This is a genomic window from Pseudomonas marginalis (assembly GCF_008692035.1).
GTDB lineage: Bacteria > Pseudomonadota > Gammaproteobacteria > Pseudomonadales > Pseudomonadaceae > Aquipseudomonas > Aquipseudomonas marginalis.
In genome coordinates, this window is the sequence record NZ_VTFG01000001.1 from 1,033,061 (window position 1) to 1,148,403 (window position 115,343).

Annotated in this window: 96 protein-coding genes (2 of these 96 running past the window's edge); 53 read left to right on the forward strand and 43 right to left on the reverse strand. The window is 63.2% G+C overall.

Annotated features, from left to right (window positions below; translation table 11 throughout):
• Positions 1-744 carry the 3' portion of a PQQ-dependent sugar dehydrogenase gene (locus tag FX984_RS04465; RefSeq protein ID WP_146476120.1) on the forward strand. It extends 549 nt beyond the left edge of the window, so 744 of the gene's 1,293 nt are visible here — the last part of the coding sequence; its start codon lies off the left edge, out of view; its stop codon occupies positions 742-744.
• A gap of 30 nt (positions 745-774) precedes the next feature.
• Here the strand turns inward: FX984_RS04465 and FX984_RS04470 are convergent, their stop codons facing one another.
• Positions 775-1,683: a LysR substrate-binding domain-containing protein gene (locus FX984_RS04470; protein WP_146476118.1), complete on the reverse strand. Its 909-nt coding sequence runs from the start codon at positions 1,681-1,683 to the stop codon at positions 775-777.
• Between the two features lie 93 nt (positions 1,684-1,776).
• Between FX984_RS04470 and FX984_RS04475 the strand changes: the two genes are divergently transcribed.
• Both FX984_RS04475 and FX984_RS04480 read left to right on the forward strand, forming a co-directional pair.
• Positions 1,777-2,766, forward strand: coding sequence for a DMT family transporter (locus FX984_RS04475; protein WP_146476115.1), 990 nt, complete (start codon positions 1,777-1,779; stop codon positions 2,764-2,766).
• A gap of 56 nt (positions 2,767-2,822) precedes the next feature.
• Positions 2,823-3,743, forward strand: coding sequence for a bifunctional helix-turn-helix transcriptional regulator/GNAT family N-acetyltransferase (locus FX984_RS04480; protein ID WP_092485033.1), 921 nt, complete (start codon positions 2,823-2,825; stop codon positions 3,741-3,743).
• 224 nt (positions 3,744-3,967) lie between these two features.
• Here the strand turns inward: FX984_RS04480 and FX984_RS04485 are convergent, their stop codons facing one another.
• Complete coding sequence (locus FX984_RS04485) at positions 3,968-5,371, reverse strand: MFS transporter (protein ID WP_098479347.1); 1,404 nt, start codon at positions 5,369-5,371, stop codon at positions 3,968-3,970.
• Positions 5,372-5,525: 154 nt separating this feature from the next.
• Positions 5,526-6,047 (reverse strand): GNAT family N-acetyltransferase, encoded by a 522-nt coding sequence (locus FX984_RS04490; protein WP_092356931.1) that lies wholly within the window; start codon positions 6,045-6,047, stop codon positions 5,526-5,528.
• A gap of 209 nt (positions 6,048-6,256) precedes the next feature.
• Here FX984_RS04490 and proP point away from each other — a divergent pair, with 209 nt between their 5' ends.
• Positions 6,257-7,759 carry a glycine betaine/L-proline transporter ProP gene (proP, locus tag FX984_RS04495; RefSeq protein WP_154905339.1) on the forward strand — a complete coding sequence of 501 codons (1,503 nt, stop codon included), beginning with the start codon at positions 6,257-6,259 and terminating at the stop codon, positions 7,757-7,759.
• 52 nt (positions 7,760-7,811) lie between these two features.
• Entirely contained in the window at positions 7,812-8,318 is a 507-nt protein-coding gene (locus tag FX984_RS04500; RefSeq protein ID WP_092485038.1) for a GAF domain-containing protein, read from the forward strand.
• On the opposite strand, the gene FX984_RS04505 is transcribed toward FX984_RS04500, so the two are convergent.
• A complete protein-coding gene (locus FX984_RS04505) occupies positions 8,293-9,216 on the reverse strand; it encodes an AraC family transcriptional regulator (RefSeq protein ID WP_146476112.1) in 924 nt (307 codons plus the stop codon). The two genes, FX984_RS04500 and FX984_RS04505, sit on opposite strands and share 26 nt — an antisense overlap.
• Before the next feature lie 165 nt (positions 9,217-9,381).
• On the opposite strand from FX984_RS04505, the gene FX984_RS04510 reads away from it, so the two are divergent.
• Positions 9,382-10,404, forward strand: coding sequence for an alpha/beta hydrolase (locus FX984_RS04510; RefSeq protein ID WP_108572929.1), 1,023 nt, complete (start codon positions 9,382-9,384; stop codon positions 10,402-10,404).
• Complete coding sequence (locus FX984_RS04515) at positions 10,401-11,606, forward strand: MFS transporter (protein ID WP_146476110.1); 1,206 nt, start codon at positions 10,401-10,403, stop codon at positions 11,604-11,606. Before FX984_RS04510 ends, FX984_RS04515 begins: the two co-directional genes overlap by 4 nt.
• On the opposite strand, the gene FX984_RS04520 is transcribed toward FX984_RS04515, so the two are convergent.
• Positions 11,558-12,301, reverse strand: a complete 744-nt coding sequence (locus FX984_RS04520) for an SDR family NAD(P)-dependent oxidoreductase (protein WP_065942077.1) — start codon at positions 12,299-12,301, stop codon at positions 11,558-11,560. The two genes, FX984_RS04515 and FX984_RS04520, sit on opposite strands and share 49 nt — an antisense overlap.
• 138 nt (positions 12,302-12,439) lie before the next feature.
• On the opposite strand from FX984_RS04520, the gene FX984_RS04525 reads away from it, so the two are divergent.
• The gene (locus FX984_RS04525) at positions 12,440-12,790 is read left to right on the forward strand and encodes a winged helix-turn-helix transcriptional regulator (protein ID WP_222435069.1); all 351 of its coding nucleotides are present in this window, start codon (positions 12,440-12,442) and stop codon (positions 12,788-12,790) included.
• Positions 12,791-12,856: 66 nt separating this feature from the next.
• A complete protein-coding gene (locus tag FX984_RS04530) occupies positions 12,857-15,466 on the forward strand; it encodes a bifunctional diguanylate cyclase/phosphodiesterase (protein ID WP_146476108.1) in 2,610 nt (869 codons plus the stop codon).
• Here the strand turns inward: FX984_RS04530 and FX984_RS04535 are convergent.
• Positions 15,423-16,244 (reverse strand): AraC family transcriptional regulator, encoded by an 822-nt coding sequence (locus tag FX984_RS04535; protein WP_027608505.1) that lies wholly within the window; start codon positions 16,242-16,244, stop codon positions 15,423-15,425. The genes FX984_RS04530 and FX984_RS04535 overlap by 44 nt on opposite strands.
• Before the next feature lie 97 nt (positions 16,245-16,341).
• Between FX984_RS04535 and FX984_RS04540 the strand changes: the two genes are divergently transcribed.
• Positions 16,342-17,553 carry an MFS transporter gene (locus FX984_RS04540; RefSeq protein ID WP_146476106.1) on the forward strand — a complete coding sequence of 404 codons (1,212 nt, stop codon included), beginning with the start codon at positions 16,342-16,344 and terminating at the stop codon, positions 17,551-17,553.
• 110 nt (positions 17,554-17,663) lie between these two features.
• The gene (locus FX984_RS04545) at positions 17,664-18,827 is read left to right on the forward strand and encodes a GGDEF domain-containing protein (RefSeq protein WP_027608507.1); all 1,164 of its coding nucleotides are present in this window, start codon (positions 17,664-17,666) and stop codon (positions 18,825-18,827) included.
• On the opposite strand, the gene iolG is transcribed toward FX984_RS04545, so the two are convergent.
• Both iolG and FX984_RS04555 read right to left on the reverse strand, forming a co-directional pair.
• On the reverse strand, positions 18,815-19,819 hold the full coding sequence (gene iolG / locus FX984_RS04550; protein WP_027608508.1) for an inositol 2-dehydrogenase: 1,005 nt from the start codon (positions 19,817-19,819) through the stop codon (positions 18,815-18,817). The genes FX984_RS04545 and iolG overlap by 13 nt on opposite strands.
• A 32-nt stretch (positions 19,820-19,851) precedes the next feature.
• A complete protein-coding gene (locus tag FX984_RS04555; RefSeq protein ID WP_027608509.1) occupies positions 19,852-20,877 on the reverse strand; it encodes a LacI family DNA-binding transcriptional regulator in 1,026 nt (341 codons plus the stop codon).
• 122 nt (positions 20,878-20,999) lie between these two features.
• On the opposite strand from FX984_RS04555, the gene FX984_RS04560 reads away from it, so the two are divergent.
• The 3 genes from FX984_RS04560 to FX984_RS04570 are packed head-to-tail and all read left to right on the forward strand — an operon-like array spanning position 21,000 to position 23,934.
• A complete protein-coding gene (locus tag FX984_RS04560; protein WP_092356921.1) occupies positions 21,000-21,842 on the forward strand; it encodes an SDR family oxidoreductase in 843 nt (280 codons plus the stop codon).
• Positions 21,842-22,975: a phytanoyl-CoA dioxygenase family protein gene (locus FX984_RS04565; RefSeq protein WP_092356918.1), complete on the forward strand. Its 1,134-nt coding sequence runs from the start codon at positions 21,842-21,844 to the stop codon at positions 22,973-22,975. The genes FX984_RS04560 and FX984_RS04565 overlap by 1 nt, the downstream gene beginning before the upstream one ends.
• Before the next feature lie 35 nt (positions 22,976-23,010).
• Complete coding sequence (locus tag FX984_RS04570) at positions 23,011-23,934, forward strand: sugar ABC transporter substrate-binding protein (protein WP_027608512.1); 924 nt, start codon at positions 23,011-23,013, stop codon at positions 23,932-23,934.
• An 89-nt stretch (positions 23,935-24,023) separates the two neighbouring features.
• On the opposite strand, the gene FX984_RS04575 is transcribed toward FX984_RS04570, so the two are convergent.
• Entirely contained in the window at positions 24,024-24,446 is a 423-nt protein-coding gene (locus tag FX984_RS04575) for an MAPEG family protein (RefSeq protein WP_092356914.1), read from the reverse strand.
• Positions 24,439-24,744, reverse strand: a complete 306-nt coding sequence (locus FX984_RS04580) for a DUF2834 domain-containing protein (protein WP_092356911.1) — start codon at positions 24,742-24,744, stop codon at positions 24,439-24,441. The genes FX984_RS04575 and FX984_RS04580 overlap by 8 nt, the downstream gene beginning before the upstream one ends.
• Before the next feature lie 83 nt (positions 24,745-24,827).
• On the opposite strand from FX984_RS04580, the gene FX984_RS04585 reads away from it, so the two are divergent.
• A complete protein-coding gene (locus tag FX984_RS04585; protein WP_092356908.1) occupies positions 24,828-25,613 on the forward strand; it encodes a helix-turn-helix domain-containing protein in 786 nt (261 codons plus the stop codon).
• Positions 25,614-25,669: 56 nt separating this feature from the next.
• On the forward strand, positions 25,670-27,376 hold the full coding sequence (locus FX984_RS04590) for an amidase (protein ID WP_146476104.1): 1,707 nt from the start codon (positions 25,670-25,672) through the stop codon (positions 27,374-27,376).
• A 305-nt stretch (positions 27,377-27,681) separates the two neighbouring features.
• On the opposite strand, the gene FX984_RS04595 is transcribed toward FX984_RS04590, so the two are convergent.
• The 3 genes from FX984_RS04595 to FX984_RS04605 are packed head-to-tail and all read right to left on the reverse strand — an operon-like array spanning position 27,682 to position 29,104.
• Positions 27,682-28,419, reverse strand: a complete 738-nt coding sequence (locus FX984_RS04595) for a CPBP family intramembrane glutamic endopeptidase (protein WP_146476102.1) — start codon at positions 28,417-28,419, stop codon at positions 27,682-27,684.
• The gene (locus tag FX984_RS04600) at positions 28,419-28,889 is read right to left on the reverse strand and encodes a RidA family protein (protein ID WP_098479340.1); all 471 of its coding nucleotides are present in this window, start codon (positions 28,887-28,889) and stop codon (positions 28,419-28,421) included. Before FX984_RS04600 ends, FX984_RS04595 begins: the two co-directional genes overlap by 1 nt.
• Entirely contained in the window at positions 28,886-29,104 is a 219-nt protein-coding gene (locus tag FX984_RS04605; protein WP_098479339.1) for a DUF6434 domain-containing protein, read from the reverse strand. The genes FX984_RS04600 and FX984_RS04605 overlap by 4 nt, the downstream gene beginning before the upstream one ends.
• A 246-nt stretch (positions 29,105-29,350) precedes the next feature.
• On the opposite strand from FX984_RS04605, the gene FX984_RS04610 reads away from it, so the two are divergent.
• Positions 29,351-29,779, forward strand: a complete 429-nt coding sequence (locus FX984_RS04610) for a nuclear transport factor 2 family protein (RefSeq protein WP_024075865.1) — start codon at positions 29,351-29,353, stop codon at positions 29,777-29,779.
• Positions 29,780-29,802: 23 nt separating this feature from the next.
• Here the strand turns inward: FX984_RS04610 and FX984_RS04615 are convergent, their stop codons facing one another.
• Positions 29,803-31,128, reverse strand: a complete 1,326-nt coding sequence (locus FX984_RS04615) for an aminotransferase-like domain-containing protein (protein ID WP_146476100.1) — start codon at positions 31,126-31,128, stop codon at positions 29,803-29,805.
• Positions 31,129-31,216: 88 nt separating this feature from the next.
• Between FX984_RS04615 and FX984_RS04620 the strand changes: the two genes are divergently transcribed.
• On the forward strand, positions 31,217-32,107 hold the full coding sequence (locus tag FX984_RS04620; protein ID WP_108572913.1) for a DMT family transporter: 891 nt from the start codon (positions 31,217-31,219) through the stop codon (positions 32,105-32,107).
• On the opposite strand, the gene FX984_RS04625 is transcribed toward FX984_RS04620, so the two are convergent.
• Positions 32,104-32,661, reverse strand: a complete 558-nt coding sequence (locus tag FX984_RS04625; protein ID WP_108572911.1) for a YceI family protein — start codon at positions 32,659-32,661, stop codon at positions 32,104-32,106. The two genes, FX984_RS04620 and FX984_RS04625, sit on opposite strands and share 4 nt — an antisense overlap.
• Before the next feature lie 86 nt (positions 32,662-32,747).
• Between FX984_RS04625 and FX984_RS04630 the strand changes: the two genes are divergently transcribed.
• Together FX984_RS04630 and yghX are read left to right on the forward strand one after the other, a co-directional pair.
• Entirely contained in the window at positions 32,748-33,242 is a 495-nt protein-coding gene (locus FX984_RS04630; protein ID WP_027608523.1) for a PaaI family thioesterase, read from the forward strand.
• 44 nt (positions 33,243-33,286) lie between these two features.
• A complete protein-coding gene (yghX, locus tag FX984_RS04635; RefSeq protein ID WP_146476098.1) occupies positions 33,287-34,174 on the forward strand; it encodes a YghX family hydrolase in 888 nt (295 codons plus the stop codon).
• 123 nt (positions 34,175-34,297) lie between these two features.
• Here yghX and FX984_RS04640 read toward each other — a convergent pair whose 3' ends face one another.
• Both FX984_RS04640 and FX984_RS04645 read right to left on the reverse strand, forming a co-directional pair.
• Positions 34,298-35,482, reverse strand: a complete 1,185-nt coding sequence (locus FX984_RS04640) for a DUF2252 family protein (protein ID WP_146476096.1) — start codon at positions 35,480-35,482, stop codon at positions 34,298-34,300.
• 74 nt (positions 35,483-35,556) lie between these two features.
• The gene (locus tag FX984_RS04645; RefSeq protein WP_092356884.1) at positions 35,557-36,435 is read right to left on the reverse strand and encodes a LysR family transcriptional regulator; all 879 of its coding nucleotides are present in this window, start codon (positions 36,433-36,435) and stop codon (positions 35,557-35,559) included.
• A gap of 127 nt (positions 36,436-36,562) precedes the next feature.
• Between FX984_RS04645 and ampC the strand changes: the two genes are divergently transcribed.
• Positions 36,563-37,717: a class C beta-lactamase gene (ampC, locus tag FX984_RS04650; protein WP_146476094.1), complete on the forward strand. Its 1,155-nt coding sequence runs from the start codon at positions 36,563-36,565 to the stop codon at positions 37,715-37,717.
• 56 nt (positions 37,718-37,773) lie between these two features.
• Here ampC and dctM read toward each other — a convergent pair whose 3' ends face one another.
• The 8 genes from dctM to FX984_RS04690 form a co-directional block, all read right to left on the reverse strand.
• Positions 37,774-39,054, reverse strand: coding sequence for a C4-dicarboxylate TRAP transporter large permease protein DctM (gene dctM, locus FX984_RS04655; protein ID WP_027608528.1), 1,281 nt, complete (start codon positions 39,052-39,054; stop codon positions 37,774-37,776).
• Complete coding sequence (locus tag FX984_RS04660) at positions 39,054-39,686, reverse strand: TRAP transporter small permease (RefSeq protein ID WP_027608529.1); 633 nt, start codon at positions 39,684-39,686, stop codon at positions 39,054-39,056. The genes dctM and FX984_RS04660 overlap by 1 nt, the downstream gene beginning before the upstream one ends.
• Positions 39,687-39,735: 49 nt before the next feature.
• On the reverse strand, positions 39,736-40,719 hold the full coding sequence (locus FX984_RS04665) for a TRAP transporter substrate-binding protein (protein WP_146476092.1): 984 nt from the start codon (positions 40,717-40,719) through the stop codon (positions 39,736-39,738).
• Between the two features lie 154 nt (positions 40,720-40,873).
• On the reverse strand, positions 40,874-41,686 hold the full coding sequence (locus FX984_RS04670; protein ID WP_027608531.1) for an HpcH/HpaI aldolase/citrate lyase family protein: 813 nt from the start codon (positions 41,684-41,686) through the stop codon (positions 40,874-40,876).
• A gap of 14 nt (positions 41,687-41,700) precedes the next feature.
• Positions 41,701-42,894 carry a CaiB/BaiF CoA transferase family protein gene (locus FX984_RS04675; RefSeq protein WP_027608532.1) on the reverse strand — a complete coding sequence of 398 codons (1,194 nt, stop codon included), beginning with the start codon at positions 42,892-42,894 and terminating at the stop codon, positions 41,701-41,703.
• A 9-nt stretch (positions 42,895-42,903) separates the two neighbouring features.
• On the reverse strand, positions 42,904-44,253 hold the full coding sequence (locus FX984_RS04680; protein ID WP_146476090.1) for an MmgE/PrpD family protein: 1,350 nt from the start codon (positions 44,251-44,253) through the stop codon (positions 42,904-42,906).
• Positions 44,254-44,263: 10 nt separating this feature from the next.
• On the reverse strand, positions 44,264-45,427 hold the full coding sequence (locus FX984_RS04685; protein ID WP_108572901.1) for an acyl-CoA dehydrogenase family protein: 1,164 nt from the start codon (positions 45,425-45,427) through the stop codon (positions 44,264-44,266).
• Between the two features lie 29 nt (positions 45,428-45,456).
• Positions 45,457-46,275, reverse strand: a complete 819-nt coding sequence (locus tag FX984_RS04690) for an HTD2 family dehydratase (protein ID WP_027608535.1) — start codon at positions 46,273-46,275, stop codon at positions 45,457-45,459.
• A gap of 246 nt (positions 46,276-46,521) precedes the next feature.
• Here FX984_RS04690 and FX984_RS04700 point away from each other — a divergent pair, with 246 nt between their 5' ends.
• The 4 genes from FX984_RS04700 (at position 46,522) to FX984_RS04715 (ending at position 50,663) form a co-directional block, all read left to right on the forward strand.
• The gene (locus FX984_RS04700; RefSeq protein ID WP_115488385.1) at positions 46,522-47,412 is read left to right on the forward strand and encodes a LysR family transcriptional regulator; all 891 of its coding nucleotides are present in this window, start codon (positions 46,522-46,524) and stop codon (positions 47,410-47,412) included.
• Positions 47,413-47,445: 33 nt separating this feature from the next.
• Positions 47,446-47,934, forward strand: a complete 489-nt coding sequence (locus FX984_RS04705) for a GFA family protein (RefSeq protein WP_146476088.1) — start codon at positions 47,446-47,448, stop codon at positions 47,932-47,934.
• A 94-nt stretch (positions 47,935-48,028) separates the two neighbouring features.
• Positions 48,029-49,852: a serine hydrolase domain-containing protein gene (locus FX984_RS04710; protein ID WP_146476086.1), complete on the forward strand. Its 1,824-nt coding sequence runs from the start codon at positions 48,029-48,031 to the stop codon at positions 49,850-49,852.
• 19 nt (positions 49,853-49,871) lie between these two features.
• A complete protein-coding gene (locus FX984_RS04715) occupies positions 49,872-50,663 on the forward strand; it encodes a MipA/OmpV family protein (protein WP_146476084.1) in 792 nt (263 codons plus the stop codon).
• A gap of 75 nt (positions 50,664-50,738) precedes the next feature.
• On the opposite strand, the gene FX984_RS04720 is transcribed toward FX984_RS04715, so the two are convergent.
• Entirely contained in the window at positions 50,739-52,016 is a 1,278-nt protein-coding gene (locus FX984_RS04720) for an ATP-binding protein (protein WP_092356860.1), read from the reverse strand.
• Positions 52,017-52,724, reverse strand: a complete 708-nt coding sequence (locus tag FX984_RS04725; protein ID WP_065928008.1) for a response regulator — start codon at positions 52,722-52,724, stop codon at positions 52,017-52,019.
• A 157-nt stretch (positions 52,725-52,881) separates the two neighbouring features.
• On the opposite strand from FX984_RS04725, the gene FX984_RS04730 reads away from it, so the two are divergent.
• Entirely contained in the window at positions 52,882-54,081 is a 1,200-nt protein-coding gene (locus FX984_RS04730) for an MFS transporter (protein ID WP_146476082.1), read from the forward strand.
• Here the strand turns inward: FX984_RS04730 and FX984_RS04735 are convergent.
• The gene (locus FX984_RS04735; RefSeq protein ID WP_027608547.1) at positions 54,037-54,639 is read right to left on the reverse strand and encodes a MiaE family protein; all 603 of its coding nucleotides are present in this window, start codon (positions 54,637-54,639) and stop codon (positions 54,037-54,039) included. The two genes, FX984_RS04730 and FX984_RS04735, sit on opposite strands and share 45 nt — an antisense overlap.
• A 148-nt stretch (positions 54,640-54,787) precedes the next feature.
• Between FX984_RS04735 and FX984_RS04740 the strand changes: the two genes are divergently transcribed.
• Positions 54,788-55,651, forward strand: coding sequence for a universal stress protein (locus FX984_RS04740; protein ID WP_027608548.1), 864 nt, complete (start codon positions 54,788-54,790; stop codon positions 55,649-55,651).
• Positions 55,652-55,685: 34 nt separating this feature from the next.
• On the opposite strand, the gene FX984_RS04745 is transcribed toward FX984_RS04740, so the two are convergent.
• Positions 55,686-56,156 carry a DUF1289 domain-containing protein gene (locus tag FX984_RS04745; protein ID WP_065928006.1) on the reverse strand — a complete coding sequence of 157 codons (471 nt, stop codon included), beginning with the start codon at positions 56,154-56,156 and terminating at the stop codon, positions 55,686-55,688.
• Positions 56,157-56,552: 396 nt separating this feature from the next.
• On the opposite strand from FX984_RS04745, the gene acnB reads away from it, so the two are divergent.
• Complete coding sequence (gene acnB / locus FX984_RS04750) at positions 56,553-59,162, forward strand: bifunctional aconitate hydratase 2/2-methylisocitrate dehydratase (RefSeq protein WP_027608550.1); 2,610 nt, start codon at positions 56,553-56,555, stop codon at positions 59,160-59,162.
• Between the two features lie 532 nt (positions 59,163-59,694).
• Here the strand turns inward: acnB and FX984_RS04755 are convergent.
• The 3 genes from FX984_RS04755 to FX984_RS04765 form a co-directional block, all read right to left on the reverse strand.
• Positions 59,695-60,843, reverse strand: coding sequence for an integrase core domain-containing protein (locus FX984_RS04755; RefSeq protein WP_146478394.1), 1,149 nt, complete (start codon positions 60,841-60,843; stop codon positions 59,695-59,697).
• A 281-nt stretch (positions 60,844-61,124) separates the two neighbouring features.
• Positions 61,125-62,774 (reverse strand): SulP family inorganic anion transporter, encoded by a 1,650-nt coding sequence (locus FX984_RS04760; protein WP_092356857.1) that lies wholly within the window; start codon positions 62,772-62,774, stop codon positions 61,125-61,127.
• Between the two features lie 142 nt (positions 62,775-62,916).
• Entirely contained in the window at positions 62,917-64,194 is a 1,278-nt protein-coding gene (locus FX984_RS04765; protein WP_027608552.1) for a serine/threonine transporter, read from the reverse strand.
• A gap of 442 nt (positions 64,195-64,636) precedes the next feature.
• Between FX984_RS04765 and FX984_RS04770 the strand changes: the two genes are divergently transcribed.
• The 6 genes from FX984_RS04770 to FX984_RS04795 all read left to right on the forward strand — a co-directional run bounded on the left by FX984_RS04770 (position 64,637) and on the right by FX984_RS04795 (position 69,459).
• On the forward strand, positions 64,637-65,119 hold the full coding sequence (locus FX984_RS04770) for a DUF4822 domain-containing protein (RefSeq protein ID WP_027608553.1): 483 nt from the start codon (positions 64,637-64,639) through the stop codon (positions 65,117-65,119).
• 52 nt (positions 65,120-65,171) lie between these two features.
• On the forward strand, positions 65,172-65,603 hold the full coding sequence (locus tag FX984_RS04775; protein WP_371263391.1) for a hypothetical protein: 432 nt from the start codon (positions 65,172-65,174) through the stop codon (positions 65,601-65,603).
• 275 nt (positions 65,604-65,878) lie between these two features.
• The gene (locus FX984_RS04780) at positions 65,879-66,403 is read left to right on the forward strand and encodes a cysteine hydrolase family protein (RefSeq protein WP_027608555.1); all 525 of its coding nucleotides are present in this window, start codon (positions 65,879-65,881) and stop codon (positions 66,401-66,403) included.
• Between the two features lie 127 nt (positions 66,404-66,530).
• The gene (locus FX984_RS04785) at positions 66,531-67,484 is read left to right on the forward strand and encodes a 2-hydroxyacid dehydrogenase (protein ID WP_092356854.1); all 954 of its coding nucleotides are present in this window, start codon (positions 66,531-66,533) and stop codon (positions 67,482-67,484) included.
• A gap of 129 nt (positions 67,485-67,613) precedes the next feature.
• On the forward strand, positions 67,614-68,681 hold the full coding sequence (locus tag FX984_RS04790; protein WP_146478026.1) for a phosphotransferase family protein: 1,068 nt from the start codon (positions 67,614-67,616) through the stop codon (positions 68,679-68,681).
• A gap of 10 nt (positions 68,682-68,691) precedes the next feature.
• Positions 68,692-69,459, forward strand: a complete 768-nt coding sequence (locus FX984_RS04795) for an SDR family oxidoreductase (RefSeq protein WP_146478025.1) — start codon at positions 68,692-68,694, stop codon at positions 69,457-69,459.
• Between the two features lie 48 nt (positions 69,460-69,507).
• On the opposite strand, the gene FX984_RS04800 is transcribed toward FX984_RS04795, so the two are convergent.
• The 3 genes from FX984_RS04800 to FX984_RS04810 form a co-directional block, all read right to left on the reverse strand.
• Positions 69,508-71,355 carry a hypothetical protein gene (locus FX984_RS04800; RefSeq protein WP_146478024.1) on the reverse strand — a complete coding sequence of 616 codons (1,848 nt, stop codon included), beginning with the start codon at positions 71,353-71,355 and terminating at the stop codon, positions 69,508-69,510.
• A gap of 61 nt (positions 71,356-71,416) precedes the next feature.
• Positions 71,417-74,773: a hypothetical protein gene (locus FX984_RS04805; RefSeq protein WP_146478023.1), complete on the reverse strand. Its 3,357-nt coding sequence runs from the start codon at positions 74,771-74,773 to the stop codon at positions 71,417-71,419.
• A 134-nt stretch (positions 74,774-74,907) separates the two neighbouring features.
• Positions 74,908-75,351: a carboxymuconolactone decarboxylase family protein gene (locus FX984_RS04810; RefSeq protein WP_027608560.1), complete on the reverse strand. Its 444-nt coding sequence runs from the start codon at positions 75,349-75,351 to the stop codon at positions 74,908-74,910.
• Between the two features lie 146 nt (positions 75,352-75,497).
• Between FX984_RS04810 and pdxR the strand changes: the two genes are divergently transcribed.
• Both pdxR and FX984_RS04820 read left to right on the forward strand, forming a co-directional pair.
• The gene (gene pdxR / locus FX984_RS04815) at positions 75,498-76,931 is read left to right on the forward strand and encodes a MocR-like pyridoxine biosynthesis transcription factor PdxR (RefSeq protein ID WP_027608561.1); all 1,434 of its coding nucleotides are present in this window, start codon (positions 75,498-75,500) and stop codon (positions 76,929-76,931) included.
• Positions 76,932-77,016: 85 nt separating this feature from the next.
• Entirely contained in the window at positions 77,017-77,298 is a 282-nt protein-coding gene (locus FX984_RS04820) for a putative quinol monooxygenase (protein WP_092356842.1), read from the forward strand.
• Positions 77,299-77,358: 60 nt separating this feature from the next.
• Here the strand turns inward: FX984_RS04820 and FX984_RS04825 are convergent, their stop codons facing one another.
• Positions 77,359-77,988, reverse strand: a complete 630-nt coding sequence (locus FX984_RS04825; protein ID WP_098479318.1) for a DNA-3-methyladenine glycosylase I — start codon at positions 77,986-77,988, stop codon at positions 77,359-77,361.
• 217 nt (positions 77,989-78,205) lie between these two features.
• Here FX984_RS04825 and FX984_RS04830 point away from each other — a divergent pair, with 217 nt between their 5' ends.
• The 3 genes from FX984_RS04830 (at position 78,206) to FX984_RS04840 (ending at position 81,082) form a co-directional block, all read left to right on the forward strand.
• Positions 78,206-79,531, forward strand: coding sequence for a C4-dicarboxylate transporter DctA (locus FX984_RS04830; RefSeq protein ID WP_169899436.1), 1,326 nt, complete (start codon positions 78,206-78,208; stop codon positions 79,529-79,531).
• A gap of 145 nt (positions 79,532-79,676) precedes the next feature.
• Positions 79,677-80,378: a FadR/GntR family transcriptional regulator gene (locus FX984_RS04835; RefSeq protein WP_027608565.1), complete on the forward strand. Its 702-nt coding sequence runs from the start codon at positions 79,677-79,679 to the stop codon at positions 80,376-80,378.
• Between the two features lie 17 nt (positions 80,379-80,395).
• Positions 80,396-81,082: a GntR family transcriptional regulator gene (locus FX984_RS04840; RefSeq protein WP_065942031.1), complete on the forward strand. Its 687-nt coding sequence runs from the start codon at positions 80,396-80,398 to the stop codon at positions 81,080-81,082.
• A gap of 145 nt (positions 81,083-81,227) precedes the next feature.
• Here FX984_RS04840 and FX984_RS04845 read toward each other — a convergent pair whose 3' ends face one another.
• Positions 81,228-86,096 (reverse strand): NAD-glutamate dehydrogenase, encoded by a 4,869-nt coding sequence (locus FX984_RS04845; protein WP_092356836.1) that lies wholly within the window; start codon positions 86,094-86,096, stop codon positions 81,228-81,230.
• A 491-nt stretch (positions 86,097-86,587) separates the two neighbouring features.
• Between FX984_RS04845 and FX984_RS04850 the strand changes: the two genes are divergently transcribed.
• The 8 genes from FX984_RS04850 (at position 86,588) to FX984_RS04885 (ending at position 96,667) form a co-directional block, all read left to right on the forward strand.
• Positions 86,588-86,941 (forward strand): hypothetical protein, encoded by a 354-nt coding sequence (locus FX984_RS04850; RefSeq protein WP_065927991.1) that lies wholly within the window; start codon positions 86,588-86,590, stop codon positions 86,939-86,941.
• A 125-nt stretch (positions 86,942-87,066) separates the two neighbouring features.
• The gene (locus tag FX984_RS04855; protein ID WP_146478022.1) at positions 87,067-89,637 is read left to right on the forward strand and encodes a S8 family peptidase; all 2,571 of its coding nucleotides are present in this window, start codon (positions 87,067-87,069) and stop codon (positions 89,635-89,637) included.
• A 187-nt stretch (positions 89,638-89,824) separates the two neighbouring features.
• Positions 89,825-90,784 carry an AAA family ATPase gene (locus FX984_RS04860; RefSeq protein WP_003174327.1) on the forward strand — a complete coding sequence of 320 codons (960 nt, stop codon included), beginning with the start codon at positions 89,825-89,827 and terminating at the stop codon, positions 90,782-90,784.
• Positions 90,785-90,789: 5 nt separating this feature from the next.
• Entirely contained in the window at positions 90,790-91,722 is a 933-nt protein-coding gene (locus FX984_RS04865; protein WP_027608569.1) for a DUF58 domain-containing protein, read from the forward strand.
• Positions 91,719-92,213, forward strand: coding sequence for a DUF4381 domain-containing protein (locus FX984_RS04870; RefSeq protein WP_027608570.1), 495 nt, complete (start codon positions 91,719-91,721; stop codon positions 92,211-92,213). Before FX984_RS04865 ends, FX984_RS04870 begins: the two co-directional genes overlap by 4 nt.
• Positions 92,206-93,294: a vWA domain-containing protein gene (locus FX984_RS04875; protein ID WP_146478021.1), complete on the forward strand. Its 1,089-nt coding sequence runs from the start codon at positions 92,206-92,208 to the stop codon at positions 93,292-93,294. Before FX984_RS04870 ends, FX984_RS04875 begins: the two co-directional genes overlap by 8 nt.
• Positions 93,291-95,030, forward strand: a complete 1,740-nt coding sequence (locus FX984_RS04880; protein ID WP_146478020.1) for a tetratricopeptide repeat protein — start codon at positions 93,291-93,293, stop codon at positions 95,028-95,030. The genes FX984_RS04875 and FX984_RS04880 overlap by 4 nt, the downstream gene beginning before the upstream one ends.
• Positions 95,027-96,667, forward strand: a complete 1,641-nt coding sequence (locus FX984_RS04885) for a BatD family protein (protein WP_027608573.1) — start codon at positions 95,027-95,029, stop codon at positions 96,665-96,667. Before FX984_RS04880 ends, FX984_RS04885 begins: the two co-directional genes overlap by 4 nt.
• A gap of 282 nt (positions 96,668-96,949) precedes the next feature.
• Here FX984_RS04885 and FX984_RS04890 read toward each other — a convergent pair whose 3' ends face one another.
• Positions 96,950-97,180, reverse strand: a complete 231-nt coding sequence (locus tag FX984_RS04890) for a hypothetical protein (RefSeq protein WP_133822098.1) — start codon at positions 97,178-97,180, stop codon at positions 96,950-96,952.
• Positions 97,181-97,369: 189 nt separating this feature from the next.
• Here FX984_RS04890 and FX984_RS04895 point away from each other — a divergent pair, with 189 nt between their 5' ends.
• The 3 genes from FX984_RS04895 to FX984_RS04905 are packed head-to-tail and all read left to right on the forward strand — an operon-like array spanning position 97,370 to position 102,836.
• On the forward strand, positions 97,370-98,611 hold the full coding sequence (locus tag FX984_RS04895) for an exonuclease SbcCD subunit D C-terminal domain-containing protein (RefSeq protein ID WP_092356830.1): 1,242 nt from the start codon (positions 97,370-97,372) through the stop codon (positions 98,609-98,611).
• Complete coding sequence (locus tag FX984_RS04900; RefSeq protein ID WP_146478019.1) at positions 98,608-102,246, forward strand: AAA family ATPase; 3,639 nt, start codon at positions 98,608-98,610, stop codon at positions 102,244-102,246. The genes FX984_RS04895 and FX984_RS04900 overlap by 4 nt, the downstream gene beginning before the upstream one ends.
• Complete coding sequence (locus FX984_RS04905; protein ID WP_146478018.1) at positions 102,243-102,836, forward strand: glutathione S-transferase; 594 nt, start codon at positions 102,243-102,245, stop codon at positions 102,834-102,836. The genes FX984_RS04900 and FX984_RS04905 overlap by 4 nt, the downstream gene beginning before the upstream one ends.
• On the opposite strand, the gene FX984_RS32930 is transcribed toward FX984_RS04905, so the two are convergent.
• From FX984_RS32930 to FX984_RS04920, 4 genes are all read right to left on the reverse strand, one after another.
• A complete protein-coding gene (locus FX984_RS32930; protein ID WP_256097795.1) occupies positions 102,833-102,958 on the reverse strand; it encodes a hypothetical protein in 126 nt (41 codons plus the stop codon). The genes FX984_RS04905 and FX984_RS32930 overlap by 4 nt on opposite strands.
• Positions 102,959-103,129: 171 nt before the next feature.
• On the reverse strand, positions 103,130-103,309 hold the full coding sequence (locus FX984_RS04910; RefSeq protein WP_027608577.1) for a hypothetical protein: 180 nt from the start codon (positions 103,307-103,309) through the stop codon (positions 103,130-103,132).
• Positions 103,310-103,465: 156 nt separating this feature from the next.
• Positions 103,466-104,641 carry a lactonase family protein gene (locus tag FX984_RS04915; RefSeq protein WP_027608578.1) on the reverse strand — a complete coding sequence of 392 codons (1,176 nt, stop codon included), beginning with the start codon at positions 104,639-104,641 and terminating at the stop codon, positions 103,466-103,468.
• Positions 104,628-104,918: a DUF5629 family protein gene (locus tag FX984_RS04920; RefSeq protein WP_027608579.1), complete on the reverse strand. Its 291-nt coding sequence runs from the start codon at positions 104,916-104,918 to the stop codon at positions 104,628-104,630. The genes FX984_RS04915 and FX984_RS04920 overlap by 14 nt, the downstream gene beginning before the upstream one ends.
• A gap of 139 nt (positions 104,919-105,057) precedes the next feature.
• Between FX984_RS04920 and FX984_RS04925 the strand changes: the two genes are divergently transcribed.
• The 3 genes from FX984_RS04925 to FX984_RS04935 are packed head-to-tail and all read left to right on the forward strand — an operon-like array spanning position 105,058 to position 114,607.
• Positions 105,058-108,792, forward strand: coding sequence for a dermonecrotic toxin domain-containing protein (locus FX984_RS04925; RefSeq protein ID WP_146478017.1), 3,735 nt, complete (start codon positions 105,058-105,060; stop codon positions 108,790-108,792).
• A 35-nt stretch (positions 108,793-108,827) separates the two neighbouring features.
• Positions 108,828-109,913 (forward strand): Sec-independent protein translocase family protein, encoded by a 1,086-nt coding sequence (locus tag FX984_RS04930; RefSeq protein WP_146478016.1) that lies wholly within the window; start codon positions 108,828-108,830, stop codon positions 109,911-109,913.
• 38 nt (positions 109,914-109,951) lie between these two features.
• A complete protein-coding gene (locus FX984_RS04935; protein WP_146478015.1) occupies positions 109,952-114,607 on the forward strand; it encodes a dermonecrotic toxin domain-containing protein in 4,656 nt (1,551 codons plus the stop codon).
• A 127-nt stretch (positions 114,608-114,734) separates the two neighbouring features.
• Here FX984_RS04935 and FX984_RS04945 read toward each other — a convergent pair whose 3' ends face one another.
• Positions 114,735-115,343: the 3' end of an efflux RND transporter permease subunit gene (locus FX984_RS04945; RefSeq protein ID WP_098479311.1), read on the reverse strand. Its footprint extends 1,767 nt past the window's final position; only the last 609 of its 2,376 coding nucleotides appear in the window; the start codon falls outside the window, past its right edge; the stop codon is at positions 114,735-114,737.

The window sequence follows — 115,343 nt, forward strand, 5'->3', positions numbered from 1 at the left end:
CCGGTGAAAGTCACCGACCTGCCGGCGCAGATCAACCATCACTGGACCAAGTCCCTGGCGGTGAGTGCCGATGGACGCCAGTTGTATGTGGGGATCGGCTCCAACAGCAACGTGACCGAACGTGGCATGGAAGTGGAAATCGACCGCGCCATGGTCTGGCAGATCGATGCAGCGACCGGCGCGCACAAACCATACGCCACCGGCCTGCGCAACCCGACGGCGCTGACCATCCAACCCGACTCCGGGCAACTGTGGACGGTGGTCAACGAACGCGACGAACTCGGCCCCGACCTGGTGCCCGACTACCTGACCTCGGTGAAAGAAGGCGCGTTCTACGGCTGGCCCTACAGCTATTGGGGCCAGAACGTCGACCCGCGCGCGCAACCGCAGAACCCGGCCAAAGTCGCCGCCGCGATCAAGCCCGACTACAGCCTGGGCTCCCACGTGGCCGCACTCGGCGTGGACTTTTCCATCCCGGCCATGGGCGAGCAATTTGCCGACGGCGTATTCGTCGGCGAGCACGGCAGCTGGAACCGCGACAACCCGGTGGGCTACAAGGTGATCTTCGTGCCGTTCAGCAATGGCAGGCCATCGGGTGAGCCGATTGATTTCGCCACCGGCTTTCGCGGTGACGACGGCAAGACCCGTGGGCGCCCGGTGGGGGTGACGGTCGACCCGAAAGGCGCGCTGATCATCGCCGACGACCTGGCCAATACCGTGTGGCGGGTGACGCGCAAGCCATAGCGGCATATGACAGGGGCGGCGGCGCCCCTGTCAGCCTTCATCCTGCAATTGCACCTCCAGCCAGTCGAGCAACGCCATGACTTCAGCGCGGATGTCCTCTCCCTGCTGCCGATAAATCGATAGCGCCTGGGGCAAATGCACACTCTCGACACAGGGCCTTACCAGCGCCCCGCTGTCAATCAACCGGCTCGCCGTACGCCGCCAGCCCATGGCGATCCCATGCCCCTCCACCGCCGCCTGCAACATCAGCGGGTAGCTATCGAAGGTCGCACCGCGCACCTCCCCGCCCAAGGCCTGGCCGAACACCTGCAACCAGCTGTCCCACTCCATCAGGTGCGGAGGATGAGAGCTGTGGTGCAACAAGGTGCGCGACTGCAACCCGGCGAGCGACAGCGGTGGTTTGCTGTCCAGATAGCCGGGGCTGCACACCGGGAACACTTCGTCGGCGGCGGTGAACATCAGCGGATGGCTGCCACTCGCGCGCCCGGTACTTTGCAAGGCCACGTCGAAGTGACTGGTGAACTCCGTCAGGGGACGGGTGGAGGTCACCACCTGGATTTCGATGTGCGGGTATTGCTGGTGGAACGTCGACAGGCGCGGCATCAGCCAATAAAACGCTTCGCACAACTGGCACAGCAACACCACGCGATGACTGTGCAGTGACGCCCGCAGGCTGGCAGCACTCTCACTGATGCTGCGCAGCGCTTCGCCGACCACCTTGCCCAGTTCCCGCCCCTCTTGGGTGAGGAACACCGCCCGGTTGCGCCGGCTGAACAGCTTCACCCCCAGGTTGTCTTCCAGCCCGCGAATCTGGCGGCTGATGGCGGCCTGGGTGATGTGCAGCTCATCGGCTGCCTTGGAGAAACTGCCCAGGCGTGCCGCCGCTTCAAACGGCAACAGGCTGGCCAGGGGCGGCAGGGTCTTGCCAAGTGTATTCATAATCTGAGGTTATACATCCACGGCCGAGAACTCGTTTGTAGCACACCCGCATGACTGGGCACCATGGATCCATTACCTCAATGGATGCCCCGGATGAACGCTGCACAGACCTCCATTGCCGTCGGCGTGCTGCTCGCGATTGTTGCCACACTGGGCTGGGCGCTGAACTTCATCGCGCCCTACGTCACTGGCGGCTACAGCCTTTATGACCTGATGGCCGTGCGGTTTTTGATCGCAGGCGTGCTGGGCGGCACGGGTGTGCTGCTATGCCGGGCACAACTGCGCACGCTCAGGCCCGCCCAGCGATGCCTCGCTGCCGCCCTCGGGGCGGTGGGTTGCCTGGGCTACGGCCTGTGCATCGCTGCCGGCGTGATGTTCGGCGGCCCGGTCATGACCCCGGCGTTTATCGGCACGGTGCCGGTATTGTTGGCTCTGGTGGGTAACGCCAGCACCCGGACAGTCCCATGGCGCCGACTGGCAGCCCCCCTGGCATGCCTCACGACGGGCCTCGTGCTGTCGAACATCAGCAGCTTTCATCAACCTGCATTGGATACAAGCGCCTGGTTGGCGGGGCTGTTTTTTTCCCTGAGTGCGGTCGCCCTCTGGTTGTGGTTCAGCGTGATCAACCAACGGCAACTGACGCACCTCGCGGCGCAGGCAACCGGCCTCTGGACCGCACTGATGATGGTGGGCGCCGGTGTCGCCACGTTGTGCCTGCTGCCGTTCATCCAGGCACTTGGCTTGTTCACGCTGCCGACGCTCGGCTTCGGCCTTTCCCAGGCAGGCCCGCTCTATGCCTGGGCCCTGATCATTGCGGTGATGTCGACCCTCGTCGGCGCCTGGGCCTGGAACGCCGCGACCCGACGCCTGCCGATGGTGCTCAGCGGCCAATTGATCGCCCTCGAATCCCTCTTCGCCACCCTGCTTGGCCTGGGGTTCCACGGGCGCTGGCCCACACTCATGGAAGCCGCGGGCCTGGGCGCGGTGCTGATCGGCGTGGTCATGGCGATTCGAATCATATTGACGAGCCCACAGGCGACGGCCAGTGCAGGGAGGACGGTGACCGTCGAGCAAAGCCATTGACATGGTTGCCTGAAGCAACAATATAATTGCCTCAGGCAACCATTCGAGCATTCGCCATGTCCACTCCCCTGCTTGTGGAACGCGCCGGCATCGTGCGCGGCTTCAATCGCTTCTACACCCACCAGATCGGCGTGCTGCAGGAACACCTGCTGCACAGCGACTATTCCCTGACTGAAATTCGGGTGATGTACGAGCTGTCCTCCCGTGGCGACCTCACCAGCGCCGACCTGTGCCAGATGCTCAGCCTCGACGCGGGTTACCTGAGCCGCCTGACCAGTGGCTTCGAGAAAAACGGCCTGATCCAGAAAGTCCGCTGCGCCACCGATGCGCGCGCGGTGCAATTGCACCTCACCGATCTCGGTCGCGCGGTCCTGGCGCCCCTGGAACAGCAGACCCAGGATGAAGTCATCGCCCTGCTCGAGAGCCTGCCCGAACCCCAGCAGCAGCAATTGACCGACGCCATGCAACGCATCCAGGCCCTGTTGCAAGGCCGCCCGTCGAGCTACCTGCTGCGCGACCCACGCCCCGGGGATATGGGCCTGGTGGTGCAGCAGCAAGCCGCGCTGTATGCCCGCGAATACCACTGGAACTGGGAGTTTGAAGCGCTGGTGGCGGAGATCGTCGCCAAGTACCTGCGCGAGTTCGACCCGGCGCGGGAGCGCTGCTGGATCGCGGAGAAGGATGGTGAGGTGGTGGGTTCGGTGTTCGTCGTGCGCCATGACGATACAACCGCCAAGCTGCGCATGCTCTACGTGGATGCGAGTGCGCGGGGCCTGGGCATCGGCCAGCGCCTGGTGGACGAATGCCTGCGCTTTGCCCGCGATGCCGGCTACACCCGCATGATGCTGTGGACCATGAGCGCCCTGACCGATGCGCGCAAGCTCTACCAGAAAGCCGGTTTCGAGTTGGTGGAAGAAGAGCCCACCTTGAGTTTCGGCAAGCAGCTGGTCAGCCAGACCTGGGCGCGCGCGTTGTAGAAAAGACGCTTGAAGGAATGGGTCTCGACACAACGTTATGGGTGATTCGACGGACCTGTGGCGAGCGGGCTTGTCCCGCGCTGGGCTGCGCAGCAGCCCCTAAACCAGGCGCAGCGGAGTGCCTGATACAACGCATCCGTCTTTATTAGGGGCGCTTCGCACCCCAACGCCGGCGGTGCGACGATTCGACAAGCCCGCTCACCACAGAGGTAGCGGGTCTGGGTTTACAGGTCCGTGATTTCCTTGTGGCGCGGCACCAGGGTCTTCATCACGCTCCACGCCACCAGGTACGCCAGCGCACAGATCGCGAACATGATCATGTAGCCGGTGTGGATGTCATTGATGGACTTGTAGTAGTCGAACACCCAGCCGCCGATCTTGGTCATCACCACACCGCCGATGCCGCCGGCCATGCCGCCGATGCCGACCACCGAGGCCACGGTTTTCTGCGGGAACATGTCGGACACGGTGGTGAAGATGTTGCACGACCACGCCTGGTGCGCCGAGGCGCCGACGCCGATCAGCAATACCGGGACCCAGAAGCTGATGTAGCCCAACGGTTGTGCCAGCAACACCACCAACGGGAACAGCGCGATCACCAGCATGGCTTTCATCCGGCCGTCATAGGGGGCATCGCCACGGGCCATGAAGTAGCTGGGGAACCAGCCGCCGCCGATGCTGCCGACCATGGTCATGCTGTACAGCACGGCCAGCGGCATGACGATATCGGCGCCTTTCATGCCGTATTGCGCCGACAGGTAGGTAGGCAGCCAGAACAGGAAGAACCACCACACGCCATCGGTCATGAACTTGCCGAAGGCAAACGCCCAGGTCTGGCGGTAGGTGAGCAACTTGAACCACGAGACTTTTTTCTGTACCGCGCCTGCAACCGGCGGGATAGAGGGCTGCTGCGCCTGGTCGCTGCGGATATAGGCCAGCTCTTCGGCCGACAGGCGTTTCTGCTGCTCCGGCTTCTCATACACCGCCGCCCAAACCGCCACCCACACAAAGCCCAGCATGCCGATAACCATAAAGGCCGCTTCCCAGCCCCACATCCCGGCGATCAGGGGCACGCAGATCGGCGCCAGGATCGCGCCGACGTTGGCGCCGGAGTTGAAGATCCCGGTGGCCAGCGAGCGTTCTTTCTTGGGGAAATATTCGGCGGTGGCCTTGATCGCAATCGGGAAGTTACCCGCCTCGCCAATCGCCAGCACGGCCCGGGACAGCATGAAGCCGGCGATGGACACGGGGATCACCGCCAGGCCGAACGCGGCGCTGACCGCCGCGATGCCCTCGCCCATCGGCACCGAGAACGCATGCATGATGGCGCCGGTGGACCAGACCGCAATCGCGATCACGTAGGCGGCCTTGGTGCCGATCTTGTCGACAAACCGCCCGGCAAACAGCATGGAAATCGCATACACAAACTGGAACACCGCCGCGATATTGGCGTAATCGGTGTTGCTCCAGCCAAATTGCGTCGACAACTGCGGCGCAAGCAGGCTGAGCACCTGGCGGTCGAGGTAGTTGACGGTGGTCGCGAAAAACAACATCGCGCAGATGGTCCAGCGATAGTTGCCTACAGCTTGGCCAACGCGCTGGGCGTTGATGGGCTCGATCAAGTTCATGGCATCACTTTTTATTTTTGTTAGGTAGGACATATGTAACGTCATATGTCGTCGTACAACTGTGGCTTTTATATCGGGCTACCTACCCGCTGTCAATCTGAAAGATTACGGCTTTTGCGGGCTATCTCACGGGTGTGAAAAGTGTCAGGCGCGGCTAGGTTGTAGGACGACAAATGCGCATGACCCGGCTCGGCGCCTTGCCGGGCACATCGTCGAGCACACCGAACGGCTGCATGCCGACCTTCTCCAGCACACGGATCGACGCCGCGTGATCGGGCCGCACCAGGCCGAACACTTCCGGCAGACGGAGGGTGTCAAACGCCAACGCCAGGGCATCGCGTGCCAGCTCAGTGGCGTAGCCCTGCCCCCAGGCTTCCACGGCAAAGCGGTAGCCCAGGTTGACGCGCGGTTGCGTGAGGTAGTTAAGCGGGGCGACTCCACCAAAGCCGATGATGAAGTCCGGCGCGTCAATACGGGCAACCGCCCACCAGCCATAGCCGTTGTCGGCCCACTGCTGGAGCCAGTGATCGAGCAGGCGTTGGGCCGCGGACAGGCTGGGCATGGGCCCGGAGGGATTGAAGAGATTGGTCAGCGGGTCACCGAAGATCGCGAATAATCGCTGCACATCCCCAAGCTGTGGCGGACGATAGACAAGGCGGGAAACGGTGGCAGGCATCGGGATAAGTCCTCTTTACAACTGTGGCGAACGGGTTTGCCCCAGGGTAGGTGCTCACCCCGAAAACCCAGGCAATTGCACGCAAATTGCGCCCCAGGCAAAAAAACGCAAATAGCGGTGAATTATTTCATGTCCGCTTGTATCTGAACTGACAGAGCGGTGCCATTGCAACGATGGCACCTCCCCTGTTCTGTTTTAGAGTGGTCCGCATGAAATTACGTAAGAAAAGCGTCAAGCCCATCGGTTTGAAAGACATCACCATTGTTGACGACGCCAAGATGCGCAAGGCGATCACCGCCGCCGCACTGGGTAACGCCATGGAATGGTTCGACTTTGGTGTCTACGGGTTTGTCGCCTATGTATTGGGCAAGGTGTTCTTTCCCGACGCCTCCCCCAGCGTACAAATGATCGCGGCACTGGCGACGTTCTCCGTGCCGTTCCTGATTCGTCCCCTGGGCGGCCTGTTCTTCGGCGCGCTGGGCGATAAATACGGACGCCAGAAAGTCCTCGCCGCGACCATTGTGATCATGTCGCTGAGCACCTTCGCCATCGGCCTGATCCCCGGGTATGCCTCCATCGGCATCTGGGCGCCGATCCTGCTGCTGCTGTGCAAAATGGCCCAGGGCTTCTCGGTGGGCGGTGAATACACCGGCGCCTTGATCTTCGTCGCCGAATATGCGCCGGACCGCAAGCGCGGTTTCCTCGGCAGTTGGCTGGACTTCGGCTCCATCGCCGGTTTCGTTCTCGGTGCGGGCGTCGTGGTGCTGATCTCCAGCGTGCTGGGCGAAGCCGACTTCGAGGCCTGGGGCTGGCGCCTGCCGTTCTTCCTGGCCCTGCCCCTGGGCATGATCGGCCTGTACCTGCGCCATGCGCTGGAAGAAACCCCGGCGTTCCAACAGCATGTCGACAAGCTCGAACAGGGTGACCGCGAAGGCCTGACCCATGGCCCGAAAGTGTCATTCAAGGAGATCGCCACCAAGCACTGGCGCAGCCTGCTGACTTGCATCGGCATCGTCGCGGCCACCAACGTGACGTACTACATGCTGCTCACGTACATGCCGAGCTACCTGTCCCATAACCTGCACTACTCCGAAAACAGCGGCGTGCTGATCATCATCGCGATCATGGTCGGCATGCTGTTCGTGCAGCCGTTCATCGGTTTTGTCAGCGACAAGATCGGCCGCAAGCCCTTCATCATCGCCGGCAGCATCGGCCTGCTGTTCCTGGCCATTCCGGCCTTTATGCTGATTACCAGCGGCAAGACCGGCCTGATCTTCGCCGGCTTGCTGATCCTGGCCGTCGTGCTTAACTTCTTCATCGGCGTCATGGCGTCCACGCTGCCGGCGATGTTCCCCACGCACCTGCGCTACAGTGCCTTGGCCAGTGCGTTCAACGTCTCCGTATTGATCGCCGGCGTCACCCCTACCGCGGTGGCCTGGCTGGTGGAAAGCACCAACGACCTGTACATGCCCGCCTACTACCTGATGGTGTTTGCGGTGGTCGGCCTGATCACCGGCCTGACCATGAAGGAAACCGCCAACAAACCCCTGCGCGGCGCCGCACCGGCTGCGTCGGACATGGAAGAAGCGAAGGAGTTGCTGCAGGAGCATCACGACAATATCGAGCAGAAAATCGAAGACATCGACGCCGAGATTGCCGAACTGGAAGCCAAGCGCCAGAACCTGGTGCAGCAGCATCCGCGTATCAATTAAGACCTGACCAAGCGTGGTGGCAAGGGCCGCCACGCCAGTGGAGTGTTCAACCATGCTTCCAAGCTTCACCGCCGCACACGCGTTACTCAGCGCCGACGAACGCGCTGCCATCGCCGAAATCGAAGCCACCACCAGCATCCTGCAATTGGTCACCCGCCTGACGGGCATGCGCTTTGCCGGCATCGCCAAGTTCACTGACCTGGAATGGATTGTCTGTTCAGCGCACGACCCCTTCGACATGGGCATTCATGCCGATGACGTGCTCGACCTGGAAACCACCCTGTGCAGCGAGTTCTGCATCAACCCGCAGACCCTGTTTATCCCGCAGGTCAGCGCCAATGGCCGCTTTGCCACGCGCCCGGTGGTCAAGCAATACGCCATCGAGAGCTACGCCGGGGCGCCGATCTTCCTGCCGGATGGCCGCCTGTTCGGCGCACTGTGTGCGCTGGATTCCCGGGCGATGCTGTTTGACGACCCCAACCTGCCGGAAACCCTCAGCCTGTTTGCGCGGCTGATCGGCTGCATCTTCTACGCTAACTTGACGCCAACGGATCGCTGACCGGCGCTTTGCCGCGCAGCATGGCCATATCGCGCTTGGGCGGCACACCAAAAAGCCGGCTGTACTCGCGGCTGAACTGCGACGGGCTTTCATAGCCGACCTTGAACGCCGCACTGGACACGTCCCGGTGCTCGTTCAACATCAAGCGCCGCGCTTCGTTGAGGCGCAGCCATTTCTGATACTGCAGCGGGCTCATCGCCGTCAGTTGGCGAAAGTGATGGTGAAAGGTCGCCGCGCTCATCTGCACGCGCGCGGCCAGTTCGTCCACGCGCAACGGCACGTCGTAATTGAGCTTGAGCCAATCGATCGCCCGCGCAATCCGATAACCCTGCCCGTCCACGGAACAGATCTGGCGCAGTCGGCCGGCCTGGTCGCTCTGCAATAGCCGGAAGTGAATCTCGCGCTGGATCAAGGGTGCGAGCACCGGTATCGCTTCGGGCTCATCAAGCAATTCAACCAGGCGCGCAAAGGAGGCGAGCATGGCGCCGGTCACGACACCAATCCCCACGCCTTTCATCACCGCCCGCTCACGCGTTGGCGGCAACGCCCCCTGGGCGATCAGCTCGGCCAGGATGCGCAGGTCGAGCTTGAAGGTCAGGCCCAGGCACGGGCGGGTCGGGCTGGCGACCAGCACTTCGGAGTTGGCCGGTATATCCAGCGACGTGAGCAGAAATCGTGCCGTGTCATACGGGTACCCCTCGCCGCCGACCCACAGCCGCTTCTCACCCTGGGCAACCAGCACGATGCTCGGCTCGACCATGCACACCACGGGTGTCGCGGGCTGCTCACGCCGATAAAAGCCCAGGCCAGGGATGGGCATGGGGTAGTCGCCGGGTACGCAGACCCTTGAGCCGATCGCGTGGACCAGCACGTCCAGGGGCGTTTGATTGATCTTCATAAAGGGCCCTTCGCTCTGATCGTTGGACTTTACCCCGACCGGCCCGCTTGCGTCCCCGGCAACCCGCCAGACTCAGAGGATCAGGCAAGTAATCCAGTGGAACGCACTACAGAACCCTCAGCCACGCCGGGAAGATGTGCCGACCCCCTTCTCAAGGATCCATCCATGAAAAGCCTCTTGCTCACCCTGAGTCTGCTGGTGATTTCGTTCTCTTCTCTGGGAGCCGACATGTCCAACGGTGCAAACAACTTCTACACAAGCGACAAGGTGACCGTCGAAAAAGTCACCTTCAACAATCAATACGGCATGCCGGTGGCGGGCAACCTGTTCGTGCCCAAACAGCTCGCCCCGGCCTCGAAAAATGCCGCGCTGATCGTCGGCCACCCGATGGGTGCCGTCAAGGAACAGAGCGCCAACCTCTACGCCACCAAAATGGCCGAACAGGGCTTTGTCACCTTGTCGCTGGACCTGTCGTTCTGGGGCGAAAGCGCAGGCACACCACGCAATGCGGTGCTGCCCGACCTCTACGCCGAAGACTTCAGCGCCGCCGTGGACTTCCTCGGCACCCGGCCGCTGGTCGATCGTGAGCGCATCGGCGTGATCGGCATCTGCGGCAGCGGCAGCTTTGCCATCGCGGCGGCCAAGATCGACCCACGCCTCAAGGCCATTGCCACGGTCAGCATGTACGACATGGGCGCCGCCAACCGCAACGGTCTCAAGCACGGCATGACAGCGGAACAACGCCGGCAGGTGTTGGTGCAGGCGGCCAACCAGCGTTACGTGGAATTCCAGGGCGGCGAGACCCTCTACACCAGCGGCACGCCGCTCAAGCGGAGCGGCAACCCGATTGGCGATGAGTTTTTCGATTTCTACCGCACACCGCGCGGTGAAGTCACACCGGCCGGCGCGTCGCCGCAGACCACCACCATGCCGACGCTGACCAGCAACGTGAAGTTCATGAACTTCTATCCGTTCAACGACATCGAGACCATTTCGCCTCGCCCGCTGTTGCTGATTGCCGGTGCCGACGCCCACTCCCGCGAGTTCAGCGAAGACGCCTACAACCGTGCCGCCGAGCCCAAGGAACTGGTGATCATCCCCAACGCCGGCCATGTGGACCTCTACGACCGGGTCAACCTGATCCCCTTCGCCAAGCTCACCAGCTTCTTTAACAGTCACTTGAAGTGATCTCGATAAACCCTCACGCGCCCCGCTGGGGCGCCGTCTTCGCCCTGTCCCTGGCGGCCTTTGCCCTGGTGGCCTCGGAGTTCATGCCGGTGAGCCTGTTGACCCCGCTGGCCGCCGACCTGGGCATCAGCCAAGGCCAGGCCGGCCAGGGTATTTCGGTGTCAGGCCTGTTTGCCTTGCTCACCAGCCTGGTGATCGCCCGAGTGGCGGCGCGCATGGATCGCAAGCGCCTGCTGGTCGCGCTGACCTTGCTGATGATCGTGTCCGGCAGCGTGGTAGCGCTCGCGCCGAACTACCTGATCTTCATGCTCGGCCGCGCCCTGATCGGCGTGGCCATCGGCGGCTTCTGGTCGCTGTCGGCAGCCACCGCCATGGGCCTGGTGCCCGAGGGCCAGGTGCCGCGCGCCTTGGCTATCGTCAATGGCGGTAACGCACTGGCAACCGTGATCGCAGCACCGTTGGGCAGTTTCCTCGGTGGTTTGATCGGCTGGCGTGGCGCGTTTTTCTGCGTGGTGCCGGTGGCCGTGGTTGCGGTGCTGTGGCTGCTGCTGAGCCTGCCGTCGATCAAGCCCCGCAGCCAGGCCGGCAACGGCCACCTGTTGCGCTTGATCAAGCGCGCCCCGGTGGCCCTGGGCATGCTGGCCGTCAGCGTGTTTTTCATGGGCCAGTTCATGCTGTTCACCTACCTGCGGCCGTTTCTGGAAGGTGTTACCCAGGTGGGTGTATCGCTGCTGTCGTTGATGCTGCTGGTGCTCGGCCTGGCCGGTTTGGCCGGCACACTGCTGATCGAGCGTTTCCTGAAGAACCGCCTGTACCCCACGCTGATCGCCATTCCCGTATTGATGGCGGTGATCGCCCTGGCGTTGGTCGCATTCGGCAGTTCGCCCGTTATCACCGGCGCGCTGCTCTGTGTGTGGGGCCTGGTAGCAACCGCCGCGCCGGTGGGCTGGTGGACCTGGCTGGCAAAAACCCTGCCTGAAGATGCCGAGGCAGGGGGCGGCTTGATGGTTGCCATCATCCAACTGGCAATCGCTGCCGGGGCAACGCTGGGCGGCGTGGTGTTTGACCTGTGCGGCTACCAGGTGACGTTTGCCTTGAGCGCCGCACTACTGTGCATGGCGGCGATACTCGCCTGGGCCGCTGCGCGGGTCAGTCAACGCGCACTGTCGATGATCTGCCCGCCATCCGGTGTCAGGCTGTAGCCGGTGATGAACTGCGCATCCTGGCTGGCCAGGAACAGCGCCACCGGCGCGATGTCGTCTTCCGGCGAGCCATAACGCCCGAGCACATTGGTGGGTGCCGGCGCGTCATAACTATCACCCCAGGTATCGGCCACCGGCAGCAGGTTATTGACGGTGATGTTATCCACGCCCCATTCCCGCGCGGCCGAGCGGGTCAGCGCGCGTACCGCTTCCTTGGCCATGTTGTAGGGCGCGTAGCCTTGCAGGCCGATGATGCCGGCCAGCGAACCGAAGTTGATCACCCGCCCTGCGCCGCTGGCCTTGAGGTACGGGTAGCAGGCTTGCATGGTGCGCAGGTAGGCGATCGGGCCCATGTCCAGGTTGCGTTGCAGTTGTTCGACCGGCAACTCGAGCACCGAGGAAAACACCACGGACGGGTCGAATGCGTTATTGACCAGAATGTCGATGCCGCCATAGGTGGCGACGACATTCGCCACCGCTGCGCTGACCTGCGCCGCATCAGCCAGGTCGCACACCACGCCGAGCGCCGTGCCGCCTGCGGCCTGGATATCGGCCACCACGCGCGCGACGTTTTCCGGGGTGCGCGACACCACGGCGACCTTGGCGCCCTGGGCCGCGAACAGCTTGGCCGTGGCGCGGCCGATACCACGTCCGGCACCGGTGACAATGGCGACTTTTGCGTTGAGTCGGGACATGTGTTTTCTCCAGTCTGTGAGGGATGAATTTCAGCTAAGATCCCCGCCGAGATGAATTCGCACAAGTAGGATGAAAAAGTGGCAGTCAGTATGGAAAACCAGACTAAAAGCGTTGAAAAGCTGAATATGCATGAAGAAATGCGGCGTGCATTTTCACTGCTCAGCGGCAAGTGGAAACTGGAAATCATGTGGCTGTTGAACCAGCGGGTCTATCGGTTCGGCGAGCTGCGCAAGACCATCGGCGGCATTACCCAACATATGCTCACGGCCCAACTTCGCGAGCTGGAAGACGATGGCCTGGTGACCCGCACGGTGTTCGCCGAAGTACCGCCCCGGGTCGAATATGAAATAACCGCCAAAGCCCGCGCGCTCGCGCCGACCCTGCAGGCGCTGATGGCGTGGTGGGCTGAATACGGCGAAAGCCTGCCGGTGAAGCCGCCATCCCGAGGGCGCACCGCGCTTCAACGCCCGCCAACACCGAAGCGCTAAGTTTTTTACCCGCGCCGCCGATAACCCGTCATACCAATGACTTGCAGCGACGTCCTGCGGGAAACCATGCCGAACTCTCTCGCCCCTATCGTCCGCACCTTGTCCGACCGCAGCAGCCTGTCGCTGGCGCGCACGTCGCTGTTCAATTTCGTGGCGTTGCTGGCCCTGGTCTTTGCCGCCGCCGCCTATTCCCTGGTTTATCTCGCGCACGAACTGGATCACTCCGAACAGCAGGAAAGCGCGTTTTATACGCGTAAAGCCGTGCAATCCCTGGAGAAGTCCCTGCGGGTGACCGTCAAGGACTACGCCTTCTGGAGCGATGCCTACAAGCACCTGCACATGACCGTCGACAGCGACTGGGCCTACGCGCGCGGCAACGTCGGCGCCACGCTGTATCAGGACTTCGGTTTCCAAGGCCTGTTTGTGGCCGATAACGACAATCGCACGGTCTACTCGGTGATCAAGGGCGAGCTGCAAAGCGTCGAGCTCTCGCAGTGGCTCGACCAGCCCTTGACCGAAATTATCGAGCAGGCGCGTGCCGGGGCTGAAAACGAAACACCGGTCACGGCGTTCATCAATGTACGCGGCAGCCCGGCACTGGTGGCCGCCGCCGCGATCACACCCGGCACCGACCCCACGGTAGTGCCCGATGGCCGGCCGGCCTCGGTGTTGATCTTCGTCGATGTCCTCAACAGCGCCAAGTTGCACGCAATCGGCGATGAGTTCGGCGTGGGCAAGCTGCATGTGGCCACGCCCGATGACATCGGCCAGACCCTGGTTTTCCCCCTGGGCGACAACGGCGCCGCCGGCAGCCTGCACTGGGAACCGGCCCGGCCCGGCCTGCGCTTGATGGGCGTAGGCCTGCCGCTGCTGGGCCTGGCCGCGTTGCTGGTGTGCCTGATGACCTGGGTGATACTGCGCCGCACCACCGCCGCCGCCCTCGCCCTGGATGCCAGCCACACCTCCCTGCTGGACAGCCAGGCCGCCCTGGCCACCAGCGAGGCGCGCTTTCGTGACGTGGTGGAGGCCAGCTCGGACTGGGTCTGGGAAATCGATGTCGGCTGGCGTTTTACCTACCTGTCGGAACGCTTCGAAAGCGTCACCGGCCTGACCCGGCAAGCCTGGCTCGGGGCGGCCATGAGCGACCTGCTGGACACCGAGGCCGACCTGCTGTCGCAGTGGCTGAGCACTCCGGGCCGGCGCGTGGACATCAGTGTGCAATGCCGCTATATCGATGCCCAGGGACAGGAGCGCACAACCCGGCTGTCGGCCCGGGAAATGCCCTGTGGCGGGTTTCGCGGGACGGCCACCGACGTCACCGAAGAGGTCGAAGCACGTCGGCGCATCGAGTACCTGTCTCAACACGACGCCCTGACCGGGCTGCCCAACCGCACACGCCTGCAGGCGTTCCTGGACGGAAAACTCAAGGCCCTGCCCGGCACCGAGCAGCCGCTGGTGATGCTCAGCCTCGATCTGGACCGCTTCAAGCCGGTCAATGACCTGCTCGGCCACGCCGCCGGTGACCGGGTGCTTAATCAAGTGTCCGCCCGCCTGGCTGCTTGCGTGCGCCATGGTGACCTGGTGGCTCGCGTCGGCGGCGATGAGTTTGTGTTGATCCTCAGCGACGCCGGCAGCCAGGATGAAGTCGAAAGCCTGTGCCTGCGCTTGATCGAGTCCATCGAGCAGGCGATCAAAATCGACGAACAAGAGGTGTTTATCAGCGCCAGTATCGGCATTGCCCTGGCGCCCACCGATGCCCGCGATGCCACCGAACTGCTGCGCTACGCCGATATCGCGCTGTATGAGGCCAAGGCGGCCGGGCGCAATACCTGGCGCTTTTACTCCGGGGACATGAATACGCGGATCATCGAGCGGCGGCGCCTGGAGAGCGATCTGCGCTTTGCGATCAAGCACGCCGAACTGCGCCTGCACTTCCAGCCGCGCTATCGCATCGCCGATGGGCAGATGGTCGGGGCCGAAGCCCTGGTGCGCTGGCAGCACCCGGTACGCGGGCTGATCGCCCCGGACACCTTTATTCCGATTGCCGAAGAATCGGGGCTGATCCTGGCGCTGAGTGACTGGGTACTGGCCACCGCGTGTGCGTGCGCGGCGCAGTGGCCGGACACGCTGTTCGTCTCGGTGAACCTGTCACCCACCGAGTTCAAGCGCGGCAACCTGGTGGAGCGCGTGCGCCACGCCCTGGACGCCTCGGGTATCGACCCTGCGCGCCTTGAGGTGGAAATGACCGAAAGCGTCATGCTCGAGGACGCCGTCGGCGCACTTGAGGTGATGCGCACACTCAAGCAACTGGGCATCCGCATTGCCATGGATGACTTCGGCACCGGCTATTCGTCCCTCAGCTACCTGCGGGCGTTCCCGTTCGATGGCCTGAAAATCGACCGCAGCTTCCTCACCCGCCTGGAGGAAAGCGAGGATGACAAGGCGATTATCCAAGCCATTGTCGGCTTGGGCCGTGCCCTTGCCCTGACGGTCACGGCCGAAGGCATTGAGACCGCTGAGCACCTGGCCATGCTCAAAAGCGTGGCGTGTGAAGAAGGCCAGGGCTACTTCCTCAGCCGACCGCTGGATATCGACGCATTCAACGGTTTGCTGGACGACTACTGCGCCGACGTCAGCGGAAAAAATGACTCGGGGTCTTGCCAAACTGTTTCTTGAACATGCTGGTAAATGCGCTGGGGCTTTCGTAGCCCAGCTCCAGGGCCACGTCGATAATCTTCTGCCCCACCGCGATACGCTCCAGTGCCAGCAGCAGCCGCGCCTGCTGGCGCCATTGGCCGAAGGTCATGCCGGTGTCCTTGCGGAACAGGCGCTGGATGGTTTTCTGGTCGAGGGCCAGGCGCTCGCTCCAATCCGCCACGGTGGAGGCATCGCCCGGGTCCTCCTGCCACGCCAGGCAGATCTGCTGGATCCGCAGATCGGCAGGCTGCGGCAGCGACAGCGGCAAGGCCGGCAACAGCGCCAGCTCGTCGAGGATCAAGTGCATGATCCGCGCATCGCGGGAGTCTTCGGCATAGGGCGGTTTCAAGCTCACAGAGGCCTTGATCAGCTCGCTGAGCAGCGGCGAGATACTCACCGCCTTGGTCTCGGTCGGCAGGTTGGGGAAACTGTCGGGGCGCACGAACACGCTGCGCATTTTCAGGGCGCCCACGCAGCGCAGGGAGTGCACGTGCCCGCAGGGCATCCAGAAGCCGCGATGGGGCGGCACCGTCCATTGGTTGTGCGCCGAATGCACCACCATCACGCCTTCGGTGGCGTAGAGTAATTGATGCTTTTCGTGACTGTGGTCGGGGATCACCCAGTTTTCCGGATAATCGGTGGCCGAACTGATGACAGCCCAGTCGCCCTCATCGATTTCCTGCAAAAATTTATCCAGTGATTTGATCATTTCGCCCTTTTTACGATGGTTGCCTCCCGAATTACGCGAGACAGGCATTCCTGGCGAATCTAGCATAAGCTCTGAAACAAATTGAAATGGGCAGCCTGCTCAAGTACTCGCTGCCCCTGTTCGCTGCCTTGTATGGAATGCCTGCATGTCGACCCTGACCGCATCACCTGCCGCCACCTCGAGTCCGCCCCAAGTAAGCCCGTTAGTCCTGCGTATCCTCGGCGCCTGTGCCCTGGCGCACCTGATCAATGACCTGATCCAGGCCGTATTGCCGTCGATCTACCCGATGCTCAAGGCCAACTACGGCCTGACGTTTACCCAGGTCGGCCTGATCACCCTGACGTTCCAGCTGACCGCCTCGCTGCTGCAACCCTGGATCGGCTACCACACCGACCGGCATCCCAAGCCGTGGCTGCTGCCGGCGGGCATGGTCTGCACCCTGGTCGGCATCCTGATGCTGGCGTTTGTCGGCAGCTTCCCGGCGATCCTGCTGGCGGCAGGCCTGGTGGGCGTCGGCTCGTCGACCTTCCACCCGGAAACCTCGCGCGTCGCCCGCCTGGCCTCCGGCGGGCGCTATGGCCTGGCGCAATCGACCTTCCAGGTCGGCGGCAACACCGGCAGCGCGTTGGGGCCGTTGCTCGCGGCGGCGATCATCATTCCTTACGGCCAGGGCAACATCGCCTGGTTCGGGCTGTTTGCCGTGTTCGCGATCCTGGTGCTGTATGGCTTGAGCCGCTGGTACCGCAACCACCTCAACCTGTTCAAGCTCAAGCAAGGCGGCAAGGCCACCCACGGCTTGTCCAAGGGCGGCGTGACGTTTGCCCTGGTGGTGCTGGCGGTGCTGGTGTTCTCCAAGTACTTCTACATGACCAGCCTGACCAGCTACTTCACGTTCTACCTGATTGAAAAATTCCACCTGTCGGTATCGAGTTCCCAGATGTACCTGTTCCTGTTCCTCGGTGCGGTGGCCGTGGGCACCTTCGCGGGCGGGCCGATCGGCGACCGGATCGGGCGCAAGAAAGTCATCTGGTTCTCGATCCTCGGTGCCGCGCCGTTCACCCTGGCCCTGCCCTACGTCGACCTGTTCTGGACCGCCGTGCTCAGCGTGGTGATCGGCTTTATCCTCGCCTCGGCGTTCTCGGCCATCGTGGTGTTTGCCCAGGAACTGGTGCCGGGCAATGTCGGCATGATCGCCGGGATCTTTTTCGGCCTGATGTTCGGCTTCAGCGGGATCGGCGCGGCCTTGCTCGGCCTGCTCGCCGACAGCCACGGCATCGAGTACGTCTACACACTGTGCTCGTTCCTGCCACTGGTGGGCATCCTGACGATACTGCTGCCGTCGACCAAAGGCGTCTAGACCGCCGATCATCGGATGGCTGTATGCCATTATCGTTTGGGCTCTGAAAAACCTGCGTGTGCGCTTACAATCCCCGGCTTCAACGCACACCCAGGCAGACCCGGCACGAAATGACGCTCGACCCTCCTACGATTTTGGCACTCACCGTTGCCCTGGCCGCTGCTGCTGCCCTGTACCTGGCCATAGAATGGCGCAGCGTACGCGAACCTTCGCTGCTGTTCTGGAGCGCCGGTTTCGCCACCATCACCGTCGGCTCCACCCTGGCCCTGCTGCGCATCAATGGCTACCTGCTCATCGGCATCTGGTTTGCCAACGGCTTGCTGGTGGCCGCGCACTGCCTGTTCTTGCTCGGGGTCGCGCGCTTTACCCAGGTACGCCTGTCGCCGCGATGGTGGCTGCTGCTGGCCGTGTGGCTGGGCATGCTGATGCTCCCGACCGACCTGCCGTGGTCCAAAGCCATGTTGGGCGTGCAGTCGCTGCTGGTCGCACTGCCGACCCTGCGCGCCAGTTTCCTGCTGCGGCCCCACGGCCGATCATTGAGCATCGGCGCGGTGCAACTGCGTTATGTGCTGCTGGTCCACGGCATGTTCTACGTGGCCAAGGCGCTGTCGGTGGTGATCCCCGGCACCTTGATCGACCTTGCGGCGTTCAAGGGCGAGATCATCCAGGTGTCCCTGGTGGAAGGCGCCATGGCGATCATGCTGATTGCGCTGTCAATGACCGGCTCGGAGCGCTACCGCCGCGAACAGCAGATCGCCCGCCTCGCCGCCCGCGACCCACTCACCGCCCTCTACAACCGCCGCGCCCTCGACCTGCGCGCGCCGCGCCTGCTGGCCCAGGTGTCGGCGCAACAACCAGGCGCCCTGCTGCTGATCGATATCGACAACTTCAAGTCGGTCAACGACCTCCACGGCCATACCGCCGGCGACCGCGTGCTGATCGCCTTGAGCGAGATGATTCGCGCCGTCGTGCCCCGAGGCGCGCTGGCCGCACGTTTGGGCGGTGATGAGTTTGTGATCCTGCTCAACCCGGCCTCGACCGAGCAGATCGTCGAACTGGGCAGCAGCCTGCGCGAGCAGTTCCAGCAACTGGCCGCACAAACCTTCGCCACGCCCGCGCCGGTGACCCTGAGCATCGGCGCCACCCTGTTCGACCAGCCGCCGGCCAGCCTGGCGGCGCTGATCGAACAGGGCGATACCACGCTGTATGAATCCAAGCGTGGCGGACGGGACAGCATTCGGTTGGTGGATCGGACCGGGGCCTACAGGTCGTAACTGACCGCCACACACCTCCCCGTCCTCACCGACTCCAACGCACAATCTGCCAGATGCAGCGCATACAACCCGTCGCGCACACTGGTGGGCAGCGGCTGGCCGCTGTTCAGCGCATCGATAAACCGGGTCAGCTCATTGCGATAGGCATCGGCGTAACGCTCCAGGAAGAAATGCTGCAACGGTTCCAGCGCTTCGGTGTGGTCGGCGCTCCAGTGGCGCAGGGTGCTGGGGCGATGGTTGTCGGTGAGCAGCACGCCAAGGGCGCCGGAGACTTCCACGCGCTGGTCGTAGCCGTACACCGCCTGGCGGCAGCAGTTAATATGGCATTGCTTGCCGGAGGCGGTACGCAGCAGGACCATCACGCTGTCGTAGTCGTCGATCTGTTCCAGGCTCGGGTCCACCAGGCGGCTGGCAATGGCGCTGACTTCCACCGGTTCCTCGCCGAGCAGGTGGCGGGCGGTGTCGAAGTCGTGGATGGTCATGTCGCGCAGGATGCCGCCGGAGTGTTCCAGGTAGTCCCGCGGCGCCAGGCCTGGGTCGCGGCTGGTGATGATCACCTGGCGCACCGCGCCGATCTGGCCGGCATCCAGGGCCTGGCGCAGGCGCAGCATGTCGGGGTCGAAACGGCGATTGAAGCCGAGCATCACCTTGCCGCCCTGGCGCTCCACGGCCTGGGCGGCGCTGCGGGCCTTGGCGATATCGAGGTCGATGGGCTTCTCGCAGAGTACCGCCTTGCCCTCGGCGACGGCGGCCAACAGCAGGTCGATATGGGTGTCGGTGGGGGTGCCGATGACCACGGCGTCGATGTCTTTGCGCGTGAGGGCGGCGGCACAATCGTAGGCCGCCTCGCAGCCCAGTTGGCGGCTGAGGGCATCGACGCCTTCGCGCCAGGGGTCGGCCACCAGCACCAGCGTGGCATTCGGGTGGGCGGCGACGTTGGCGGCGTGGATCCTGGCGATGCGCCCGGCACCTAGAACAGCGATACGTAGCATGGTTGAACTCCTGATGTTGTTGGAGGGAGTACTCAGTCCGGCAGGTTGAACGGGGTGACGATCTGCACCTGTGACGGCGCAATCGGCCCGGCCTTCCACAACCGGTGGTAGTGCAGGATGTGCAGGAACACGTGGCGGGCATCGATCTGCAGGTTGTGGTCGATGATCGCGGCGATTTTTTCGTCCAGCAGCAGTTGGCGGTTTTCTTCGTCGAGGTCGTGGCCGATAAACACTTCCAGCGGGCGACCCAGGGCGGCGAAGGCGTCGACAATCGCACGGTTGCCGCCGCCGACGCTGTACACCGCCTTGAGGCCGGGATGCTGTTGCAGCGCCTGGGTGACCCGCTCGAAGGTGCGCGGGTACACGCCATAGCCGCCGCTGACGTCCAGCACCCGCAGGTGAGGGGCTCGCCCGCGCAGCCAGGCGCGAAAGCCCATCTCGCGCTCCTCCTCGCCCCGGAACAACTCGCTGCCGATCACCACCGCCACGTCCTGGGGTAACGCCGGCAGCCAGCGCGACATCAGGTAGGCGGCGGTCTGGCCGGCGGTGCGGTTGTCCATGCCGACGTAGCCGATGCGTTCGCTTTGCGGCAGGTCCGTCACCAAGGTCACCACCGGGATGCCCGCCGCGATCAGGTGCTTGACGGCCTGGTTCACCGCCGGTTCGTCGGCGGCCTTGAGCACCACGCCCTGGCTGCCGGTGTCGAGGCAGCGCAGCAACTGATCGTGCATGGCCTGGGGTTCGATTTCTTCGAACAGGTGAAAACGCGGGGCGATGCGAAACGGCGCGAGGCTGGCCAGTTGCGCGGTGATCGCCGCCTGCACTGCGGCGCTGAAACGCTGAGGGGTGTGCATGATCACGTCGACATGGAAGGTGCGCCCTACCGCCAGGCCGTTTTTCTCCTGGGATTCCAGTTCATCCAGCGCCTGCTCGATACGTCGGCGAGTCTGGGCGTGCACGCTGCCGCGCTGGTGCAGCACGCGGTCGACCGTGGCCTTGCTCACGCCCGCCTGGGTCGCGAGCTGCTTGATGGAGAAGTGTTTGGCGCGTTCGAGCATGGGTTTCGCCTGAGGTGTTTATGAGGTCTTTTTTAGGCATTACTGAGGTTTTGCAATGCTAGTCTCAGTTTTGTCCGGCGTCGAGCCGGGCAATCAAAACAACAACAATCCAGGAGAACCCCATGCCTCGAGCCGACCTCGCCAGTACCTTCAACGGCCAATATTTTGTCGTCACCGGCAGCACCCAGGGCCTGGGCGCCGCCGTGGCCCACACCCTGGCGCGACGCGGCGCCGCCGGGCTGATCATTTGCGGGCGGCGCCGCGCCCAGGGCGAAGAACAGGTGCGGCAGTTGGCGCAGCTGGATTGCCAGGCGTTTTTTGTCGAGGCCGACCTCGAACAGGTCGAGGATTGCCGCGCGATCATCGACGCCGCGCGCACCCACTTCGGCACCTTGCATGGCCTGGTGAACTGCGCCGGGATGTCGGACCGCGGCACCATTGTCGACACCTCGCCGGAGCTGTTCGATCGGCTGATGGCGGTGAATGTGCGCGCGCCGTTTTTCCTGATGCAGGACGCGTTGAAATTGATGATCAGCCAGGGTGTGGAAGGCGCCGTGGTGAATATCCAGAGCATCACCGGGCATGGCGGGCAATCGTTCCTTTGCGCGTATGCGGCGTCCAAAGGTGCGCTGGCGATCCTGACCAGGAACGTGGCGTTCAGTGCGCTGCGCAACCGGATCCGCGTCAACGGCCTGAACATCGGCTGGATGGACACGCCCCATGAGGATCAGATCCAGCGCCAGTACCACGGCGCCCAGGACGGTTGGCTGGCTGAGGCTGAACGCGCGCAGCCGTTCGGTCGCCTGCTCAAGCCCGAAGAGGTGGCGCAAAGCGTGGCGTTCCTGCTGTCGCGCGAGTCGGGGATGATGACCGGCGCGGTGATCGACCTGGAGCAAGGCGTGGTCGGCTGCACCGACAGCGGCAGCCCGCAGCCCTTCAAGGCCCTGAGCCTGGGAGGTGAGTAATGTCGGCATTCGTGACACTGCAGGATGTGCGCATTGAGGATTTCAAGCGGATTTGCGCGCAACAGGCGCGTGCCGAGGAATATCCCCTGGCTGCGGAAGTGCTCGGCAACGTGCCGGTCTATCAGGCCCGCACCTTGCGCAACAGCGACCGCCACACGGTGATGAATGAGCTGCACCGCTTGTTTCGCGATGGACCGGGCGTGATGGTGGTGCGCCGCGCCTATGAGGACCTGGAAGTGGTGGATCGCCACAGCCAGGTGTTCGAGGCGATCTTCGCCCAGGAGGCCGCCCAAGGCGTGGCCGCCGACCATTTTGCCAAGGCCGGCAGTAACGGGCGTATCTGGAATTCATTGCAGAAGGCGGCGCTGCAGTCGCCGCAATCCTTTGTGGAGTATTACGCCAACCCGCTGCTGGGGCTGATCGCCGAGGCGTGGCTGGGCCCGAGCTATCAGGTGACGGCGCAAGTGAACGTGGTGCACCCCGGCGGCCAGGCGCAACAGCCACACCGCGACTATCACCTGGGCTTCCAGACCACCGAGGTGGTGGAACGCTTTCCCCTGCCCTTGCATGTGCTGTCCCAGTACCTGACGTTGCAGGGCGCCGTGGCCCACTCGGCGATGCCGCTGGAAAGCGGCCCCACCCAGCTGCTGCCGTTTTCCCAACAATACGCCCTGGGTTACCTGGCCTGGCGGTGCCCCGAATTTATCGAGCACTTCCAGCAACACGCCGTGCAACTGGCGCTGGACAAGGGCGACCTGCTGTTTTTCAACCCGGCGTTGTTCCACGCCGCCGGCACCAACCGCACGACCGGCCACCAGCGCATGGCCAACCTGCTGCAAATCTCCTCGGCCTTCGGCAAGCCCATGGAAGCCCTCGACCGCGACCGCATGATGCTGGCGGTGTACCCGGCCTTGCTGGCCAACACGGCCCTGGATGCCCAGGCAATTGCAGCGGTGGTGGCCTGCACCGCCGACGGCTATGCCTTCCCCACCAACCTCGACACCGACCCACCTTTGCAGGGCCTGGCCCCGCAAACCGGGCAACAACTCATGCTGCAAGCCCTCGACGAACGCTGGGCGTATGAGGACTTCGCTGCGGCCGTGACGCAACTGCGGGCCAAGCGCCAGGCGTGATGCTTTAACAACAACAAAAACAACGGAGCACAACCATGAAGAAGCAACTCCTTGCGGCACTCTTGACCCTCGCCATCACCCCCTGGGCGCTGGCCGATATACGGATCGGCGTGAGCATCGCCCAGGTCGACGACGTGTTTCTTGCGCAAATGCGTGACTACATGGTCGCCCACGCCAAGGAACTGCCCGGCGTGACCCTGCAATTCGAAGACGCCCAGGGCGACGTGGTGCGCCAGCTTAACCAGGTGCAGAACTTCACCGCCCAGGGCATGGACGCGATCATCGTCAACGCCGTAGACACCGCCGCCACCCAGAAAATGACGGTCAATGCCCAACAGGCCAGGATCCCGCTGGTGTACGTCAACCGCCGCCCCGAGTTCAAGGAAGTACCGCCGGGGGTTGGCTATGTCGGCTCGGATGAGATCAAGGCCGGTGAAATCCAGATGCGCTACCTGGCCGAGAAAATGGGAGGCAAGGGCAACCTGGCGATCATGCTCGGGCTGCTGTCCAACAACGCCACCCACAACCGCACGCAGGGGGTCAAGAACGTGCTCAAGGACTATCCGGGTATCAAGATCGTCGAGGAGCAGAGTGCCGAATGGCAGCGCAGCAAGGCGATTGACCTGATGAACAACTGGATCGTGTCCGGGCGCAAAATCGACGCCGTGGCGGCGAATGCCGACGAAATGGCGATTGGCGCGGCCATGGCGATCAGCCAGGCCGGCATGCAGCCCGGCAAGGATATTCTGGTGGCCGGCAGCGATGGCGGTGCGGCCGGGCTGGATGCGGTGAAGAAAGGCCAGTTGCTGGTGACAGCGTATCAGGACAACAAAGGGCAGGCCGTGGGCTCCATTGACCTGGCGGTGAAGATGGTCAAGAAACAGCCGTATGACGCCGAGCTGACCATTCCTTACCAGCAGATCACCAAGGACAACTACCAGGCATTCCTCAACCCATAAACGGTTGTCCTAATGCCAGTCAGTGAATCACCTTCGCTTAACTGAACGACGTTAGGGCTTGCCACAAAAACCGGGGGTGTCGCTGCGGCTCATCGCAATGCGTAAAGCACCATTGCACCCAGCCCGAACAGGCACGCCACCCCCAGCCCATACGCCAGCGTGCGCCACGGCTGCCATCCCGCCAGATACATCAGCGTATGGGCCATCCGCGCCAGGGTGAAACCAATGAACAACCAGGCAGTGGTCGCACCGGCAGTGCCCAGCGCCACACACAACCCACCGAGCACGAAGAACAGCGGGATATTCTCCAGGTCATTGGCCCAGGCCCTGGCCGCCCGACTCACCTGGGATAACTCCACGGGATGCGCAGCACGCTTGAAGACCGCCGCATCTTCGCGGTTGGTGAACGCCAGCCCGCGAAGCCGGAAAAATCCCTGATAGCAGGAAATGCCGAACATCTTCAGGCACAGCACCAGCACGCACAGGGCGTAGATGTGCAACAGCTCATTCATCCCGCGCGCCCTTCACGACGATGTAGAGCAACGGCCCCACCGACACGAACACCGCCGTCAGCAAGAAGTACGGCAGCACCGACGCCAGCGACCGCCCCCGCGACCGTGCATCCCGGTACATCCACACACAGGCCAGCACGGCCATCAGGTAAAGGTCGATGACGACCTGCGCGGTGTCCGGGCGCGATATCAACTCTCGTCCGAAGGCCAGCAGCGATTGCTCGGCCGTGAGCAGCGTGAACAGGGTGTACAGCGAAAAGCCCAGCAGAGCGGCGAGGGCCAGGTAAGGTTTGTGCATGGTCGGCTCCTTGACGTGATCGAGGCTCACCCTAGTGATAAGGTTGCCCTCCTCGCAATGACCTCGGAGGTCATAGTCACGCCATGGATAACCCCGCTACTGCCGGCGAACACTTGCGCCAACTGCGTCGACACGCCAAATTGAGCCAGCTCGACCTGGCCTTGATCACCGGCATTTCCCAGCGCCATCTCAGTTGCCTCGAAACCGGCCGTGCCAAGCCGAGCCCAGGCACCCTGCACAACCTGCTCAGCGCCCTGGAAACACCCCTGGAGCAGTGCAACCGCGTGTTCCTCGCCGCCGGTTTTGCCCCGCGTTACGCCGCTACCCCGCTCGCGTCACCGGCCATGGCCGCAATTCGCGAGGCGGTCAGCCATGTCCTGCACGCCAACAACCCGGCCCCGGCGATCCTGCTGGGCAGCCACTGGGAAGTGCTGGCGGCGAATGCGAGTACCGGCGTGCTGTTGGCACTGGCGGGAGTCACACCGCCGCTGGAAGGCCTGAACCTGCTGACCACCCTGCTGCAACCCGGCGGCCTGGGCGACCACCTGGTCAACGCCGAAGAAATCCGCACCCTGGCCTGGCAACGGGCAAGCCGCGAGGCGCTGGACAACCCTGCGCTGGCCGCTCTCCTGGCGAGCCTGCCCGCCCCCGCCCACACCACGCCGCCGCCTGAAATGCCGCCACTGGTGTTGACCCGCGTGCATACCAGCCGGGGCGAGCTGAGCTTTCTGTCCACCTTCACCACCTTCGGCATGCCCCAGGACATCACCCTCGCCTCCCTGCGTATCGAGCATCTGATTCCCGCAGACGACGCCACCTGGCAGGTGATGCGTGCCGCCCATGGGGAAAATGCCGCACTGGTTTTGTGAAATATCTGTACGTAGACTGCCGCCATACCTCAACTTAAGGCGGCGAAGAAAACGTCATGCAAGTTACCGAAGTCTCCATTGCCCAATTGCGCGCGGCGCTCGAATCCGGCCAGACCACGGCCGTTGAACTGGTGCAGGCTTACCTCGCGCGGATCGATGCCTACGACGGTCCGCAGACCGCTACCGCACTCAACGCCGTCGTCGTGCGCAACCCCGACGCCCTGAAGGAAGCCGAGGCCTCCGATGCCCGCCGGGCCAAGGGTGAAACCCTGGGGCCACTGGATGGCATTCCCTACACCGCCAAGGACAGCTACCTGGTCAAGGGGCTGACGGCCGCCTCCGGCAGCCCGGCCTTCGCCAAGCTGGTCGCCCAGCGCGATGCCTTCACCATCGAGCGCCTGCGCGCCGGTGGCGCCATCTGCCTGGGCAAGACCAACATGCCGCCGATGGCCAATGGCGGCATGCAGCGCGGCGTGTATGGCCGCGCGGAAAGCCCGTACAACGCCGACTACCTCACCGCGCCGTTTGCCTCCGGCTCATCCAACGGTGCCGGCACCGCCACCGCCGCCAGCTTTGCCGCCTTCGGCCTGGCGGAAGAAACCTGGTCCAGCGGGCGTGGCCCGGCGTCCAACAATGGCCTGTGCGCCTACACCCCGTCCCGCGGGGTGATTTCGGTGCGCGGCAACTGGCCGTTGGCCCCGACCATGGACGTGGTGGTGCCCTACGCCCGCACCATGGCCGACCTGCTGGAAGTGCTCGACGTGGTAGTGGCTGAAGACCCGCACACCCGTGGCGACCTGTGGCGCCTGCAGCCGTGGGTGCCGATCCCCAGCGTCGCCTCGGTACGCCCGGCGTCTTACCCCGAATTGGCGGCTACAGCCGAATCCCTGGCCGGCAAACGCTTCGGCGTGCCGCGCATGTACATCAACGCCGACCCCGAGGCCGGCACCAGCGAGAAGCCCGGCATCGGCGGCCCCACCGGGCAGAAGATCAACACCCGCGCCAGCGTGATCGACTTATGGAAGGACGCACGCCAGGCCCTTGAAGCGGCCGGTGCAGAAGTCATCGAGGTGGATTTCCCGCTGGTGTCCAACTGCGAAGGCGACCGCCCCGGCGCGCCGACCGTGTTTACCCGTGGCCTGGTGTCCAGGGAATTCCTGCACGATGAACTGTGGGAACTGTCGGCCTGGGCCTTCGATGATTTCCTGCGCGCCAACAACGACCCGGCCCTGAACCGCCTGGCCGATGTGGACGGGCCGAAGATCTTCCCCCACGACCCCGGCACCTTGCCCAACCGTGAAGACGACCTGGCCGCCGGCATGGACGAATACGTGCGCATGGCCGAGCGCGGCATCACCCCGTGGAACGAGATCAGCACCGTGCCCGATGGCCTGCGCGGCCTGGAGCAAACCCGGCGGATCGACCTGGAAGACTGGATGGATAAGCTCGGCCTCCACGCTGTGCTGTTCCCGACCGTGGCCGATGTGGGCCCGGCGGATGCCGACGTGAACGAAGCCAGTGCCGATATCGCCTGGAGCAATGGTGTATGGGTGGCCAACGGCAACCTCGCCATCCGCCACCTGGGCGTGCCTACCGTTACCGTGCCCATGGGCGTGATGGCGGACATCGGCATGCCGGTCGGGCTGACCTTTGCCGGGCGCGCCTACGATGATTCGGCATTGCTGCGCTTTGCGGCGGCGTATGAAGCCACCGGCAGCAAACGCCTGATCCCGCCGCGCACGCCGCCGCTGGCGACAAACTAACTGATTCACTGTGGGAGGGGGCTTGCTCCCGATGAGGGAGTGTCAGTTGATGCATCTGTGGCTGACCCACTGCAATCGGGAGCAAGCCCCCTCTTACATTTGGAACTGCATATATCAGGTAGATCTCGGTCTGCTTTTACTCTGGCTTTTTCGGCCTTGGAGCCAACTGGAGTTGGGCTGGTGTACTCGGTAAAAAATGTGGGAGGGGGCTTGCCCCCGATGAGGGAGTGTCAGTTGATGCATCGGTGGCTGACCCACTGCCATCGGGAGCAAGCCCCCTCCCACCGTTCTAACCGCATTTCAAGTCAGGCCATGTAGGGCACGGCAATCAGCAGGATTGCCGTGCCATGGCAGGCCGTCGCAGCCAACACGCCATGACGCATGCGCACCAATGCGCAGGCCAGCCCTTCGATCAGGGTAAACAGCAACACCGGCCAGCCCAGTTGGGTCACGCTCAAGGCCAGGAAGGCATGGCAGGCGGCAAACGCCACGCCACTGATCAGCGCCGCTCGCAGCGGTGTCACCTGCTGTTCAAGGTAGCCCTGCAAAAACCCGCGAAACAACACTTCCTCCAGCGCATTGGCGCCATAGGCCAACACCACCATGCCCGGCAGCCACACCCAGTAGCCGGGGATCGCGTGCAGCTCTATCCCTTGATAGAGCCGCAACGGCACACCGATCAGGCAACCGACCGCAAGCCCCACCGCCAGGCCCAGGGCGCGGTGGCCCCGGGTCCATACCACCAGGCGCCACAACTCCGGCGCCACCCGGACCAACCCTACGACCAGCAGCACCGACAGGCCACCCAGCGCCGCCAATACAAAGGCATTCGCGGTGAAGGCGATTTGCACGTCGTCACTGAGCGCCCACATGCCCAGGGGCGTCATCGCATCGCGTATCAGCACGAACGCCGCGAGCAGAATCAGGATGCGCATGGCCGGCAACGACTTCGGCGTCAACCCGAACCACAGGCCGAACAGCAGCAAGCCCGGCGCCAGGTGCAGGCCGTAGTTGAGCAGGACGACCAGGCCTTGGCTGACCATCAGTCGTGCGCGACCGCGACCATGTCGATTTCCACCGCCGCCGACTTCGGCAGTTGCATCACTCCCACCGACGTGCGCGAATGCACCCCGGCACCGCCGAGGATCTCGTGCAACAGGTCCGAGGCGCCGTTGGCCACTTCACTCTGCTGATCGAAGTCCTCGGCGCTGCGTACATACACGGTGATACGCGGGATAGCCTTGACCCGGTCCAGCGAACCGAGCGCCTGCTTGAGCAGGCCCAGGCAGCGCAATGCACTGATGCCGGCGGCGATCTGGGCCTGGGCCAGGGTCAGGGTGTCACCGACTTTACCCGGCAGCATGATCGTGTCGCCGACGCGAGGGATCTGCCCGCTGATGTACAGCTGGTTACCGTCGCGCACCAGCGGCGTGTAGTTGCCGCCGACTTTGAATTCATCCAATTGATAGCCGAGGCGTTTTTGCACGGCTTGGTATTTTTCATCGGGCGTCATGGGCGTGCTTCCTCGTTGCGTCGTTGCCACTCATCCACCACGTCGCCCATCGTCTTGGGTGTTGCGTTGCGAATCCACGCCATGAAAGGCCGGTCGAACTTGAACCCCGGCCCACAGTGTTCAAGCATGAAGCGGCGCACGTTCTGGGTATTTTTATAGTGTGGGGTCACGGGAGTGGCGCGGGTGATGGGTTCGCTGTGCCAGTCAACATCCATTTTGTCTCTCCGGAGATCTGGGGGTCGGGCAGTAGCATAGCGATGTGCTACTTGCACCGGAAGCGAGGTTTAAGCCAAACGAGGTGTTGAGACATCGTATAAGAAACCCAGATGTCCACACCCCTTGAAACACCAATCCTTTCGAGATATTTCAAATTTTTCTTTCCTTCCCTGGGGAAAATATTGCATGGTTGTACGATGACTTAGCGAGTCATATCCGCCCCCAACAACAATAAGGAAACATCCATGCAAAACGTCAAAGTGCTGATCGGTTTTCTGTGCCTGTTCAGCGGCTATGTGGCCGCCGCCCCTGCCGCCGACAAAGACGTCGCCCAAGCGGTCGACCACCTCACCCAGGCCATGCTGCATAAAGACCTCAAGCAGCTCCAGAGCCTGACCGCCGAGAACCTCACCTACGGCCACTCCAGCGGCAAGATCCAGAACAAGCAGGAATTCATCGCCGACATCGAGACCGGACGCAGCGGCTTCAAGACCCTGGAAATGCAGAAACAGACCATCACCCTGAGTGGCGATACCGCCCTGGTACGCAACCACTTCTCCGCCCTGGCGGTGAACAGCGGCAAGGAAGTGCCCACCGAAATCGAGAACTTCCAGATCTGGCAAAAACAGAAAGGCCACTGGCTGCTGATCGGGCGCCAGGCGTTCAAATTCTGATGGCTAGCGGTGGGCCATCGGGCTCACCACTGCACCACCTTGCGCACCTTCAGCAACGCCTCGCGCAGCGCCGGCATGTCCACCGAGCCCAAGGCCAGGCGCAACGCATGGGGCACGTGGGCCGAAACGGCGAAGGGCTCGGCGGTGGAGACGGAAATACCGTCGCGCTGCAAGGTCATGGCGACTTGATCGGCGCGGGCCTCTTCCGCCAGGGGCAGCCACAAGAAATACGATGACGGGTGGCTGGTGTAGGCAAGCCCCTTGAGCACCTGCGCGGCCAAGGCTTGCCGCGCCTGCGCATCCTGGCGCTTTTGTGCTTCAAGTTGCGCCACCGTGCCATCCTCGAGCCAGGCCACCGCAATCGCACTCATCACCCCCGGGACGTTCCAGGTGGTGGCCATGATGGTGCGCTCCAGTGCTTTGACCCAACCCGACGGGGCAGCGATAAACCCCACGCGCAGGCCGGTCGCGACACTTTTCGACAGCCCGCCCACGTAGACCGTGCGCTCCGGCGCCAATCTGGCCACGGGCAGCGGCGCGTCCTCGGCCAGGAACGCGTAGGCCGCGTCCTCGATGATCATCAGGTTGTGCTCACGGGCAATCGCCACCAACTGCTCGCGCTGCGCCAGGCTCAGCACCCAGCACAACGGGTTATGCAGGGTCGGCATGCTGTACACGGCACGCACCGGACGCTTGCGACACAGGCTGTGCAGGTGGTCCAGGTCCGGGCCGTCGGCGGTGACCGGAATGGCGACAATTTCCAGGTGCAGGGTCTCGGCCAGCACCTTGAACCCCGAATACGTCAAGGCGTCGACGGCGATCACATCACCGGGCTTGAGCAAGGCCATCATGGTCACGGCCAACCCGTGCTGGGCGCCGCTGACCACCAGCACCTGTTCGGCCTCGACCGTCAGCCCTCGGCTCAACAGGTGCCGCGCGACAGCCGCGCGCTCATGCAGGCGACCGGCGTGGGGCTGGTAACGCAGCAGCGCGTCGAGGTCGCCGGACAGTGCCAACTGGCGCAATGCGGTGCGCAGCAAGTCGGCCTGGCCCGGCAAGGACGGGTAGTTGAAGTTCAGATCGAGCATGCCCGCCGCCACACTCATCTGCCCGCTGCCCTGCCCCGGCGGCAGCGAGATTTCGCGCACAAAGGTGCCGCGGCCCGTTTCGCCACTGACCAGGCCCATGGCCTCCAACTCGGCGTACACCCGGCTCGCGGTGACCAACGCCAGGCCATGCTCGGCGGCCAGTTGGCGGTGCGTCGGCAGTCGCGTGCCGGGGGGCATGCTGCCTGAGCGAATGGCCTCGGCGAAGCTGTCGACCAACGACTTGTAGCGGGCACGGGGCATAAGCGATGTATCCATGACAATTTTTTGATTGTCTTTATCTTCAACCCTAGGATGCCTGCCACGCAACTCCTCCTTTCGGACGCCCCTTATGGAACGTACAGCTCCCCTCAGCAACCTCGACACCCGCACCCAAGGCTGGATCAACGGTTTTATCGGCGTGGTGATCTTCAGCGGCTCGCTGCCGGCCACGCGCCTGGCGGTGATGGAATTCGACCCGGTGTTCCTGACCATGATCCGCGCCGCCATTGCCGCGCTGCTGGGGCTGGCCTTGCTGGGGCTGTTCAAGGAGAAACGCCCCGCGCGCCAGCAATGGATGCCCCTGGCCATCGTCGCCCTCGGCGTGGTGATCGGCTTTCCGTTACTCACCGCGCTGGCCCTGCAATACGTGACCTCCGCGCACTCCATCGTCTTCATCGGCCTGCTGCCGCTGGCGACCGCCGTGTTTGCTGTACTGCGTGGCGGCGAGCGTCCACGCCCGGTGTTCTGGCTGTTTTCGATCCTCGGCAGTCTGCTGGTGATGGGATACGCCTTCGCCCAGGGCTTGAGCGCCGCACCGGCGGGTGACGTACTGATGCTGCTGGCGGTGCTGGTGTGCGGCCTGGGGTATGCCGAAGGCGCCAAACTGTCGCGCAGCCTGGGCGGCTGGCAGGTGATCTGTTGGGCGCTGGTGATGTCGTTGCCGGTGGTGGTGCCGTTGAGCCTGGTGCTGGCGCCGTCGAGCGTCAGCGGCATCAGCCTGCCGGCCTGGCTGAGCCTGGGCTATGTGTCGCTGTTCAGCATGCTGATCGGCTTTGTGTTCTGGTATCGCGGCCTGGCCCAGGGCGGCATCGCCGCCGTCGGCCAATTGCAACTGCTGCAACCGTTCTTCGGCCTGGCGCTGGCAGCGGGCTTGCTGCATGAACAGGTCAGCCTGGGCATGCTGCTGGTGACGGTCGCGGTGATCGGCTGCGTGGCCGGGGCCAAGCGCTTCGCGCGCTAACGCTGGGGCGCGACCATCTTGAACTTGATGTTGATGTCGTCGGACACCACGCTGTTGCCGGCCCATTCGCCTTCGCCGATCCTGAAGTCGCCGCGCCTGAGGATGAACTCACCGTCGAACACGCCAATGCCATCCAGCTCCTTGAGCACCACCTTGACCGCCACCGGGCGCGTGGTGCCCTTGATCGTCAGGTTGCCGCTGATGTTGAAGCGGTTATCCCCCAGGGCCTTGACAGCGGTGGACTCATACACGCCCACCGGATAGGTCGCGGTATCGAACCACGAGGCCCGTTGCAGCTCGTCGTTGGCATCGGGGCTGCCGGCATCGATACTCGCCAGCTGGATCTTGAGCAAGGCATGTCCGCTTTCGGGCTTCTGCGTGTCAAAGCTCAGCGTGCCTTCGAAGTCGCCGAAGGTGCCATACACCCGCTGCCCCAACTGCTTATAGGTAAAACTGATCTGGCTGGCGGTGCGATTGACGTCGGTGTACTCCGCCGCCTGGGAACAGCCGATAGCACCCAGGACCAGGACCAACGGGAGAATTCGACGCTTCATGCCACGCTCCGCAAAAAAAGGATGTATTCCCATCAGGTGCCTGTCCTGCTAAACAGATTAGCCGCTCACAACAATAAGGACGCTGCATGCCCACCCCTTCTCTACAGGACATCACCGCGCCGGAAGGCATCTGCTACGGCTGCGGCGGCAGTAACCCCCATGGCTTGCATATCAAGAGCCGCTGGGATGCCGATGGTGTCCATCTCATCGCCGAACATCGCCCCGAGGCAAAATACAGCGGCTGGCCCGATCTGGTCTACGGCGGCCTGATCGCCATGCTGGTGGACTGCCATTCCAACTGGACCGCCATGGCCTACCACTACCGTGCCGAACAGCGCGAACCCGGCAGCCTGCCGCGCATCGACTGCGTCACCGGCAACCTGGCGATCAAATTCATCAAGCCGACCCCCATGGGCGTGCCGCTCACCTTGCGTGCGCGGGTCGAGGGCGACGTGGGTCGCAAAAGCCGCGTGGTCTGCGAGGTGTACGCCGGCGAGGTGCTCACGGCCATCGGCGATTCGCTGTTCGTGCGCGTCGACACCCGCGAACTGGCTGCGGCCGCCCATGGCCGTGACGGCTGATCCTGGTCTACATTGACTGGCACCGCTAATCGAGGACCGAACCGATGACTCGTCTCACCGCGAAAGACTTTGCCCCCGAACTGCTGGAACTCTACGACGGCTACGCCCACGGCAAGCTCAACCGCCGCGAATTTCTCGACCGCGCGGCGCTGTTCACCTTTGGCGGCCTGACCGCCTCGGCCCTGCTGGCGGCCCTGAGCCCCAACTATGCCCTGGCCGAACAGGTGAAATTCACCGACCCGGACATCGTTGCCGACTACATCACCTACCCCTCGCCCAAGGGCAACGGCACCGTGCGTGGCTACCTGGTGCGCCCGGCCAAGGCCACCGGCAAGCTGCCGGCCGTGGTGGTGGTCCACGAAAACCGTGGCCTCAACCCCTACATCGAAGACGTAGCCCGGCGCCTGGCCAAAGCCGGGTTTATCGCCCTCGCGCCGAACGGCCTGACCTCGGTGGGCGGCTATCCCGGCAACGATGAAAAAGGCGTGGCGCTGCAACAGACAGTCGACCCGACCAAGCTGATGAACGACTTCTTCGCCGCCATCGAATGGCTGATGCACCACGACAGCAGCACCGGCAAGGTCGGCATCACCGGCTTCTGCTATGGCGGCGGCGTGACCAATGCGGCGGCAGTGGCTTACCCGGAACTGGGCGCAGCGGTGTCGTTCTATGGGCGCCAGCCGGAAGCCAAGGACGTGCCGCATATCAAGGCGCCGATCATGCTGCATTACGGCGAGCTGGATACGCGGATCAACGAGGGGTGGCCGGCGTATGAAAAGGCCCTGAAGGCCGCCGGCACGACCTATGAAGCGTATATCTACAAGGGTGCCAACCATGGCTTCCACAATGATTCGACGCCGCGTTATGACGAGGCAGCGGCGAATCTGGCGTGGGAAAGGACACTCGGCTGGTTCCGCAAGTACCTGGCCTAAGTGCAGTCCAAATGTGGGAGGGGGCTTGCCCCCGATTGCGGTGTATCAGCAACCATTGAGGTGACTGACCCGCCGCTATCGGGGGCAAGCCCCCTCCCACATTGACCATCACCACATTCCAGATCAGTGTTCCAGCGCATACCGGCGGCAATGGTTGAGGTAGCCCTGCTCATGGCTGCCCACCAACTGCACCACGCTGGTCCATAACCACGACGGCGCATCCAATTGCCTGGTGCGGTTTTCCTGCAGCACCGCCATCCAGCCCTTGCGCGTCGCCCGGTCCATCTGCCGGGCATGGGCGATACCGACCACCCGCGCCAGGTAACCGGCGGCGTGCATGGCATCGAGTTCACTCAGTTCGTCCAGTTCCAGCTTCATGTCCTGGGGCAACAGTTCGCGGATGAAAAAGCCATGGTCCAGAAACCGTGTCGCCACCATGCGTTCACCCAGGCCCGGCGACAGCTGGCGGGCGCCCTCCACCACTCGGCGGCCGTTGTCCCTGGGCATCTTCGCCCGTGCCGCGCGCGGTGCGGCGGCGCCGACGGCTTCCTTGATATCGATCAGGCAGTATTCCTCATCGTCCTTGTCGCCCACCCCCAGCAAGACGGCGTAGCGCAACAGGCCGAGGGAGCTGCAGCCCTTGACCCAGTAAGCCGAATCCAGCAGTTGGACCTTGGCGTCCTTGGGACGGCCCTTGAGCGAGGTGACCAACTGATGGATGTCATCCGACGCGCAGACGCTTTCCAGCGCACTTTTTTCTGCCCGCGACAGCGACCAGAAATGCTTGCCCAGCGGGATCGTCGGCCGCACGTTGTCGATGCGCTCACGGGCCAGGCTTTTCCAGGTGCGCTCGACGGCGCTGCGCATCCCCGCCTTGACCTGGGACGGACGCGGCGGTACCTCGTCGGGCTTGTCCTTGAACGCCTGTTCATAGCCCACCATCATTTCTTCAAGCATGCGCGCGGTGGTCACGCCCGGCAGGTCCGAACCGCGCGCGGCGGTGGCCAGGGACAGCGCCAGGCGCACCAGGTCGTGGGCCGGGTTGCCGATCACGGCCTGGTCAAGGTCGCGGATATGCATATCGATGCGGCCCTTGTTGTCGCCGGTAGGCCCCAGGTTGCCCGCGTGGCAGTCGCCGCAGATCCAGATCGCCGGGCCTTGAGGCAGACGCCTGCCCATCTGGCTGTGCAGCCACTCGTAGAATTGCACGGTGCTGCCGCGCACATACGCGTGGGCGGAGCGTGCCATCTTCAAATTACGCAGTTGGGTGAGGTGTGGCATGCGAGCGGAGGGGCGCGGTATTTTCATGGAATAACTCAGTGCAGGTGTAGCGGTAGAACGCCGGCCCCGAGCAAATGTTTCATTATGTTTCAGAAATAAACTCAGACACGCCCACTCTCCTCCAGCAACCACGCCTTGAAGGCCTGCATGGCCGAGGTCTCGGCCCGCGACTGCAGGCGCGTCAGCCAGTAGCTGCCGGTGCTGATGCCGACGTCGAAGGGCTGGCGAATCACATCACTCTCCAGTTGCCGCGAGAACATCATCGCCGGCGCCAGCGCCACGCCGCTGCCTTGCAGCGCCGCCTCCATCATCGCCAGCGACGAGTCGAACACGATGCTGCGCGGTACCAGGGTGTCGGCGGGCAGCCCGGCGGCCTGAAGCCACAGGCTCCACTCATCCGCGCGGTAGGAGCGCAATAGCGTGTGTTTCAACAGGTCGGCCGGCGTGTGCAACTGCGCGGCGAGTGACGGCACACACAGCACCGTCAGCGGCGCTTCCAGCAACTCCAGCGCATCCGTGCCGTGCCAGGCACCGGCACCGAAACGGATCGCGTAATCCAGGCCTTCGGCAGCCACGTCGACGCGGTTGTTGTGGGTGGACAGGCGCAGGTCGATGAACGGGTAGCGGCTCTGGAAGTCCGGCAGACGTGGCAGCAGCCAGCCGACGGCAAAGGTGCCGACCGCGCCCACGGTGAGTACCTCGCGGTAATGCCCGCCCTCGAACTGACCCAAGGTGTGGGCAATACGGTCGAACGACTCGCGCACCACCGGCAGCAGGGTTTCGCCCTCGCGGGTGAGCATCAACCCGCGGGGCAGGCGCTTGAACAAGGTGACAGTGAGCTGCGCCTCCAGGCTCTTGACCTGATGGCTGACCGCCGCCTGGGTCACGCATAACTCGATGGCAGCGCGGGTAAAGCTCAGATGCCGGGCGGCCGCTTCGAAGGCGCGCAAGGCGTTCAACGGTAAGTGGGAGCGGAGCATATTGACCCCAATATTTCTAATGACTGCTGCGAGATATCATCGTTTGCCCAGGACCGGCGAACGGCCTACATTTGCCTCGCCCGCGCAGGCCCTTCATTCAATCGATCATTCTGATGGAAGCGTTATCATGCCCCAACATTTACTGTCTGGCGTGCGTACTTTCACCGCCCTCGCGGTGTTTATCGCCGCCGGCAACTGCCTGGCGGCCACCGACCTGCAGGCGGTGGTGGATGCCAATGTAAAACCGCTGATGCAGCAGCAGTCGATTAACGGCCTGGTGGTCGGCGTGGTGCGGGCCGGCAAGGCGCAATACTTTAACTACGGCGTCGCCGCCACCGACACTCGCCAGCCGGTCAGCGAAAACACCCTGTTCGAAGTGGGCTCGGTGAGCAAGACCTTCACCGCGACCCTGGCCGGTTACGCGGTAGCCAGCGGCAAACTCACGCTTTCCGACCCGGCCAGCCATTACCTGCCGGCACTGGGCGGCGGCACGTTCGACCACATCAGCGTGCTCAACCTCGGCACCTACACCGCCGGCGGCTTGCCCCTGCAATTCCCCGCCAACGCGGATAACAGCCAGCGCATGATCAGCTACTTCCAGCATTGGCAACCCGACTTCGCCCCTGGCACCCAGCGCCTGTATTCCAACCCGAGCCTGGGGTTGTTCGGCTACCTGGCGGCGCAGAGCCTCAAGCAGCCGTTCGCTCAGGCGATGGAAAAGACCCTGTTGCCCGCGCTCGGGCTCAAGCACACCTTCATCAAGGTGCCGCAGAGCCAGATGAGCCTGTACGCCCAGGGCTATGGCAAAGATGGCAAACCGGTACGCGTCGGCCCCGGCGCCCTGGACAGCGAGGCCTACGGCATCAAGACCAGCGCTGCGGACTTGTTGAAGTACGTTGACGCGAACATGCGCCCGGCAACGCTGGATAAAACCCTGCAGCAGGCGATCAGCGTGACTCACACGGGTTACTACAACGTGGAGGGCATGACCCAGGGCCTGGGCTGGGAAATGTACCCCTACCCCATCCCGCTCGATAGGTTGATGGCCGGCAACTCCACACCCATGGCAATGGAACCGCACACGGTCAACTGGCTGACCCCGCCCCAGGCGCCCCACGCCGACACCCTGGTGAACAAGACCGGCTCCACCAATGGGTTTGGCGCCTACGTGGCGTACGTGCCGAGCAAGGGAGTGGGCGTGGTGATATTGGCGAACAAGAACTACCCGAATGCCGAACGGGTAAAGGTCGCCCATGCAATCTTGAGTGCGCTGGACCACTAACGGTGGAGGGGCCGGTGCGACGATTCGACTGGCCCCCTCCCACCTATTGACCCGCGCTACATCCCCAGCCAATGCGGCAAGGCCAGCGAGATAAACGGCAAGTACGTGACCATGATCAGGAACACCAACAGGATCATCAGCCACGGCAACGCCGCACGAATGGTCTGCCCCAGCGTCAACCCGGTCACCGCCGAGGTCACGAACAGGTTCAGCCCCACCGGTGGGTGCACCAGGCCGATTTCCATATTGACCACCATCACGATGCCCAGGTGAATCGGGTCGATGCCCAGCTTCATGGCGATCGGGAAGAAGATCGGCGCCAGGATCAGCACGATGGCCGAAGGCTCCATGAAGCTGCCGGCGATCAGCAGCACCACGTTGACCATGATCAAAAAGCCAATCGGCGTCAGGCCCTCGGACAGCACCCAGGCGGTGATTTCCTGGGGGATCTGCTCGGTGGTCAGCACATGGGCGAAGAGCATGGCATTGGCGATGATAAACATCAGCATGATCGCCAGGCGCCCGGACTCCAGCAGCACCTTGGGGCAGTCGCGCAGCTTCATGTCCTTGTAGACGAACAACGCCACGAACGCCGAGTACACCGCCGCCACCGCCGCCGCTTCGGTGGGGGTGAACATGCCGCTGTAGATGCCGCCGAGGATGATCACCAGCAACAACAGGCCCCAGAACGCGCGGCGCGCACAGCTCAGCCACTCACGAAACGTCGCCCGTGGCTGGGCCGGCAGCTTCTTGATGCGCGCGACAATGTAGATCGCCACCATCAGCATCAGGCCCAGCAGCAAGCCCGGGATCACCCCGGCCATGAACAGCTTGCCCACCGAGGTTTCCGTCGCCGCCGAGTACACCACCATCACGATCGACGGCGGAATCAGGATGCCCAGGGTGCCGGCGTTGCAGATGATCCCCGCGCCGAATTCCTTCGGGTAACCGGAGCGCACCATGCCCGCCACCGCAATCGACCCCACCGCCGCCACCGTCGCCGGGGATGAGCCGGACAGCGCCGCAAACAGCATGCATGCCAGTACCGCCGCAATCGCCAGGCCGCCACGGATATGCCCGACACAGGCGTTGGCAAAGTCGATCAGCCGCTGCGCCACGCCGCCGGTGGTCATGAACGCACCAGAGAGCAGGAAGAACGGGATCGCCAGGAAGGTATAGGCGTCGGAGGTTTCGAACAGCTTGATCGCCAGGGAACTGACCGAGTCCGGGCTGAACATCAGGATCGACACCGCGCCCGACAAACCCAGCGCGATGGCAATCGGCACGCCGAGGAACATGAACACGAACAACAGCAGGAACAGACAGAGCACGGCCATCAGTGACGCTCCCCATGGCTGCCGGCCAACTTGCTGGCCTCACCGGCCTCATCGGCCAGCCCCAATCCGACCTGACGGCGGGTAAAGATGCGGTAGAAAATTTCCAGGTAGCGGATAAACACCAGGGCAAAACCGATGGGCACGATGATCACGATGTCACCCACGTCGATGCCGAACTTATCGAGGTCTTCGGCGCCGATATGGGCGGTCATCACCGCGCTGACCCACTTGTAGCTGGCGACCATGAACAGCCCGGCATAGGCCAGGCAACACAGGCAGGCGAGCATGCCCAGCACGCGCTGCACCGGACGCCGGGTCAGCTTGACCAGCGCGTCCACCCCCAGGTGGCCGGCGGTGCGCACCCCATAGGAAATGCCGAAGAAAATCAGCCAGCCGAACATGGCCTTGGTCAGCGCCACGCTCCAGGTCATGTCCTGGGCCCAGGTCATGGTGCCGTCGCCCAGGGCGCTGAAGAAGTTGCTGCTGAAGGCCCACTTGTCGGCCAGGGCAAAGAACAGCGTGTAGATGTTATTGAGCATGACGTAGACGAATGTCACCAGGGTCATGGCCGCCAGCAGGAAGGCAATAAAGCCTTCCTCCAGGTGCTCCCAGACGCGCCTTAGCGTTTGCATGGCAAAACCTCGCGAAAGCAAAATGAGATGTCAGGGCGGAAACCGGCCTTTACTGGTTGGCGGAATCCGCCGCCTTGATCAGATCAGCCCCGATCTCGCCTTCGAACTTCTGCCATACCGGGCGCATCGCGTCGCGCCACAACTGGCGTTGCTCGGGGGTCAGCTCGATGATTTCGCTGGTCCTGGCGTCGATGATCTTCTGCCTGGCCGACTGGTTCAGGGCTTCGGCCTGTTTGTTCACCTCGACGGTGACCTCGACCATGACCTGCTCCAGGGTGCTGCGGATGTCCGGCGGCAGGCCGTTCCAGAAGGTGGCATTGGTGATGACCATGTAGTCGATCAGGCCGTGGTTGGATTCGGTGAAGTACTTCTGCACTTCGTTGACCTTCTGGCTTTCATAGTTCGACCAAGTGTTCTCGGTGCCATTCACGGTGCCGGTCTGCAAGCCCTGGTACACCTCGGCAAAGCTCATCTTGCGTGGGTTGGCGCGGATCGCCTTGAACTGTTCCTCCAGCACGCTGGAGGCCTGCACGCGGAATTTCAGGCCACGGGCGTCCTTGGGTTCATGCAGCGCCTTGTTGGCGGAGAGTTGCTTGAGGCCGTTGTGCCAATAGGCCAGGCCGAGGATGTTCTTATTCTGCATCGAGGTCAGCAGTTGCTTGCCCTCGGCGGCCTGGAAGCGGTCGACGGCGGCCAGGTCGTTGAACAGGAACGGCAGGTCATAGATCTGCACTTGCCGGGTGTATTGCTCGAACTTGGCCAGGGATGGCGCCAGCATCTGCACGTCGCCCAGCAGCAGCGCTTCCATTTCCTTGCCGTCACCGAACAGTGACGAGTTGGGGTACACCTCGACCTTGACCTTGCCCGGCAAGCGTTCTTCGGCGAGTTTCTTGAACAGCAACGCGCCCTGGCCCTTGGGGGTGTTTTCAGCGACCACGTGGGCGAACTTGATCACGATCGGGTCCGCCGCCTGGGCCAGGCCTGCGGCAAACAAGGTGGCGGCGCAGAACAGCGCCCGAGAAAGCTTGAGCATGGAAATCACCTTCTTATTGTTGTGGTTAGGGCAAGGTGCCTGATATGACGCGTGTAGTGAATTTCGAATTTTTGATACCTGCGTTCGGCCACGCCGAACACCAACCTCAAGAAAAATGCAGTTCCCCCGGCCACATTTGATTCGGCTCCGTCAGCTATGACTGTGCGAGCAACCGCTGCGCCCGCAACAACACCGGCGCATCCACCATCTGCCCATCAATCTGGTAAGCCCCCGCCCCGTGCGCCCCGGCGTCCACCACCCGCTGCGCCCAGGCCAGGTCTGCGGCGCTGGGCGCCAACGCTTCATGGATCACCGCCACCTGCCTGGGATGGATACACAACGCGCCGGCAAAGCCCATTTCATAGGCATGCCGGATCGAACGGCGCAGGCCGTCGGGGTCGTCGATGGCCGGGTGCACGCCATCCAGTGGCGCCACCAGGCCAGCCGCGCGGGAGTGCACGATCAGCGCCAGGCGCGCCTGGTCGAGGGCGAACTGCGCGGCCGGGGAGTTGCTGCTCAGGTTGAGGTCCAGCGCCAGGTCCAGGCCGCCGAATGACAGACGTTCGACCTGCGGCGCCTGGGCGATGTCGGCCAGCGCCAGCAAGCCGCGGGCGCTTTCGATAATCGGCCAGATCAGCTTGCCCGCCGTGGCGACCACCGCCACCTGGGCCGCACTTTCCACTTTCGGCAGGAGTACACCCGCCACGTTGGCGTAGGCTTTGCAAAACGCCACATCGTCGAAATGCCCGGCATGTTCCGGCGCATTGATGCGCACCCACACCCGGGCCTGCGGGTGACTTTGCAGGAACGCCCCGAGGTTATCTCGCGCCTGGCGCTTGAGCGGCTCTTCCACCGCGTCTTCGAAATCCACGATCACGGCGTCGGCGCCACTGGCCAGCGCCTTGGCAAAGCGTTCCGGTCGGCTGCCGGGAACAAACAGCGCAGAGCGCACAAGAGGATTTGGCATAACGGACTTCCTTATTAGATAACGCCGCGCGCGCGCAGGCTGTCGATGGCATCGCCGGAGTAACCGAGCTGCTCGAGGATGCCCTGGCTGTGCTGCCCCAGCGCCGGTACAGCGTCCATGCGCGGGGTAAACGCCCCGTTGCGCGCCGGCGGCAGCAGCGATGGCAGCGGGCCGGCAGGGCTTGCCACTTCACGCCAACTGTCGCGGGCCTTGAGCTGCGGGTGGTCCCACACGCCTTGCATATCGTTGACGCGGGCACTGGCGATCTGCGCGTCCTCCAGGCGCTGGATCACGGCCTCGGCATCCAGTTGGGCAAAGCTGTCGACGATGATCTGGCGCAGCGCCTCGCGGTTGGCCGAGCGCTTGAAGTTGGCGCTGAAGCGCTCATCCGTCGCCAGCCCAGGCGTGAGCAGGACCTTGTCGCAGAACGCCGCCCATTCGCGCTCATTCTGCAAACCGAGCATCACCGTGCCGCCATCGCCGGTGGGAAACGGCCCGTAGGGGTAGATGGTCGAATGCGCCGCGCCGGCACGCGGCGGCGGCGGCGCACCGTCGAAGGCGTAGTACATCGGGTAGCCCATCCATTCCACCAGGCTTTCGAGCATGCTCACGTCGATGCGGCTGCCCTGCCCCGTCTTGCCGCGCAGCAGCAGCGCGGAAAGGATGCCGCTGTAGGCGTACATGCCGGCGGAGATGTCGGCGATGGAGCAACCGGCCTTGGCCATCTGCTCGTCACCCGGGCCACCGGTCACCGACAGAAAGCCGCCCTCGCTCTGGATCAGCAGGTCATAGGCTTTCTTTTTCTCGTAGGGCCCGCCTTCGCCATAGCCGGAAATGTCGCAGACGATCAGCCGTGGAAAGCGTGCATGCAGCGCCTCGAACGACAGGCCCATGCGCGCCGCCGCGCCCGGTGCAAGGTTCTGCACCAGCACATCGGCATCGGCCAGCAGGCTGTCGAGGATGGCGTCGGCTTCGTCCTGCTTGAGGTCCAGGGTGAGGCTTTCCTTGGAGCGGTTGGTCCACACGAAATGCGAGGCCAGGCCACGCACGCGCTCATCGTAGCCACGGGCGAAGTCACCGGCACCGGGGCGTTCGATCTTGATCACGCGGGCGCCGAGGTCGGCCAGTTGACGGGTGCAAAAGGGCGCGGCGATCGCGTGTTCCAGGCTGACAACGGTGATGCCGTCCAGCGGTCGTGGGTCAGTCATGACAGTTCCTCAGAGCCAGTGGGCCATGGACGCGGCGTTGCGCACATCCCAGACCTTGGCGATCAATATGTCGGCCTGGGCCGGTGTGCGGGCGCTACTGAACCGGGCGAGGCGCTGGAATTTATCCGCCAGCTCTGCACGGCTCAGGCTGTTCCCCGGGTCGCCCTTGGGCTCGTCGATGGCGCCGTGCAGGGTGCGGCCGTCAACCGTGGTGACGGTGACGCGGCCGAGCCAGCGCTGCGGGTAGGCGCCATCGACCTCGGGGTCTAGGGTCATGCTGACCCTGTCGCGAAAGGCGGCGACGGCGGGATCGGTCAACGCGTACTCATGGAACTCGGTGAGCCCGGCCTTGCCATGCACGGCGATCAACCCCAGCACGGTGCCCATGGAGAACTTGGCCTGATGCACGCTGGTCGGCACGCTTACCCGTCCCAGCACATCGATGGCGCCTTGGTGCACACGGGTTTCCACACGGGCGACATCGACGGCTTCCAGGCCTTCGCGTTGCATCAACGCCAGCAACGCATCGGCGGCCGGATGGGTATGGCGGCACGACGCGTGGAACTTGAACGAGGTCTCCAGCAGCGCCCAACGGCTGCCAAGGCCAGCCGACAACTTGCTCGGCTCGGCATCCGTGGACATGCCCGCCGCCAGGCCCTGGTCGCCTTCGAGGATATTGCGCGCACCGGTCAGGCCATCCGCCGTCAGGTACGCGGCGAGCAAACCGTCCGCGGCCGCCTTGGCCGTGTGCAGTTGCTTGGAGTCGGCGGCATCGCGCAGGAACTCCCACAGCCCGGCGGCCTGGGTGCCGGCGCTGCCGAGCAGATGGATGAACTGGTCCTGATTGAAACCCAGCAACTTGCCCACCGCCACGGCCGCCGCCAGGGTGCCCACCGTGGCCGTGGTGTGGAAGATGCGGTAGTGGGAGCACCCCATGAATTCGCCGATGCGGATCCCCGCCTCATACCCGGCCACCGAGGCCAGCAACAAGTCACGGCCGGATTTACCGAGGTCCTGGGCGGCGGCCAAGGCAGCGGGAAACACCACGGTGGCCGGGTGCAGCACCGAGCTGTTGTGCAGGTCATCCTGTTCCACCAGGTGGGACGAGGCGCCGTTGACCAGCGCGGCGAAATACGCGCTGCTGCCGGTGCCATTGACGATCACCTGGGCCGGGCCGCTGCTCGGGCCCATCCTCTGGGCATAGCGCTCGAACAATGGGATCGGGTGCGCGCCCTGGCTGGCCAACGCGGACGCCAGCCAATCCAGGTACAGGTCTTCGGTGCGCGCCAGCACGGGTTCGGGCAACTGCTCGTAGGCCAGGTCGGCCAGGAACCGACACAGGGCTTGGGTATGGCTCATGGGCAGGCCCTCAGAAGCTGCGTGGCAGCTCGAGCAGGTGCTCGGCCACGTAGGACAGGATCAGGTTGGTGGAGATCGGCGCCACCTGGTACAGGCGCGTCTCGCGGAATTTGCGCTCCACGTCGTACTCACAGGCAAAGCCAAAGCCGCCGTGGGTCTGCAGGCAGGCATTGGCCGCTTCCCAGGACGCCTTGGCCGCCAGGTACTTGGCCATGTTCGCGCTGGCGCCGGCATTCGCGCCGCTGTCGTATTCCGCACAGGCGCGCCAGCGCATCAGGTCGGCCGCTTCGACTTCGATATGGGCTTCGGCGATCGGAAACTGCACGCCCTGGTTCTGCCCGATGGGCCGGCCGAACACCACGCGGTCGCGGGCGTAGGCGCTTGCCTTGTCGATAAACCAGCGGCCGTCGCCGATGCATTCGGCGGCGATCAGGGTGCGTTCGGCATTGAGGCCGTCGAGGATGTATTTGAAGCCCTTGCCCTCCTCGCCGATCAAGCTATCGAGGGGCAGTTCAAGGTTGTCGAAGAACAACTCATTGGTCTCGTGGTTGACCATGTTCGCGATGGGCTGCACGGTCAGGCCGTTGCCGATGGCCTCACGCAGATCGACCAGGAAGATCGACATGCCTTCGGACTTTTTCTTCACCTCGGCCAACGGCGTGGTGCGCGCCAGCAGGATCATCAGGTCGGAATGCTGCACCCGCGAGATCCAGACTTTCTGGCCGTTGATCACGTATTGGTCGCCACGCTTGATCGCGGTGGTCTTGATCTTGGTGGTGTCGGTGCCGGTGGTGGGCTCGGTGACGGCCATGGATTGCAGGCGCAATTCGCCACTGGCGAGCTTGGGCAGGTAGAAGCGTTTTTGCGCCTCGCTGCCGTGACGCAACAGGGTGAACATGTTGTACATCTGCCCATGCACGGTGCCGGAGTTACCGCCGCAGCGGTTCACCTCCTCGAGGATCACCGAGGCTTCGGCCAGGCCCAGGCCGGAGCCGCCGTACTCCTCGGGAATCATCGCCGACAGCCAGCCGGCGTCGGTCAGCGCCTTGACGAAGGCTTCGGGGAAGCCCTTTTCTTCGTCGATCCGGCGCCAGTAGGCCGCGTCGAATGCGGCGCACAAGGCGCGCACGCCGTCGCGGATGGCATTGAGTGCTTCGTTGTCATTCGGGTTCATCTCATGGCTCTCCGCCTGTTGTTCTTGGCTTATTCGAAATGCACTTCAGCGGTCTGCGCCAGGCCATCGGTATTCCCGGCCCACAACGCCGCCACCCCGGTTTCACTGAGGCGACCGCCCACGTCGAACGGCTGCGGCGCAATCAACGGGCGCACGCCGCGATAGGCAAAGCGCCGCACGCTGGCTTCGGGATGGGCGCGGCAAAACGCGCGCAGGCTCAAGGTCGCGATCAGCGGGCCATGCACCACCAGCCCGGCGTAGCCTTCGGTGCCGGTGACATAGGGGTAGTCGTAGTGAATGCGGTGACCGTTGAAGGTCACGGCGCTGTAGCGAAACAGCAGGGTCGGCGTGGGGTCGATGGTTTCCTGCCACTCGCCCTGGGCCGGGGCCTCGCCGCTGCCCGGCTTGGGCGGCGTCGGCTCGCGGTAGACGATGTCCTGTTCTTCGCGGATCGCCAGGCGACCGTCCTGGGCATAGTCATGACGCACGGTGACAAACAACAGCGAGCCGCTGCGGCCGGTCTTTTCTTCGACCTGGGTGATGGTCGACACGCGGGTGGCCGCCTCGCCGGCCCGCAGCGGGTGCAGGAACTCGATACGCCCGCCCGCCCACATGCGATTGCGGTTATCCGCCGGCGGCAGGAAGCCGCCACGGGCCGGGTGGCCGTCGCCGCCCAGGGCGCTTTCCGGCAGCGGGTCCTGGAAGAAGCACCACTGCCACAGCGGCGGCAGGTCCGCGCCCTGCTCGGGGACGGCTTCGCCAAAGGTGGCGGCAATGCGTTTGAGCAGGTTATGGCTCAGGTGGTCGTGGGCGGTTTCGCTTTGGCCGATCCAGTCAGTGGCGCTCATCGGGTACAGGTCCTCGGGCAGTGAGTGTCTGCCCCGGATCATGCAAGCGCGGGCCCGTTCTGAGAATTTGCATTTCAATAAACCAGCGTTCGGTTATGCTGAACGCCGCATTCCAACCCGTACCGTTTGTGGCGAGGGCGCTTGCTCCCGCTGGACTGCGCAGCAGGCCTGGTTTTTTGCGGCCGCTTCGCGCCCCAACGGGAGCAAGCTCCCTCGCCACAGGTCTTCGCAAGCCTGGAGTTTTGCATGCACTTCGACCTGGCCGACCTGCGCCTGTTTATCCATATCGCCGAATCCCCCAGCCTGACCCAGGGCGCCAGGCGCGCGTTCCTCTCGCCGGCCGCCGCGAGTGCGCGGATCAAGGCGCTGGAAGGCCAACTCGACACGCGCCTGCTGTACCGTGACAGCCGTGGCGTAGAGATCACCCCGGCGGGCGAACGGCTGCTGCACCATGCGCGGTTGATCATGCGCCAGGTGGATTACCTCAAGAGTGAGTTCACCCAATACGGCGTGGATTCCGCCGGGCATATCCGCATCTTCGCCAACACCACGGCGGTCACCGAGTTCCTCCCGGAGGTGCTGGCCGGCTTCCTGTCCCAGCGCCCTGGCGTGACCGTCGATCTGCAGGAGCGTTTGTCCCGCGATATCGTGCGCGGCGTGCTGGATGGCACCAGTGACATGGGCATCATCGCCGGCCCCGTGGAGGCGGCGGGTTTGCAGGTGCTGCACTTCAGCACCGACAAACTGGTGCTGATGGTGCCCGTCGGCCACGCCTTGGCCGATCAAGCCTCGGTCACCCTGGAACAGACCCTGGCCTATCAGCATATCGGCCTGCATGAAGGCAGCACCTTGCTCAGCTTCCTGCGTGAACACGTCGAGCGGCTGGGCAAACAGTTGTCCCTGCGTATCCAGGTGTCGAGTTTCGAGGCGATTTGCCGGATGGTCGAAGCGGGCGTGGGCATCGGCATCATCCCCGAGTCCGCCGCCGTACGGCACAGCCGCACTATGCAACTGGTGGCGGTGACGCTGGATGAGCCGTGGGCGATTCGCGAGCGCAGTATTCTGGTCAGGGAGCTTGAGGCACTGCCCGGCACCATACGAGCATTGATTGCCACGTTGATGCCGCAAAGCACCTAAGCTCAGAAGTCACCTTGCCAGAGGAAACCTCCCATGCAGCTTGAAGGATCCTGCCACTGCGGCGCCGTGACGTTCAGCCTCACCAGCGCCCACCCGTACCCTTACCAGCGTTGCTATTGCTCGATCTGCCGCAAGACCCAAGGCGGCGGTGGTTATGCGATCAACCTGGCCGGGGATGCCAATAGCTTGCAAGTGCGCGGACGCAAACAGATTTCGATCTACCACGCCCGGCTCAAACCCGAGGGCGCCAGCCGTGCCCATGCGAGTAGCGCCGAGCGGCATTTCTGTTCGCAGTGCGGCAGTGCGCTATGGCTGTTCAGCCCGGAGTGGCCGGAGCTGATCCACCCGTTTGCCTCGGCCATCGACACGCCGTTGCCAGTACCGCCGGCGCATACGCACCTGATGCTGGGCTCGAAGGCGCCGTGGGTCGAGGTCAGCGTGCGCAAGGGCGACCTGCAGTTTGAGGCATACCCCGAAGAATCCATCGCGCAGTGGCATGAACGCCATGGGCTCAGCCGTTAACAGTCTTTGACAGTTTCCCGACAAAGCTCGCAAAGATTGTTGGACGGCCCTTCCCTAGCATTCGAGCATCCAAACAGCCATTCGGGTGCTCCTCATGTTTCGCAGATTGCGCGGTATTCCGCTGCTGGGTTGCCTGCTGGGCAGCCTCGGTTGCCATGGGCAACCGCCGGCACCGCCGCCCATTCAGAAGGGTGACTACGGCGCGATCATCCGCTACCTGCAAGCGCGCATTCCCCGGGCGATCACCCAAGAGCATATCGCCGGCCTGTCGATTGCCCTGGTCAATGGCCAGGAGCTGATCTGGGCCCAGGGCTTCGGCCTGGCCGACAAGGCCCGGGGCGTGCCGGTCACGCCCAACACCGCGTTCCGTGCCGGTGGCATTTCCAAGCTGCTCACCGCCACGGCCGCGCTGCACTGTGTGGAACAACAACGGCTGGCCCTGGATGCGCCGATCCAGCAGACCCTGCGCGAATTTTACGTGCGCTCGCGCTTTCATGACGACCAGGCCGCTGCCGACCGCGCTGTCACCCTGCGGCGTTTACTCAGCCACCAGTCCGGCCTGCCCAGTGAACACCTGCGTGACCTGCGCAGCACCTACGCCATGGGGCAGATGCCGATGCGCGTGTCGGGGGTTTGGCTGAGCAGCCCGCCAGGCTCGCAGGTGGCGTATTCCAACCTCGGTTATGCCCTGGTGGGCGCGGCCATCGAGCGCAGCAGCGGCAAAAGCTTTGAAGCCCAGTTGCAAAACAGCCTGCTCAAGCCGCTGGAAATGAACCAGTCGAGTTTTGTCGGCACCGCCAGCCAGCAGGCGTTCCGCGCCCTGGGCTATACGGACGGCGTTGCCAGTACCGATGCCCCGGTGCGCGACCTCGCCGCCAGCGGCCTGTGGGCCAGCCCGAAAGACCTCGCGCATTACGTGCACATGCTGTTCGCCCAAGGCGTCTACAAAGGCAACCGCGTGCTGGGCAGCGCTTCGATTGACGCGATGTTCACCCAGCAGAACACCGGCAATGCGCTGGACTTCGATTGCCAGATGGGCCTGGGCTGGTTCCTCGCCCCCTGCGGTGACGAACCCGTCGGCCCCGGTATACGCACCTACCAGCACAGCGGTGGCGGCGACGATTTTGCCGCGCAGTTGAGCCTGCTGCCTGACCAGCAACTGGCCGTGATCATCATGGCCAATGACAGCAACGCCGAAGACCTGGTGGCCGGCCTCGCCACCGACACCCTGCGCCTGCTGCTCCAGGCGCAAACCGGCCACGCGGTCTGCGCCGACGACTGCCAGGCGCCGAGCCACGGCCTGAAACTGCGCCACGTGCCGGCCGCCATTGACCGCAAGCGCCTGGCCGGCTTCTACGCCACCGCCTGGGGCGTGTTCCGGATCAAGGATGACGATCAGCGGCTGTCGGGCGAGTTGGCCGGCTACACCTTCGAATTATTGCGCGACGACGATGGCTGGTTGCGCGCGCAGAAGAAAGTGCTCGGCTTCTGGTTCAAGGACCTCGGCGAACTGGGCCGCGTGCAACTGGACGTGATCAGCGTGCAAGGCCGCCAGATGCTCACCGCCCGCAGCCACGGCCAGCGCGTGGCTATCGGTGAGCGCATCGAACCGCCGCCCTTGCCCTCGGCCTGGGCCGACACCATCGGCACCTATCAAGTGCTCAACACCCATGAGCCGGACGCGCCCCTGAGCGGCATCAGCGTGCGCCTGGAAGACGGCTTCCTGGTGATCCGCGGCCAACTGCACGACGAACCGCTGACCGACTACATCCTGCTGCCGATCGACAACGCCCATGCCGTCCTCGCCGGTAACGGCTACGGCCTGGGCGATACGGTGAGCCGCCAGATCAACGGTCTCAGCGCTTCGGGCTACGCCTTCAAACGCACTCGCTCCCCTCATAACCCCTTGGTCTTCTAACCCCCATATGGAACCCTTTATGCGCTCAACCCCCCTGTACCTGTCGCTCTCCTCACTGTGCCTGCTGGCCGCTGCCGACCGCGCAATTGCCGAAGACTGGCAATACAGCCTCAAGGCCGGCATGGCCAACGTGCCCCGCTACAGCGGCAGCGATGAACGCATGACCGCGCCGGTGCTGGGCGGCAAAGTCGTCAGCCCCTGGGGGATATTCCTCGACACCGACAAAGGCCTGGGCTGGGGCTATGAAGGCAACGCCTTGAGCTTCAGCACCTACATCGGTGCCAGCCATTCACGCAAGGACAAGAATCAAAGCCTGCACGCCGGCTCGAAGCGGCTCAAGGGCATGGGCGAGATCAAGGCCCGCCCGCAAGTGGGGGTGAGTGCCAGCTATAACCTGGGTGGCGTGATTGCCGGCGCGACCCTGGAACACGCGCTCAAGGAAGATGACCACAAAGACAGCGGCAAGGCGTTCACCCACCTGGAGCTGAGCCTGGGCACCACGCTCTACGACGGCCGCTACGGATCGGTCGATGCCAGCCTCAACAGTCACTTTGGTGACCGCAATTACCTGCAGACCTGGTACGGCGTGACCACCGGCCAGGCCGCGCAAAGTCGCTTCAAGGCCTACAAGGCCGGTGCGGGCAACATCAGCAATGGCATGAACCTGGTGTGGAGCCTGCCGATCAGCGAGCACACCCAGTTCTCGACCCTGCTGGATGTGCAATACCTGGCGGATGACGCGGGCAAGAGCCCGATTGTGGAGCGGCGCTTGCAGACCTCGGTGATGGGGGTGTTGGAATACACCTTTTGACCGGGTAAACCCGTCAGAAAATGCGGGAGGGGGCTGGCTCCCTCCCACATTTGCCTCCCATTGTTCTCCGGATACCTATTCGGCATACGCCCACGTCATGCGAAACGACGCCCCGCCCCACTCCGAATCCATCACGTGCACGTGCCCGCCATGCCACTGCGACACCCGTTGCACCAGCGCCAGGCCGAGGCCGAAGCCGCCGGTGCGGCGGTCGCGGCTGGCATCCAGGCGCATGAAGGGCTGGAAGATCCTGGCCCGGCCTTCCTCGGGCACGCCGGGGCCGTCGTCACACACACGCACTTCGTAGCCCTCGCCGAACTTCACCAGCGACACCTCGACCCGGCGCTCGGCATAACGGATGGCATTGCGCAGCAGGTTGATCACGGCGCGGGCCATGAAGCGCGGCTCGATCTGGATAACGTCGACCTCGCAGGTACGCAACGACAACTGGATGCCGGCCGCCTCCGCCTCCAGCGCGACGCTGCCGATCACGCTGTCGAGCCAGCTGTGGGCCTCGATGCGCTCGCGGGTGACCTGGGTGGCGCCGCGCTCCAGGCTGGCGTAGGTGAGCAGCTCGGACACCATCTCCTCCAGCTCGCCGAGGTCGGCGTACATATCGGCGATCAATTCGCCCCGCTGGTGCGGGTCGGCCTGTTGCTTGAGTTGGTCGAGTTCGAACGATAACCGTGCAATCGGCGTACGCAGCTCGTGGGACACCGCATTGGTGAGTTCGCGCTGGTTGGCGATCAGGCTTTCGATGCGCTCGGCCATCTGGTTGAAGTGCCCGGCCAGCGCACGCACGGTGGAGCTGCGCGGCAGCAGGATGCGTGAGCCGAGGTCGTTGTCGCCGAAGCGCTGCGCGGCCAGGCGGATATGTTCCAGGTCGCGCCAGTGCGGGCGCACCCAGAAATACAGGACGATGGCCAGGCACAGCCCGAGAAAACCGTAGGCCCACAGGTATAACCACTTGGGCTCTTCCGGCAGTTTGATTTCCAGCAGTTGCGTGCCACCGTCGATGCCCGTGAGAAACTCCATGAAGTCGCCGCGCACCACCAGCAAGCCCTGCTCCAGAAGCTTCTGTTCGCGCTCGGTGAGGGCCTGGGCATCCTTCTGCACCAGCTTCAGGCGCAGGCCATAGTGGGACTGCAACTCGGCCAGACGTGCAGCGCGCTGCTCCACGGGCAACGGCCGCAGTTGCTCCACCAAGCCGTATGCCGGGCCACGCATGGCTTCGCGGTTATAGGTCTCGTTGGCTTCGGGGAGCAGTTCGTCGAAGGTGTAGTTGACCAGCCAGATCGCCCCCGCCAGGCCGATCGCCAGAATCACATACAGGCGCAGAAACAGGCGCAGCATCTAGACCTCCCACGCAAACGGATTGAACAGATAACCCTTGCCCCAGATGGTCTTGATGCACACCGGCTCACGGGGGTTGTCGTTGAGCTTGCCGCGCAATTTGCTGATGTACACGTCGACGCTGCGGTTAAGGCCGTCGAAGGCGATGCCGCGCATGCGGTTGAGGATGTCGTCGCGGGAAAGAATCTTGCCCGCGCTGCTGGCCAGCAACCACAGCAATTCGAACTCCATGGTGGTGAGGTCGATCTGCTCGTCCCCCAGGCTGACCACCCGGCAACTGCGGTCAATCGCCAAGCGGCCGAATGCGAGGGCGCCGCGCACCGTCGGCTCGGGCGCCTGGCGACGTTGCAGGGCGCGCAGGCGTGCGAGCAGTACCGGCGGCTTGATCGGCTTGATCACATAGTCGTCGGCACCCGACTCCAGGCCGAGGATGTGGTCCAGGTCGTCTTCCTTGGCAGTGAGGATCACAATGGGGGTGTCGGACACCGTGCGGATCTCGCGGCACACATGCAGGCCACTCTGGCCCGGCAGCATCAGGTCGAGCACGACAATCTTGGGTTTGAAGTCGAGGAACGCCGCCAGGGCTTCATCGCCACGGTGCACCACGCGCACCTCAAAGCCATGCTGTGACAGAAAATGCGCGATCAGCCCTGCCAGCTTCTCGTCGTCCTCAACGAGCAGGACCTTGCCCAGACCCAGGTTTTCCATAAGTTCTCAGTGTGCAAAGGCGGATTGAAGAGCGGGCATTATAGGTGGCAAGCTGGGCAACTAAAGCAACGGTCCAGCAGTCGCCGACGAAGCTTCATGCTTTTAAGAGTTTTTAACAAATAGCCTGCACTTTTTAACGCCATCCACAGGGAGTTGTATGCGCAAGGATTACCTGGCGTTCTTCGTTTCGCTGTTCCTGTCGCGGCTGGCGGACCAGATCCTGTTGTTTATCGTGCCACTGATCGTGTTCCAGACCACCCACAGCGTGTCCTGGGCGGGGCTGGCGTTTTTCGTCGAATCACTGCCGCGCTATCTCGCGTTTCCGGTATGCGGGGCGTTGTGCGACAAGTACTCGCCGGTGCGCATCCTGCATATCAGCCAGGTTTACCGGGCACTGGCCTGTGTGGTGGCGGTGGCGTTGTATGGGATGTTCGACGGTATCTACTGGCTGGTGCTGCTGTCGGCGTTGTGCGGCGTGCTGACGACCCAGGGCATCATGGCCCGCGAAGTGCTGATGCCCCATGTCTTCCAGCAGTACAGCTATGCCAAGACCCTCTCCTACTCGCAGATCGCCGACCAGAGCGGCCTGGTGCTGGGGCCGCTGGTGGCCGCGCTGATGCTGGAGGTGTGGGCCTGGCACTGGGTGGTGCTGGGGATTGCCGGGCTGTTTGTGCTGGCGGACCTGGCGATGCTGGCCTGGCAGCGTAAAACCACGGCAAGCCTGGAAACCCATCGGCAGCACCGGGACATCTGGCTGCAGCCGCTGCGCATCGCCTTCGGGCATATCCGTCACCTGGCGGAACTGAAGCGGATCATTACCCTGGCGGTCGGTGTGAACCTGATCATCGGGGTGACGCTGGCCACCTCCGCCGCCATGGTCACCGGGCTGTACGCCGCCGACAAGGACACCTATGCCCTGCTGCAGGCGGCCGGCGCGGGGGTGACCATTGCGATTCTGTTTTACCTGGCACGCTCCACCCTGCCCCTGAAAGTGCTGGGCGGACTGTCTTACTCGATGATCGGCGCCGGCGCGTTGATCATGGCGGTCAGTCCCAACCTGTGGGCATACACCCTGGGCTTCCTGCTGGTCACCGGCTTCGACAAGATGTTTAACGTTTACCTGCGCAGCACCCGCCAGCGGGTCATTCCGGTGCAGGACTTCGGCAAGACCGTGGGCGTGATCACCTTGCTCAACAACCTGCCCCAGCCGCTGGCCGGCCTGGTGATTGCACTGCTGGCGGCGCCCTTGGGCACGCAAGCGGTGATCCTGCTGCTGACCGGGATCACCGCCTTGATCGGCGTGGCCGTGGCCTCAGGCTGGCACGCCACTGTGAAAGCGGAACTCGATATCGGGTGATTCGATCAGCTCCTGCTCGGCCGCCCTCACCCGCTCGATCACCTGGGCGATGTCCTTGGCGTCGCCGTACTGGTAGGCCAGCTTCAGGTAACCCTGGAAGTGCCGCGCCTCGCTTTTCAGCAGGCCGAAGTAGAACTTGCCGAGTTCTTCGTCCAAATGCGGCACCAGGGCTTCGAAACGCTCGCAACTGCGGGCTTCGATAAAGGCGCCGACCACCAGGGTATCCACCAGCTTGACCGGTTCGTGGCTGCGCACCACCTTGCGCAAACCGGAGGCATAGCGCCCGGCGTGCAGTTGGCGCAACTCGACCTTGCGCTTCTTGATCAGGCGCATGACCTGCTCATGGTGCACCAGCTCTTCCCGGGCCAGCCGCGACATCATATTGATCAGGTCAACGTGGGCGTGGTACTTGGCGATCAGGCTCAGGGCGGTGCTGGCCGCTTTGAATTCGCAGTTCTTGTGGTCGATCAACAGGGTGTCCTGATCGGCCAGTGCGGCCTGCACCCAGGCGTCGGGGGTTCGGCAACCGAGGAATTCGTGGATTTCGGGCAGGTTCATCGGGCTCACGGGCAAAGGATCACAAAAGGCCGCCGATTATACCCACCGCACCGCAGACCACCAGCCACCGGCCTTGATGTGCATCAACATGACGTCTGGCGGGCAGCAACTATAGTTGTTCCACGCCCACCCTTTTGGAGATCCGATCATGCAAGCCATTCGCAGCATCCTGGTGGTCATCGAGCCCGCGCATTCGGAAAGCCTGGCCCTCAAGCGCGCCAAGCTGATCGCCGGGGTCACCGGCGCGCACCTGCACTTGCTGGTCTGCGACAAGAAACACGAGCATTCGGCGCTGTTGAGCCTGCTCAAGGCCGGCTTGCAGGAGGACGGTTACAGCGTGACCACCGAGCAGGCGTGGAATGAAAGCCTGCATGACACCATTATCGACGTGCAGCAGGCCGAAGGCTGTGGGCTGGTGATCAAGCAGCACTTTCCCGACAGCCCGCTCAAAAAGGCGCTGCTGACGCCGGCGGACTGGAAGCTGTTGCGCTTGTGCCCGACGCCGGTGTTGCTGGTCAAGACGTCCACACCGTGGGCGGGCGGGGTGATTCTGGCGGCGATCGATGTGGGCAACAACGACGGAGAACACCGCGAGCTGCATCACGCGATCATCGACCATGGCTTCGACATCGCCAGCCTGGCCAAGGCGCAGTTGCATGTGATCAGCGCCCATCCGTCGCCGATGTTGTCGGCGGCGGACCCGACGTTCCAGCTCAAGGAAACCATCGAGGCGCGTTATCGCGAGCAGTGCAAGGCGTTCCAGGCGGAATTCGATGTGGATGACGCGCACCTGCATGTCGAGGAGGGCCCGGCGGATGTATTGATCCCCCACCTGGCCCACACATTGAAAGCGGCCGTGACCATCATCGGCACCGTGGGGCGCACCGGCATTTCCGGGGCGTTGATCGGTAATACGGCGGAGGTGATCCTGGATGCGGTGGACAGTGATGTACTGGTGCTCAAGCCGCAGACATTGATGGATCACCTGGAGGAACTGGCGACCAAGGCCTGACGCCGATCCCCCTCCCACAGTTGGATGTATGTTGTCAGTCAGCGAGCGCGTCTCTCAGGAACCCCGGGGCGATATAGCGCTGGTAATGGGCCTCGGACAGGATAAAGAACTCACGGTCGATGGCATCGCGCAGTTCCGGCAAGGCCCAGTCGCGAAACTCCGGCAACAGCACCATGCCGTACGCCTCCAGGTTATTGATCACCCGCGCGCCGCGGGCAATCAGCTGGTACGCCCAGCAGTACTCGGACTGGTGCGGCACGAAGCGGATCTTGCGCTGCTCCAACTGACCGCGCAGGGTCTTGGGGTCGAAAATCTCGAGCTTGCCGGCCATCACCTGCACCAACAGTTGCTCCAGCCGCAGCCAGACCGCACGTTTTTCTTCCTCGTTATAGCCATTCCACTGGATCACTTCGTGGTGGAAACGCTTGCAGCCACGGCACACGAGATCGCCGTAGACCGTGGAGCACAGGCCGACGCAGGGGGTCTTGATGGTTTGGTTGGACATGGGCAACGACACGCAAATCAGCGAAACAGTGCGCCATGTTAGCCCTTTGTCTAAGGTTGATCACCCAGCAAACTTGGTGATGCAACTTACCTTTCGAAATTTTTTGCCGTAGAATCATCCGGCCTTGTAAGGCGCCAATAATCCGCTGGAAGCTGTTTTCAAAGCGTCACGAGCACAGTCGTTCCTTCAGAACGGTGTTGGCGATGGTTATTACCCGGTAGGTAATGATCAGCGCCAACCCTCATCAGCTCCGTTCTGCAGGCGTAAAACTTTGAAAGCAGCTTCTGTAAGGAATGCCGGCAGCGCTGGCTTTGCGGCCCAAAAAGCCCCCGAGCGCATGCGTGCCGTTCATTTCTGGATGAGCGTCCCGTGGGACCACTGATGAGGGTAATAACTGTGCTTGAAGCCTACCGCAAACATATCGAAGAGCGTGCAGCACTGGGTATCGTTCCCCAGCCGCTTAATGCCGAACAAACCGCAGGCCTGGTTGAGCTGCTGAAGAATCCTCCGGCTGGCGAAGAAGAATTCCTCGTTGACCTGATCACCAATCGCATTCCACCGGGCGTTGACGAAGCTGCCTACGTCAAGGCCGGTTTCCTGTCTGCCCTGGCCAAGGGCGAAGCCACTTCCCCCCTGATCGACAAGAAACGCGCGGTTGAACTGCTCGGCACCATGCAGGGCGGCTACAACATCGTGACGTTGGTCGAGCTGCTGGACGACGCCGAGCTGGCGCCTGTCGCGGCAGCCCAACTCAAGCACACCCTGCTGATGTTCGATGCGTTCCACGACGTCGCCGAAAAAGCCCGCAATGGCAACGCGCACGCCAAAGCCGTGATCCAGTCCTGGGCTGACGGCGAGTGGTTCCGCAACCGTCCGACCCTGGCCGACAAGATCAGCCTGCGCGTGTTCAAGGTCACCGGCGAAACCAACACCGACGACCTGTCCCCTGCCCCGGACGCCTGGTCCCGCCCTGACATCCCGCTGCACGCCCTGGCCATGCTGAAAATGGCACGTGAAGGCATCGTGCCGGACGAGCAAGGCAAGACCGGCCCGATGAAGCAGATCGAAGAAATGCGCGGCCAAGGCTTCCCGATCGCCTACGTCGGTGACGTGGTCGGTACCGGCTCTTCGCGTAAATCCGCGACCAACTCGGTGCTGTGGTTCTTCGGCGACGACGTTCCCTACGTGCCGAACAAGCGCGCCGGCGGCTTCTGCTTCGGCAGCAAGATCGCTCCCATCTTCTACAACACCATGGAAGATGCCGGCGCGCTGCCGATCGAATTCGACGTGACCAACATGAACATGGGCGACGTGATCGACCTGTACCCTCATGCTGGCAAAGTCTGCAAACACGGCACCGACGAAGTCCTGACCACCTTCGAAATGAAGACCCCGGTCCTGCTCGACGAAGTTCGCGCCGGCGGCCGTATCCCGCTGATCATCGGCCGTGGCCTGACCGACAAGGCGCGCGCCGAGCTGGGCCTGGGCCCTACCGACCTGTTCAAGCTGCCTGAAGCACCGGTCGACACTGGCAAGGGTTTCACCCTGGCCCAGAAGATGGTCGGCAAGGCGTGTGGCCTGCCGGAAGGCAAAGGCGTTCGTCCAGGTACCTACTGCGAACCGAAGATGACCACCGTGGGTTCCCAGGACACCACCGGTCCGATGACCCGTGACGAACTGAAAGACCTGGCGTGCCTGGGCTTCTCGACCGACCTGGTGATGCAGTCCTTCTGCCACACCGCGGCCTATCCGAAGCCGATCGACGTGACCACCCACCACACCCTGCCTGACTTCATCATGACCCGTGGCGGTGTATCCCTGCGTCCAGGCGACGGCATCATCCACAGCTGGCTGAACCGCATGCTGCTGCCGGATACCGTCGGTACCGGTGGTGACTCCCACACCCGTTTCCCGATGGGCATCTCGTTCCCGGCGGGTTCCGGTCTGGTCGCCTTCGCCGCCGCCACCGGCGTGATGCCGCTGGACATGCCGGAATCGATCCTGGTGCGCTTCAAAGGCAAGATGAAACCTGGCATCACCCTGCGTGACCTGGTTCATGCCATTCCTTACTACGCGATCCAGGCTGGCCTGCTGACCGTAGAGAAGAAAGGCAAGAAAAACGCCTTCTCCGGCCGCATCCTGGAAATCGAAGGCCTGAACGACCTGACGCTGGAGCAGGCTTTCGAGCTCTCCGACGCCTCGGCCGAACGTTCGGCTGCCGGTTGCACCATCAAGCTGTCGAAAGAATCCGTCACCGAGTACCTGAACTCCAACATCACCCTGCTGCGCTGGATGATCGGCGAAGGCTACGGCGATGCCCGTACCCTGGAACGTCGCGCCCAAGCGATGGAAGCCTGGGTCGCCAACCCGGAACTGATGGAAGCCGATGCCGACGCGGAATACGCCGAAGTCATCGAGATCGACCTGGCCGAAATCAACGAGCCGATCCTCTGCGCACCGAACGACCCGGACGATGCCCGTCTGTTGTCCAGTGTTGCCGGCGAGAAGATCGACGAAGTGTTCATCGGTTCGTGCATGACCAACATCGGTCACTTCCGTGCTGCCGGTAAGTTGCTGGAGCAGGTCAAGGGTCAGTTGCCAACTCGTCTGTGGCTGTCGCCGCCGACCAAGATGGACGCTCACCAGTTGACCGAAGAAGGCTACTACGGCATCTACGGCAAGGCTGGCGCGCGCATGGAAATGCCGGGCTGCTCGCTGTGCATGGGTAACCAGGCACGTGTAGAGCCGAACTCGACCGTGGTATCGACGTCGACCCGTAACTTCCCGAACCGCCTGGGTGACGGCGCGAACGTCTACCTGGCTTCGGCTGAGCTGGCGGCAGTCGCGTCCACCCTGGGTCGCCTGCCGACCGTCGAAGAGTACATGGGCTACGCAGCGAAACTGGACACCATGGCCAGTGACGTCTACCGCTACCTGAACTTCGACCAGATCGCCGAGTTCCGCAAAATCGCAGCAAGCGCCAACATCCCGGTGATCCAGGCTTAACGGTGTGTTGATGTGAAGGACGCCGCGTATCGCAAGGTACGCGGCGTTTTTTTATGCCTGGAATACCAACACATTCAGTTGATCCCTTTGCTAATGACCCACCGCTATCGGGGGCAAGCCCCCTCCCACAGTTTTGACCGCGCCAGGCGACCTTATACCCTCAACCACACCACCGTCTGATCCTGAGAATGAGCTGACTGATGCACACCGATCCAAATGTGGGAGGGGGCTACACCCCGATGACCTTATACCTTCAGCTGCGCCACCGTCTGATCCTGAGCCTGAGAATGAGCCGACTGATGTACATCGCTCCAAATGTGGGAGGGGGCTACACCCCGATGACCTTATACCTTCAGCTGCGCCACCGTCTGATCCTGAGCCTGAGAATGAGCCGACTGATGTACATCGCTCCAAATGTGGGAGGGGGCTTGCCCCCGATGAGGGAGTGTCAGTTGACGCATCTGCCACTGACCCACCGCTATCGGGGTGTAGAACCGTAGACATCGTTTACATCTGAAACCGGGGACATCGTTTACACATTTGAGGCCTGGACGCGGGTCATACCTCGTCCAAGCCTCCCCAAGGGATAATCACACAGGTACAAATCCCAAGCATCATCTTCAGCTTCTTTGAGCCCTATCCTTTCCCCGGACAGCGCCTCGCTGATAAATACCAACTTGCCGTTCCACTTGATCGATCCGTCCTGCCTGACGCTTCGAACTTTCATTTCTGCCGGATATTCCACATCGGGCAAGCACCCTGGATAAATTCGGGTGGACGGCACATACAAGTCTCCCGGACTTTTCATGCCGAGCGCTTCGTGAGGGCGTACGTAATTAAACTCATGCCTGAAATGCTCCAGCAAAAGCTGCTGCTCGACTAAGTTTTTCCCTAAGGGCAACTCAAGTTTCAAGCTACGGTGCATTCGTTCATGGCGACCATTCTGGGCGGGCCTTCCCGGCATGGTTCGCTCGGGATAAATACCCAGCCGAATCCACCAAACTGCCAGTGTGGATATTCTTGCCAGGCCAGGAGAGGCGAACGGTACCCCGTTGTCCGAACGGATAACTTCCGGCATGCCGTACTCCTGAAAAAGCCTCTCAAAGGCCTGTTTTACAGGCTGGGTCATGATCTTGGGATGGGCCCTGCACGCTAAAATCAGCCGCGACGCATGGTCTGTGACGGTCAAAGGGAAGCACATCTGAGCATTAAGCATCTTGAACTGCCCTTTGTAGTCAGCACACCACGTCTTGTTAGGTTCGTCGGCCTTTCGCATTTGTGCGTGGGAAATGCTGTGTCGGCGTTTGAAGCGCCGCTTTTTGACGAGCCCAAGTCGGTCAAGCCATTGACCGGCCGTACTTGGAGAGGGCCAGGTGACGGAGGGATCTTCCAGCCGTAATAGCTCGAGAAGCTTTTTCGGCCCCCATTTATCGTGAGCCTCCTTCATCGCGACTACACGGGCCAAAATCTCGTCGTCGGTTTTATTTGGGCTGTTGTGAGGTCGCCGGGACAGTTCGGATAAAGACCTCAAATCGCCGTCGTGCCGGGTAATCCACTTATCGACGGTAGGTCGGCTAACGTCAAAGCGGCGTGCCAACTGGCTTTTAGTGAAGTTGCCAGAAAGCCAATCAGCTACCAGCTTGATTCTTTGATTCATGGGGGACTCTTGGTTCCAGGGCATGATCAGTTACCTCCTGATCATGCGTATTAGCCTGTAAACCATGTCCCCGGTTAGAAATGTAAACGATGTCCCCGGTTTGTACCGGGGCAAGCCCCCTCCCACAGTTTTGACCGCGCCAGGCGACCTTATACCTTCAGCTGCACCACCGTCTGATCCTGAGCCTGAGAATGAGCCGACTGATGTACATCGCTCCAAATGTGGGAGGGGCTTGCCCCCGATGAGGGAGTGTCAGTTGACGCATCTGCCACTGACCCACCGCTATCTGGAGCAAGCCTCACGCGTCACGCTTTACCCACCTCAAGCGCCAGCTGCACCGCGCCATCGACGCTCAAGCCACTGAGCAGCACATGGGGCGCGAGCGCTTCGGGCAGCCCCTGCAACACCTCGCGGGCGTCATGCCGCACACGGGCCAGTACCAGGCGCTTGCCCTCCCCGCGCACCTGGGCAAAAAACGCCGCCAGGGCTTCGATGCTGGTGCCGTCCAGGTCCGGGGATTCTTCCAGGCTCAACACCACCGCCTCGACCGGCGACTGGCGCATCAGGCGCAAGGCCGCGCCAAGGATGCGCTCGGCATTGGCAAAAAATAGCGCTTCGCTGGGCCGCACGATCAATACCCCCGGCACGGCCAGGGCATCGGCATGGTGCTGGCGATCGACAAAGTCATGACTGTCACCCAGGCGCCCCAGCACCTGGATGTCGGCTGAGGACATCTGGCGCAACATCAACATCACACTGATCGCGACCGCGAGCAGCAAACCATCCAGCACACCCAGCACCAGCACTGCCGTTACCGCACAGATCACCAGCACGCGATCGCGCCGCCACAGGAAATAACGCCCGAGCGGCTGCACGCTCAAGCCTCGCCCCAGGGCATAGATGACGACGGCGGCCAGCACCGGCTCCGGCGTGAGCGCGACATAGGGCAGCACCGTCAGCACAATCAGCAGGATCACCAGCGCCGCGACAATCCCCGCCAGGCGCGAATAGGCGCCGGCCGCCTCGTTGGCCGACGTCGCCGAATACCCGGCACCGGCCGGCATGCCGTGGAACAACCCGGAAACCAGGTTGGCCGCGCCCAGCGCCAGCAGGTCACGGTTGGATGACACCCGGTCGCCATGCTTGAGCGCGAACGAACTGATAGAGCCGTAGGACTCCGCGTACAGGATCATCACCAGCGCAAACGCCAATTCCCCCAGGCGCAGCCAGTCGGCAAACGGCAGCACCGGCAACTGCCCCAGCTCCAGGCGCAGGTCGATCATGCCAATCTGCGCCACCCCATAGGCCTGCAGGTCCAGGTACTGCCCGGCAACGATGCCGAGCACCACGACCACCAGGCCACCGGGCAGGCGCGGGAGGCGTGCGCACAGCCACAGCACCAGCAATGCCAGCCCCGCCACCAGTGCCGCAGGCCAGTTCCAGCGCGGCAGCTGTTCCAGCAACTGCGGCAGAAAACGGATCAGGTTGTTATCGGTGAGGTGCACACCCACCACACCGGCCAATTGCTTGAGGATGATGGTCAGCGCCAGGCCGAAGGCGAAGCCACGCAACACCGGCTTGGCGATAAACGAGGTGACGCCGCCGAGCTTGAACAGCCCGGCCAACAGGAAAAACACCCCGGTGAGCAACACCAGCCCGAAGGCCAGGGACAGCCTCAGCGCCGGGTCGTCACCCGCCAGGCTCGCCGTGGCCGCCGCCAGCACGGCCGCCGACGACGAAGTGGCCGAGACAATCGCAAAACGGCTGCTGCCGAACAGGCCGTAGCACACCAGCCCGGCAAACAAGGCGATCACCCCGGCCTGGGGCGGCAGCGCGGCAATACTGGAATAGGCCACGGCCTCCGGCAGCAGCAAACCGGCAATGGATAAGCCGGCCAGCAGGTCTTGGATGCGGTTCGACGGTACGGCAACGGGTGCATCGGTTTCAGTCTTCAATCGGCCCAACCCATCCTGGCAAAAAGCGTGGGTAAGCTTAGCCCTCATTGCCCGACTGCGGTTGCGCCACGTCAGCTTTTGCGCAGGCAAAAAAGCCGATTCGCGGTGGACGCGAATCGGCTTGCGGGCGTGAGCCCCGGGGTCAGGACAGCAGCGAGTAAATCAATGCGGTAATCGCCACCAGGCCCACTGCCGTGACAAACACGTTGGACGCCTGCCCACGGTACCTGGCCATGGCCGGCACCTTGCGGATCGCGTACATCGGCATCAGGAACAGGATCGACGCGATGATCGGCCCGCCCAGAGTCTCGATCATGCCGAGGATGCTCGGGTTCAGCGTGGCAACGATCCAGCACACCACCAGCATGAAGGCGGCGGTCATGCGGTCGAGAGTCTTGGCGGCCGGACGGCGACCGCTTTTGAGCACCAGGCCCTTGAGGCCTTCGCTGGCGCCGATGTAGTGACCAAGGAACGACTTGGCAATCGCCACGAACGCGATCAACGGCGCGGCAAACGCGATGGTCGGGTTGTTGAAGTGGTTAGCCAGGTACGACAGGATCGACAGGTTCTGCTGTTTGGCTTCAGCCAGTTGCGCCGGCGACAGGGTCAACACGCAACTGAACACGAAGAACAGCACCATCACCACCATCAACAGGTGCGCGCGGGACAGGATCTGCGAACTGCGCTCATCGGCGTGTTCGCCGTACTGGCGCTTCTGGTCGACCGCAAACGCCGAGATGATCGGCGAGTGGTTGAACGAAAACACCATCACCGGAATCGCCAGCCACAAGGTGTTGAGCAACGCCGACGGCGCCGGCACCACACTGGCGGTGCTGAGGATGCCGCCGTTCCAATGGGGGATCAGGTACACCGCGAGGAACAGCAAGGCGACGATAAACGGGTACACCATCAGGCTCATGGCCTTGACGATCACCTGCTCACCGCAACGCACCACCGCCAGCAGGCCGAGGATCAGCACAAACGCCAGCAACGCCCGTGGCGGCGGCATGATGTGCAACTGGTGTTCCATGAAGCTGCTGACCGTGTTGGTCAGGGCCACGCTGTAGATCAGCAGGATCGGGAAGATTGCGAAGAAGTACAGCAGCGTGATCAACGCACCGGCCTTGACGCCGAAATGCTCTTCGACCACATCGGTGATGTCGGAACCCGCACGACCGGAGAGTACGAAACGGGTCAGGCCACGGTGGGCAAAGAACGTCATCGGGAACGCCAGCACTGCCAGGATCACCAAGGGCCAGAAGCCGCCCAGGCCGGCGTTGATCGGCAGGAACAAGGTGCCGGCGCCAATGGCGGTGCCGAACAGGCCAAGCATCCAGGTGGTGTCCTGGCGGCTCCAGCTTGAGAGGGTTGCAGGTGTCGTTGCATAGCGTTCGTCGACGCTATTGGCCTGATCATTCATCCGGTCGGATCTCCGCATTTACACGGCCGGGACGAGTCAGAAAAACCTGACAGGCAGCGCCCCGACCATAGAAGGGGCCGGATTGTCCGGGATTCTCGTGAATAAGCAAAGACTTAGCTGAGGAACGGTTATGCGGTGCAGAGGCTCAAGCGCGGCCCTGGGCAGTCGTTTCGGGGAGCCGCCGCGGGTTTCTCGAGTGGCTGCCAGGCGCCATTGACGAGAGCGATCCATGACTCTAGTCAATAGACTCTCCATACTTTTAGAGAAGTCACCTACAGCAAAAAAAGAAATCTCTCGTATCCAGTTAAAAGTTTAACCACGACGCCTTTGCAATTGTTACACAACCCTACATAGCCATTGAGCAATCGCCAAAAACCCAACTAACATCGCCCCGTTCCAACCGAAGAACAACATGCTTATTTAAAATAACAAGGACTCCAATATGCGAAGACCTACTGTTGTTTTTGCTGGATTATTGATCACGGGCCTACTCTGTTCGTCCGAAAGTTACGCCACTGACGTTCACGCACTGGCGTCCTCGCCTCAATGGCTGACCACCAGGGTTTATATCGAAGGCGAGCCGGACACCGACGTCAAGGCCAGCTACCCTGGGGTGGTAGGCATATCGATGTGGGACCCGCAGCGCAATCGCTATGAGTTCTTCTACACCGATACCGGCCGCTCGAAATACGCCGATGGCGGCGGCGGTTACTTCCTGGTCACCGGCGATAAAAAGACCCATATCCTGGTCCCTGACCTTGGCCCGACCAGAACCATTGTCAGAAGACTCGAAAAACTCGACAGCAGCGAATTCACTTATTCCCGCGAAGTGTCGCGCGACATGGTCAGCACTAACCCGCCAGTTCGAATTTATGTGGTACACGCCCCCTACACCGGCCCCATAAAGACAGTCATGTCGAACTGATTAAACACTCATGTTTAGTGATAAAACCGAATAATAAAAAAGGCACCTGATAATGAATATGCGCAAACGGTTAATACCCGCACTGCTGGCCGCGACACTGTTACCCGGTGCAGCGATTGCACACACTTCAACAGCCCTTCCTGCAGAAAACGCTGCTGCCACAGCGGACAACGCCGTCATGTTGACCGTATTTCTTAAACACGATCAATCACGCCCCTTGAGCGAATTGAAACAACAACTGGCCAAGCAGGAATTTCACAAGGTGTTCCCGCCTGCCGGGGTGGAAGTGCTGAGTTGGAACATCACCATGGGTATCGGGCAGGTCGTCGTGTTGCGCCTGCCAGCGTCGCGCCTGGCGGAAGTCAACCTGGCGATTGAAAACACCGCATGGGGGGTCTACACCACGGAATTCTTCCCCACCTACAATTTCATGCCCATCGCTCAGGCCGAGCAGGAAAAGGCACGACTTAGCCCCCCGCAGTGATCTCCTGCTGGCAGCAGCGCCCCTGTTCCAGCTGGGGCGCAACTTTTTCGGCACCTGATGCATTTGACAGCCTCGCCCCTGTCCCAGCATGATCGAGGCATGACCTTTTTCCAGCAGCTCCTCACCCGCACCACCACCACGACCGCTCCAGGCGGGTCGTGCGGTTGCCGTGGGTGCTCGAGCTAGACACCACCCAGATTCAACCCAAGGCCCCGCCAGCAATGGACGGGGCCTTTTTATTGCTCCGTCGACTGGCACTCACAAGGAGCAATACCATGGCTGACGCCCTGTTGATCATCGATATGCAAACCGGCCTGTACGATGGCCCCGACAAACCCTTTGAACGGGAGCGCGTGCTGGGCACCATCAACTCGTTGATCGGCCGCGCCCGTGAAGCCGGCGCGCCGATCCTGGTCGCCCGCCATACCGGCCCGGCGGGCTCGCCGATAGCAGCGGGCAGCCCGAATTGGCAACTGTGGCAAGGGCTGCAGGTAGACGAGACTCACGACCATCTCTTCGACAAAACCCGCCCCAGTTGCTTCCTGGGTACCGACCTGGCCCGACGACTGCGGGCCCTGGAGGTTAATCGACTGGTGATCGTCGGGATGAAAACCCAGTACTGCATCGACACCACCTGCCGCGTGGCGGTAGAGCTGGGCTTCTCGGTGATCGTGCCTGAAGACGCCCATACCTGCATGGACACCCCGGCGCTGAAGGCCGAGGCGATCATCGCGCATCACAATGCCACGCTGGCGGGGGCGTTCGGGCTGAGCGTGAAAGCGGCTGACGTCCGGTTCTGACCGGTACAGACTGTAGGAGCAAGCGTGCTTGCGCCTGCAGTCGTAGATTTTTTCTACCCGGGCAAAACGCGCCCTCCTGCAAATCCCGCATACTGATGCCCTCAAACCCTTCAGGAAGAGCCTTCCGATGACCACCACTGTTCTGGTTCTGGTTGAAACCATCAATGAATACCTGCAAATCATCGAGAGCAACGACTTTCATGTGATCCTGGCGCCCACACCCAGCGAGCGCGCCCAGGCGATCAAAACCCACGGCGGCCAGATCAAGGCCGTACTGACCCGTGGCCCGCTGGGCCTGTATGCCGAGGAAATCGCCGCCCTGCCACTGCTGGAGATCATCTGCGTGATCGGCGCCGGTTATGAGCATGTCGACCTGCAGGCGGCGAGCAATCGCGGCATCGTGGTCACCAATGGCGCCGGGGTGAATGCGCCGTCGGTGGCCGACCACGCCATGGCGCTGCTGTTGTCGCTGGTGCGCGGCATTCCCCAGACGGACGCAGCGGTACGCCGCAGCGAATGGCCCAAGGTCATGCGCCCGTCCCTGGGCGGCAAGCAATTGGGCATCCTCGGGCTCGGCGCGGTGGGCCTGGAAATCGCCAAGCGCGCGGCCCTGGGCTTTGGCATGGAAGTGAGCTATCACAACCGCCAGCCGCGCGATGATGTGGACTACACCTACTGCGCCACGGCCGTGGAGCTGGCGCGCAGCTCGGATTTCCTGATCCTGGCCACGCCCGGCGGCGCCGGCACGCGCCACTTGATCGACCGCCACGCCCTGGACGCCCTCGGCCCGAACGGTTACCTGGTGAATATCGGCCGTGGCAGCGTGGTGGTCACCGCCGACCTGATCACCGCCCTTGAGCAACGCCGTATCGGTGGCGCGGCGCTGGACGTGTTCGACGATGAACCCAAGGTGCCGGATGCCCTCAAGCGCTTGAGCAATACCGTGCTCACGTCCCATGTAGCCGGGCTGTCACCGGAAGCCGCCCACGACACCGTGCAGCGCGTGGCCGACAACCTGGTGGAGTACTTCGCCGGCCGTCCGGTGCTTACCCCGGTCGTATTGCCCGCGCCCGAAAAATGACCGATCAGGCAGGCTGATCACCCTTCAACACGCTAACCTATTAAGCCGCCCCGACCTTGTCGCTGGGCGGTGGTGCGCATTAGATTAGGAAATAGTCCGACGCCTTTAGAATAAGCAGAAGGGATAAGCATGGCGCTTAACGATCAATCGACCCAGATTCGCCCAGGCGAAGAACTTGATGCCAGCCTGATCGATCCCTACCTCAAGGCCCATATCCCAGGCCTGAGCGGCACGCCCACGATCAGCCAGTTCCCCGGCGGTGCATCCAACCTCACCTACCTGCTGGAATACCCCGGCCAGGAATTCGTGCTGCGCCGCCCGCCCTTTGGCCACAAGGCCAAGTCCGCCCACGACATGGGCCGCGAATACCGCATTCTCAACCAGCTCAAGGATGGTTTCCCGTATTGCCCCAAGGCCTATGTGCACTGCACCGACGCGTCGGTGATCGGCGCCGAGTTCTATGTGATGGAACGGGTCAACGGCATCATCCTGCGTTCCGACCTGCCCGCCGAACTGGGCCTGGATGCCACCCGGACCGAGGCGTTGTGCAAAAGCTTTATCGACAAGTTCGTCGAACTGCACCAGGTCGACTACCGCGCCTGCGGCCTGGCCGACCTGGGCAAGCCTGAAGGTTATGTGGCACGCCAGATCGGTGGCTGGAGCGACCGCTACGAAAAAGCCCTGACCCCGGACGCCCCCAACTGGGAAAAGGTACGTGCCTGGCTCAACGACAAGATGCCCGCCGACCATCGCACCTCGAGCATCGTGCATAACGACTACCGCTTCGATAACGTGATCCTCGACCCGCATAACCCGATGCAGATCATCGGCGTGCTGGATTGGGAACTGACCACCCTCGGCGACCCGCTGATGGACCTGGGCAACACCCTCGCCTACTGGATCGAAGCCGACGACCCGGCGCCGGTGCAACTGATGCGCCGCCAGCCGAGCAATGCCCCCGGCATGCTCACCCGCCGCCAGTTCGTGGATTACTACGCTGAGCGCGCCGGGATCCAGATCGACAATTTCGACTTCTACTACACCTACGGCCTGTTCCGCCTGGCCGGTATCGTGCAGCAGATCTACTACCGTTTCTTCCACGGCCAGACCCAGGACAAACGCTTTGCACAGTTCATCCACATGAACAAGCTGCTGGAGCAGATGAGCCTGAATGTCATCGGTAAATCAGCCCTCTAAGGAATCGCTAATGTCCAAGACCCACCTGTTCGACCTCGACGGCAAGATTGCCTTTGTGTCCGGCGCCAGCCGTGGCATCGGTGAAGCCATCGCCAAGCTGCTGGCCCAGCAAGGCGCCCACGTGATCGTCTCGAGCCGCAAGCTCGAAGGCTGCCAGCATGTGGCGGACGCGATCATCGCCGACGGCGGCAAGGCCACGGCGATTGCCTGCCATATCGGTGAAATGGAGCAGATTACCCAGGTGTTTGCCGGCATCCGCGAACAGTTCGGCCGCCTGGATATCCTGGTCAACAATGCCGCGACCAACCCGCAGTTCTGCAGCGTGTTGGACACCGACCTCGGCGCCTTCCAGAAGACCGTTGACGTGAACATTCGCGGCTACTTCTTCATGTCGGTGGAAGCCGGCAAGCTGATGCGCGAGAACGGCGGCGGCAGCATCATCAACGTCGCTTCGATCAACGGCATTTCGCCGGGCGTGTTCCAGGGCATCTACTCGGTGACCAAGGCCGCCGTGATCAACATGACCAAGGTGTTCGCCAAGGAATGCGCCGAATTCGGCATTCGTTGCAACGCCCTGTTGCCGGGCCTGACCGACACCAAGTTCGCCTCGGCGCTGGTGAAGAACGACGCGATCCTGAAAATGGCCCTGGCGCAGATCCCGCTCAAGCGCGTGGCCGACCCGAGCGAGATGGCCGGTGCGGTGCTGTACCTGGCCAGCGATGCGTCGAGCTACACCACCGGTGTGTCGCTGAATGTGGATGGCGGCTTCCTGTCCTGAACACGTGCCTGGGAGCAGGTGCGCTTGCTCCCAGGCATACCGGCACGGCTAGAAGTCCACGGGGCTCATGTCAATCTTGAACATGACAAGTTTGCCGTCCTTGGACGTCGCGCCTAATAACTTGAATAACTGGCCACGCCACAACGCGTCGGAAACGCGCCTGGCCGCCGGCGTATCGGGTTGGGATAACGCCAGCACTTGCCGCACCCAACTGTCGGTCATTTGACGTGAGTTTGTCGTCCCTCCCAGGCTGACGTTGGCAAGCTCGCCGGCAGAGGTATGACTGACATGCTTGGCTTCCAGAATGTAGATATCGCCTGCCGGGCCTTCAAACACCCGATCGAAGCCATTCTGCCCACCTCCGTAGGTTCCGCCGGGAAGTACCGTATAGCCATCTTCCGTCAACCGGGCCTCATACATCGCTTCATTCACTTCGCCCTTGCGCTTGTTGTCCCGGGCAGCGTCTTTTTCCCGCCACGTCTCAAGTAACGCCTCTTCGGCCACCGACCGTCTTCTGTCGGGATAGTGCAGTTGCATCGTTCGGCTGATACGCGCCACATTGAAGTTACCGTCTTTTGAGCAACTGACCGTGCCCAAACCTTGAAACCCGTCGTATATCGGCATCCCCGGCGGCAATGGGCGTCGGCTTTCCAAGGCGCTGCAGATGGAAGCCAGACAGTCATACGGGTAACCATTGCGCCAGATATAGGCATCGATCAGTCGACCTTTTTGCGCGGTTGGCGCACTGCGGACAGTCGGCTCGCAAAACCCGACTATTTGCCGCAAGTAGCCCTGCATGTAGTGATAAACCCGCTGGTCGATACTGCTGTTGAGCAGATCGACTGCCCCCACACGCCCGGCATAACCTTTGATATTCCGCGCCGCTTGAAAAAGATTCGAGAGTTGATCGACAGCCAGCATCGGCACCCAGCTATCGGGCGCGCCACCCATTTCAATAAAAATCCCTGCCCCGCCATGCCCGCCCGCCTCCATCACCTTCCAACGCAGCCTTGCACTATCGAAGCTCACGGAGCAAAAGCCGGTGTCCACCGGCAAATAATGTCGGTTGTCGTTTAACCTGAACAGGCCATCCGGTTCGATACGCCCGGCGTTTACCAGATTGCCTCCCGCCCCCACAGCAAACAGATGGGGTAGCGCATTCGGCACGGCACCTGATGGGTTGCCATAATTGGCATCCATAAAATATTGCTCAGCCCCGATCATGAAGGCTCTCTTGCCCGGGAACGCCAGGGTGTTGGTGGGGGCCGGACTCACCGGCAACGTGTAAAGCCCCAGGTCCCATACCGGATCAATACGCTGGGTCGCCGACAAGCTCACACTGCTCAGTGGGGCGGTCAGCGAGGAAGACGAAGCACTGTGGCTCAGTGACGACGCCGATGAGCTATGACTCAGGCTCGGGGAAGACGAGGACGAACTGGCCGCAGAGTGACTGCGCCAGGTGTTCGTCTGCGGCACCCGATGCAGTGCCGGGCCTTGTGGCAAACGTGAATCCGGCGGTCTTTCACGCCATTCCCCGGTCTGCGGATCGCGCACCGCCAGGACGGTGGTGCCGTCGTCCAGGTTCAGGTAAGTGCGCGAATCATATTCACGCAACCCCGTAGCGGGATCAGGCGCCGGTATGGGGTCACCCAGGGCGGCGAAAATGGCGTCTCGGGTGACGGCGGGGGGCGTGGGCAGATCAGTCATGCGCTGATAAGTCGCGCTCGGAACCGCTGCGGATGGCGTGTTGCGCACGGGTATCGCTTCAGGCGGCAGGGGCCCGCCGGCAAAATCAACCACAGGAAACGCGGTACGCGCACTGGGTGCTGCGCCGCTGGGGCGATCGACCGGACGCCCTGTAACCGGTGGCACGGAAGGGGAAGTAAATTGCTTCATAGAATGTCCTTGGACTATGTTGTTCAGCCACCCGTCAGAACCACCTCGGCTGCTGATGGGTTCAGGTTGAAACAGCCAGCTCCTCACTGGATAGCCGCCGATGCCTGTCAGCCTCCAGCCTCCAGCAATCCGCCATGACGTCGTAGTAAACGGTGCCCGTTGTCCCATCGGCCATGCCGATGCCGGTCACGTTGATGGTTGGCGTAAACACGGCGGCTCTTTGCCGGTGGTGACGCAAGGACTTCAACAGTTGCGCAATCGAACTATTGCCCGAGGCAGCGACCCTGGCCAGGTACACCTTGCCAAGGTCCAGCCTGACGTCGAAACGCCCGCCGTCCTTTGAATGAATCCGGATGTTCTCCAAGGGCACGTCGGGGTCGTCATACCGGGGGACCCGAATCGACACGCTGCCCACCTTGATGTGACCGGGGCTGACAACAATGCTGTCGAGCCGGATATCTTCCGCCAGCGCTGTACAAAAGAAGTCCCAGGTCGATGCATCGGACTCTTTATTCAGCGCCTGCGGTGTTGACAGCTCAACGATCGCCCAGGACGTCAGATAGATTTCGTACACCCCGCCCCGTCCGCATAACACACAGGTTGCCAGGTGAGGGGCCGCGCCCAGGTGCACCCGTTGTGAGTGAGCGGTCAGATTCAGGCTTTTAGGCCTGCGCGGCCTCAAGAACGGGTAGTGCCCGTACCTCAGGTTCAGCGAAGCCATTGCGTCCTTGATTTTGTAACCCGGGCTGGCGAAATCACTGACGTAAGACTGCACCGGCGATAATAGCCGGTACGAAACACCGTCGCGCATCACCACGACAAATTCAGCCTTCAACTTCAAGGCTGATGCCTGTAATGAAGCGCCCACGCTCGTCCACGTCGCTGAGGGTTGCGCTGCGTATTCGTCCAGATACAGCGTGCGGCCATCAGCCCACTCAAACTTTATCTTCGCGCCCGTGTAATCCAGGTAGTCGAAGTGGCTCCGGCGTCGCGTGACCACATGATAGGTCGTATACACCCCTGCCAATTCCTGGCTGTCATAGTCCACATACACACAGCATCGGCCCTGCTCCTGGCTTGCATGTGCATCAATGACCGTCATCCCGTGGCCGCGGCTGACAAAGTAACTGGACGTGCCTGCCGCCAAGGCAACCGACTGACCGGGTCCCAGAATAATCGGGAAAATCCTGGGCCCGGGAGGCGCCAGCACTTCCATGCTCACCTGCGGCTCCCCGGTCGGGTCCAACGTTTCAGGCAGCAAGGGCGCTATTCGATAGCCGTCCTGGGTCAGAAAGCTGAAAAGCGCGTTGGCCAGGTGGCGTTTACCCTCGCGTAGCGTGTAGACATTTTCGATCCCGACACAAGGGCCCGGCAGTTCACCGTCCAGCCCCAGGGTGGACGCCACCTTCAGAGCGCTGCCCGAGACCCACCAGCGTTGAATCCGGCTGAAGGGCCAGTTGAGCATGATGAGGCTGCGCTGCTGGCCGTCTTCCTCGATAACCACGTCCTTGGCGCTCTCAAGAATCTCGAAGTAATCGGCGCCTGGCCCGCCATTCACCCTGGCGCTGCCACGCTGTATCAACAACTGGTCGTCTCCGGCCATTGCGTGGGCCTGGTCGTACTCCCCCTTCAGGACAATACGGTTGGCCTCGTTACTGCCGGTAATCACGCTGGAAGCGCCGGCAAGGGACGCAACATTTTCAATGCTCCACAACCCCATGCACTTGAGACCGTCGCGGCCATTGTCGGTCATCAACGTCACGCTGCCCGCCCCCAGATTGACATTGAAGCCTGCCGCACGCGGCCCCGGCGTCTCGCCGAGAAAGCTCAGGGTGTCAGCCCCGGTACCGCCCACCAACACCGAGATCGGCACCCGCCCTTCTGCACCAGAAAAAGTATCCGGCGGTACCTCGAACATGAATTCGTCGTCCTGGCTGCCGCCCACCAGGTGCTTGCGACCACAGCCATAGCGAAAGTGGTTCGGGCGATTCGGCACGCCCAACACCGAGTCATCCCCGCCACCCAGCAGCCAGAGCACACCTTTTTCGGGTCCCTTCGCCCCCCAGGTGGCTTCGGGCAATAAATCGACGGCCCCCTCCTTGCTCGCGTCGAAGTAGTCATCCACCTCATGGATGACCGGTTCACGCACCAGCGTGTGAGGGGACTCACCCGCCTGCTCATCCCATTGATGTTTCCAGTGCCGTATCGTCTGCAGGCGGACCTCGAACCTGCCATTGACGATGGCCTGCACACTGTTCTTCATCTCTGCGCCAAGCAATGCCCGGGCTTGGGCCTTGAGGCTTTCTGCGTAGGCAGTGCGCGCGCGGCTGGTCTTGTAGCGATCGAGTACGCTGTCATCCAACTCCACGCCCGCAAACGCGAACCAGCCAGTGCGCAGGCGCTCGAGGGTGCTCAGCTCGATGTAATCATCGATCTCATCCACCACTCGACACGCGGCATAAATCCGCGCGCCGACAATCAGCACCGCTGCGGCGATAAGGCCTACGGGCCCGGCCGCGCCGAAGCCCGCCAACGCCGAGACGCCCAGTGCAAGACTGAGGGTTGCGCTGACGAGACTGAAACCGGCCTCGACGTAGAGATCCTGCGCCTGTTTGCCTTTTGCTTTCAGCGCGTTTGAAAGCGCAATGAGCGCCTGGGCAATATCAAAAGGCACGGTCAATACCGAGGCGATCAATCCGGCACCACGGCGCAACAGCAACCCCGCGCGTGATGCGCAGAACCCGCGATAAACCGTATGGCCGGCGCTCATCATTTTCTGGCCGATACGCTCCAACGCCAACTCCACACCGAGGGACGCCACTTCTGCGGAAAAGGCGCCGCCCTCGAACAACAGCTCGCCCGTATCCCCCGTTCTGAGCGCTTCGCCTATGCCTCGAATGGCACTGTAAAAACCGTAGAGCTGCAGCCCGACTCCCAAGGTTTGCGCACTCCCGCTCCTGAGCTTATCGGCCCAGCCGGGCAGGCTTTCCATGGCACTCACGTCGTTGAGGTTGACGCTCTGTACCCGCCGCAGCAATCGATCGAGTTTGACAATCGCCTCGTCCGAAGCATCCGGCGGGCTCAACATGCCGGGCGCCCACTCCGAACGCAATGACGCCAGTTCAAACAGTGCGGCAGTGGCCTGGTCACAGCTTTCACCGCTGGCGGACGTCATATACGCTTTAAGGTGCACGGCAGAAAACGTGATCTGATCGATCAATGCCTGATCAGCTTCCTTGACGCGATACCGCTCCACATCAAGTTCCGCGCCCTCCAGGCGCGCGCCCATGCTATCCAGGGCCACGCGGCCAACCGAAGTCTCACCGATACCCATCGGGCCCCATGCGGTATCCAGATCCATCAAGGTCTGTTGACGCAGCGGTAAGACCGACGCGCCGTCGTCCTGCAACTCTTCCATTACGGCACTCCAGTCACTGACGAAGCACGCTTCGTCGTTATCAACGCGAACACCCTGTGTGCGCACTGCGTCGATACTGAAGTGTTGAGGGATGAACCTGGGGTGCATAGGTAGAGCGCGGGTGAATATCCCGCTCAAGCATTCGGCGGTTGCTGGCGAAAACTCACCGCCAGGCGGTTCCAGCCACTGATGCTGGAGACCGCCATGGTCAGGTCCACCAGTTCCTGTTCGCTGAATTCCTCGCGCACGGCGCTGAAAAGTTCGTCCGAAACACTGGAAGTCGGCAGCATCGCCACCGATTCGCACCAGGCCAATGCCGCCTTCTCCCGCGGCGTAAAGAACGGCGAGTCACGCCATACGCATAGCGCGAACAAGCGTCGCTCCGTTTCGCCGCGCTGACGCGCCGCCATCGAATGCATATCGGTGCAAAAGCCGCAGTGGTTGAGCTGCGAAACGCGGATCTTGATGAGTTCCAGCAGCGGCCGCTCGATGGACAGGCCAAAGGTGTTCGCCTCCAGCAGCAACATGCCCTTGAGCGCTTGCGGTGACGCGGTGTAGTAGTCCAGACGGGATTCCATGGGCAGCTCTCGGGGCAATGACCGTTCAGCCTAGAACTCTCACGGTGTCAGCCCTATAGCCAATCCGACGGTTTACCCAGGGACCATTTTGAGCGCACCTCGCGAGCGAGTAACCTTGGCGCAGAGCGAAGACCCCGGGATAAAACATGGAACTGCACGTCGTCATCAATGGCCGCAAGGATCTGGCCGAACAGCTGTACCAGCAGTTGCGCGAGGCCATTGGCTCCGGGCGCCTGGCCGCCGGTGCGCAACTGCCGCCCAGCCGCTTGCTGGCCGAACAACTGGGGGTATCCCGCAAGACCGTATCCGACACCTACGCGACCCTGACCTACGAAGGCCTGCTGGTCGGCAAGACCGGCCGCGGCACCTTCGTCAACGCCCGTACGCCGCAGACCGGGCGCCTGCAAACTGCTACCGACCTGGCCTGCGCCGCCAACCTGGCGAAGTGGCAGTCACTGCCCTCGCCCATGCGCCACCCCACTCGCGACAGCACGTTGCGCTACGAATTTATCGGCGGCGCCACCAGCCGCAACCAGTTCCCCCAGGATGAATGGCGGCGCTGCACCCAGGACGCGTTGCGGCGCATCGCCCGGGACAGCGGGTTCTACAGCCAGCCGGAAGGGTTGCCGGCCCTGCGCAGCGCGATCGCCGGGCATATCGCGTTTTCCCGTGGGGTCCAATGCCGCGACAGCGACATCGTCGTCACCAACGGCGCGCAGCAGGCCCTGGACCTCATCGCCCGCGTGGTGCTGGAACCGGGCAGCATCGTCGCCATGGAAGACCCCGGCTACAGCCCTGCGCGCCAGTTATTCATGGCGATGGGCGCGCGGGTCATCGGTGTTCCCGTCGATGAGCAAGGCATCCAGGTCGACCGGATCCCCGATGGCGCACGGCTGATCTACGTCACGCCCTCCCACCAGTTCCCCCTCGGCATGCCCATGAGCCTGTCACGTCGGGAAGCGCTGCTGGCGCGGGCCTTCGAGCTGGGTGCGATCATCATAGAGGACGACTACGACAGCGAGTTCCGCTACGAAGGCCGGCCCACCGACTCACTGCAAAGCATGGACAGCCGTGGCGTGGTCACCTACGTCGGGACGTTCTCCAAGACCCTGTTGCCCGAACTGCGCCTGGGCTATGCGGTGCTGCCGCCGGCGATCTACGGCGCGGTGCTCAAGGCCAAGCAATTGACCGACCAGCACAGCTCCACGTTGCCGCAATGGGCACTGGCCAAGTTCATCAGCGAAGGTTATTTGCTCAAGCATATTCGCCGCTGCCACACCGTGTACGCCGGGCGCCGCGAGCGCATTTTGCAGCGCCTGGCGGGCGACCTGTCACCATGGTTCGAAGCGGTGCCCACCGTCGCCGGGTTCCATATGGCGGCGTTGTGCAAAGTACCGGTGAATATCCCGTTGCTGATGGAATTGGCACGCCAGGTGGAAGTCGGCCTGTACCCGCTGGACGTGTTCTTCCACGACACGCCGGTGCGCCCAGGCCTGATCATCGGGTTTGGGGCCATCGAGACCCTCGACATCGACCCGGCGCTGGACAAGGTGTGCGATATTCTCCAGCAGATTGGCTAGGGGGTTTTCCGAGGGATTGGTCATTGGTCCTGGCGCGTCGAGGCTCTAGCCTGTGCGCTGACACCCGACCTCGGAGACCATCGCCATGCCCGACCGTGCCTTCAACACTGTTCATGTCCGCGCGGCTGCCGGGCGCTCCAGGGAACTGGGCGAGCGCCTGCGGCAGATCGCCGAGCTCGTGCGCGCCACCCCAGGCTGCCTCGATTACGCCGTACAGCGCAGCCCGGTGGACCCCGACCTCTGGACCGTCAATGGCTGCTGGGCCGGTGCCGAACCGCTCAACGCACACTTCGGGCTGCCGGCCCTGCAAGGCTTTATCGAGCTGGCCTCGGCAAACCTGGCGAGCCGGCTTGCGTTCGACCATTGATGGGATTGGCCTCATCACCAATCAGCAGCATGGGTGAAGCCCCCTCCCACCGCCAGCGGCTCACGGGCGCTTGAACTGGCGACGCAGTTCTTCGATCTTTGGGCGGCACACGCACCCATCAAGGTGATCATTGACCATCCCCATCGCTTGCATCAGCGCATACATCGTGGTCGGCCCGACGAACGTCCAGCCGCGTTTCTTCAAGGCCTTGGACAGGCGCACCGAGGCCGGGGAGGTGGGATTGCCCGTCCAGTAAGCCAGGTCCACCACTGCCGGGCGCTCTTCAGGGCCGGGTTCGAACGCCCATAACCACTGCGCCAGCGAGCCGGTTTCAGCCACCAGCTCGCACGCCCGGCGGGCGTTGTTGATGGTGGAAACGATCTTCGCCCGATTACGCACGATGCCCGGATCCTGCATCAACCGCGCGATATCTGCCTCGCCGTACTGCGCCACCCGGCGAAAATCAAAACCGTCGAATGCCGCCCTGAACGGCTCGCGCTTGCGCAGGATGGTGATCCAGGCCATGCCGGCCTGGAAGCCTTCCAGGCAGATCTTCTCGTACAGCTGAACATCATCCGCCACCGGTACGCCCCACTCGTGGTCGTGATAACGGAGGTATTCCGGCGCGGTCGTACGCCAGGTGCAGTGGGTCAGCCCGGTGTCGTCAGTGGTCAGTCCTGGTTTGTCCATCCATCACCTCATGTGCCAGGCGGCGGATGATAAGCGAAAAAATTTGCGCCCCGCCAACCGCTCAAGCATCAACCTTCGCGACCAACTGGTCAGACCGGGACCTGCCAACCGCCGAATTTTTACTTGTGATTTCAAAAATACCTGGCCTAGACTGGCGACGCACTGGACTTACCGGTATGACCACAACAATTAAGCCCTGGAACCACCAGGGCACCGAATAGAGATCCCTCCCATGCTCAGATGGTGCTCGCGTTCGATTTTCCTGCAAGTCGTGATTGGCCTGATGCTCGGCATCGTGTGCGGCCTGGCCCTTCCCGAATTCTCCTCGCAACTCAAACCCCTGGGTGACGGCTTTATCAAGCTGATCAAGATGCTGATCGGCCTGATCGTGTTCTGCGTGGTGGTCAGTGGTATTTCCGGGGCTGGCGACTTGAAGAAGGTCGGGCGCATCGGCCTCAAGTCGGTGATCTACTTTGAAGTGCTCACCACCATCGCCCTGGTGATCGGCCTGGTCATGGCCTTCAGCACCGGGATCGGCACCGGCGCCAATATCCATCTGGAACAGCTCTCCTCCGCCGGTCTCAATGAACTGGCCGACAAGGGCCAGCACATCAAGGGCACCAGCCAGTTCCTGATGGACCTGATCCCCAACTCGGTGATCGGCGCCTTTGCCGACAACAATGTCCTGCAAGTACTGCTGTTTTCGGTGCTGTTCGGCAGCGCGTTGAACCTGGTGGGCGAAGCGGCCTCCGGTATCACTCGGCTGATCAATGAACTGAGCCATGTGATTTTCCGCATCATGGGCATGATCGTGCGCCTGGCGCCCATCGGCGTGTTTGGTGCGATCGCCTTCACCACCAGCACCTACGGGCTGGACTCCCTGCAACACCTGGGCAGCCTGGTGGGCCTGTTCTACCTGACCTGCCTTGCCTTCGTCGCGCTGATCCTCGGCGTGGTGATGCGCCTGTCGGGCCTGCGCATGCTGCCGCTGCTCAAGTACCTGCGTGAAGAACTGCTGATCGTGATGGGCACCGCTTCCTCCGACGCGGTGCTGCCGCAGGTCATGCGCAAACTCGAACACCTGGGCATCGGCAGCTCCACCGTGGGCCTGGTGATTCCCACCGGGTACTCGTTCAACCTCGACGGTTTCTCGATCTACCTGACCCTGGCCATCGTGTTTATCGCCAATGCCACCGGCACGCCGCTGTCGATGACCGATCTGCTGACCATCCTGCTGGTGTCGCTGATCACCTCCAAGGGCGCCCACGGTATTCCCGGCTCGGCCCTGGTGATCCTGGCGGCGACGCTCACGGCGATCCCGGCGATTCCAGTGGTCGGCCTGGTGCTGGTGTTGGCGGTGGACTGGTTCATGGGTATCGGTCGCGCCTTGACCAACCTGATCGGCAACTGCGTCGCCACCGTGGCCATTGCCCGTTGGGAAAAAGACATCGATATCCAACGCGCCAACAAGGTGCTCGACGGCCAGCAAGGCTATGCCTTCCAGGCCAGGAAGCCGGTAGTGCCGGTCCACCAGGAATTCTAATGCTGTCTCATGGGCAACACTGGCTAATGTGGGAGGGGGCTTGCCCCCGATGAGGACGGTCAGTTGATCTATCTGTAACTGATCCACCGCTATCGGGGGCAAGCCCCCTCCCACACTGGATTCGCCCCATCAAGGAACCATCGACGTGATCAGCACCTCAACCGTCGTCAATTCAGTCGTAGAAAAACTCCGCGCCGCACTCAAGCAGGGTCAGTGGCGCCGGGGCGAAATGCTCCCGGGCCAGCGCGAACTGGCCGAACAGCTGGGTATCAGCCGCCCCAGCCTGCGCGAAGCGGTGATCGTGCTCGAAACCCTCGGCCTGGTGCGCTCCATGCCCGGCAAAGGTGTGGTCGTGCTGGAAACCAGCGTCAGCGAACCACAATCGAGCGACGCCGTGGCCGATGCCAGCCTCGAAGACATCCTGCAACTGCGCTACACCCTCGAACCCTTTATCGTCGGCCTGGTGGCCCAGTCCATCAGCAGCAAGGAAGTCGGCCAATTGCGCCTGACCCTGATGGACATGCGCGAAGCCCTGGATGCAGGTGACGCCGAAGCCGGCATGAACGCCTACCTCGATTTTCACGAAGAACTGTTCGCGCTCACCGCCAACCCGATCTTCCAGAACGTGGTGCAGCAAACCAGCACCGCCCTCAAGCAAAGCGCCCAGGTACTGCGCAACTCCCCCGAGCACCTGGCGGAACGCCTGCAGGAAAATGAAGCGGTGGTACGCGCCATCCGCAACAAGAACAGCGCCCTGGCCAGTGCCGAGATGCGTCGGCACATCCTCCAGGAAGGCCTGCGCATGGGCATTCACTTGAACATTCCGGACGACCATCTCGGCAACTGATTTTTTGGAGACAGGCCATGACCGCCCACGCCCTGCAACGCGATCCGATCATTCCTGCCCTGCGCCTGGTGGCCGGTAAAAAGCCTTCGGTGGACGACATCTACCCACGGTTGTTCGACGCCATCCTCGAACAGCGCATCGCCCCGTCCAGCCGCTTTACCGAAGAAGGCCTGGGCGAAACCTTTGGCGTCAGCCGCAGCGTGATTCGCCGGGTACTGGCCAAGCTGTCCCACCAGCAAGTGGTCATCCTGCGCCCCAACCAGCGCGCCCAGGTCGCAGCGCCGGATGCCCAGCAGACGCGGCAGATTCTCGAAGCGCGGCGCATGACCGAAATCACGGTGGTGCAATTGGCCTGCGCCCAGGCCACGCCCACGCAGATACGCCAGTTGCGCGAGCTGATAGCACGGGAACGCGACGGTATGGAACGCAACCAGCGTGGGCCGGCGATTCGGTTGTCAGGGGAGTTTCACCTGCAATTGGCGCAGATGGCGGGCAACGCGCCGTTGGCGCAGTTTCTCAACAGCCTGGTGCCATTGACGTCGCTGATCATTGCCCAGTACGAAGCGAAAGCCTGCACGTATTGCGCGTGGCAGGAGCATGTGGCGATTGTGGATGCGATTGAGCAGCGGGATGTGACTGCTGCGGTGGGCTTGATGACCCGGCACCTGGATCACCTGGAAAGCAAATTACTGAAACACCACTGACCACCAGATAAATAAAGATCCAAATGTGGGAGGGGCGGTGCGACGATTCGACTTGCCCCCGATAGCAGAGTGTCAGTCAACACATACATGACTGACCCACCGCTATCGGGGGCAAGCCCCCTCCCACATTGGTTTTACCCAGGCATCAAGCCGGTTGCAGCACCGACTGACCACTCAACGCCAGGTCCAGCAGTTCACGGTTGGCCACCGCGTACATGGCGTAGTCCGTGCCGACCGCAGCACGGATTTCCACCATCATTGCGACCCAACGATCAGCCATGTCCTTGTGCTGCTCAAGCCACAGGGCCACGCGGGCTTCCATGTCCTGTGGCGCGTCGGCCATTTGCAGGACGGAAATGGTGATCGCCCGCTGCTGCCAGTCCACATCGTCGCGGAACGCTTCGCGGGCCTGGGCCTGCCAGTTGTTGGCCACGGGCAGATCGCTGATCTGCTGCAGGTACCACGGCAGGTCCAGGGCGCTGCCGACGGCGAAGTAGGCCTTGGCCACTTCGGCGGCGTCATGCCCGGTCACATCAGCGGCTTCGATGATCGGCAGCAAGGTGTACAGGTGGGTCGTGCCTGCAACCATGCGCGCCAGCAACTCCGGCACGCCGGCTTCGGTGTAGGCCTGGTAGCGGGTCTGCCAGCCTTCGCGGGTCGGACCTTCCAGCAGTTCGTCGAGCTTGAGGCCCAACGCGGCCAGGTGCGGACCGAAGTGCGCGGTGTCACGGCCGGCGTCCTGCTCGTTGCGACGGCTGCGCAGGAACCAGCGCGTGGCACGACGGCCCAGGCGCATCAGCTCATCCATCAACTGCAATTGCACGTCAGCGGAGACCTGGTGGTCCAGGGCTTCGATCTGGCGGAACCAGTGCGGGAGGTGGAAGATGTCGCGCACGATCACGTAGGCACCGGCCACGTTCGCCGGGCTCATGCCGGTCGACTCCTTGAGTCGCTGCACAAAGGTGATGCCCATGTGGTTGACCAGGTCGTTGGCGATCTGGGTGCTGACGATCTCGCGCTTCAGACGGTGGCGACGCATGGCTTCGCCGAACTTGGCCACCAGGCTCGGTGGGAACGCGGTTTCCATGTCGCGGGTCAGGTAGTCGTCATCCGGGACCAGCGACTTGAGCAGCGCTTCCTTGAGGTCGATCTTGCTGTAGGAGATCAGCACCGACAGTTCCGGACGGGTCAGGCCCTTGCCGGTAGAAGCGCGCTCGGTGAGCTGCTCTTCGGTCGGCAGGTACTCGATGGCGCGGTCCAGCTTGCCACGGCTTTCCAGGTCGCTCATCAGGCGCTTGTACTCGGCGGCACGCTCGTAGGCACGGCGCGCAGCCAGGGACAGGGCCTGGGTCTGCTTGTAGTTGTTGCCCAACACCAGGCTGCCGACTTCGTCGGTCATGCTCGCCAGCAACTGGTTGCGTTGCTTGTCGGTCATGTCGCCGGCCTGCACCACTTCGTTGAGCAGGATCTTGATGTTCACTTCGTGGTCGGAGCAGTCCACACCACCGGCATTGTCGATGAAGTCGGTGTTGGAGCCGCCGCCATTGAGGCCGAACTCCACACGGCCCAGCTGGGTCATGCCGAGGTTACCGCCCTCGCCCACCACCTTGCAGCGCAGCTCGTTGCCGTTGACGCGCAGCGCGTCGTTGGCCTTGTCGCCTACATCGGCGTGGCTTTCGGTGCTGGCCTTGACGTAGGTGCCGATACCACCGTTCCACAACAGGTCCACCGGCGCCTTGAGCAAGGCGTTCAGCAGTTCGGTCGGAGTCAGCTTGTCGGCCGAAATGTCGAAGCGTTCCTTCATCTGTGGCGAGATAGCAATGCTCTTCGCGCTGCGCGAGAAGATACCGCCGCCTTCGGACATGATGCTGGTGTCGTAGTCGGTCCAGGCCGAACGCGGCAGCTCGAACATGCGCTGGCGCTCGACGAAGCTGGTGGCCGGGTTCGGGTTCGGGTCGATGAAGATATGCAGGTGGTTGAAGGCCGCGACCAGTTGCAGCTTGTCGGACATCAACAGGCCGTTACCGAACACGTCACCGGCCATATCGCCGACGCCCACCACGGTGATGCTGTCTTCCTGCACATTGATGCCGCGCTCACGGAAGTGACGCTGCACACCGACCCACGCGCCCTTGGCGGTGATGCCCATTTTCTTGTGGTCGTAACCGGCGGAACCACCGGAGGCGAACGCATCGCCCAGCCAGAAGCCGTAGTCGATGGCGATGCCGTTGGCGATGTCGGAGAAGGTCGCGGTGCCCTTGTCCGCGGCTACCACCAGGTACGGGTCATCGTCGTCATGGCGCACGACGTTGGCCGGCGGCACCAGGGCGCCATCCTTGAGGTTGTCGGTGATGTCCAACAGGCCGGAAATGAAGATGCGGTAGCAGGCGATGCCCTCGGCCGCGATCTCGTCACGGCTGCCGCCCAGTGGCAGGCGACGCGGCAGGAAGCCGCCCTTGGCGCCCACCGGCACGATCACCGAGTTCTTCACTTGCTGGGCTTTGACCAGGCCAAGCACTTCGGTACGGAAGTCTTCTTCACGGTCGGACCAGCGCAGGCCGCCACGGGCCACGTTGCCAAAGCGCAGGTGCACGCCTTCGACGCGGGGCGAGTAGACGAAGATTTCAAACTTCGGCACCGGCTTGGGCAGCTCAGGGATCGCGCGCGGGTCGAACTTGAAGCTGAAGTACGACTTGTTCTGGCCGTTGGCGTCGGTCTGGTAGAAGTTGGTGCGCAGGGTGGCCTTGATCAGGTCCAGGTAGCGACGCAGGATGCGGTCTTCGTTGAGCACCTGGACGTCGTCCAGGGCGGTGAGGATCGCTTGTTCCAGGCGCTGCTGCTTGTCTTCCAGGTCATCGGCGGTGAGCTTGCGCGCCAGGTAGAAGCGGGTCTTGAACAACCGGGTCAACTCGCGGGCGATGTCGGTGTGGTTGTTCAGGGTGCTGGCGATGTAGCCGAGGTCGAAGCCCAGGCGGATCTGCTTCAGGTAACGGGCGTAGGCACGCAGCAGCGCGACGTCGCGCCATGGCAGGCCGGCGGTGAGTACCAGGCGGTTGAACGCATCGTTCTCGGCATCGCCATGCACGATGTGCACGAACGCGTCCTGCAGGGTGTCGTTGAGCTGCTGGATGTCCAGGTTCACGCCTTCGGCGGCGATGAACGCAAAATCGTGGATCCAGAACTCGCGGCCGTTGGCATGACGCAGGCGGTACGGGAACTCACCCAGCACGCGCAGGCCGAGGTTTTCCAGGATCGGCAATACGTCGGACAGCGCCAGCGGGGTATCGGCGTGATACAGCTTGCAATGCAGCTCGCGCTGGCCGGACACCTGGCCCAGCGGCTGATAGAAGCTCATCACCAGCGGGTTGGCTTCGGTGAGGCTGAGCAGGTGCTGCATGTCGACCACAGCCGAATGCGCAGCGAAACGCTCGCGGTAGCCGGCCGGGAAGCCTTTCGGGAAATCCGCCAGCACGTTGGTGCCGTGGGCTTCGCCGAAGCTTTCCACAACGAGGCTGGAGTAGTCGTCCTGCCAGCTGCGGCAGGCCTGCACCACTTCTTTTTCCAGTTGCAACGGGTCGATGTCCAGGCGGTTCTTCGGGTCGACCCGCAGAATCAGCTGCACGCGCGCCAGCACGGATTCGGAGAAGAAGGTCCAGAACTCGCAGTCCGAGGCTTTCAGGCGATCCATCAGCACTTGCTGGATCTTCTGGCGCACTTCGGTGGAGTAGATGTCGCGCGGCACGTAGGCCAGGCAGTAGCAGAAACGACCGTACGGGTCTTTGCGCAGGAACACGCGGATCTTGTTGCGTTCCTGGATCTGCACGATCGACATCACGGTGCTGAACAGCTCGTCGACCGGGGTCTGGAACAGGTCGTCACGGGGCAGCACTTCAACGACTTGAGCAAGCTCCTTGCCCAGGTGCGCCTTGGCCTGGAAGCCCGAGCGACGCTCGATTTCCGCGACCTTGCGGCGGATATACGGGATGACGCGTACGCTTTCGCCGTACACCGACGAGGTGTAGAGGCCCATGAAGCGGCACTCCTTGATCACCTTGCCGTCGGCATCGATCTGGCGGATCGACACGTAGTCCGGGTAAGCCGGGCGGTGTACACGGCTCGGGTGCGCGGCCTTGGCGAACGACAGCACGGTCGGCTCGCGCAGGTACGACACGGCGTAGTCTTCGATGCGCAGGTCGTCGGCGGTGAGGCCGGCGCGCAGCAGCTTGGTCAGACCGAGGAACGAGTTGGCGTCATATTCGATATGACCGCCGTCCGCCTCGTCACGTACCACGAACTCTTCATAGCCGAGGAAGGTGAAGTGGTTGCCCACCAGCCATTCCAGGAAGTTCTTGATCTCGGCTTTTTCTTCGCCGTCGATGCCGAACGGGCTGGCGTCGATACCGTCGAGCAGCTCCTGGACCTTGGCCTTCATCGGTTCGAAATCGGCCACGGCCACGCGCACTTCGCCCAGTACCTGCTCAAGCTCTTTGCTCAGCACGTTGAGTTCGGCGGCGTTGGCGCAGCGGTCGATTTCCAGGTACATCAGCGATTCTTGCTCGATGCCTTCGCCCTGGGTGCCCTTGGGCAGGATTTCCAGCAACTCGCCCTTGGTGCCACGGCGCACGCTGAGCACGGTGGTCTGCAGGGTGTGGATGCTGTAGCCACGGCGGTTCAGCTCGGTGCGTACCGAGTCCACCAGGAATGGCAGGTCATGGTGCAGCACTTCGACCGCGGTGTGGGTCGATTGCCAGCCATGACGTTCGTAATCGGGGTTGTAGACCCGCACTTGCGGTTGGGTGTGATCAAAGCGCTCAAGCAGGCGCCAGGCAGACAGGGTGCAACCGGCCAGGTCGGAAAGGCGACGCTGGGTCAGTTCATCCAGGGAAATGATGCCGAAGAATTGTTCAGCGAACAGCGCCACTTGTGGCAGTGCCTGTTCACTGATGTGCTGCGCCAGTGCCGCTTGCAGTTGATGCTGGAAGTCGGCCTTGCTGGCTGCGGTGAAGAACGCCATCTGTGGTACTCCGCTTGGGCTTGTTATTGATGGAAGCGTCGCGTGTTATCCCCTGGTGGGGAGACCGTCAGCTCTGTTCGCTGGTAACGAGTTAAGCACCATAAACGAATCAGAGTGACAGGTGGGTGAAGCTGGACAAGACAATGAGGTCACATACAACTTCCATAAGATGCGCACCTTGCCGGGTGACGGTACGACGGGCAGGTCAGGCGCCTGGCACGTGCACATCCGTTGCGCAGCTTAACGAGTGTGGGAAGCCGGGTGCTTGCGGTGCTGCGACATATTCGGTCATCGGTACGCAGGCTTGGGGTTGCGACTTGGGCAACCCGGAATTTCCGGTAGAAAAACCGGCTATTTTTCCGCCACCGAGTACCGAAAATGACTGGTAGAGCCCGACAGGTCATGCACTGGGTCTGACACAGGAAGCAGCACAAAATTCGCCGCAATGGCACAATTGCCTACGCAACGCCCTACCCCAGACAGGATTCCCCATGCTGCAACTGAAAACCGACGCCCTGATGGCCACCCCGTGCGACGACGAAGAAGACAACATGGCCATGCTCTGCTGCCACGGCAGGAACGGCGAGATGTTCATGCTCACCCGCTACCCCGACGAAGACGAAGTGGAGCTGACCTGGGACTACGAGCCGTCGACCCTGGACGGGCTGAAAGTCACCCTCAGCGATACGACATTGCGGGTAGAGCTGGCGGCGGGCGATGCCGATGCACTGGGCGGCAAGGACCAATTGGAGATAACCCACGCCACCGCCGCAGCGGAGATGGCAGAAGTGGAACAGACCCTGCAGAACATTCTCAAGGGCACCGGCACCTACATCCGCGCCTGAATCGCACTGGCGCAGCCTTCACCGATGCCCTTGACCGTTGGTCGGTACTGTTATTTCTAACAGTACCCGGCCCCGTGTTTCCGGCCTTAGCTGAGCAAAGCAACGGTGACTGCACGGGTGCCTCGATGAAATCCATCAGCAAGTTTCTGGCTATTGGCCTTTTGGCCACGGCTTCATCAGCGCTGGCGGCATCCGCAGCCAACATTGACTACTCACATTTGATCCTGCTGATCAAAGATGACGGATCCAGGTCGCGAAATCTTCAGGACCTCGTCGACCCCTCCAGCACCTTCCAGCACCGCGTGCCCAACATCAAGCCGCTGGTAACGCCGAGCAAGGCCCGCACGCTGGCGGATGTAGAAGCCCTGCGCCGGCATCGACTGGACCGCTACTACATCGTCGACACCCGCCACTTGAGCCACAGGCAGGCTGACGCACTGCGCCAGCAACTCAAGCAAGACCCGGTCATAGAAGACGTCGACTTTGAACCCGTGGTGGAGGGCATGCACGAGGACAAGGCCGACCCCATCGCGGGCAGTGCGCGCAGCGGCATACCGGACCATACCGGACGCCAGTACTACCTGCTCGGCCGACAAGCCGTACCGCCCTACAACATCGGCGGTGTAAACGCGGTGAAGGCCTGGACCGTACCCGGTGGCAAGGGCAACAACATGCGGGTGATCTCTTCGGAGATCGATCATTGGGCCTACAACCACGTGGACCTGCCCAAGCCTTTCCTGGAAGTCGATGCAGGGGCTATCACCGGCTACCACGACACGGCCAGCGTCGGCACCATCGGCTCCAGGGACAACGGCTTCGGCACCACCGGCATCGTGCCCCATGCACAACTGGGTTATTCGCAATATGGCCCCAGCCGATTGCTGCAAACCGCCGAACTGCTGAGCCCCGGCGATGTGGTGCAATTGGGCGTGCATATGAATTACACGCCCTTTCCAGCAGTCGGTTGCAGCCAGAACTGCTACATGCCCGTGGAATACAACCGAACGGTACGCGACATCATCACCTACCTGACCATGGAAAAAGGTGTGCATGTCGTACTGGCTGCGGCAAACGGCAATATCAACCTGGACCACCCCTACTTCAGCGGCTACTTTGATCGCAACAGATTCGATTCCGGCAGCATCTACGCGGGCGCCGTGTACCCCACGAGCGGTTTGAGAGCCTATTACTCCCAATACGGCCGACGCGTCGACCTGTTCAGTTGGGGCGGCTCCGTCACCACGACGACCTGGACCACCGCCAACCCCACCAGCGCCTATACCCACACCTACAGCGGCACCTCCTCCGCCAACCCGATCATTGCCGGGGTGATGGCATCGCTGCAAGGTGTGGCGCGGGCCAATGGCCTGGGCAACCTCGCCCCCAAGGAGCTGCGCAGGATCCTGGTAGAAACCGGCTATCCACAAGCCAACGGCAACCGCACCGAGATTGGCGTGCAGCCGGACCTGGAGGCCGCCATCCGCAAACTGCTTGCCGACGGCGCCGGCCAACCGCCCACGGGCCGGCTGGCCATCCCCGAGCAAGCCAAATCGGGAGAGACGTTCAACGGCCATGTCTATGCGCAATCGCCCACGCAAAAACCGCTGACCTATCGCTGGAATGCCGACGGGTTTACCCCTCCGGACGGGGATGGGCCGACCTTGTCATTGACCGCACCGCCCGTAACCGCCGATACCCTGACCTCGATTTCCGTGGCGGTGTCCGACGGCACCCACACCCTCAACCTGAGGGAAAACATCACCATCAAGGCCCCTGACGCGCCTCCGGTCGGCGACTGCGCCGCCCCCTGGATTGCGAGCAAGGTGTATGCCGTGGTCGGCGAAAAAGTCTCCTACAGCGGTTACAACTACCAAGTGGCGCACTGGACGCAAAACGCTCGTCCCGATCTGAACTTTGTTGAAACCGGCTCCGCCAAGCCCTGGCGACGCCTGGGCACCTGCGGCAGCGGGCTGCCGGTCGCCAGGATCACCGGCCCCTCCAGCGTTGAAGCCGGCAAGGCGGTGCTGCTATCGGGGGCTTCCTCCACGGGCCAAGGCTTGCGCTTCGCCTGGGCGGCCACTGGCTTCAACCCGGATTCTTCGGCGCAAGCGTCCAGCAGCTTCATTGCCCCGAATACGGCGGGAACACGCGTCATCACCCTGACCGTCACCGATGAACGCGAGCGCCGCGCAACCGCCAGCCACACCCTCACGGTGACCACCGGCACCCCCGCCAACCGCCCACCCGTCGGCAGCCTGCAGGGCAGCGAAACGGTCGATTCGGGCCAGGTCGTGAGCTTCATCGCCAACGCCAGCGACCCTGACGGCGACCCGATGAGCTACACCTGGACGCGCCCGACCGGCTTCACCGGCACCATCGGCAATACCCGCAGCGTCACCCTCACCGCCCCTGCCGTCAGCGGCGATACCCGCGTCACCGTCAGTGTCGTGGTCAGTGACGGGCGCGGCGGTACGCTGCGACTGGAGAAACCGATCACCGTCAAGGCCCCGCCACCTTCGGGCAGTTGCCGCGACATTCCGGCGTGGTCGCCCACCAAGGTGTATTCAACCTACGCAGAGTCGGTGGCGTACAACGGCATGGTCTACAAACAGAACTTCTACAGCCGCGACAAACGCCCGGATCTCAACTCTGCCGTGCACAGCCAGCCTTGGCATCCCGGGGTGCCCTGCCGTTGAAGCAGAGGCGGTGAGCGGGCACGCCTGCTCACCGCCCTTTGTGCCTCTCACACAATTTTCCTACAAGTTTTGCTAAAAATACCCCGCGTGCCGTTAGTCGCCACCCCCTGCCATGCATTAAAGTAGGCGCCCCAGGCTGTCGTTTGTTACATGACGCACAGGCTCATCTCTCCAGGAACCGTCATCGATGGAACATCGTGAAGCGCTGCTCGCGCTGCGAACCTTTCTTTCTACGCAGATTCTCGGCCAGGAAAAACTCATCGATCGCCTGCTGATCGCCCTGCTCGCCGACGGCCATATGCTGGTGGAAGGCGCGCCGGGCCTGGCCAAGACCAAGGCGATCAAAGAGCTGGCCGAAGGCATCGAAGCGCAGTTCCATCGTATCCAGTTCACCCCCGACCTGTTGCCCGCCGACATCACCGGCACCGAGATCTATCGCCCGGAAACCGGCAGCTTCGTGTTCCAGCAAGGGCCGATCTTCCACAACCTGGTACTGGCGGACGAGATCAACCGCGCCCCGGCCAAGGTGCAATCGGCGCTGCTGGAGGCCATGGCCGAGCGCCAGGTCAGCGTCGGGCGCAGTACCTACGACCTGTCCCCGCTGTTTCTGGTGATGGCCACGCAGAACCCCATCGAGCAGGAAGGCACCTACCCGCTGCCCGAAGCCCAGCTCGACCGCTTCCTGATGCACGTCAAGATCGGCTTCCCCGACGCGGCCGTCGAACGGCGCATCCTGCAACAGGCCCGTGGCGAAGCCCTCAACGGCGAAACCAAGCCCGAGCGCCGTGTCAGCCAGCAGGCGATCTTTGCCGCGCGCAAGGAAATCCTCGGCCTGTACATGGCCGATGCGGTGGAGGAATACCTGGTGCAACTGGTCATGGCCACGCGCACCCCGGCCAAGTTCGATCCCGAGATGGCCGAGTGGATCGCCTACGGCGCCAGCCCCCGTGGCTCCATCGCCCTCGATCGCTGCGCGCGCGCCCATGCCTGGCTGGCCGGTCGCGACTTTGTCAGCCCGGAAGACATCCAGGCGGTGCTGTTCGATGTGCTGCGTCATCGCATCATCCTGTCGTTCGAAGCCGAAGCGGCCGGGATTGACCAGGACCGTGTGGTGCAACGCATTCTCGACGTCGTTGCCGTCGCTTGAAGTCGATGAACGCAAGCGATGGGGTGCGCGTCACGCTCAGCGAGCTGATCGAGATGCGCCACCGCGTGCGCGAAGTGCAGCTGTTTTCCACGCCAAGCCAGCGCAGCCCGCTGATCGGCCTGCACCACTCCAAGCTGCGCGGGCGCGGTGTCGACTTCGACCAGGTGCGCGTGTACCAGGCCGGCGACGACGTGCGCACCATCGACTGGCGCGTCACCGCGCGCACCCAGGAGCCGCACACCAAGCTGTTCCACGAAGAACGCGAACGACCGATTTTCATCATGGTGGAGCAAAGCTGCCGGCTGTTTTTCGGCTCGGGGCAGATGTTCAAGTCGGTGCTCGCCGCTCAAGCCGCCAGCCTGATCGGCTGGGCCGCGTTGGGGCACAACGACCGCGTCGGCGGGCTGGTGTTCGGCGACAACGAGCACTACGAAATCAAGCCGCGCCGCAGCAAGCAAAGCCTGCTGCAATTGCTCAACCGCCTGGTGCGCGTCAACCAGAGCCTGGACACCGAAAGCCGCCCGGAGGCCGACGCCCTGGGCATGGCCCTGCGCCGTGGCCGCGAAGTGCTGCGTCCCGGCAGCCTGGTAATCGTGATCTGCGACGAACGTGCCCTCACCGAGGGCGCCGAGCAGCAATTGAGCCTGCTGTCACGCCATTGCGACTTGCTGCTGTTGCCGATCTCCGACCCGCTGGACCACGCGCTCCCTGCCGCCGGGCTGCTGCGTTTTGCGCAGCGTGGGGCGCAATTGGAACTGGATACCCTGAACTTCGATTTGCGCCAGGCCTACAAGGCCCAGGCCGAAGCGCGCATCGCCCGCTGGGAACTGCTCGCGCAGAAACTGCGAATCCTGTTGATGCCCCTGAGCACCCAGAGCGAAATGGTCGAACAACTGCGCGAATACCTCAACCCGCAACGCCCGGTTAAAAAGCAATGAGCAGCCTCGACCAACTGCAACCGCTGATCGCCCCGCCGCCCATCGGCTTCTGGCCGCCCGCGCCGGGCTGGTGGCTGTTGCTGCTGGTCATCCCGCTGCTGGGTTGGGGGGTGTGGTCGCTGCGCCGCTTCTTGCCGACTCGACGCCCCCTGGCCCGCGCCGAACAACCGCTGGACCCGCTGCGCATCGCCGCCCTGGCGGAATTGGCGCTGATGCCCAAACCCTACGATGGCGCGCCCGCCGGTGCCTGGCTGCAACAGCTCAATGGCCTGCTCAAGCGCCTGTGCCGCAACGACTATCCCTATAGCCAGAGCCATACCCTCAACGGCCGCAAATGGCTGGCATTCCTCGACAACCGTTGCCCCGCCGCCGGCCTCACGCGCTGGATGGTGCTGGTGGAGGGAGCCTACAAACCCGAATGCAAACTCGACGACAAGGCCATCGCCGGCCTGACCCAAGCGGTCGACACCTGGATTCGCAAACATGTTTGAGTTCGCCTGGCCGTGGATCTTCGTCCTGTTGCCCTTGCCCTGGGTGATGCGGTTCATCCTGCCGGCGGCCGACAGCGGCGAGCCCGCCCTTAAAGTCAGCTACCTCGGCGATCTCGAAAGCCTGGCCCGCCGCCGTGCGCGGGTGAACCTGCCGGGCTGGCGCCAACAGGCGCCCTTCGTGGTGCTGTGGCTGCTGCTGCTGACCGCCGCTGCGCGCCCGGAATGGCTGGGCGAACCACTGCCGATTGCCGCCAGCGGCCGCGATTTGCTGGTGGCGGTGGACGTGTCCGGCTCCATGGACTTCCCCGACATGCACTGGCAGGACGAAGACGTCAGCCGCCTGAACCTGGTCAAGCACCTGCTCGGCGACTTCCTTGAAGGCCGCGAAGGCGACCGCGTGGGCCTGATCCTGTTCGGCAGCCAGGCCTATCTCCAGGCGCCGCTGACCTTTGACCGCCGCACCGTGCGCACCTGGCTGGATGAAGCGCGCATCGGCATCGCCGGCAAGAACACCGCCATTGGCGATGCCATTGGCCTGGCGTTGAAACGCCTGCGCCAGCGGCCTGCGCAAAGCCGCGTATTGATCCTGGTCACCGATGGTGCCAACAACGCCGGGCAGATCAACCCACTGACCGCCGCGCGCCTGGCGGCCGAAGAAGGGGTGAAGATCTACCCCATCGGCATCGGTGCCGACCCCGAGCAAACCGGTTCCCTGGGCATCCTTGGCGTCAACCCGAGCCTGGACCTCGACGAGCCGGCACTCAGGGCGATTGCCGAAGCCACCGGCGGCCAATACTTCCGTGCCCGCGATGGCCAGGAGCTGGAAGCGATCAAGGAGACACTGGACAAGCTCGAGCCCGTCGAACAGCAACCGACCCAGGCGCGCCCGGCGCAGGCGCTGTACAGCGGACCGCTGGCCCTGGCGCTGATCCTGAGCATGTTGCTGGTGATCCACGAACGCTGGCCGAACAACGCTCTGCAACGCGGGTTCAACAAACTGTCGAGCAAGGGGATCTTCCTGCAACAGCATCCGGAATGGCGCCAGCGCCTTAAACGCCTGCGTCTGCGGAGGCGTCGATGATCGCCCTGTGGCCGTATTGGTTCCGCCCCTGGTGGCTGTTGCTGCTGCCGCTGCTTGGCTGGTTGCTGTGGCAGCTGTGGCACCGGCAAAAGCGCGCCGGGCGCTGGCAGATGATCCTGCCGCCGGCCTTCCACGCCGTACTGCTCAGCGGTGGCAGCGGGCGCGAAAGCAAATCGCCATGGGTGTTGCTGGGCCTCGCCTGGCTGTTGGCGGTGCTGGCGTTGCTGGGTCCCAGCTGGCAACGGGTTGAACAAACCAGCCAGAAACCCTCCGACCCGTTGGTGGTGCTGCTCGAACTGACCCCGGAAATGCTCGCCACCGACAGCCCGCCCAACCGCCTCGAACAGGCACGGCGCAAACTCTACGACTTGTTGCAGGCGCGCAGCGATGCGCAAACCGCCATCGTCGTCTATGCCGGCAGCGCCCACACCCTGGTGCCGCTGTCGGACGACCTGGCCACCAGCCGCAACCTGCTCGAGGCCCTGCGCCCCTCGATCATGCCGGAGTCCGGCCACCGCGCCGACCTGGCCGTGGAGAAAGCCCTGGACCTGCTCAAGCATGGCGGCCTGGGCCAGGGTCGCCTGCTGCTGGTCGGCTCATCGCTGTCCAAACAGGAACGCCAGGGCATTCGCCTGCTGCTGCAGGGCAACCAGGCGCCGAGCCTGTCGATCCTGGGCATCGGCAGCCGTGAAGGCACGCCGGTGACCCAGGAAAGCGGCGAATTCCTCAAGGACGAACAAGGCGCAATCCTGGTACCGCGCCTCGACAGCCCGACGCTCAAGGCCTTCGCCAGCGAAATGGGCGGACGCTACCGGGCCGCACGCCTGGACGATAAAGACCTGCGCCAGCTCGGCGTGCTGGACCCGCCCCAAGCCCTGCGCAATGACGGCCAGTTGCTGCACCTCGACACCTGGGCCGACCAGGGTTACTGGCTGCTGCTGCCGCTGTTGCTGCTGGCCGCCTGCGCCGGGCGGCGCGGCTGGTTGTTCTTTCTACCGCTGCTGCTGTTGGGCTCGCCCCAACCCAGCTATGCCTTTGAATTCCAGGATCTGTGGCTGCGTCCGGACCAGCAAGGCCAATACCTGCTCAAGCAGAAACGCCCCGCCGAAGCCGCCGAACATTTCGAGGATGCCCAATGGCAAGGCGTCGCCCTGTACGAGGCCGGCAACTATGCCGAGGCCATCAAGCGGTTTGCCGAGGGTAATGACGCCTATTCCCACTACAATCGCGGCAACGCCCTGGCCAGGTCCGGTGAACTCGAAGCGGCCATCGACGCCTACGAACAAGCCCTGGAAGCCCAGCCCGACCTGCAACCGGCACTGAAAAACAAGGCCCTGGTAGAAGCCCTGATCCAGGAACAGGCAGAACCCGAGCCGCAAACGCAGGCAAAAAACGAGGATGACGAAACCACCCAACCCGGCCAAACTGCGCAACCGGGCGCCACTGGGCAAAATGCCACAGGTGGCGAGCAGTCGTCCCAGGGCCAGGGCGAAGCCGGCAGCGGCGATACCCAGGCCGGCACCCCGCCGCCAGCCGCTGGCAACGACGTGCCGGGCAGCGAGTTGGGCGATGAGCACACCACCACCCCGCCGCTGCTTGCTGCCGACGCCAACCTCGACGGTGAACACCGCCAGGCCCTGGAACAATGGCTGCAGGAGATCCCGGACAATCCCGGCGAACTGCTGCGACGCAAATTCTGGTACGAACAGCAACAGCATCAGGACAAGACTCGATGAGCCGCCGCACCACCCTTCTGCTTCTGCTCGCGTTGTCGGCAGGCCACGCCCAGGCGGCCAGCCTGGTCGCCAGCGTCGACCGCAACCGTCTCAATTCCGGGGAAACGGTGGAACTGACGGTGGAATCCAGCGATGTCACCCAGTTCGGCAAGCCCGACCTGTCGCCCCTGGATGCGCAATTCGAAGTCAGCGGCACGCGCCAGCTCAACCAACTCACGACACTGGGTGGCGATAACCATGCGACCACGCGCTGGATCATTACCCTGCTGCCCAAGCAGAACGGCACGGTGGTGATTCCGCCACTGCAAGTGGGTGAGTACACGACCCAGCCGATCAGCCTGCAAGTGCTGGAAACCACCAGCCAGGACACCAACGCCGAGCTGGCCCCGGTGTTTGTCGAAGCCAACCTCGACCAGACCAGCGTCTATGTGCAGGCCCAGGCATTGTTGACCGTGCGCGTGTACCACTCGGTGTCGCTGTATGACGACAGCAGTCTCACGCCGTTGCAGATCCCCGATGCCCGTGTCGAACAGTTGGGCGAGTCGCGCACCTACGAAAAGGTCATCAACAGCATCCGCCATGGCGTGATCGAAACCCGCTACGCGATCTACCCGCAGCACAGCGGCACCCTGGAGATTCCGTCGCAGACGTTCAGCGCCACGCTGGTGGAGTCGCGTCCGCCCCAGGAAAACACGCTGCAGGGCACCAAGCCCGGCAAGCTGATCCATGTGAGTTCGGCGGCGCTGCCACTGGCGGTCAAGCCCAAGCCCGCGCTGTACCCCGTCGATGCCCCCTGGCTGCCGGCCCGCAGCCTCACGCTCACCGAGAGCTGGAACCCGGAGCCGGAACATGTACAAGTCGGCGACTCCCTGACCCGCAGCCTGACCGTCAAGGCCGAGGGCCTGTCCAGCGCCCAACTGCCGGCCCTGCCCAGCACCGACATCAACGGCCTGCGCCGCTACCCGGACCAGCCGGTGCTCGGCAACCAGACCAGTGACCGTGGCCTGATCGGCAGTCGCGAGGACCGTGAGGCCCTGGTGCCCAACCGGGTCGGCGCCCTGGAACTGCCTGCCGTCGAGGTGGTGTGGTGGAACACCCACGAGGACCATCTGGAACGCACCAGCCTGCCGGCCCGCACCCTGCAAGTGGCCAACAACCCCAGCCTGGCGGTGGACACGCCGGCCACCCCAACCATCATCACCGCACCGGACGACAGCCGCCTGTGGCTGTGGCAACTCAGCACCCTGCTCCTGGCCTGCACCACCCTGCTGGGCTTCGGCCTGTGGTGGCGGGCCCGTCGGCAACCGGCGGTACTGCGCGCCACGCAAACCGGCCCGAGCCCGCGCACCCTGCTCGACGACCTCAAGCGTGCCACCCAGGCCAACGACCCCCAGGCCACCCGCCAGGCGCTGGATGCCTGGGCGCGGCAACAGCCGGAAACGTTGGCGGATATGGCGGCACGGTTCGTGCCGTTGTCGGATGCATTGGATGGGCTCAATGGCGCGCTGTACAGCGAAAGCGGTCAATACTGGCTGGGCGAAGAGCTGTGGCGTGCGGTCAAGGCCATCCCCATGGCCGAGCGCGAGCAGGACCCGGCGACGGACACCACCAGTTTGCCGCCGCTGTATCCCAAATAAGCCCTCCCAGATTTGACTCGTGCTGCCTGGACCTGCATTGTTAAAGGCCAGCAATCCAGAGCCCGTTAAAATTGCAGGACGTGCATTTGATCAGCAACGCCACCACCCTCGCCGACGGAGCGGCGGGCCGCATCCAGGGTGGACACCCTCCTTTGAATATTCCCGCGTGGGGCGTGGAAATAATCAATCAAAGGACATCCACCGTCTAAAGGTTCACGAAGGCGTTAAAGCAGGCCCTACTGATTGGCAGACAATGCCGATGAGCACTCCTGCATCGGCTCCTTATGATGTGGGTTTTCCGGAATCGAACCAGTTGACCATAAACCGCGCGTAATCAGCGCCAGCCTCAGCCAGTTTTTGATCGCGCTTTCCATTGGTCACACTTTCAAGCACTTCCCTGGGAGTCATTGGCTTTTCCTTTGACTCGCTTTTTCTTTCCGGCGTCTGATGATGTAGGGGAGGTAAGGTGAACGAGTAACGAAGGTGATCACCACCGGGATTAGTTTCAATCATATTCAATTTATCCTTCAAACAGTTCATAGGTATCCCACCTTCAGCTGGGACCTGTTTTGAGTGCATGTTCATCAGCGGTCAGTTCCAAGCGCGCCTGGTAACAGGGTATTTACAGGTAAACTCTCCAGCTTTATCGCCCTGCTTTGTTTTCGGCGGCCATTCATCCTCTTTTCCTCTACGGAGTTCGCCTTGCGTCTGTTCCACACCTCCGACTGGCACCTGGGCCAAAACCTCCACGGCCAGGAACGCGACTTCGAACACGCCTGCTTCCTCGAGTGGCTGCTGCGCCAGATCGCGGCCCAGCAACCCGATGTGCTGTTGATCGCCGGCGATATCTTCGACACGGTCAACCCGCCGCTCAAGGCCCAGGAGCGCCTGTACGATTTCATCATCAGCGCCCACGAACAAAACCCCAAGCTGACCATTGTGATGATCGCCGGCAACCACGACTCCGGCTCGCGGATCGAGCTGCCCGCGCCGTTGATGCGGCGCCTGCGCACCCATGCGCTGGGCCGCGTGCTGTGGCTGGACGACGGCCAGCTGGACGCCGAACGCCTGCTGATTCCCCTGCCGGATGCCAAGGGCAAGGTCGCCGCGTGGTGCCTGGCGCTGCCGTTCCTGCGCCCGGCGGAAGTCACCGGTGCCCACCTGGGTGACGACTACCTGCAGGGTATCGGCCAGGTCCATGAATGGCTGATCGCGGCGGCCAACGCCAAACGCAAGAAAGGCCAGGCGTTGATTGCCATCAGCCATGCGCACATGGCCGGCGGTTCGGTGTCGGAAGATTCCGAGCGCAGCCTGATCATCGGCAATGCCGAGGCGCTGCCGGCCAAACTGTTCGACAAAAGTGTCGGCTATGTTGCCCTCGGGCATTTGCACAAGCCGCAAAAGGTCAATGGCGAGGAGCGCATTCGCTACAGCGGCTCGCCGATACCGCTGTCGTTTTCCGAAATTGGCTATAAGCACCAGATCCTCGATGTGACGTTCCAGGGCGAACGACTGGTCAGCGTCGAACCGCTGCTGATTCCCCGCTCGGTCAACCTGCAACGCCTGGAAGCCGCGCCCCTGGCGGACATCCTCAAGGCCCTGGAGGCACTGCCCGACATCGACCTGCTCGCCGAAACCCAGCGCCACCCCTGGCTGGAAGTGCGCGTACGCCTCGACGAACCGCAACCGGACCTGCGCCAGCAAATCGAAACCGCCCTGCAAGGCAAGGCCGTACGCCTGGTGCGCATCGCCGCCGAATACGCCGGCCAAGGCCGCCGCGACGACAGCAACGAAGACGCACTGATCGAACTCGACCAGCTCACGCCCCAGGAATTGTTCAGCCGTGCCTGGCAGGACAGCTACGGCAGTGAAGTGGATGAACAGACCTTGAAGGATTTCGCCGTGCTGCTCCAGGAAGTGCAACAGGCAGGTGAACAGCCATGAAGATTCTTGCCATTCGCCTGAAAAACCTCGCCTCCCTGGCCGGCCCGTTCGAGATCGACTTTACCGCCGAGCCCCTGGCCAGTGCCGGGCTGTTCGCGATTACCGGGCCGACCGGCGCCGGTAAAAGCACCCTGCTCGATGCCCTGTGCCTGGCGCTGTTTGGCGCCGTGCCACGCCTGGGCGATACCGGCCAGGCCAAGATGCCGGATGCCGACAGCGATATCTCCATCGGCGATCCACGCACCCTGATCCGGCGCGGCACCGGTGGCGGCTACGCCGAAGTGGACTTTGTCGGTGTCAGCGGCCGTCGCTACCGGGCGCGCTGGGAAGCCAATCGCGCCCGCGACAAGGCCAGCGGCAAATTGCAGAACAGTCGGCAGAGCCTGATCGACCTGGACAGCGACCAACTGCTGGCGAGCCAGAAGACCGAATACAAGACCCAGCTGGAATTGGCCCTGGGCCTGAACTTCGAGCAGTTCACCCGCGCCGTGCTGCTGGCCCAGAGTGAGTTCAGCGCCTTCCTCAAGGCCAACGACAACGAACGCAGCGAACTGCTGGAAAAGCTCACCGACACCGCGCTGTACACCCAGCTCGGCCGCCGTGCGTTCGACAAGGCCAAGGACGCCAAGGACGCGCACAAACACCTGCAGGACCAGGCCACCGGCGTGGTGCCCCTGGCCCCCGAGGCGCGCGCCGAACTGGACCGGCAATTCGACGCGGCCCAGCAACAGCTCAAGACCCAACAGGCCCAACTCAAGCAATTGGAGTTACAGCACACCTGGCTCAAGGAACTGCGCGAATGGCAGGACCGCCAGCGCAGTGCCACCGAGCAGCTCCAGCGTGCGCAAGCGGAGTGGGACAACCAGGCCACGCAGCGCCAGGACCTGAGCCGCCTCGACCAACTGGCACCGCAGCGCCATCAGTTTGCGCGCAGGGCTGAACTGCTCACCTTGCTGACGCCACTGGCCGCGCAGATTCAGCAGTACACCGAGCAACAGGCTGAACTGCAGACCCGCCAGGCGCAACTGCAACAACAGCAGACCGCGGCCCAGACGGCGCTGGTTGACGCACAGCAGCAACAAACTGCCGCCGCGCCCCTGCTACGCCAAGCCTTCGATGCGCAAAACACCCTCGCCCACCTGACCGAGAGCCTGGGCAAATTTGCGTCTGAAAAACAGTTGGCGCAAACCGCCTGCACTGAAGGTCAAGCCAACTTGAATGGCTTGCTCGACAAGCAAAAACAAGTCGACGAGCGCCTGCAACGCCTCGCCGCCGAACTGGAGCGCAGCAGCGCCCTCGCGCCGCTGGGCGATGCCTGGAACGCCTACCGCGATCGCTTGCAACAGTTGATGCTGATCGGTAATCGCCTGAAAAAAGGCCAGGCCGAACTGCCAGACCTTGAACAGCGTGCTACCAGCGCCGCAGAAAAATTTGCCCAGCAACGCGAAGCCCTCGACCTGCTGTATCAAGAAGCCGGCGCCGAACCCCATGCCGTGGCCGAACAGGTGCAACTGCTGGCCAGCCTGTTGCAGGACAATCGCAAGCAGCAGCGCGCCTTCGAAGACCTGTCACGCCTGTGGGACAGCCAGCAGCAGTTGGAGCAGCAATCCGTTGCCCTCACGCAAAAGCTCGCCGATGCCGCCCGGCAACGCGACCAACTGAACCAGACCGGCCTGCAAACCAAGGCCGAGCTGGCCGTGGCTGAACAGACCCTGACGGTGACCAAGCAACTCTTGGAGCGTCAGCGCCTGGCCCGCAGTGCCAGCGTCGAGGAATTGCGCGAACAATTGCAGGACGGCCAGCCCTGCCCGGTGTGCGGCAGCCACGAGCACCCGTACCACCAGCCCGAAGCCTTGCTGCAGAGCCTCGGGCGCCACGACGACAACGAAGAGGCCACGGCGCAGAAAGCGGTCGATACCCTCAAGGAAAAACTCACCGAACTGCGCGGTGAAGTCGGCGGCCTGATCGCCCAGCAAAAAGAATTCCTGCAACAACAGGAACAGCTGGTCACCCAACAGCAGGCGCTCCAGCCCAGCCTGGACGCGCACCCACTGGCAGCCTCGCTGTTCAATCAGGACGCAGCCAAACGCAGCCATTGGTTGGCCCAGCAACTCAGCCAACTGAGCCAAAGCATCACCCAGGACGAACAGCGCCAGGGCGCCCTGCTCAACCTGCAGCAAAACGCCGGGCGCTTGCAGCAACAACTGCAAGCCGCCCAGGACGCGAGCCAGCAGGCGCGCCAATTGCTGGTGGACCAGCAGCGCGAGCTGTCCAACGACCGCGAGCGCCTCGACGAAGAACTCAACGCCTTCGCCAGCCTGCTCCCCGCCGACACCCTGGAAGGCCTGCGCAGCGACCCGGCCGCGACCTTTATGCAGTTGGACCAGCAGGTCAGCCAACGCCTTGAACAACTGGGCCATCAGAAGGATGAGCTGGCCGAGCAGCAGGAACGCCAGCAGGCCATCGAGAAAGAACAGACCCATCAACAACATCGCCAACAGCAACTCGAGGCCCTGAACCAGCAATTTACCGAGCTGGCCACGCAGCAGCAGGCCGCCCAGGAAAAACTCGGGGCCTTACTGGGCGAGCACGCCAGCGCCGAACACTGGCAACAGCAACTGGAACAGGCCGTGGAGCAGGCACGCCAGAGCGAGACGGACGCCAACCAGCAGTTGCAGGACATCCGCAACCAACTGATCCAGCTGGCCGCCGACCTCAAGGCCCAGCAGGAGCGCAAGCAAGCTTTCGAAGCCGAACAGCACAGCCTCGATGCCCGCACCACCGAATGGCGCGCCCTGCACCCCGAGCTGGATGACGAGGGCCTGGCGCGTCTGCTGGCGTTCGATGACACACACATCGCCACGCTGCGCGAGCATCTGCACAGCAGCGAAAAAGCCGTCGAGCAAGCCAAGGTATTGCTGCTGGAACGCGAACAACGCCTCGCCGAACACCAGGCCCTGCACAACGGCAACCTGGACGCCGAACAACTCGACGGCGCCCTGGCTGCGCTCAATCAACACTTGGCCGACGGCGAAAAACACTGCGCCGAACTGCGCGCGCGCCAGTCCGAAGACCAGCGTCGCCAGGACGCCAACAGTGCCCTGGCCGAACAGATCGCCAAGGCCTATGACGAGTGGCAACGCTGGGCACGCCTGAACGCACTGATCGGCTCGGCCACCGGCGACACCTTCCGCAAGATCGCCCAGGCCTACAACCTCGACCTGCTGGTGCACCATGCCAACGTGCAACTGCGTCAACTGGTGCGCCGCTACCGTCTCAAGCGCGGCGGCAGCATGTTGGGCCTGCTGGTGATGGACACGGAAATGGGCGATGAACTGCGCTCGGTGCATTCGTTGTCCGGCGGCGAGACGTTCCTGGTGTCCCTGGCCTTGGCCCTGGGCCTGGCATCGATGGCCTCCAGCACCTTGAAGATCGAATCGCTGTTTATCGACGAAGGCTTTGGCAGCCTCGACCCCGAGTCCCTGCAATTGGCCATGGACGCCCTCGACGGCTTGCAGGCCCAGGGGCGCAAGGTGGCGGTGATCTCCCACGTGCAGGAAATGCACGAGCGCATCCCGGTGCAGATCCAGGTCAAGCGCCAGGGCAATGGCCTGAGCACCCTGGAGGTCAAGTGAGCGAGGCGTTGCTGTATTCGTTCCGGCGCTGCCCCTATGCGATGCGCGCACGCCTGGCGCTGCGCTACTCGGGGGTGGCGGTGCGGATTGTCGAGGTGAGCCTCAAGGCCAAGCCGGCGGAGATGCTGGCACTGTCGCCCAAGGGCACGGTGCCGGTGCTGGTGGTGGATGGCGTGGTGATCGACGAGAGCCTGGCAATCATGCAATGGGCCTTGGCCCGGCATGATCCGGATAACTGGTTATTGCAGGGGGATCCGGCGGTACTTGAGCTGATCGCCGAGAACGATTCAACCTTTAAACATCACTTGAATCGATACAAGTACCCCGAACGCTATCCCGAGCAGCCGGTGGAACACTATCGAGCCGAAGGCGAGGTGTTCTTGCAGAAGCTCGAGGGGTTGCTGGCCACTCGCGCCTATCTGCTGGCCGACCACCCTGGCCTGGCGGACATGGCGCTCGCGCCGTTTATACGGCAGTTTGCCCACGTGGACCGCGAATGGTTTGCCGGTACGCCGTACAAAGCGTTGCAACGCTGGTTGGAAGAATTCCTGCAATCGCCCCTGTTTATCGGCGTGATGGCGAAGACTTAGCCTTCGATCAGACTCAACAACCGCTCGCGAGCGATCTCCGGTTCGCCGTCCGTCAACTGCACGGATGACAGGATCGGGGTGGAATAAAGGGCGAGGATAAGTGCGGCGAGTCGAAGTGCCATGCTGTCGATTCCATGAAAGAGCGCGTCAATATTTAAGCGTCAATTTAAACACATGGCAATGCGCCATTACCTCATTTTTTTCTTCGACAGCTGCTCAAACGCCAAACCACTCGAACGCGCGTTTACGTTCCAGTGGTTTGGCGTCTGCTTGTGTGCAGGGTCAATCAGCGCTCATTGCTGGGTCTTGTGATCCAGGGCGGCGTAGAAGTTGGCGCTTTGTTGCAGGTATTTCTGGGTGTAGGCGCTGGTGCTGGATTTTTTGCCGCTGACTTCCACGCTGGCGGCGGCAGGCAGGGCGACGGTGGCGGAAACGGCGGAGGCGGCGATGACGGAGAAGAGATTCAAGTTCATGTCGGTAACCCTTGTGTTCGTTCGGTTGGATGGCCGGGGAAGGCCTTGGAACCCAACTTACGCCCGAGGATTGAACCTTAGAAATGCTTTGAAACAGTAGCCGCTATTAATACAATTAATACTAAGGGTCAGGCCCCGCATGGCGGGGCCTGTGGCTTATTGACGCACCAGAAACTTGAGGTCGCTGGGGGCATCGATCGGCAGTTTCTGCACGGTTTTACCCAGCAGGCCGGTCTTGGGGTCACGTTCGACCACCACGATTTCGTTGCTCTTCTGGTTGGCGATCAGCAGGAACTTGCCGCTCGGATCGAGGCTGAACTCCCGCGGGTGGTCGCCTTCGACGCTGCGGCGCTGCAGCTCCGTGAGGTGGGCGGTGGCCGGGTCCACGCCAAATACGATGATCTGGTTGGCGGTGCCGCGATTGCTCACGTACAGGAACTTGCCATCGCTGGAGGCGTGCAGTGCGGCGCCGGCCTTGTCGGATACCGGTTGGCCGGCGGCGAAGTCCACCAGTTGGGTCTGGCTGAGCTTGCCATCGGTGTAATCGAAGACCGCAACCTGGGCGCTCATCTCGGTGGTCAGCCAGGCATGCTTGCCATCGGCGCTGAACAACAGGTGACGCGGGCCGCTGCCCGGTGGCAGTGGCACAAAGGCCGGATCGGCCGGGGTCAGCGGCAGCTCGTGGTTGGCCTTGGGGTCGTAGCGATAGGCGAACAGCTTGTCCGCCCCCAGGTCCTGCACAAACACGTACTTGCCATCCGGCGACGACACCACCGAATGCACATGGTTGGAGGCCTGGCGCTCAGGGTTCACGCGACTGGCCGGGTGTGCACTCAACTGCACCGGTGCCGACAGCTTGCCCTCGGCATCCACCGGCAGCACCGCCAGGCTGCCGCCCGGATCTTCCAGCACCGAATAGTTGGCGACGAACAGGTAGCGCCCATCCGCCGCGACGCTGGAATGGGTCGGCTCGTTGCCCAGGCTCTGCACCTGATTGACCAGGGTGAGCTGATGATTCTTCGGGTCGATGCGGTAGCTGCTGACGCGGCCGACCGGGTCTTGCTGGCCCGGGCCGTTTTCATTGACCACAAACAGGTGCTTCTGGTCTTTGGAGACCGTCAGCCACGAAGGGTTGGCGGACTTCGCCGCCAGTACCGGCTTGCCTTGGAACTGGCCGGTGCGGCTGTCGAATTGCAGGCGATAAATGCCTTCGCTGGAGCCGGCGGTGTAGCTGCCCACCAGCAACTCATAGGTGTCCGCCGGTGCAGCCTGCACCGACATCGCACCCACACTGCCGGCCATCAGCAGCGGCCAGAATTTACGCATCATCATGCTCGTCTTCCTCGTCGTTATTGTTGCCGGTGAAGGCGGCCATGCACACCAGGCGGTGCTCGCCCGAATCACCGGTGAGGGTCCAGCTTTGCAAGGCGTCATCGAAGGTTGCGGCCTGCACCTGCACCAGGCTGAAGGACCAACGTTTCTCGGCCCGGCCGTCCATGCTCTTGATCAGCAACTGTTGATCGTCGAGGCTGAAATCAAAGGCATGCAGCCCATCGATTTCGAGCATGTCGCTGGTGTGGAGTTCAGTAAGCAGGGAAGCGGCAGTCATCAGGCTCATTCATCGCTGGAAAAAACGCTGATGATAGGCCAATCCGGCCACGCCGTCGTGTCGCGATAGCGGGCTACCGCACGGCAGCGGCCGGCGCTTGCCATTCTGGGGGCGAACTCCCCACAGAATGGAATCTCCTATGCCAGACACTTCAAACGCCCCGCCGACAGGGCCGCTGCACTTCGCCCACCGCAGCAACACCCCGGCCCTCGCGGTCACCCAGCAGTTCGCCACACGCCCGACGTTACGCCAGGTGGTCGAACGGCACCTGCACGAACGCCTGCAGGAACAGTTCCCGGCACTGCCCCTGGACCTGCCCACCCTCAAGCTGGCCACCCCCAACCAGCGGCGCGGCTGGGACCTCAGGCGCTTGACCGATGTGGTCCTCGAGCACCTGGGCAATGGTACGGCCCTGAACCTGACGCAGGTGGTCGACCAACGCCGCTGCTTCCTGTCCCAGCGCCCGCCCTCACGCTTGACCTATGAGGCCAATGGCCCCCGCGAGCCGGACATGGCGGTGATCGAACGGCTGATCCTGGACCTGGCCTTCACCCTGCCCATCGCTTTTCAGCAAACCCTGGCCACCTATTGGAACGGCGCTGCCGACACCGGTAGCAGCCGCTGGCAATGGCTTGGCGATCTACTGGCGGACACCCTCAAAAGCAGCGCCAGCCTGCTGCCCGCCGGCACGCCTCGGAACATGCTGGACAGCGTGACCCGCCAGCCTGACCGACGTGAACGCCAGGCCGGGCCCAACGGATTTGTGCATGCTTACTGCCTGGAAGCCTGTGTGATCCGGCACGGCCGTGAAGCCCGCCTGCTGAGCAGCGACCTGCTGTTGGTGCAAGGCCACCAGGCCTTGCTGTGCCAGGCGTCGGGCAGCGTCGAGCCATTCGCCTCACTGGAGGTCTTCACCCAGGCCTGGGGCCAGCGCCTGAGCCAGCGGTTGCAGGTCGACAAGGTGGTGGTCAGGCGCTACGAGCCCGATGGCAATCTCTTCGATACCCAGGCCGCCCTGTTGCTCAACCAGCAACTGGATGACCTCGAAGCCATCGCCCTGCCCGCCTCCGACGGCGTGCGCAGCCTGGAGCAGCGTTTTGCCCTGGCGACAGACCCCAGCGCCGCCTTTGTCGCTGCGCCGGCACCCGACCCGACACATCAGGACGCCATCCAGACGGCGTTGCCCGCCTGGCTGCAGAGCGCCAATGCCCAGCAGCGTTTCGCCTATCGCCAAGGGCTGTTGGAACAGGCCCGCCTGCAACGCCTGCAGGCCGGGGCGTCGTTCCTGGACGGGGTCGAGAGCCTGCCGGCCTTTGCCTCCCGCACCCTGCGCGAGCAGATGCGCCGCGACCACCCTGGCGCCAGCGTGGAACCGGACAACCTGCGGCTGACCTTCCACGTCCCGGTGGGTGACCTGCACAGCGGCTACCTGGCACCGGTGACCCTGGGCCTGACCGAGCTGGCGATCAAGAACCTCGCCGCCGCGCCGCACGGCCGCATGACCCTGCAGGACACTTCCGGGGCCGTCCTCCCGGCCTGGCTGACCGAGGACTATATCCTCGGGGAAAAAGGCCTGTTCCACAGCACGCCCGGCCTGATCCGCCAAGTGGATATCGGCCGGCGCTACCCGCAACAGCTGCGCGACCTGCTGCTGGGCGACACCCCGCAGGTACGCCGGCGTGAGACGCTGTTCGGCCAGGCGCTGACCGTGCAACTGCCGCACCAGGCCCTGGAATTGGCGATTCGCGGGCAACAGGGCTTCAACTTCCTGGGGTATCGCTACGTCAAGGCGGTGCTGCACGCCAGCGCGGCGGGGCGCGTGGTCGACACCCTCGACATCGTGATGCGCCCGCTGGCCTTCGCCCGCAAGCCCGCTGCCGTGCCGGATATCGTCGGCAACATGTTTATCATCGAACCCCGTGACATCGACGCCGGGCCGTCGATTCTCTATCGCCCGCTGTACTCTGACGCGTTGCAGCAATTCGCCAGCCGCGCGGCCCTGTTCGACGCCATCGCCCAGCCCGGTGCACTGCAAGACAGCGTGCTGGCCTGGATGAGCGACAAGGCCCGGCCGATCTACAGCCACGGCGGCTTCCGCAGCCCGCATATCCTGCGCTTCGGCCAGGGCGACGACACGGTGCAGTGGCCGGCGCCGCCGCCCGCGCAGTTGGTACAGGAGTTCAATGGCAGCGAAGTCGAGGGTTCCCTGGCGCAATGCCTGGCCACCGGCAACCTGACCCAGTACCTCTACGGCAGCAACGCCCGGGCGCTGGTGGACCTGGCGGATCGCGACGCGGTGTCCAATGCCGAAAGCCGTTGGGCGGTGTTGCTCGAAGGTGGCTGGCTGCTGTTCAACGCCCTGCTCTTGCCGCTGCTGCGCGGGCCGGCGCTGGTTGCAGGCTGGATGGTGCAACTGGCGGTCAGCCTGCGGCACGATATGGCCGCCCTGCACGGCGACGACGCCGCCGCCCGCGAACTGGCCTGGGTCGACGTGCTGCTCAACATCGGCCTGATCCTGCTGCACATGGCCCCCCGGCAACACCCGACCCTCGAGTTACCCTCGGAGCCCGCCTTACCGGCCACCCTCGCGGCCCTGCAGCGCCCGCCAGGCCTTGCGCCCCGTCCGGCCACACCAGTGGAACTGGGCCCGGTGGGCCTGCCCGCAGAGCCGCCGGCCGGCGACCGCACCCTGGTCGACTTTGTCCATTCCAACGCCCGCGACGCCAGCCGCCGGCGCCTGCTCGAAGCCCTGCGCGAACTGCATGTGCCATGGCCGGTGCCGGCCCCCGAGCCGCTGGACGCCGGCATGTTCAAAGGGCTGTATCGCATCGACCAGCAATGGCATGCCTCGGTGGGCGGCCTGCTGTTTCGGGTAAACATCGCCGCGGACCTGGGTGAGGTGTGGCTGATCCATCCGCAGAAACCGCAGCATCCAGGCTTCGTGCTGGTGCGCAATGCCCAGGGCCAATGGGGCCTGGACCTGGGTCTTAAACTGCGCGGCGGCGGGCCGAAAAACCGCCTCAAGGCCAAGCTGGCCCACATCGACCAGCAGCGCACCCAAGCGTCGGAGGAGATCAATCGCATCAGTGATGAGGTCAGCGGCCTGATCAAACGCCTGCAGCCTATCGACCAGGTGCTGGATGCCGCCCGGCAGAAGTTCGAGCAGGCCCATAACGCCCTGGGTCTGGCCCGCACCCGCTTGCGCAGCGCACCTGACGACCCGGCGCGGGTGGCCGAGCACCTCGCCAGCGTCGCCCAGCGCTCCCGGGCCAGGGCCGGGTTCCAGGTGTTTCAGGAGCGCTTCGATGCGGCCGCCGCCGAGTTGCTGCAACAACGGCGCGCCTTGATCGAGGCCTACGGGCGGATGAAAGCCGTGGACAGCCGCTTCGACTACGAAGGGCAATGTGTGGAGCAATATCAGTCGATCCTGGCCACCGATGAAATTCGCGTCAGCCAGTTGTCGTCCCTGTACCTGGCCACGTTTGTGTCCGAGCAGGGCGAATCGCTGATCGAGCTGCAAGGCAGCGCCCAGGATGTGCAGGCGCTGCGCTATGTCAACGACCTGCTGGAAACCAACTTTGCCGTGTCCGAGCGCCATGCCCAGGCGATGATTGCCATCGAGGACACCCTGGAGGCGATGGCCGCACGCTTGAAAACCGGCGCGGCCCAGCGCCTGAATTACCTCAACGGGCATCCCAAGCGCCGGTTCTACAACCGCCTCAATGCCACCCTCGAATCCCTGGATGTGCTCACCGAGTTGAGCATCGACCGGACGATCCCGGCCAGCACCCCGCAGGAGCACTATTTCCTCGCGCGCCATGGGCACCTGCAATCCTCCCTGTCTCCCTGGAAGACTCCCACCTGGACCTGCTGACCACCGAAGGTTTCACCACGACCGAACGCAAGGAGGTGCTGACCAACCTGGTCAGGCACTACAACCGGCGCCTGCAGATTTACCAGAGCCTGCTGGAACTCGATTCGCCCCTGGCGCACCCGCGCTACATGCCGCTGCTGATCGAGCGGTTGAACACCGTGCGCGACAGCGCCGAGGCCGACCTGGCGGCGCTGCTGCGCGAAGATGAATTCCTGCCGCCGCAACCGGGGGCCTTCAAACCGGTACAGGCTCCGTCAAGAACCAAACGGGTGTTCAAGTCGCGGGACAAGGGCCCCCTGGTGGGTGACCTGGAACCGGCGCAGCGTGACCAGCCCTTCCCCACCATCGTGACCCGCAACCCCATTACCCAGCAGGTCAGCGGGCGCTTTATGGAGCACCCCAACGAGGGTTGGGTGGAAATTGTCGAGGCCAGGCCCAGCCGTCCCGCCGAGCCACCCCAGGCACCGGCGCTGTCCACACTGCGCGCCCAGGCGCAACGGTTGCAGGAAGAAGTGCCGGCCATCGAGCGCTCCATCGACTTCCAGAAACGCAAACTCAGCGACCCGACGCGTCGCGATGACCTCAACCCGCGTGACTGGCACGACATGCTCGCGCACCAGGCCGAGCGCCTCGACAGCGTCGCGACAGAATTGTCCAGCCACGCGGCCGACAAGCCGGACGTGCTCCAGACCGTCGAGCGCCTGCGCCTGCGCGCCGAGGATTTGCGCACCCAAGGCCGCCGGCATTGCATCGAGGGTTACAAGGCCCAGCGCCCGCGCCAGGAAAACATCGAATTCCTGCGCGCCCATGCCGCCGTCGACATCGGCCTGGTCCACGGCCCGCAACGCACCGCCGCCAAGGACTATGTGTCGGAGTTCGCCGTGCGCGAGAAAAACCGCCTCACGGTGCTGTGGTATGCGCACTTTCACTACAGCCAGGCCGACAGCCCGCCGGGCGCTTATACGGCGGCCCACCTCAAGCGCCCCGAACAGCGTTTTGTCACCCTCCGGGACCTGATCGCCCAGGCCGGGGCAGATAACCGAAGCATCGTGCGCGACCTGTACAACCCGATCACGGCACCGCTGGATCAGCGTCTGTTCCTGAGCCTGCTGCCCGCCTGAACCCCCGCCATGCATGGCATCGCCTGAAAAGGATTTTTATGCAACTACCTGACCCTATTGCCCACGCCGTCAGCGCACGCTTCACCCAGCGCCCGGCGCTGGAAACCGTGATTCGCGAGCAACTCGCCACGGCCATCGGCGCCACGTACCCCAGCCTCAGCCTGGACCTGCGCCGCACCCGCCTGGCCCGGCCACAACGCCGCGGCTGGCTGCTGCAACCCTTTATGCCGGTGGTCCACGATGCCCTGGCCAGTGGTGCGCCATTGGATTTCAGCGAGGTCAACGGCTCGCCCTGGTACCTTTCGGACGAGCCACCCAAACGCCTGAAACTGCCCGGCCTGACCGAGGAAAAACTCGACATGCAGGTCATCGCGAAGCAGGTCGGCGAACTGCCGCAAACGCTGCCCATCGCCCTGCAGAATGCGCTGGCGGCGTATTGGGACACCGGCCCCTGGCACTGGCTGGCCGGCGTCTTGCGGGACACCCTGCGCATCGGCGCCCTGGGCCAGGCCGGCCTGGACCAACCCGCCAGGGAAACCCTGGAACAATTGATCGACTGCCCTGACCGCGAGGCCCGCCTTGCGCGGCATGGGGTGAATGCGGTGTTTGCCTACGCCCTGCAAGCCACCCTCACCCACGCCGAACGCTCGGTCACACGGATGGGGCCGCAGCTGGCATTGATTCGTGCCGTCAACAGCAAGGTCTCGGTGGTGCTGTGTGACCCGCAGCACACCGCCGAGGTTTTCCCGAGCATGGACGCCCTGATCCAGGCCTGTGGCCAGCGACTGGGCCGCCAGTACCAGGTCGACGACATCCTGATTCAACGCTACGAGCCCGATGGCGATATCTTCGAGCACCAGGCGTCGATGATCCTCGATCGCCAGCTCGAAGACCTCGGCAACCTGCGCCTGCCCACCGGCCAGCCGTTCAGTACCTGGCAGGCGCTGTACGCCGAGATCACCGACCCGGGGCGGTTTTTCCGCGACACGCCAACCGCCCCGCCCCAGACCCTGGACACCCTGCGCCAGCACCTGCCGGCCTGGCTGCGCGACGCCGATGCCGACGACCAGGCCACGTACCGGCGCTACGCCCTCGCCATGGCCGGCGCCAAACGGCGCGCGGCGGGGCGTACGGCCTTCAGCCAGATCGATGACCTGCGCACCTACACCGTCAAGGCGTTGTTGCAGGCCTTGCAGCAGGATGCCGTGACCCTGGGCAGCTCGGCCCTCGCATTGCCTTCCGTCGGCGCCTTGCACCCCGATGACCTGCAACTGACCTTCACTATTGCCGCCGGCTACCCAGGTACGTCAGGGATCATTCGCCATGAACGCATGAGCCTGACCGACCTGGCCATCGACAACTTGTCCAGCCGTCCCAGCGGCAGCGTGACCCTCACCCACCGCCACGGCCTGCCCCTGCCGGCCTGGCTGACCGCCGACTACCTGATGGGAGCCGACGGCCCGGTGGCGCGCGTGGACATCGGCCAGCACTACCCGCGGCTGCTGGAGGCCCACTGGCTGGGGGAAAGCCCCGAGGCACTCCGGCGCGAAACCCTGTTCGCCCAACAACAGGCCGTGCAGTTGCCGTTGCTGGCCCTGGAATTGGCCCTCAAGCAGCAAGCCGGCCTGAGCGCCCGGGGCGCACGCCTGGTGGCGGCACTGATGGAGCCCGAAGCCACCAACCAGAAGGTCGACCAGCAGCCGGTGGTGATCCGTCACCTGGCCCTGCTGTCGGCATCCGGCGCCCATCCGGACACGGTCAGCGCCATGTACCTGATCGAGCCGCAGGACATCGGCGGCGGCCCCCATGTGTTGTATCGCCCGCTGTACGCCGAGGCGCTGCAGGAATTTGCCAGCCGTGAGGCGCTGCTGGAGGCCATCGCCGAAACCGGGCCGCTGCAGGACAGCGTATTGACCTGGCTGAGTGACAGGGCCCGGCCGATCTACGCCAATGGCGGGTTCCGCGAGCCCCACTCATTGCGCTTTGGCCAGGGCGACGAGTTTGCCCCCTTGCACAGGCCAGCGCCGGCCACCCTGGCCGCCGATGGCATCAATGACGAGTTGCAGCAGTGCCTGGTGACCGGGCGCCTGATGACGTACCTGTACAGTGATCACGCCCGGGCCCTGATCGAACAGGCCAACCGCGAATCGGTGTCCAACAGCGAAAGCCGCTGGCAGGTGCTGCGCGAAGGCAGCAGCCTGTTGTTCGGCAACCTGTTGCTTCCGCTGCTGCGTGGGCCGGCCATGCTGACCGGCTGGCTGTGGGGCCTGATGGCCAGCCTGGGCGAGGACATTCCGGCACTGGCCTCCGAAGACCCGCAAGCGCGCGAACTGGCCAGCGTCGACCTGCTGCTCAACCTGGGGTTGCTGTTGTTCGAAGCCGTGCCCGCGATCACCGCCGCGCCCCCCGCGCTGGCGGCGGGGCTCAAGGACCAAGCGTTGCCCCCGCCCCTGGCCCCGTGGGTCGCCGAGCAGTGGCCGCAACCGCCCCCGCCCGCCATCCGCGAAGGCGCGGTTATCCTGCCCGGTGCGCTGGAGCGGGTGGACAACACCGTACTGGACTTGAGTTTTACCCAGGCTCGCTCGCGCCTGACCACGATCCAGCGCCGCCGCCTGGCCAGCTTCAGCACCCCACGCCCGACGCCCCTGCCCCAACCGGTGTTGAACGGGCCACGCCGGGGGCTTTACCCCGTCGAAAACCGCTGGCATGCCCTGGTGGACAACCAGTGGCTGCAAGTTGCCCTGGAGCCGGAAGGCGATATCCGCGTGGTGATGCCTGGCGACGCCAGCCTCAACGGCCCGTACTTGCGCAGCGACGGCCACGGGGAGTGGTCGGTAGACACCCGCCTGCGACTGCGTGGCGGCATGCCGCCGAAACGGATTGCCGCCGAACGCCAGCGCCAGGCGCAACGCATCAGCGAACTGAAGAAGAGTTTCGAACAGTTCATCCAGGGCCAGGTGGCCATGCAGGGACGGCTCGACGTGATCCTGGCGGTGATGACCAGAACCGCCGAAGACTCGCGCTTCAGCGAAGCGCAACACGCCGACAGTCGCCAACGATTCGATACCGCACTGCAGGAACAGACCCAGGGCTACCAGCAGCAACTGGACAGCCTGCCGGAACGCAGCAGGCTGGGGATTGCCCTGCCGCCCCGGTCGGTGGCGAGCCTGTTGGAAAATGTCATCAACAACGTGCGCAAACACGTGGTGGTGGCCGAAAAAGACCGCGCGGCGCTCTACCGCAGCCACCCTCACTTCACTACCAAGGGCGGCCGCCTGGCCGAAGCGGTGCTGACCGATTTCCCGGCCTACCGCCAGTTCATTCGCGCAATGATTGCCATCAATGAGCGCTCGGTGCGCTGGCTCGAACTGCGCGATCGCTACCTCGAGCAGCTGTTCAACCTCGGCACTGCCAGCGCGGAAGACTACATTCGCCTGACCGCGGAACGCCCCCAGGAAATCAGCGTGCTGGCCGTCAAGGACCTGCTGATGCGCAACTACGAACTGATGACCCATAAACACCCTGGTCATCCCTTGGTGGAGGTGCTGATCGATATCCTTGAGCCGCTCCAGGAACACTTGCGTACCCAGGCCGACCTGAACGACCTGGAACTGTCGGCAGAGGAACGCGTCAACGTGCTGGAAAGCCTGGTGGAGCACTATGGCCGGGGGCTGGACTCGTTGCAGGGGGTTGGGATCGTCAACGCCGATGAGTTCGATGGCGACTATTTCGCCAAGCTGGTCAAGCTGGTGCAGGCGCTGTACGAGGAGGCCGCCAGTCAGTTGGCCAGCGAAATCAAGCCGCTTGCCCTGCCCGCCCCGCGCCCGAGCCGGCGCAGCCCGACGGCGGTGGGGAGACCGCAGAAAAAGGTCATCCGCACCTCGAAAAAAGGCACCTTTATCGGCGAGGTCAAACCGCTGGGCACGCTGGAAACCGTGGAGGTTCGCTCGGAAGTCACGGGCGAGGTGCTGGGCACCTACTCGCAACGGGGCGAACAATGGATCGAGTTCAAGGAGTCGCCGCCCTCACCTACCGCGCCGGCTCCCCGCAGCCTGAGCCTGGTCAAGGGGGAAGCGCGCAAACTGCTGGGCATGCTGGAAGAGCACCTGAAACGCGGCGATCAATACAAGAAAATCTCCAGGCATCCGGAAGAGGTCCAGGAGGTGCTGCAGTATGAGTCGGTGCGCTACGACAAGTTGGCGACCGAACTGCATCAGGCCATCCAGGCCCAATCGGCCGAGGCCCGCACGCTCGCGGACCAGAACCTGGAGCGTGACATGCGCCAGGCGGCGGCACGCCTGAGCGAGCGCGGCCTGGCCCTGCGTATTCAACTGTGCCTGGAGCTCCCCCCCACCCACGGCAACCTGGAATTCCTGATCGAACAAAAGCGCGCGAACATGGCGCTGCTGGGCGAACGCATTCAACTGATCGGCGACCGCCGGGACTTTGTCCAGGAATACGCAATCAACGACCAGGGTGGCTACCCCTTGTGGTACGCCCACTTCCACTACCCGGCAGCCGACACGCCCAAGCTGGCCTACACCGCCGCCCACCTGAAGACCCGCGAACAGCGCCGGGTCAGTTACTACTCGCAACTGGCCAGGGCCCAAAGCCCCCAGGCCGTGGTGGATGTGCATCGTGGCTTGATCGGCAAGGCGCTGGCGCAGCGCTGGTTCCTGCCGCTGGCCCGCTGACAGGACTGTGGCGAGGGCGCTTGCTCCCGTTGGACTGCGCAGCAGTCCCATTGTTGGGGCCGCTTCGCGGCCCAGCGGGAGCAAGCTCCCTCGCCACCACAGTTCGCTCGCTGCTCTTTAGCCAGGCTCAGTGGGCAAACAACGAGTTACCCTTCTGCCCCGCCAGCTTCTCGGGCTTGATCAGGAAGCGTGCCAGCGCCGGCAGCAGCCACAACGCACCGAACATGTTCCACAGCAGCATGAAGGTCAGCATCAGGCCCATGTCGGCCTGGAACTTGATCGCCGAGAAGATCCAGGTGCACACGCCGATGGCCAGGCACAGGCCGGTAAACAGCACGGCCTTGCCGGTGGACTTGAGCGTCTGGTAATAGGCTTCCTGCAACGGCAAACCGGCACGCAGGAAACTTTCCAGGCGGCTGTAGATGTAGATGCCGTAGTCCACGCCGATCCCCACCCCCAGGGCCACCACCGGCAAGGTCGCGACCTTGACGCCGATGCCCATGAACGCCATCAGCGCGTTGCCCAGCACCGAGGTCAGCACCAGCGGCAGCACGATGCACAGGGTCGCCGCCCAGGAGCGGAAGGTGATCATGCACATGGTCGCCACGCACAGGTACACCAGGATCAGGATGGTCAGCTCCGATTCCTTGATCACCTCGTTGGTGGCCGCCTCGATCCCGGCGTTACCGGCAGCAAGGATGAATTCCAGGCCGTCCTTGTTGTTCTCCTTGGCGAA

Coding starts and splice junctions, on each gene's coding strand:
- FX984_RS04795 (WP_146478025.1), top strand. CDS start 68,692: ATGTCCAAGACCCACCTGTTCGACCTCGACGGCAAGATTGCCTTTGTG.
- FX984_RS04565 (WP_092356918.1), top strand. CDS start 21,842: ATGTCGGCATTCGTGACACTGCAGGATGTGCGCATTGAGGATTTCAAG.
- FX984_RS04530 (WP_146476108.1), top strand. CDS start 12,857: ATGCCGAACTCTCTCGCCCCTATCGTCCGCACCTTGTCCGACCGCAGC.
- FX984_RS04875 (WP_146478021.1), top strand. CDS start 92,206: ATGTTTGAGTTCGCCTGGCCGTGGATCTTCGTCCTGTTGCCCTTGCCC.
- pdxR (WP_027608561.1), top strand. CDS start 75,498: ATGGAACTGCACGTCGTCATCAATGGCCGCAAGGATCTGGCCGAACAG.
- FX984_RS04505 (WP_146476112.1), bottom strand. CDS start 9,216: ATGAAGATCAATCAAACGCCCCTGGACGTGCTGGTCCACGCGATCGGC.
- FX984_RS04590 (WP_146476104.1), top strand. CDS start 25,670: ATGCAAGTTACCGAAGTCTCCATTGCCCAATTGCGCGCGGCGCTCGAA.
- FX984_RS04570 (WP_027608512.1), top strand. CDS start 23,011: ATGAAGAAGCAACTCCTTGCGGCACTCTTGACCCTCGCCATCACCCCC.
- FX984_RS32930 (WP_256097795.1), bottom strand. CDS start 102,958: ATGGCACTTCGACTCGCCGCACTTATCCTCGCCCTTTATTCCACCCCG.
- FX984_RS04560 (WP_092356921.1), top strand. CDS start 21,000: ATGCCTCGAGCCGACCTCGCCAGTACCTTCAACGGCCAATATTTTGTC.
- FX984_RS04485 (WP_098479347.1), bottom strand. CDS start 5,371: ATGAACTTGATCGAGCCCATCAACGCCCAGCGCGTTGGCCAAGCTGTA.
- FX984_RS04910 (WP_027608577.1), bottom strand. CDS start 103,309: ATGAACTTGAATCTCTTCTCCGTCATCGCCGCCTCCGCCGTTTCCGCC.
- iolG (WP_027608508.1), bottom strand. CDS start 19,819: ATGCTACGTATCGCTGTTCTAGGTGCCGGGCGCATCGCCAGGATCCAC.
- FX984_RS04810 (WP_027608560.1), bottom strand. CDS start 75,351: ATGGAATCCCGTCTGGACTACTACACCGCGTCACCGCAAGCGCTCAAG.
- FX984_RS04490 (WP_092356931.1), bottom strand. CDS start 6,047: ATGCCTGCCACCGTTTCCCGCCTTGTCTATCGTCCGCCACAGCTTGGG.
- FX984_RS04525 (WP_222435069.1), top strand. CDS start 12,440: ATGCGGCGTGCATTTTCACTGCTCAGCGGCAAGTGGAAACTGGAAATC.
- FX984_RS04785 (WP_092356854.1), top strand. CDS start 66,531: ATGACCACCACTGTTCTGGTTCTGGTTGAAACCATCAATGAATACCTG.
- FX984_RS04605 (WP_098479339.1), bottom strand. CDS start 29,104: ATGGATGTTGACTGGCACAGCGAACCCATCACCCGCGCCACTCCCGTG.
- FX984_RS04840 (WP_065942031.1), top strand. CDS start 80,396: ATGACCGCCCACGCCCTGCAACGCGATCCGATCATTCCTGCCCTGCGC.
- FX984_RS04790 (WP_146478026.1), top strand. CDS start 67,614: ATGGCGCTTAACGATCAATCGACCCAGATTCGCCCAGGCGAAGAACTT.
- FX984_RS04660 (WP_027608529.1), bottom strand. CDS start 39,686: ATGCAAACGCTAAGGCGCGTCTGGGAGCACCTGGAGGAAGGCTTTATT.
- FX984_RS04500 (WP_092485038.1), top strand. CDS start 7,812: ATGCTTCCAAGCTTCACCGCCGCACACGCGTTACTCAGCGCCGACGAA.
- FX984_RS04870 (WP_027608570.1), top strand. CDS start 91,719: ATGAGCAGCCTCGACCAACTGCAACCGCTGATCGCCCCGCCGCCCATC.
- FX984_RS04915 (WP_027608578.1), bottom strand. CDS start 104,641: ATGATGATGCGTAAATTCTGGCCGCTGCTGATGGCCGGCAGTGTGGGT.
- FX984_RS04700 (WP_115488385.1), top strand. CDS start 46,522: ATGCACTTCGACCTGGCCGACCTGCGCCTGTTTATCCATATCGCCGAA.
- FX984_RS04580 (WP_092356911.1), bottom strand. CDS start 24,744: ATGCACAAACCTTACCTGGCCCTCGCCGCTCTGCTGGGCTTTTCGCTG.
- FX984_RS04885 (WP_027608573.1), top strand. CDS start 95,027: ATGAGCCGCCGCACCACCCTTCTGCTTCTGCTCGCGTTGTCGGCAGGC.
- FX984_RS04670 (WP_027608531.1), bottom strand. CDS start 41,686: ATGCCAAATCCTCTTGTGCGCTCTGCGCTGTTTGTTCCCGGCAGCCGA.
- FX984_RS04665 (WP_146476092.1), bottom strand. CDS start 40,719: ATGCTCAAGCTTTCTCGGGCGCTGTTCTGCGCCGCCACCTTGTTTGCC.
- FX984_RS04725 (WP_065928008.1), bottom strand. CDS start 52,724: ATGGAAAACCTGGGTCTGGGCAAGGTCCTGCTCGTTGAGGACGACGAG.
- FX984_RS04755 (WP_146478394.1), bottom strand. CDS start 60,843: ATGCCCTGGAACCAAGAGTCCCCCATGAATCAAAGAATCAAGCTGGTA.
- FX984_RS04735 (WP_027608547.1), bottom strand. CDS start 54,639: ATGAACCTGCCCGAAATCCACGAATTCCTCGGTTGCCGAACCCCCGAC.
- FX984_RS04890 (WP_133822098.1), bottom strand. CDS start 97,180: ATGATTGAAACTAATCCCGGTGGTGATCACCTTCGTTACTCGTTCACC.
- FX984_RS04740 (WP_027608548.1), top strand. CDS start 54,788: ATGCAAGCCATTCGCAGCATCCTGGTGGTCATCGAGCCCGCGCATTCG.
- FX984_RS04935 (WP_146478015.1), top strand. CDS start 109,952: ATGCAACTACCTGACCCTATTGCCCACGCCGTCAGCGCACGCTTCACC.
- FX984_RS04680 (WP_146476090.1), bottom strand. CDS start 44,253: ATGAGCCATACCCAAGCCCTGTGTCGGTTCCTGGCCGACCTGGCCTAC.
- FX984_RS04585 (WP_092356908.1), top strand. CDS start 24,828: ATGGATAACCCCGCTACTGCCGGCGAACACTTGCGCCAACTGCGTCGA.
- FX984_RS04860 (WP_003174327.1), top strand. CDS start 89,825: ATGGAACATCGTGAAGCGCTGCTCGCGCTGCGAACCTTTCTTTCTACG.
- FX984_RS04720 (WP_092356860.1), bottom strand. CDS start 52,016: ATGCTGCGCCTGTTTCTGCGCCTGTATGTGATTCTGGCGATCGGCCTG.
- FX984_RS04825 (WP_098479318.1), bottom strand. CDS start 77,988: ATGGACAAACCAGGACTGACCACTGACGACACCGGGCTGACCCACTGC.
- FX984_RS04705 (WP_146476088.1), top strand. CDS start 47,446: ATGCAGCTTGAAGGATCCTGCCACTGCGGCGCCGTGACGTTCAGCCTC.
- FX984_RS04675 (WP_027608532.1), bottom strand. CDS start 42,894: ATGACTGACCCACGACCGCTGGACGGCATCACCGTTGTCAGCCTGGAA.
- ampC (WP_146476094.1), top strand. CDS start 36,563: ATGCCCCAACATTTACTGTCTGGCGTGCGTACTTTCACCGCCCTCGCG.
- FX984_RS04615 (WP_146476100.1), bottom strand. CDS start 31,128: ATGCCCCGTGCCCGCTACAAGTCGTTGGTCGACAGCTTCGCCGAGGCC.
- dctM (WP_027608528.1), bottom strand. CDS start 39,054: ATGGCCGTGCTCTGTCTGTTCCTGCTGTTGTTCGTGTTCATGTTCCTC.
- FX984_RS04625 (WP_108572911.1), bottom strand. CDS start 32,661: ATGAAGCGTCGAATTCTCCCGTTGGTCCTGGTCCTGGGTGCTATCGGC.
- FX984_RS04805 (WP_146478023.1), bottom strand. CDS start 74,773: ATGGAAGAGTTGCAGGACGACGGCGCGTCGGTCTTACCGCTGCGTCAA.
- FX984_RS04855 (WP_146478022.1), top strand. CDS start 87,067: ATGAAATCCATCAGCAAGTTTCTGGCTATTGGCCTTTTGGCCACGGCT.
- FX984_RS04470 (WP_146476118.1), bottom strand. CDS start 1,683: ATGAATACACTTGGCAAGACCCTGCCGCCCCTGGCCAGCCTGTTGCCG.
- FX984_RS04845 (WP_092356836.1), bottom strand. CDS start 86,096: ATGGCGTTCTTCACCGCAGCCAGCAAGGCCGACTTCCAGCATCAACTG.
- FX984_RS04640 (WP_146476096.1), bottom strand. CDS start 35,482: ATGAAAATACCGCGCCCCTCCGCTCGCATGCCACACCTCACCCAACTG.
- FX984_RS04800 (WP_146478024.1), bottom strand. CDS start 71,355: ATGAAGCAATTTACTTCCCCTTCCGTGCCACCGGTTACAGGGCGTCCG.
- FX984_RS04545 (WP_027608507.1), top strand. CDS start 17,664: ATGACGCTCGACCCTCCTACGATTTTGGCACTCACCGTTGCCCTGGCC.
- FX984_RS04520 (WP_065942077.1), bottom strand. CDS start 12,301: ATGTCCCGACTCAACGCAAAAGTCGCCATTGTCACCGGTGCCGGACGT.
- FX984_RS04690 (WP_027608535.1), bottom strand. CDS start 46,275: ATGAGCGCCACTGACTGGATCGGCCAAAGCGAAACCGCCCACGACCAC.
- FX984_RS04730 (WP_146476082.1), top strand. CDS start 52,882: ATGCGCAAGGATTACCTGGCGTTCTTCGTTTCGCTGTTCCTGTCGCGG.
- FX984_RS04630 (WP_027608523.1), top strand. CDS start 32,748: ATGCCCACCCCTTCTCTACAGGACATCACCGCGCCGGAAGGCATCTGC.
- FX984_RS04610 (WP_024075865.1), top strand. CDS start 29,351: ATGCAAAACGTCAAAGTGCTGATCGGTTTTCTGTGCCTGTTCAGCGGC.
- FX984_RS04900 (WP_146478019.1), top strand. CDS start 98,608: ATGAAGATTCTTGCCATTCGCCTGAAAAACCTCGCCTCCCTGGCCGGC.
- proP (WP_154905339.1), top strand. CDS start 6,257: ATGAAATTACGTAAGAAAAGCGTCAAGCCCATCGGTTTGAAAGACATC.
- FX984_RS04710 (WP_146476086.1), top strand. CDS start 48,029: ATGTTTCGCAGATTGCGCGGTATTCCGCTGCTGGGTTGCCTGCTGGGC.
- FX984_RS04600 (WP_098479340.1), bottom strand. CDS start 28,889: ATGACGCCCGATGAAAAATACCAAGCCGTGCAAAAACGCCTCGGCTAT.
- FX984_RS04555 (WP_027608509.1), bottom strand. CDS start 20,877: ATGCTCGAACGCGCCAAACACTTCTCCATCAAGCAGCTCGCGACCCAG.
- FX984_RS04820 (WP_092356842.1), top strand. CDS start 77,017: ATGCCCGACCGTGCCTTCAACACTGTTCATGTCCGCGCGGCTGCCGGG.
- FX984_RS04880 (WP_146478020.1), top strand. CDS start 93,291: ATGATCGCCCTGTGGCCGTATTGGTTCCGCCCCTGGTGGCTGTTGCTG.
- yghX (WP_146476098.1), top strand. CDS start 33,287: ATGACTCGTCTCACCGCGAAAGACTTTGCCCCCGAACTGCTGGAACTC.
- FX984_RS04535 (WP_027608505.1), bottom strand. CDS start 16,244: ATGCCTGTCTCGCGTAATTCGGGAGGCAACCATCGTAAAAAGGGCGAA.
- FX984_RS04540 (WP_146476106.1), top strand. CDS start 16,342: ATGTCGACCCTGACCGCATCACCTGCCGCCACCTCGAGTCCGCCCCAA.
- FX984_RS04575 (WP_092356914.1), bottom strand. CDS start 24,446: ATGAATGAGCTGTTGCACATCTACGCCCTGTGCGTGCTGGTGCTGTGC.
- FX984_RS04780 (WP_027608555.1), top strand. CDS start 65,879: ATGGCTGACGCCCTGTTGATCATCGATATGCAAACCGGCCTGTACGAT.
- FX984_RS04475 (WP_146476115.1), top strand. CDS start 1,777: ATGAACGCTGCACAGACCTCCATTGCCGTCGGCGTGCTGCTCGCGATT.
- FX984_RS04595 (WP_146476102.1), bottom strand. CDS start 28,419: ATGGTCAGCCAAGGCCTGGTCGTCCTGCTCAACTACGGCCTGCACCTG.
- FX984_RS04480 (WP_092485033.1), top strand. CDS start 2,823: ATGTCCACTCCCCTGCTTGTGGAACGCGCCGGCATCGTGCGCGGCTTC.
- FX984_RS04920 (WP_027608579.1), bottom strand. CDS start 104,918: ATGACTGCCGCTTCCCTGCTTACTGAACTCCACACCAGCGACATGCTC.
- FX984_RS04770 (WP_027608553.1), top strand. CDS start 64,637: ATGCGAAGACCTACTGTTGTTTTTGCTGGATTATTGATCACGGGCCTA.
- FX984_RS04510 (WP_108572929.1), top strand. CDS start 9,382: ATGAAAAGCCTCTTGCTCACCCTGAGTCTGCTGGTGATTTCGTTCTCT.
- FX984_RS04925 (WP_146478017.1), top strand. CDS start 105,058: ATGCCAGACACTTCAAACGCCCCGCCGACAGGGCCGCTGCACTTCGCC.
- FX984_RS04645 (WP_092356884.1), bottom strand. CDS start 36,435: ATGCTCCGCTCCCACTTACCGTTGAACGCCTTGCGCGCCTTCGAAGCG.
- FX984_RS04765 (WP_027608552.1), bottom strand. CDS start 64,194: ATGAATGATCAGGCCAATAGCGTCGACGAACGCTATGCAACGACACCT.
- FX984_RS04620 (WP_108572913.1), top strand. CDS start 31,217: ATGGAACGTACAGCTCCCCTCAGCAACCTCGACACCCGCACCCAAGGC.
- FX984_RS04775 (WP_371263391.1), top strand. CDS start 65,172: ATGAATATGCGCAAACGGTTAATACCCGCACTGCTGGCCGCGACACTG.
- FX984_RS04715 (WP_146476084.1), top strand. CDS start 49,872: ATGCGCTCAACCCCCCTGTACCTGTCGCTCTCCTCACTGTGCCTGCTG.
- FX984_RS04865 (WP_027608569.1), top strand. CDS start 90,790: ATGAACGCAAGCGATGGGGTGCGCGTCACGCTCAGCGAGCTGATCGAG.
- FX984_RS04850 (WP_065927991.1), top strand. CDS start 86,588: ATGCTGCAACTGAAAACCGACGCCCTGATGGCCACCCCGTGCGACGAC.
- FX984_RS04685 (WP_108572901.1), bottom strand. CDS start 45,427: ATGAACCCGAATGACAACGAAGCACTCAATGCCATCCGCGACGGCGTG.
- FX984_RS04745 (WP_065928006.1), bottom strand. CDS start 56,156: ATGTCCAACCAAACCATCAAGACCCCCTGCGTCGGCCTGTGCTCCACG.